Raw genomic sequence first — 112,519 nt, forward strand, 5'->3', positions numbered from 1 at the left:
CCGGCCGGGCCGGTCGAGCGGCGCGGCGGCCCGATCCCGGTCGGCGGCGTGCTGCGCCGGCTCGCGTGCCCCGCCGGGCTGCTCGTCGGCGACGCGGCCGGCGCGGTGTCGCCGCTGACGGCGGGCGGCCTGGACCCGTGCCTGCGGATGGCGGCCCTGGCCGCCTCCGTCACCGCCGCCTACCTGCGCACCGGCGACCGGCGCGAGCTGGAGCGGTACGACGGCGCCGCGCTGCGCGCCCGGTACCGGACCCGGCTGATGCTCCGCCGCGCCTTCGCCGGCATCCGGTCGCCCGCCGCCGCGGAGGCCGCCGTGACCGCCCTGCGCGGACGCGCCGGACGCGCCCTGGCGGCCCGCATCCTCTTCGGCGACGGCTCCTTCCCGAACGTGGAACCGGCGCCCGCGACAGGCTGACGCGCCCCCGCTTGCGCCGGAGGTCAGGCCAGGGCGAGACGGCGTACGCCTGTCATGGTCGGGGTCGGCATCAGCTCCGGCGGGTCGTCCGGGTCGGTGCGCAGGGACGGGAGGCGGTCGAGCAGGATGTTCAGCGCGACCCGCCCCTCCAGCCTGGCCAGCGGCGCGCCCAGGCAGAAGTGGATGCCCCGGCCGAACGCCAGATGCGGGTTCGGGTCGCGGCCCGGATCGAACATGTCCGGATCGGGGAACTGCCTCGGGTCCCGGTTGGCCGACCCCAGCCACGCCATGACGAGCTGATCGGCCGGGATCTTCACGCCGCCCAGCTCCACCTCCCGGGTCGTGGCACGGCCGAGCGCGGCGAACGGCGTGAGGTAACGCAGCGACTCCTCGATCACGGCCGGGATCGTCGACCGGTCGGCCCGCGCCCGATCCTGCTGCTCCGGGAACGCGTCCAGGCAGAGCACCGTGTTGCCGAGCAGCATCGTCGTGGTGACGTGCCCGGCCAGCAGCAGGACGATCGCGAAGTTCACCACCTGGGTGTCGGGCAGGCGCTCGCCGTCGACCTCGGCCTCCACCAGCAGGCTCAGCAGGTCGCCGCGCGGCCGGGCCCGGCGCTCGGCCGCGTGACCGGCGAGGTAGTCCGACATCTCCTTCCACGGGCGCAGCGACTCCTGCCGTTGCGCGAGCTGCCTCTCGTCGGGCTCGGTGAGCGAGACCTTGGTGTCACGCTGGAACAGCGCGTCGGCCCACCGCTTGAACAGCGCCCGGTCGGTGGCGGGCACCCCGAGCAGCTCGGCGATGACGATGACCGGCAGCGGGTAGGCCAGGTCGGTCACCAGCTCCAGCCGGCCGCGCTCGCGGGCCGCGTCCAGCAGCTCGTGGGTGAGGGCGGCGATGCGCGGCTCCAGATCCGCGACGATCTTGCGGGTGAAGGCGCTGCTGACCAGCCTGCGCAGCTTGCCGTGCGCCGGCGGGTCGATCTGCGTGATGAAGCCGTCGAGCGAGAACTCCTCGACCTCGGGCACCAGGCCCTTCGGCACCACCCGCATGGTGTCGGAGGAGAACGTCGCGGGGTCGCCGAGAACCTCGTGCAGCTCCGGGTAGCCGTAGACGTTCCACATCCCCGAGGCGGGGTCGAACTCGACGGGCGGGCCCGAGCGCGGGCCGTGCAGCCAGAAGTGCTGTTCGGGGATTCCGTACCGTTCGGCGAAGTCGGCCATCGCCTCTCCTTGGTCGTAGATCCGCGTCGGCGTGGGGCGGCCACCCCAGGTCCCTACCCCGCCGTGGTGGCCGGGGCCCCTGCCCGTGCGGGGTGTTTTCGCGTACGTACGAGATCCGCGCGGTCGTTGACGGAAGGGCGGTCGCTCACGGAAGGGCGGTCGTTCACGGAAGGGCGGTCGCTCATGGGAAGGGGAGCAGGCCGGACAGCGGGGCGGACGGTGAGGGGGCGGGCGGCGGCGGCTCGGTGGGCTCGGCGCCGGTCGGCGCCGGCGTGGCGGGCCGGTCGGTGGGCTCCTGGGCGGGCGGCGCGGCCGGCTGGTCGGTGGGCGCGTCCGTGGGGGAGGGCGCGGTGGCGGTCACGGTCGCGGACGCCGTCGGCGTGGCCAGCGGGCCGGTCGCGGACGGCGTGGGCGACGGGGTGCCCGACGGCGTCGGCGAGACCGGGTACGGGCGGGAGTGGCGCAGGGCGGGCTCGGTGCGGCGGTCCTTGGCGGCGTCCCGGCCGGCGGGCTCGGCCTTGCCTTCCGTCGCGCCCTTGAGCTGCTCGGACACCGTCTGCCCGGCGATCGCCTGGTAGATCAGGATGCCGCCGAAGCTGAGCGTGAACACCAGCGCCGCCGCCCCGCCCAGCCGGAGCCACCCCACCCGCCCCCGCCCCGCCGGGGCCTGGTCCGTGGGGCGGGCCTGGTCCGAGGGATGGGCTGAGCCGGAGGGGCGGGCCCGGTCCGACGGGCGGTGCCGCCTGCCGGTGACGGTGTGCTGCCTGACCTTGGCGCGGGTGCGGCGCAGGTAGTGGGTGTACAGCTCGGTGCCGACCGTGGTGGCCACGCTCATCACCGCCGCGCCGATCACCGTGCCCGCCACGCCGAGCCACGAGGCCGCCACCGCCGCCGTGAGCGCGGCCATCGCGCCCCCGGCCACCTGCACGACGCTCACCCGCCCCCGCCACTTCCCGGGCGCGTCCGGGTCCGGGACGGCATCCGCGCGGACGGCCGCGCCCGTACGCGCCCCGGCGACCGCGCCGGTGGCCGCCTCGGTGGCGGCGCCGGTGGCCGCGTCGGTGGCGGCGCTGGGGGCCGCCCCGGTGGCCGCGTCGGGGGTGGTGAGGTCGGTCGGGGTGTGTCGCCTGCCGGTCATGCTTACGCTGGCCAGCCTTCCTCGTGGTCGGGCGCGGGCGCGCCGCGGGTGTGGGATCGTGATCCGCCGAACCGGGCCCGGCCACGAGCGTGGCGCGCGGCACGCCGGTCTGGGCCTGGGACGGCCGAGCGACGGCCTCCCGGGGGGCGGCTGCTGGGACGAGTCACGATGGCATACCCGGGCAAAGCCGGTCAGCGCGCCACGCGGCGTACGGCGACCTTCTGGGGAGGACATTGCCATCCCCGACCACACCCCTGACCTGGCGGAAAATGAGCGATATGTGACGCATTTATGGACTTATGGTCACAGCCCGGTGATTGATAGGTTGCGCGAGAAAGTTGCCATTGATTGTCGGGGGAATGCGCGGTGGGCATGAACGTGCGCGAGAAAGGGCAGGGCCTGGCCGGGGAAATCCAGGCCGAGCTCGCCCTGTGGACGGACCGTACCGGCTCGGCGGCCGAGGTGTGGGCGCTGCCGGCCGGGGCCGTGCCGCCGCGCGCGAGCGAGGCGGTGCTGTCGGTCGTCCGCCTGGTGCTGTCCGCCGCCGAGGCGCACGACCCGGTCCCCGTGGTGTCGCTGGCCGTCACGCTGGCGGCGTCCGGGCTGCGCCTGACGGTCAGCTTCGAGGCGGGCGGCGCGGCGGACGGGACGCCGCTGCCCGAGGCCCGGATGCGTGCCGCGTTCGCCGAGGCGGGCGGCACGCTGAAGGTGGCGGTGTCGCAGTCCGGCGGCGTCACGGTCAGCGCCGCCGTCGCCGCCGACCGGCTCAGGTGACGGCGGGCGAGCCCAGCAGGGCGGCGTCGATCCGGGGGCCGAGCACGTCGGCGCCGTCGGTCACCTCGTTGGGCCGCCCCACGCCGGTGGTGACGAGCTCACGCAGGCTGTGGCCCACGTAGAAGCCCCAGCTCCGGTGGCAGACCTCGTAGCACTCGAACTCCGGCAGCAGCCCGACATGGGTGAAGCGCAGCTCGGCCGGGCCGTCGCCGGGGCCGGAGATCTCGAAGCGGATCTCGGTCCCGGTCCACTCCGCCTGGTCCTCGGTGAAGGAGAAGGCGTTGTCGAGGACGCGCCAGACCACGCGCCGGCCGGGGACGACCTCGGTGAGCCGGATGCGGCAGCGGTGGACGCCGGGCACCTCGTAGCCGAACTCGTCGCCCTCGGCGGCGGTGGCGCCGGTGACGTTCCTCGACCACCAGCCGCGCACGTCGAGGACGGCGGCGAACACCTCGGCGGGCGGCCGGGGCAGCTCCAGGGTGATGGTCGTGCCCTGATCGGTCATGATCCCTCCGTACGGTCCGCGGTGCGCTGGATCTCCTCGGCGATGCGCTTGATGCGCCGGAGCCTGGCGTCCCACGCCGCGCCGACGGAGGAGAGCTGGGCGACGGCCCGGGCCAGTTGCGCCTCGTCCACCCGATACTTCCTCTCCCGCCCGGCGGGCGAGGCGTGCACCAGCCCGGCGCGGTCCAGCGTGCCGAGGTGCTTGGTGATCGCCTGGCGGGTCACGGGCAGCCGCTCGCTGAGGCTGGTGGCGGTGCCGTGGCCGTCGGCCAGGAGCAGGTCGAGGATGCGCCGCCGGGTCGGGTCGCCGACGGCCGACCACAGCTCGTCGTCGACGGCCGCCGTCACGGCGTGGCCACCAGGCGCGTGACGTACTCGCCGAGCCGGGGCACGAAGGTGTCCCAGCCCTGGCTGTGGTCGCGGTGGCACTCCGCCAGCTTGGCGGCCTCCCAGCCCAGCTCGCGGAAGCCGGTCTCGGTGAGCCGGATCCGCGTGCCCGCGCCCGCCGGGGTGAGCTCGAAGGTGACGAGCAGCGAGGTCGATCCGGTCTCGCACCAGCGGAAGGCGAACAGCCGGGGCGGCTCGGCGGTCACCACGGTGATGGGGGCGACCTGCTCGCGGTCGCCCCAGATCAGCTCGCCGGTCGCGCCGGGGACGGGCTCGATCGAGGCGTCGTCGCTCCACCAGCGGGAGATGTGCTCGGGGCGGCTGACGACCTCGAAGACGACCTCGGGGGTGGCGTCGACGTGGATCTCGCGTTCGATGCTGCCGTACTCCATGCTGAACTCTCCAGACCTTACGTGCAACCTTTGGTTGCGTGTAAGGCTAGCGCGTACGACCCGGATCGCGCAACCAAAGGTTGCGCATGTTCACCAGCCGACCTCGTCGCAGCCCCGGTGGTCGGCGGGCTCGACCTGGAGGGTCGCGTGGGCGATGTGGTGACGCCGGCTGAGCACGTCGCGCGCCTGGTCCAGGACGGCGTGGTGGTCGGCCGGCTCGGCGGTGACCAGGTGGGCGGTGGCCACGTTCATGCCCGAGGTGAGCGTCCACAGGTGCAGGTCGTGCACGTCCCGTACGCCCTCGATGGCGGACAGGTCGGCGGCCACGGCGTCGGGGTCCACGCCCTCGGGCACGTGCTGGCCGAGCACGGCGAAGACCTGGCGGCCCAGGGAGACGGCGCGCACGGCGACGAACAGGCCGATGGCCAGGGCGACGAACGTGTCCCAGAACGGCTGGCCGGTGGCCGACACCAGCCAGCCCGCGACGATCACGCCGACCGAGCCGGCCGTGTCGGCGACCACCTCCAGGTACGCGCCGCGCACGTTGAGGCTCTCGCCCGCGCCGGAGCGCAGCAGGAGCAGCGCCACCAGGTTGACCAGCAGGCCGATCGCACCGACGATCATCATCGGCCCGGACGACACCTCGGCCCGCTCGCCGATGCGCCCGATGGCCTCGATCACCACGTAGAGCGCGACGCCCAGCATCATGACGACGGCCAGCAGCGAGGCGAACACCTCGGCCCGGTAGGAGCCGTAGCTGCGCCGGCCGGTCGTGTCGGGACGGGTGGCGATGCGGGTGGCGACCAGCGCCGCGCCGAGCGTGACCACGTCGGCGGCCATGTGCCCGGCGTCCGACAGCAGCGACAGCGAGCCCGACAGCAGGCCGAAGACGAGCTCGACGACGAAGAAGACGCCGATCAGCACGAACGAGACGGCCAGCCGCCAGCGGTGGCGGCCCGCCGCGTGCCCGTGCCCGTGGCCGGAGCCCATCACGACCTCCCGTCGCGCTCGGGGTGGATGGCCTCGGTGTGCTCGGTGTGCGCGAGCGCCACGTCGAGCAGCATCCGCACGTGCGGGTCCTCCAGACGGTAGTACGCCATCCGGCCGGAACGGCGTGCCGCCACGATGCGGTGCGCGCGCAGCAGCCGCAGCGCGTGGGAGACGGCCGACTCGCTCTGGCCGGTCACCGCCGCCAGGTCGCACACGCACAGCTCGCCGTCCAGGAGCGCGACCAGCAGCCGCAGCCGGTTGGGGTCGGCCAGCAGGCCGAAGACGTCGGCGGTGTCGGTCACGTCCTCGGCGGCCGGCATCCGCTCGCGCACGGCGCTCACCCGGTCGGCGTCGACGACCTTGACGGCGCACCCGTCCACCATCAAGATGCCTTCATCTGAAGAGGTGTTCATATGTACAAGATAGCGAAGAGCGCGGAACGACTGTCAACCCCCGGTTCGCGGCAGCGCATTTCACTGGCCGATGAATCGGTTGGCTAGCATCGTCGGCGTGAGGATCACCGTCTTCGGCGCCACCGGCGGCACCGGCAGAGCCGTCGTCCAGCGCGCCCTGGCCGCGGGCCACGAGGTCGTCGCCGCCGTCCGCGACCCGGCCAGGCTGCCGCTCTCCCACCCCGCGCTGGAGATCGCCACCGCCGACGTCTTCGCCCCGCGCACCCTCGAACCCCTCCTGACCGGCAGCGACGCGGTCCTGTCCGCGCTCGGGCCCAACAGCCGCAACGACACCTCGCGGGTGTGCTCGGCCGGCATCGCCGCCATCCTGACGGCCATGGACGCCACCGGCGTCCGCCGCGTGCTCGCCCTCAGCGCCCAGCCGGTGCTGCGCACCGGCGCCGGGGAGTCGCTGCTGTGGCGCAGACTCGGCATGCCCGCCGTCCGCGCCGTCTTCGGCACCGTGTACGCCGACCTCGAACGCATGGAGCGGACCCTGGCCGCGAGCACCGCCGACTGGACCGTGCTGCGGCCTCCCCGGCTGACCGGCAAGCCCGCCACCGGCCGCTACCGCAGCGCCGTGGACGCCAACGTGCCCGGCTCCATGACGCGCGGCGACCTGGCCAGGGCGATGCTCGACATGCTGCCGGACCCGTTCACCGTGAGGCGGGCCATCGGGGTCGCCGGGCCGCGCCGCTGACGTACGATCTCCGCACGTCCAGCAGGCACCGTCCAGCAGAAAGCGCCCCATGCACCTCCACCACTTCAGGGCCGCCGGCGTGTCCGTGGTCCTCGAATGCCCGCCCGACGCCCTGCCCGCGATCCTGCACTGGGGGCCCGACCTCGGCCCGCTCGCCGACGACGCCCTGGAGCACCTGGCCGCCGAGCTGAGGCCGCGCCCCGACCAGACCTCCGACGAGCCGATCCGCACGGCGCTCGTCCCCGAGGCGCGCACCGGCTGGGCGGGCCTGCCCGGACTGTCCGGCCACCACCAGGGCGAGAACTGGTCGCCCGCGTTCACCGCCGTCACCTGCGAGACGGCCGGGCGGCGCCTCACCGTCACCGCCGCCGACCCGCACGCCCGCCTCGCCCTCGCCCTCACCGCGGAGCTCGACCCGTACGGGCTGCTGCGCGCCCGCGCCGAGCTGCGCAACGAGCACGACCTGCCCTACACGCTCGACGCGCTCAACCTGGCCCTCCCGGTCCCCGGGCACGCCACCGACGTGCTCGACCAGGCGGGACGCTGGTCCAAGGAACGCGTCCCGCAACGCCGCCCGCTCACCGTCGGCGCCCACCTGCGGGAGAACCGGCGCGGACGCACCGGCGCCGACGCCGCCACGGTCCTGTTCGCCGGCACCGCCGACCTCGGCTTCCGGCGCGGCGAGGCGTGGGGGCTGCACGTCGGCTTCAGCGGCGGCCACCGCCACTACGCCGAGCGCACCGCCACCGGCCGCACCCTGATCGGCGGCGGCGAGCTGCTGCTGCCCGGCGAGATCGTCCTCGCCCCCGGCGACACGTACCGGACGCCCTGGATCCACGCCACGTACGGGCGCGGCCTGGACGAGGCGGCCCGCCGCTTCCACGACCACCTGCGCGCCCGCCCCGCCCACCCGGCCTCGCCCCGGCCCGTGGTGCTCAACACGTGGGAGGCCGTCTACTTCGACCACGACCTGGACCGGCTGCTCGACCTGGCCGCCCGCGCCGCCAGGGTCGGCGTGGAGCGGTTCGTGCTCGACGACGGCTGGTTCCTCGGCCGCCGCCACGACCGCGCCGGCCTCGGCGACTGGCACGTCGACCCGGCCGTCTGGCCCGACGGGCTGCACCCGCTCGTCAAGCGGGTCAGGGAGCTCGGCATGCAGTTCGGCCTCTGGTTCGAGCCCGAGATGATCAACCCGGACTCCGAGCTCGCCCGCGCCCACCCGGACTGGATCCTGCGGACCGGCGACCGCCTGCCGCCCACCGCCCGCCACCAGCAGGTGCTCGACCTCACCAACCCCGCCGCGTACGCCCACATCAAGGAACGGCTGCTCGCCCTCATCGGCGAGTACGAGCTCGACTTCGTCAAGTGGGACCACAACCGCGACCTCGTCGACGCCGGGTCGCCCCACCGGCAGGGCCGCGCCGCCGTCCACGCCCAGACCCACGCCGTCTACCGGCTGCTCGACGAGATCCGCGCAGCCCACCCCCGGCTGGAGATCGAGTCCTGCTCCTCCGGCGGCGCCCGCGTCGACCTCGGCATCCTCGAACGCACCGACCGCGTGTGGGCCAGCGACTGCATCGACCCGGCCGAACGCCGCCAGATCATGCGCTGGACCGCCCAGCTCCTGCCGCCCGAGCTCATCGGCAGCCACATCGGCGCCGGCCGCTCCCACACCACCGGCCGCCGCCACGACCTCGCCTTCCGCGCCGCCACCGCGTTCTTCGGCCACTACGGCGTCGAATGGGACCTCACCGCGCTCACCGACGCCGAGCTCGCCGAGCTCGCCGGGTGGATCGCCCTGCACAAGGAGCACCGCGAGCTGCTCCACGGCGGCGTCATGGTCCGGCTCGACGACGTGCCCGACGGCGTGGAGGCGCACGGCGTCGTCGCCCCCGACGGGCGCGCGGCCCTCTTCGAGATCGCGCTGCTCGACCGCCCCGCCACCTGGCCGCCCGGCCTCCTCCGCCTGCCCGGCCTCGACCCCGGCACCCTCTACCGCATCCGGCCCCTGGCCCCCGTCGACTCCCACGGGGCCGCCCCCGCCTGGACGTCCGGCGGCGCCGTGCTGCCCGGCTCGGCGCTGGCCGCCTCCGGGATCGCGGTGCCGCCCCTGTTCCCGGACCGCTCCGCGCTGCTCCACCTCACGGCCGTGGACGCGCCGCGATGACCGGGGCCGCGCCTTCCGGGGGCGCCGCGTGACCGGGCTGGAGGAGGCGCTGGCCGCCGTCCCGGTGATCGCCGTCGTCCGGGCCGCCGCCTCGCGCCACCTGGCCGCCGTGCTGGCGACGCTGGCCGGCAGCGGCGTACGGGCGGCCGAGGTCACGATGACGACGCCCGGCGCGCTGGAGGCGATCCGGTGGGCCGCCCGGGGCGGGACCGAGGGGGTCGCGGTGGGCGCGGGCACCGTGCTGACGGCCGAGGCCGCCCGGGAGGCCGTCGACGCCGGAGCGGGCTACCTGATCACCCCGGCGGTCCTGCCCGAGGTGATCGAGGAGGGACGCAGGCTCGGCGTCCCCGTCGTGCCGGGCGCGTTCACGCCGACGGAGATCCTCCAGGCGTGGCGGGGCGGGGCCGCCCTGGTCAAGGTGTTCCCCGCGAGCGCGGCGGGCGGCCCCGGCTACGTCAGGGACGTGCTCGCGCCGCTGCCGGAGGTGCCGCTCGTGCCGACGGGCGGCGTCCGGATCGAGGACGTGCCCGCCTACCTGCGCGCGGGCGCCCGCGCCGTCGGCATGGGCGCGCCGCTGCTCGGCGACGCCTGCGCGGACGGCGACCTGGCCGCCCTCGCCTCCCGCGCCCGGCGGCTGCTCGGCGTCATCGCGGAGCACCTGCAGGAGCGGGGCTGAGCCGCAGGATCGCGCGAGGCGGTCAGCCGCCCGGCTCGCCGACACCGTGCGACGTCGTGACCGCCGGCCCGGAAGCGCCGGGCGAGGCCGTGATCGTGGTCCCGGCCTGCCCGGCGAGCACCGCCGCCGCGTCCCGCAGCGCGCCGATGGCCGCGGGCCGCCCGGTCGCGGTGACGAACCGTACGCACGCCTCCGCCTTCGGCCCCATCGACCCGGCCGGGAACCGCATCGCGCGCAGCTCGCCCACGTCCACCGACGACAGCGGCCGCTCCCGCGGGGTGCCGAAGTCGCGCCGGACCGCGTCGACGTCGGTGAGCACCACGAGCCGGTCGGCCCCCAGCTCGATCGCCAGCAGCGCCGCCGTGAGGTCCTTGTCCACGACGGCCTGCGCGCCCTCCAGCCGCCCACCGGGCCGGGGCAGCACGGGCACCCCGCCCCCGCCGCCGCAGATCACCGACGTGCCGGCGGCCACGAGACGCCGGATGGTCGGCAGCTCGACGACGCGGCGCGGCGCCGGGGACGCGACGACCCGCCGCCACGCCCCGCCCTCGCCCTGCCGGGCCACGGTCCACCCGTGCTCCACGGCCAGCCTGCGCGCCTCGGCCTCCGGGTAGCTCTGGCCGACGAACTTCGTGGGCGCGGCGAACGCCGGATCGTCCGCGCCCACCTCCGTCTGCGTGACGATCGTGACCACCGGGCCGGGCAGGCCCGCGTTGGCCAGCTCCTGCGCCAGCCAGTAGCCGATCATGCCCTGTGTCTGGGCGCCGAGCGTGTCGAGCGGGAACGGGTGGGCCAGGTCCGGGTCGTTCGCGCTCTCGACGGCCAGCATGCCGATTTGCGGCCCGTTGCCGTGGCAGAGCACCAGCGTGTGCTCGGCGCCCAGCGGGGCGAGCGCGCGGGCGGCCGCCCGCACGTGGCGCCGCTGCACCGCGGCGTCCGGGCGTTCGCCCCGTTCCAGCAGGGCGTTGCCGCCCAGCGCGACGACGAGCAGCATGTCACTCTCCCAGCGCCGCGACGAGCACGGCCTCGACGGTACGGGGCGCTCCTCCGCAGGGTGCCACCCGGGGAGGCGCCCGGCCAGCCCGGCACGCCGGACGTTCCCGGCCGGGCGGAAGCCGTTCGGCCGGGGGACTCAGCCTGTCGTGGCTTTGAGGGCGGCTTCGAGGATGTCGACGCCCGCGTGCAGGTCGTCCTCGCCGATCGTGAGGGGCGGGGCGATGCGGAAGATGCCTCCCATCCCGGGCAGCTGGACGATGTTCATGTGCAGCCCGCGTTCGAGGCAGGCGCGGGTGACGGCGGCGCCGAGCGCGTCGGCGGGGGCCTTGGACGCCTTGTCGCGGACCAGCTCGACGCCCTGGAGCAGGCCGCGGCCCCGGACGTCGCCGACGACCTCGTAGGCGTCGCGCAGCGCGAGCAGCCGCTCGGTGAGCTGGTCGCCGAGCCGGGCGGCCCGCTCGACGAGGCGTTCGCGCCCGATCACGTCGAGCACGGTCAGCGCGACCGAGGCGGCCAGCGGGTCGGAGACGTGCGTGGTGTAGAAGAGGAAACCGCGCTCGTGGCAGACCCGCTCGATCTCCGCGGTGGTGACGACGGCCGCCACCGGCAGCCCGGCCCCGAGGGTCTTCGACAGCGTGAGGATGTCGGGCGTGACGCCGTCGCGGTCGAAGGCGTACATCGTCCCGGTGCGGCCGAGGCCGGTCTGCGCCTCGTCGAGGATGAGCAGCATGCCGCGCTCCTCGCACAGGTCCTTGAGGCGGCGCAGGTAGCCGGGAGGCAGGTCGATGATCCCGCCCGAGGACAGGACGGGCTCGACGAGGCAGGCGGCGAGGCTGCCGGAGGACTGCCGGTCGACCAGGGCGAAGCCGTAGGCGAGCTCGGCCTCCCAGTCGTAGGAGCCGTCGGGGGAGCGGAACGGCGACCGGTAGGCGTTGGGGGCGGGCAGGGCGAGGTTGCCCGGCGTGGGCGGGCCGTAGCCGCGCCGCCCGGCCGAGTAGGTCGCGGCGGCGGCCCCCTGGGTCATGCCGTGCCAGGAGCGGTCGAAGGAGACGATCTCGTAGCCGCCGGTGGCGAGCTTGGCCATCTTGATCGCCGCCTCGTTGGCCTCGGCCCCCGTGGTGAGCAGCAGCATCTTGCCGAGCTCGGGCGGCAGGGTGGCGGTGAGCCTGGCGGCCAGGTCGAGGACGGGGGCGCTGAGCATGCCGCTGTAGAGGTGGTCCAGGGAGGCGACCGCCGCCGAGACGGTCGCGATGATGTCCGGGTGCGCGTGGCCGAGGATGGCGCTCATCTGCCCGGAGGTGAAGTCGAGGATGGGCGTGCCCTCGCGGTCGTAGACGTACGAGCCGGAGGCCCGTTCGATGAGGCGCGGGGTGAAGGCGGCTCCGTAGCGGATGAGGAGCCGGTCCGCGTCCTCCAGGAAGGTCGTGTCCATGTCCATTGACGTCGTCACCCTTTCCCGCCGGGCGTACGCCGATGCATTCGCCCGGCGAAACGGAGCATATGCCGGAAAGTCGATCAGGGAGAGGGGTGGCGCCTTGACCGAATGCTGGGTTATTCCACGGTGAAGGCGAGGAACGTTCACCGGGTGTATCCGGCGGCGGCGCGTGGGCGGCGGCGGGCGTGAGTGCCGCGCCCGCCGGCAGGTTGTCCGTGCAGGCGACGCTGGCGCTGGCCGCCGGCGTGTTCTCCCTGGTCGTGCTGAGCGCGATCGGCGTGCTCGCCGACGTGGCGATCCGCGCCGCCATCGAGCGCGGCGTCTTCGAGGAGACCGAGCGGGCGGCGACCGACTGGATCGGGTCGATGACCACGAGGCGGCCGTCGCCGCCGGTCACCGCCTCGGACGTCGACCTCATGCAGCTCGTCGACTCGTCCGGGAACGTGGTGTCGGCCAGCCGGGCGGCCGCCGGGCGTCCGCCGCTCAGCGCGTTCTGGCCGAGGTCGGAGGACCGGATCGAGCACCGGACCGAGTGCTCGCCGGCCGGGTGCGTCATGTTCACCGCCACCCGGCCGTCGCCCCAGGAGGAGCAGGTGCTGTGGGGCGGCGAGTCGCACGTGGTCTACGCCGGGCGGATGCAGCCGGAGATCCTCGCCACGCACCGGCTGGAGCTGTTCCTGGGCGCGGGCGTCCTGGCGGCGAGCGCCCTGATGGTGGGGGTGGCCTGGGTCCTGACCGGCCTGGCGCTGCGGCCGGTCGAGGCGATGCGGCGCCGGCTGGCCGAGGTGACCGTGACGGACCTGAGCCTGCGCATCCCGGAGCCGCACGGGAGTGACGAGTTCGCCCGGCTGGCGCGTACCGCGAACGTGACGCTGGCCCGGCTCCAGGCGGCGGTCGAGCAGCAGCGCAACTTCTGCTCGATGGTGTCGCACGAGCTGCGCACGCCGCTGACCGGGATACGGACGCAGCTGGAGGAGGCGCTGCTGTATCGGGAGGTGGACCCGCACCAGGCCATCCGCGACGCGCTCGGCACCGCCGACCGCTGCCAGTCGATCATCGACGAGATGCTGATGCTGGCCCGGGTCCGGGCCGCCCCGCACGGCGCGGAACGGGTGGACCTGGCCGAGCTGGTGCGCGGCGAGGCGGCGGCGCGGCGCTCGGGGGCGCCGGTCCGGGTCCGGGTCGAGGAGGGCGCCGAGGGCGTCCAGGTGCGCGGGAACGCCGTCCAGATCTGCGAGGTGCTGGTCAACCTGCTGGCGAACGGGCAGCGTCACGCCCGGTCGGGTGTGGAGGTCAGCCTCGCCCGGGCGGACGGCCAGGCGGTCGTCACGGTGCTCGACGACGGCGACGGCATCGCGGAGGCGGACCGGGAGCGGGTGTTCCAGCCCTTCGTCCGGCTGGCCGAGGCGCACCGGCGCGATCCGAAGGGCAGCGGTCTCGGCCTGGCCATCTCCCGCGCCATCGCCGAGGCGCACCAGGGCTCGCTGAAGGTGGAGGACTCGGAGGCGGGCGCGGCTTTCGTGTTGCGGCTGCCGCTCGCCGACGCCGATTGAGCCGTTCTTCCTTTCCCTTTTCTGTCAGGGAAAGGCGTCATGGCGTTTTTGGGAAGTGGAATACCCCAGGCTGGGGGGCGGCTTGTGTGACGGGTGAAAGTGTTTCTTCGGCGGAGACGAGCTTTTCTCGTCCGGTCAACCCAATTTCCCGGAGGAATCCTTGAAAATGGCGAAAAACACCAATTTCGTCACCAGGAGCGCCGGGGCGCTCCTGGGCGCCCTGCTCGCGGTCTCGGCCGCCATACCCGCCGCCATGCCCGCCGCCGCGGCGGACACGCTGTCGCGGCCCGGCACCGACCGCGGGGACGTCTTCTACATCGTCGCCGAGCACAGCCGCCAGGCGATCACCGCCCAGACCCACGGCCCGCGCCCGCTCGGGATGATCCAGGTGCCCGTGCGCGGCCTGTCCACGCAGCAGTGGCGCGTCGTCCGCTGGGACCACGCCTGGCTCCTGGTGAACCGCCACTCCGGCCTGTGCGCCGCGATTCCCCGCGAGCGGCACGCCCGCCTCGTCCAGGACGTCTGCGGCCGGTTCGGGCACGTCAACCCGCGCGCCCTGTGGAACGCCGACCGGCCGGGCGCGCTGTCCGGCAGGCCGGTCATGTGGCGCTCGGCGTACAACAAGGAGTGCATCGACGTCTTCGGCCACTCCCACGACCACTACACGGTCGTCCAGCACCACCGCTGCCACGGCGGCGAGAACCAGACCTTCCGCCTGGTGCCGGTCGCCGACTCCTGACCCGTGGGGCGGGGGCGCGCGATCCGCGCCCCCGCCGTCACGTGGCGCCGGGGGAGTCGGGCACCAGCCCGTGCTCGGTCAGCTCCCAGTGGAAGCGGCGGCTCGGCCGCGCGAGCTGCACCAGCGCCCGGAACGCCGCCACGCTCATCAGCGCCCAGTAGAGCGGCACCAGCAGCATCGTGCGGACCGCCTCGTGCACCGAGCGTTCCAGGCAGCCCGCCATGTGGGCGAGCATCAGCAGCAGGTTGCCGGCCACCATGACCATCGTGCCCAGATAGAGCGCCACCCCCGGGAACAGCGCCTCGACCGCGCTGGGCCCCGCCACCAGATAGAGCGCCGTGAGCGCCCACAGCACCGGGTTGAGCAGCGTGCACAGCACCGAGAACCCCACCGTGAACTGGAAGCTCCAGAACCCGCGCGCCCCCAGCTCCCGCCACAGCCGCCGGGGCGAGCGCATGTGGACGAGCCACGTCTGCATGTAGCCCTTGATCCACCGGCTGCGCTGCCGCACCCAGTTGCCCAGCCGGCTGTTGGCCTCCTCCTCGGTGACCGAGTCCATCATGCGCACGCTCCACCCGCGCCGCGCGATCCGGATGCCCAGGTCGGCGTCCTCCGTGACGTTGTACGGGTCCCACGCCCCCAGCTCGCGCAGGGCGTCCGCGCGGAAGTGGTTGGAGGTGCCGCCGAGCGGGATCGGCATCCGGTAGCGGTCGAGCCCGCGCAGGAAGAGGCTGAAGTTCAGCGCGTACTCGGCGGTGAAGCACCGGGTGAGCCAGTTGGTCCACGGGTTCCAGTAGTGCAGCTCGGCCTGGACGCACACCACCCAGCGGGGCGCCCCGGCGAACGCGGCGACCGCCTTGCGCAGCTGCGACGGCTCGGGCCTGTCCTCGGCGTCGTAGATCACGCAGAACTCGCCGCGGGCCCGTTCCAGGCCGACGTTGCACGCCTTCGGCTTCGTCCTGGGCTCGCCCGCCGGGATCAGCACGAGCTCGAAGCCCGGGGGCAGCTCGCCGGGCAGCGCGGCGGCGGTGTCCTCGTCGTCCTCCTCGACCAGGAGCAGGACCTGCAGCCGGTCGGCCGGGTAGTCGAGCGCGGCCAGCCGCCGCAGCAGCGCCGGCACGACGCGGCCCTCGCGGTGCAGCGGCACGAGCACCGTGTAGGGCGGCAGGTCGTCGTCCCCGGGCAGCTCGGTGAAGCGCAGCACGTCGCCGCCCCGCGCCTGGAAGATCAGCCACAGCTTGTAGCCGACGCCCGCCGCGTACAGCAGGGTGACGGTGACCATGCAGGCGGCCAGCACCGTCACCACCCCGGTCAGCGCCATCGCCCCGGCCAGCGCGAGCGCGCCCGCCCCGGCGGTGATCCGCTGCCCGCGGCTCAGCGTGACGTGCGCGCTCACCGGGCCGCCCCCGCCCGGTAGACGACGCGGTCGCCGTCGTCGTAGACCGGCGTGTAGCCGCGCAGCGCGGGGGCGCCGTTCAGCGCCTTCCACACCCGGTCGCGGTCGCCCGGCGTGCGGCGCATGTGGATCCACCGCACGCCGCTGCCCGCCGGGTCGTCCAGCGCCGCCCGCCACTGCCGGAAGCTGCCCTCGTACAGGATGGACCCGGTGGGCACCCGCGAGTGGAAGGTCAGCACCTCGTTGCCGAACGACTGCATCAGCACCCTGCCGCCGTCGTAGTGGGATCGGAGCCAGGCCGCGGCCCGCAGCCCCGACCGGACCGCCTCGCCCGACCGGAACGCCTCGGCCTCGCGCCGCACGTCCAGCTCGCCGGTGGCCAGCGGGCACACCAGCACGGCGACCGCGCCGGCCAGCGCGGCGACCGGCCGCCCGGCCCGCGCCGCCTCGGCGGCCAGCCCGCCCGCGAGCAGCGCCACCGGCAGGATCACGATCAGGCCGAAGCGCACGTTGTACAGGTCGCCGGCGATCTCCTCCACGTGCAGCGGACGCTGCCCGGAGTAGAGCGCGTAGACGAAGAACACCGCCAGCAGCAGCGGCACCAGGCACACCGGGTCGCGCCGCCGCAGCACGTGCGCCACCAGCCCGGCCAGCGCCAGCACGGGCAGCACCGGCCCCAGGTTGCTCACCACCGCGTAGCCGTACGTCATCAGCGACGTCCCCCAGTCGCCCACGGTCAGCTCGTCGCGCGACACCCACAGCGACGGCTTGGCGTACTCGCCGGCGTAGAAGTAGAGCGGGTCGCCGAAGATGACCACGTTCCACAGCAGCCACAGCGCCATCCCGGCGAACGCGAGCGTGCCGTAGAAGATCACGTGCGCCTCCGCGCGGGAGCGCCGGCGCGGGCGCGGCGAGCGCCGCCACACGGTCCAGCCCACGATCAGCGCCGCGACGGCGGCGATCACCCACCCTTCGTAGCGGGTGAGGGTCGCGAGCAGCGCCGCCGCCCCGGCCGCGGCCAGGCTCCGGTAGTCCTCGGTACGCCGCCACGCCGTGAGGTGGTAGACCGTCGCGGCCAGGCAGGCCAGCAGCGGCAGCTCGGTCATGGGCGTGCTCTGCAGATAGAGCACGGCGGGGCAGAGCGCGAGGACGGCCGCCGCCGTGACCCCGGCCCACCGGCTGCCGGTGAGCAGCAGCGCCGTCCGGTAGAGGTAACGGGTCGCCAGCACGTACGCGATCATCGAGACGACGGTCGCCGCCGTGCCCGACCGGTACCAGCCGTCGATCCACACCAGCGGCAGCGTCAGCAGGTGCGGCAGCGGCAGCCAGACACCGCCGAGCTGGGCCAGGCCCGGCGTGGGCGAGCTGATCACCCGGCGGGAGATGAGCAGGTGCGAGATCGCGTCCGGGTACGCCAGCCGCGCCGCGCCGAAGTGCTGCCAGGCGACCATCGACAGCACGGCGGCCAGCACGGTGAGCACGGCGAGGACGGGGTCGCGCGGCCGGACCAGCCGGTGCGCGGCCCGGCCCACAGGGGTCGCGGGCGACACCTCGGCCCACAGTGACAGCAGGCTGCGCAGCGACCGCAGCGCGACCGGCAGCCTGCCGCCGCTCTGCTCGCCGTGCAGCCTCGGGAAGTGCTCCACCGGGCGCTGGATGATCCGCGCGCCCAGGCCGCGGGCCTTGGCCAGCAGCTCGGGGGAGATCGTCGCGGCGTCGGCGCGCAGGTCGAGGCGTTCGAGCACGCGCCGGTCGAACAGCTTGTAGGCGCAGTCCACGTCGCGGGCCCTGATCCCGAGCAGCAGCCGGTTCAGCCACGTCCAGGCCCCGCCCGCCAGCCGGCGCCCCAGCGGGTCGGCGCGCGGCAGCCGGTAGCCGATCACCACGTCGGCGCGCTCCCGCTCGGCGTCCGCGACCAGCTCCGGCAGGCCGTGGGCGCGGAACTGGCCGTCGGAGTCGGTCAGGAAGATCCGCCGCGCCCCGGTCTCCGCCAGCGCGTGCGCGATGCCCGTGCGCACGGCCGCGCCGTAGCCCAGGTTGGCCTGGTGGTGCACGACCTTGACCCGGCCGGGGAAGCGGCTCGCCAGCCGGTCGGCGACCTCGCCGGTGCGGTCGGGCGAGCCGTCGTCGACGACGACCACCCAGTGCTCGTCCTCCTCCAGCGTCGTGAGGAAGTCCTCGACGGTGGCCGCCAGATTGGCTTCCTCCCGGTAGGCGGGCATCACCACGGCCACGCTCACGCGAGTCCCCCCATACGCGAAAGAAAGATGCCCTGACCAGCGGAAACTGGAGAATCACCGCCGACAGTACGCACCAGGCACGCAGGGTGTCAGGGAACACGCCGCAGGTTTTCCCCCAGAAGGGGTTCAGAAGGGGTAACGCGGCGGCTCGCCCCGCATGGTGATCCACCGGGTCTCGGTGAACGCCTCGATGTTGGCCGCCGCCCCGCCGAACCGCGACCCGGTGCCGGACGCGCGCACGCCGCCGAAGGGGGCGTTGGCCTCGTCGTTCACCGTCTGGTCGTTGATGTGCACGATGCCGGTCGGGATGCGCTCGGCCACGGCCAGCCCGCGCATCGCGTCGCGGGTGACGATGCCCAGCGACAGGCCGTACTCGCTGGCCGCGGCGATCTCGGCGGCCTCCTCGGCCGACGAGACGCGGGTGACCGGCGCGACCGGCCCGAAGACCTCGTCGGCGAAGGCCGGCGCGGTCAGCGGCACGTCGGCCAGCACCGTCGGCCGGTAGAAGAGGTCCTCGTAGGAGCCGCCGGAGGCGAGCCTGGCGCCCTGGCCGACGCTCTCGGTGACCAGCCGGTGGATCTTGTCGCGCTGCCCGGCGTCGATGACCGGGCCGAGCGCGACCTCGCCGGCGGCCGGGTCGCCGACGGTGAGCGCGCCCGCCTTGGCGGCCAGGCGCTCCACGAACTCGTCGTAGAGGCGGCCGTCGACCAGGTGGCGGCCGGTGGTCATGCAGATCTGGCCCTGGTGGAAGAACGAGCCCCAGGCGGCCAGGTTCACCGCCGACTCCACGTCGGCGTCGTCCAGCACCAGCAGCGCGGAGTTGCCGCCGAGCTCCAGGTGGGCCCGCTTGAGATGGCGGCCGGCCAGCTCGCCGATACGCCGGCCGACCGGGGTGGAGCCGGTGAAGGAGATGACGCGCACGTGCGGGTCGGCGATCAGCGCCTCGCCCACGTCCGCGCCGCCGGGCAGCATCTGGAGCACGCCCGGCGGCAGCCCGGCCTCCTCGAACACGCGCGCCATCAGCGTGCCGCCGGTGACGGCGGTACGCGGGTCGGGCTTGAGGAGGACCGCGTTGCCGAGCGCCAGCGCCGGGGCCACGGACCGGATGCCGAGGATGATCGGCACGTTGAACGGCGAGATCACCGCCACCACCCCGGCCGGCATGCGCCGGGCCATCGACAGGCGCGGCTGCTCCGACGGCAGCACCTCGCCGATCGCACGGCCGGGCAGCGACGCCGCCTCGTAGCACTCCTCGGCCGCCACGTGCAGGGCGAACCCGGCCATGCCGGGCACCGCGCCCACCTCGCGGACGTTCCAGCCGCTGATCTCCTCGGCGTGCCGCTGCCACAGGTCACCGGCCCTGCGCAGCACGGCGGCCCGCGCGGTGTGCGGCAGGGCGGCCCACTCCCGCTGCGCCTCGGCGGCGGTGCGGGCGGCCTCGGCCACGTCCTCGGGGGAGGCCAGGCCCATGCGGCCGAGCTCGCCGCCGGTGGCGGGCTCGACGACGGCGTAGTCGCCGCCGCTCCCCGGCGTCCACGCGCCGGTCTTGAAGATCTTTCCTTGCCAGTCGGTGCCGTCGAGCAGTGTCACGGCCGTTCCCTTCTGTGTGAGTGTGGTGGTGCGGGCAGGGGCGGGGTCAGCCGCTCGACCAGGCGGGCGGCGTCGAGGACCAGGTCGTCCCGCCCGGCCGCGCCCGCCAGTTGCAGCCCGACGGGCAGTCCGCCGGCCAGCGCCACCGGCACCGAGACGGCCGGCAGCCCGGCGGCGTTGAACGGCGAGGTCAGCCTGGTCAGCAGCAGCTCGATCGGCCACTCGACCGGCCCGGCCGGCCCGGCGACCACGGCGGTCATCGCGCCGATCGGCGGCGCGGTGATCGGCACGGTCGCGCTGACCAGCACGTCGCAGGAGTCCAGGGCCCGCTCCAGCCGGGCCGTCATCCGGCGTATGGCCTCCTCCTGCCGTCCGGTCTCCTCGGGCGCGGGCGGCGGCATCCGCATCAGCTCGGCCACGTCGGCCCCGAACAGGCCGGGCTCCCGCTCGAACGCCCGCCGGTGGAACGCGCCCGCCTCGCGCACGATTCTGGCCAGCACCGCCCCGGGCATCAGCGGCTCGTCGGGCACGGCGACGTCCTCGACGGGCACGCCGTGCTCCTCCAGCCGCGCCCGGGCGGCCGCGAGCGCCGCCCGCACGCCCGGCTCCAGGACCGCGTCGAAGTAGCCGCCCAGCCAGCCCACCCGCGGCGGCCGGGACGGGCCCGGCGCGAGCGGGGCGGCCAGGGCGCTCATCAGTCGCGCCGCGCCGTCGACCGTCGGGGCGAGCACGCCGAGATGGTCCAGCGACGGCGCCAGCGGCAGCACCCCGTCGAGCGGGACGCGCCCCCGGGCCGGCTTGAACCCGACGCACCCGCTCAGCGCGGCCGGGATGCGCACGCTGCCCGCCGTGTCGGAGCCGAGCGCCCCGAGGCTGCTCCCGGCGGCGACCGAGGCCGCCGACCCGCCCGACGACCCGCCCGGCACGTGCCCGTGACGGTAGGGGTTGTGCGTGGGCCCGAAGAACGCGCTGTCGGTGCGCCCGCCCCAGGCCAGCTCGTGCGTGGCGTGCTTGCCGAGGATCACCGCGCCGGCCTCGCGCAGCGCGCGCACCGCGCTCGCGTCCCGCTGTGGCACGTGATCGGCGAACCGCGGCGAGCCGTACGCGGTCCGCACGCCCGCCGTGTCGATCAGGTCCTTGATCCCGATCGGCAGGCCGTGCAGCGGCCCGCGCGCCGGCCCGGACTCCAGCTCGGCGGCCCTGGCGCGGGCCCGCCCGGCCGTGACGAGGGCGTACGCGTTCAGGTGCGGCTCGGTCGCCTCGATCGCCGCCAGCACGCGCTCGGTCAGCTCGACCGGCGACGGCTCACTCGCGGACATCGGGCCTCCTCACGTGATAGCCGACGGGGAACAGGCTCAGCCCCGTACGGGAGCGCACCAGCCCCCACAGCCCGCCGGGCAGCCAGAGCGCCACCGCGATCCCGACCGCTCCCAGAACGACCAGATACCAGGAACCGTAGTCGGCGAGGAACTGCTGCATCGTGTAGAACACCAGCGCGCCGATCAGCGGGCCCTCGATGAACCCGATCCCGCCGATCACCACGATGAAAATCATGTACGCGGACCACTGCACGCTGAAGATCGCGTCGGGGTTGACGCTGAGCGAGCTGACCGTGATCACCCCGCCGGCCGCGCCGCACCCGGCCGCCGAGACGAGATAGACCAGCCGCTTGGCCCGCCCCACGTCGATCCCGGCCGAACCGGCGGCGGTCTCCTCGTCCCGCACCGCCATCAGCGACAGTCCCAGCCGGCCGCGCAGCAGCAGGTAGCAGCCCGCGATCGTGGCCAGCGCCAGAGCCAGCGCGATCCAGTACGTGAGCGCCCCGCGCAGCGTCTGGTCCAGCCCCGACAGCCCGGTCAGGCCCTTGCCGCTGCCGCCGCCGAGGCTGTCCACCCGCACCACCAGGAGCCGGTAGACCTCGGCGATCACCCAGGTGCCGACGGCGAAGTAGTCGCCGCGCAGCCGGAACGCCAGCCACGACGTCGGCACCGCGAACACCGCGCAGGTCAGCGCCGCCAGCGGGACCGCCAGGTACGGCTGCACGCCCAGGTCGGCCAGCGCGATGACCGTGTAGGCGCCGATGCCCACGTAGGCCTGCTGGCCCACCGACACCAGCCCGCCGAAGCCCGCGAGCAGGTTCCACATGCTCGCCAGCGCGACCAGCACGAACAGGTTGACCAGCGTGTCGGTCACGGTGCTGAACACCAGGAACGGCAGCGCCGCCAGCAGCGCCGCGCCGGCCGCCATGACCAGGCCGGACAGCCGGGAGGCGCGGGCGGCCCGGCTGACGTGCGGCCCGCCCGCCGCGCGGGCGGTCACGAAATCGGAGAGCGTCATGCGGTCCGTCCAGCGAGCAGGCCCTGCGGCCGGAAGGCCAGCACGGCGAGGAAGACGAGATGGCCGGCGAGCAGGGTCAGCGCCGGGTCGGCCTGCGCGCTCAGCGACTGCGTGATGCCGAGCACCATGCCGCCGAGCAGCGTCCCCCACAGCGACCCGAGCCCGCCGATGACCACGGCCTCGAACGCGAAGATCAGCCGCGACGGGCCGATCGACGGGTCGAACGAGGAGCGGATCGCGAACATCAGCCCGGCCAGCGCGACCGTCGCGAACGCGATGGCCGTGGCGATGCCGTAGACGTGCCGGCTGTCGGCCCCCATGAGCCTGGCGGTCTCCGCGTCGTCGGACGAGGCGCGCAGCATCCGGCCCAGCCCGGTACGCGACAGGAACAGCTGGATGCCGATCAGCACGGCCCCGGCCAGCACGAACGTCGTCAGCGACAGGTAGCCGACCGAGATCGCGCCGGACAGCTCGAACGAGCCCGTGGCGAACGCGCCGCCGTCGAGCGTGCGCGTGTCGGCGGAGAAGATCTCCAGCAGCACGTTCTGCAGCACGATCGACAGGCCGAACGTGACCAGCAGCGTCGCCAGCGGCCCGGCCGCCAGGCTCCGCTGCAGCAGCACCCGCTGCGTCAGGTAGCCGAGCAGCGCGAACAGCGGCACCGTCACCACCAGCACCACCCACAGCGGCAGCCCCGTGCCGCCGACCAGCGCCAGCGCCAGGAACGAGGCGACCACGGCGAGGTCGCCGTGCGCCAGGTTGACGATGCGCATCACGCCGAACATCAGCGACAGGCCGGTGGCGAACAGCGCGTACAGGCCGCCCAGCAGGATTCCCTGGACGACGGCGTTGAGCCAGCCCATGTCAGTCGTGTCCTTCCTGGCCGGCAGGCCGGGCGTCGAGGCCGAAGTAGGCGTGCTCGACCTGTTCGGCGGTCAGGTCGCCGGGCCGCCCGTGCAGCACGGACCGGCCTTCGAGCAGGCAGTGCACCCGGTCGGCGACCCGCATGGCCTGGGAGACGTCCTGCTCGACGATGAGCGCGGTGGTGCCCGCGCCGACGATCTCCGGCAGCGCCTCGTAGATGCGGCGCACGATCACCGGCGCGAGGCCGAGCGACAGCTCGTCGATGAGCAGCAGGTCGGGGTTGGCCAGCAGCGCCCGGCCGATCGCCACCGCCTGCTGCTCGCCGCCCGAGAGCTGGGCGGCGTTCTGGCCGCGCCGCTCGGCCATCCACGGGAACAGCGCCTGCACGGCGCCGAGCGTCCACGGGCCGGGACGGCGCCGGTAGCCGCCGGCCAGCAGGTTCTCCTCCACGGTGAGGGAGCGGAACAGCCTGCGCCCCTCCGGCACCAGCGCGATCCCCGCCGAGACCCGCTTGTGGGCGGGCAGCCGGGTGATGTCGCGGCCGGCGAAGCCGATGGTGCCGGACGTCGGCAGGATCAGCCCGGCCAGCGCGCGCAGCAGCGTGGACTTGCCCGCGCCGTTCGCGCCGATGATCGCCAGCACCTCGCCCTGCCGCACCTCCAGGCTGAGGGCGTCCACGGCGCGCAACTGCCCGTGGTGGACGGTGAGGTCGCGGATGGACAGCAGGGTCACGGCCGCTCCTCCTCACCGGTGGTCGTCTCGGTCTCGGGTCCGCCGCCCAGGTAGAGCTCGCGCACCTTCGGGTCGGCCAGCACCCGCATCGGCTCGCCGTCGGCGACGACGGCCCCGCCCGCCAGGCACACCATCCGGCCCACGGTCTTGACCAGCGCGTGCACCACGTGCTCGATCCAGACCACGGCCAGCCCGTCGGCGTGCAGGCCGCGTACGACCGCGACGAGCTCGGCCACCTCCGGCTCGGTCAGGCCGCCCGCGACCTCGTCCAGCAGCAGGAGCCGGGGCGCGGTGCCCACGGCCCTGGCCATCTCCAGGCGCTTGCGCTGCAACAGCGTGAGCCGCCCGCCCGGGGTGTTGGCCAGCGCGGCCAGCCCGGTGCGCTCCAGCACGTCCATGGCGTGCGCCTGCGCCCGGCCGCCGCGCAGGCCCGCGCCCTGGTGGGCGCAGACCAGCACGTTCTCGAACACCGTCAGGTGCTCGAACGGCCTGGGCACCTGGTAGGTGCGGCCGATGCCCGCCCGGGTGCGCGCGTACGGCGGCGCGCCGGTGACCTCCCGGCCGCCGAACCACACCGCGCCCCCGTCGGGACGCAGATCACCCGAGATCATCGCGAACAGGCTGGACTTGCCCGCGCCGTTCGGGCCGACGATCCCCAGCGCCTCGCCCGCCTCGACCGACAGCGTCAGCTTCTCGGCGACGGTCACCCTGCCGAAGCTCTTGGTGACGCCGTCCAGCCGCAACAGCGCCGCCATCACGGGTTGGTGGGCAGGAGGTCGCCGCCGACGGGAACGTCCTTGTTGGCGGAGTTGTCCACGATGACCACGTCCCACGGGAAGCGCTCACCCTTGCGCCACTGGCCGCCCACCGGGTGCTGGATCGCGATGCCCGGCTGCGGCCCGGCGGTGAAGTCCAGCTTGCCGCTCATGCACTCGATCTTCATGCCGCGCAGCTTCGCCGCCACCTCGTCGCGGTCCTTGGGGTCGTCCGCCTCCTTGAACGCCTGCACCGCGATCTCGAACAGGGAGTACACCGAGCCGAGCGCCTGCGTCCACTGCTTGCCGGTCGCGGCGGCGAAGTCGTCGGCGAGCTGCTTGGCGCTGCGGCCGTCCAGCGTCGAGGCGTACGGGTGCGCCGGGCTCCACCAGAAGTCGGTGGCGATGTTGTCCGTCAGATCGCCCAGCGCCTCCGCCTCGGACGGGAACAGCATCACCTTCGCCACCGTGGCCAGCTTCGGCCTGAACCCCTGCTGCCTGGCCTGCTTCCAGAACGTCTGGAAGTCCGGCGGGATCGGCGCGCAGGTGAACAGCTCGGCCTCGGCCTCCTTGAACGCCGCGATCTGCGCGGTGAAGTCGGTGGCGCCGTTCTGGTACGCGCCGCCGTCGACCGGCGTGTAGCCGGACTTCTTCATCATCGGGCCGAGCCCCTGCCGGAAGGCGTTGGCGTCGGTGTCGTTCGGCCACAGCGCGGCCACGTTCTTGCCGGTCACGCCCATGCGGTCCCACATGGGGAAGAAGCAGTCGGCGAACTCCTTCATGCCGAAGAAGAACAGCGTCGTGTACGTGAACCCCTCGCCGTCCTTGCCGCCCCGGCCGTGGAACCACGCCTCCCAGGGGGCGATCGTGGTCACGTTCGGGACGCCGTTGGCCTCGCACTGGTCGGCGACCGGGTTGGTCGTGTCGGGCGTCGACGAGCCGACGATCAGGTCCACCTTGTCGCTGTTGATGAGCTGGCGGGTGACCTCCGTGGCGCGGTTGGCGTTCGACTGGGTGTCCTTGACGACGATCTCGATCCGCCGCTTCACGCCGCCCGCGGTGAAGCCGTTGCGCAGCGCCTCCTGGATCTGCTTGACCACGAAGTTGTCGGCGGTGGCGAACCCGGCCAGCGGACCCGTCTGCGGGCTCACGTACCCGATCTTGAGGACGTCGGAGGACGAGCCGCCGGTGCCCTTCAGCCCGCCGCACGCGCCCACCAGGGACGTCCCGCCGAGCGCGGCGGCCGCTCTGAGGAAGGAACGGCGGTTCAGGCCGCCCGTTGAGGTGTCGCTCACGCCAAACTCCTTGTGTCGACGGTGCTCGGCGGGCATGAGGGGGCCGCGAGCACCGCGCTCGCTCTGGGGGTGGTTCGCTCGGCCACCTCGTCGCCGGGGGACGGCGCTGACCTGCGGTGGCGGGAAGTTGAGGCGACCGTACGGCCGCGTCAGCACCAGAGCAACACTCTGTTTCACGGGTTCGAACGCGATTTTCCTGGTCCGAACGCGCTATCCGTTCGGGCGGTACCCCAGGCGGCGGGAGATCTCGGCCGCAGTGCGGCGCAACGGCGGTTCGAGCCGCCCCGACAGCGTCTCCAGCGTGGTCGGCGCGATGGTCAGGTGCACCGCGACGTTCACCGCCGCCACCACCTCGCCCGTCCGGTCACGCACCGGCGCCGAGAACGACCGCAGCCCCGGCGCCAGCTCCTCGTCGTTCACCGCCACGCCGCTCTGCCGCACCTTGGCCAGCGCCGCGATCAGCTGCTCCCGGTTCGTGATCGTCCTCGGGCCGCGCCGCGCCATCTCCGTCCGGTCCAGAATCTGCCGCAACGCCGCCGGATCCTTGTACGCCAGCAGCACCTTGCCCATCGACGTGCAGTAGGCGGGCAGCCGGGAGCCCACGTGCAGGTTGAGATCCATGGCCAGGGCGCTGCGCCGGCCGCTGCGCCTGCGGTCCACGTACACGACGTCCGGACCGTCGCACAGGCCCATGCTCACGGTGCAGCCCGTCTCGTCGGCCAGCGCCTGGAGCAGCGGCGCGGCCACCCCCGTGAGCTCCATCGAGTCGATCGCCGCGAACCCCAGGTCCACCACCTTGGGGCCGAGGAAGTACTTCTTGCTGTCCGGGTCCTGGCGGAGATACTCCAGCTTGACCAGGGTCGTCACGTACCGGTGGGTCGTGCTCTTGTTCAGCCCGACGACCCGCGCCAGGTCGGCGATGCCCAGCACCGAACGGTCCGCCGTGAAGGCGGACAGGATGCGCAGCCCGCGCTCCAGGGACACCGAGAACGTGGCGGAGGCGCCCGTGGCGGCCCGGGGGCGGGCGGAATCGTCAGCGGTCACGGTTGGAATATAGTTCCAGCGTTTCGCAGGTTCGAACACATCCGAGCAAGGAGAGCGGGGCTCCATGCACAGCGAGAGCGCCCGGCCCGCCCAGGCCACCGGCACCGGCGGTCCCACGGGCGGCTTCACCGGCCATTTCATCGACGGCGAGTGGGCCGCCGCCCGGTCCGGCCGCTCCTACCCCAACCGTTCGCCCTGGACGGGCGAGGTGCTCGGCGAGGTCGCCGCGGGCGACGCCGACGACGCCGACCGCGCCGTCGACGCCGCCCACCGCGCCTTCCCCGGCTGGTCCCGCCTGCCGCCCGCCGAACGCCAGCAGATCTTCCTGCGCGCCGCCGACCTCCTGCTCGCCCGCCGCGCCGAGGTCGCCGCCGCCCTCGCCGCCGAAACCGGCTGCGGCCGCCACTTCGGCGACGTCCAGATCGACTTCTCCGTACGGCTGCTCCGCCAGGCCGCCCAGCTCGCCTACCGCCCCACCGGCGAACTCCTGCCCTCCGACCTGCCCGGCACCCAGGCGATGGCCGTACGCCGCCCCGTCGGCGTCGTCGGCGCCATCGCGCCCTGGAACTCCTCGCTCGCCCTCGGCGGCCGGGCGAGCATCGGGCCCCTCGCCCTCGGCAACACGGTCGTGCTGAAACCCTCCGAGGAGTCACCCCGCACCGGCGGCGCCCTGTGGGCCGAGATCCTGCACGAGGCCGGGCTGCCCGCAGGCGCGTTCAACGTCGTCACCCACGCCCCCGGCGAAGCCGGCGCCGTCGGCGACGCGCTGCTGGCCTCCCCGCACGTCAAACGCGTCAACTTCACCGGCTCCACCGCCACCGGACGCCGCCTCGCCGAGAAGGCCGGACGCCACCTCAAACGCCTCGTCCTCCAGCTCAGCGGCCAGAACCCGCTCATCGTCGCCGCCGACGCCGACCTCGGCCACGCCGTCGACGCCGCCATCTACGGCGCCTTCGTCCACCAGGGCCAGGTGTGCATGTGCGCCCGCCGCGTCTACGTCGAACGCCCGCTCGCCGACGCCTTCACCGCCCGCTTCGCGGCCAGGGCGGCGGCGCTGCCCACCGGCGACCCGGCCGACCCCGCCACCGTCGTCGGCCCCGTCATCAACGAATGGGCGCTGGCCCTGCTCGACCGCCGCGTCAAGGAAGCCGTCGCCCTCGGCGCCCGCGTCCTCGCCGGCGGCCACCCGCGCCCGCCCTGCTACCCGGCGACCGTCCTCACCGACGTCCCCGCCGAGGCCGAGCTCGCCCAGGCCGAGACGTTCGGGCCGGTGGTGATCCTGGAGGTGGTCGACACCGCCGAAGACGCGGTCGCCCGCGCCAACGCCTCCGACCTGGGCCTGGCCGCCTCCGTCATCACCGCCGACCCCCGCCGCGGCCTCCGCCTCGCCGCCGCCCTGGAAGCCGGCATCGTGCACGTCAACGACCAGCCCGTCAACGACGAGCCGCACATGCCGTTCGGCGGCGTCAAGGACAGCGGCTGGGGCCGCTTCGGCCTCGGCTTCGCCGCCGAGGAGTTCTGCGACCTCCAATGGATCACCACCCGCGACACCCCCCGCCCCTACCCCTTCTAACCCCACCCCCGCCCGGGCCCACCCTCGTCCGGGCCCGCCCCGCCCAGCCCGCCCCGCCCGGGTCCGCTCCCGCTCGGGCCGTCCCCACGCCCGGGTCCGCCCCCCGCCCAGGCCGTCCCCATGCCTGGGCCCACCCCCATGCCTCAGCCCCGCCGACCTCCCGAGCGTGCGCCACTTCGGAGCGGGACCTGACCCCCGGGCCTGGGGTTGGGGGGCGGTGCGGGGACAATGCGGGCATGAGCGCTCTGCTGTCCCACCTCGGAGCCGGCCTGCCGATCCTCGCCGCGCCGATGGCCGGTGGACCGAGCACCCCCGACCTGGTGGCCGCCGCCGCACGCGCAGGCGGCCTCGGGTTCCTCGCCGCCGGCTACAAGAGCCCCGACCTGCTCGCCACCCAGATCCAGGCGGTACGCGCGGCGGGCGTGCCGTTCGGCGTCAACGTGTTCGCCCCCAACCCGGTCCCCGTCGACCCGGCGGCCTACCGCGCGTACGCGGCCGAGGTGCGCCGCGAGGCCGACCCGTACGGCCTCACCCTGCCCGCCGACCCGATCGAGGACGACGACCACTGGGCCGACAAGCTCGACCTGCTCGTCGCCGACCCCGTCCCGTGGGTGTCGTTCACCTTCGGCCTGCCCGGCAGCGCGGCCGTCACGGCCCTGCGTGACGCCGGGACCACCGTCCTGCAGACCGTCACCACCGCCGACGAGGCCCGCGCAGCCGCCGACGCGGGCGTGGACGCGCTCATCGTCCAGGCCCCCGCCGCCGGCGGCCACTCCGCCACCCTGACCCCGGCCACCCCGCCGCCGCTGTCCGTCACCCTCCCCGGCCTGATCACCCAGGTACGCCAGGCTGTCGGCGGCCTCCCGATCATCGGCGCGGGCGGGATCGCCACCGCCGCCGACGTGGCCGCCACCCTGCGCGCCGGAGCCGAAGCCGCCATGGTCGGCACCGTCCTGCTGCGCACCCACGAAAGCGGCGCCTCCGAACCGCACAAGAACGCCCTCACCGACCCGGCCTTCGACGGCACGGTCGTCACCCGCGCCTTCACCGGCCGCCCCGCCCGCGCCCTGCGCAACCACTTCACCGACCGCTACGACGCCGTCGCCCCGCCCGGCTACCCCGCCCTGCACCACCTCACCAGCCCGATCCGCAAGGCCGCCACCGCCGCCGGCGACACCCGGCTCATCCACCTCTGGGCCGGCACCGGCCACCGCCACGCCCGCCCGGAACCCACCCCCGAAACCCTCACCCGCCTCGCCGCCGCCCTCTGACCCCTTCCGTACAGGCCCGAACGCTCGTCGACCAGCAGCCTGCCCCTGCCGAGGCCACCAGCCGCCCGCCCTCCGTAGGCCGTCCCCCAGGCTGGGCGCACCCGAGCCGGGCGCACCTACGCGGGGCGCATCCCGCGCCGGGCCCGCCTTGAGCGGGGCCCACCCCGTGTAAGGGGGGCACCCCCGCGCGGGGCCTTCCGGTGAGGGGCCTTCCCGTGAGGGGGCTCCTCACACGGGACTCCCAGGGCGCAGCTTCCCCGCGTGGGGCCCTTCTCGTGCGGGCCTCCCACGTCGGAGCTTCCCCGTGCAGGGGCGCACCCCGGGGGGGCGCACCCCGGGGGGCGCACACTGTGCGGGGCGCACTCCGTGCGGTCATCCCGTGTGGCGGGGTCGCTCCGTGCGGTCATCCCATGCGGTCATCCCGTGCGGGGCCACTCCGTGCGGAGGTCACCCCTAACGCAGCGTGCCTCCCGGCGTCAAAGGTGTGCGCTGGGGGTCAGGCGGGGGCTGGGAAGGAGGGCGTCGAAGGTGTGGGCCAGGCATCAGGCGGGGGGCGGGAGGAGGGCGGCGCAGGTGGTGGTGATGAGGGTGTCGACCGTCGGGGGCGGGGGGCGGTGGTCCAGGAGGTGGCGGCGGACGGCGGCGTACGGGACGTCGATCGTGGCGAAGGTCAGGCGCTCCCGGTCCACGCCCGGGTGGCGGGCGGTGTAGGCGTCCAGGGCGTCGCCCACTTCGGCGTTGAGGGTGGCGAGGTCGGGGCCGAGTTCGGCGGGCCATCGGGCGGCCAGGTCGTGGCGCCGGTGGAGCAGCAGCAGGGCGCCTTCGGCGGGGTGGCGGCGGCACCAGCGGGGGGTGTGCAAGGCCGCCTCGCGGGCGTCGCCGGCGGTGAGCGCGTCGACGAAGCCGCGCTGGAAGCTCCGTACGGTGCGGATCCACAGGGTGGCGAGCATGAGGTCGCGGGAGCCGAACCGGTGGTACAGGGACCCGGTCGGCGCGCCGAGCCGGGCGGCGACGGCGCCCATGGTGGCGGCCGGGGGGCCGTCGGCGGCCGTGATGGCCAGGGCGGCGTCGAGGATCTGGTCGCGGTCGAACTTGGCTGCTCTGCCCACGCGGTGTACCTTCCGGTAATAATAGTTAGTGCGTTCTAGAATATCGCATCTACAAAGAGGAGTCCGCATGTCCACGGCGTCCGAGGTCGTCCGAGGCTTTTACCGCGCCGCCCAGGCGGGCGACGGCGGCGCGATCCTCGCGCTGCTGCATCCGGAGTTCCGCGCCCGCACCGCGCCGGGGATGCCGTGCGGGGCGGGAGGCGCGTTCGAGGGGCCGGAGGAGACGCTGGTCCGGGTGTGGGGTGCGGTGTTCGCCGCGTACGACACCGCGCCCTACGCCGAGAGCTGGCACGAGACCGCCGACGGCCTGGTGGTGGTCACCGGCTCCTACCGGGGCGCGTCGCGCGCGAGCGGCCGCGCGTACGAGGCGGAGTTCGCCCATCTGTGGCGTGTCACCGACGGCCGGATCTCCTGGCTGCACCAGTACACCGACACTGCCCGCTGGCACGAGGCCCTGGCCGCACCCGCCTGAGCCGCCCCCGGCGGGGCTGCGGATAGGCTGCGCTGTCGTGGAAGCGGTGGCCGGGCGGTTCGTCATCGGCGAGGGGTACGCGTTCTACCGGGGGCCGTCGGCGGGCGTCGGCGAGCATCGGCACGCCGCCTACCAGGTGACCGCCGCCGACGTGGGCGAAGCGGTCGTGGTGGACGAGTCGGGCGCCTGCCATCGGGGCGCGGCGGTGATCGTGCCGCCCCTGGTGCGCCATCGCATGCCGGCGGCGGCCGGGCTGCGCACCTGGTTCGTGGAGCCGCAGTGCGCGTTCGCCGCCGTGCTGCGCGCCCGCTGCGGGGCCGGCGTCACGGTGGCGGGCGACCTGCGCGGGCTGCGGGAGGAGGACGTGCGGTTCGCCGGCCGGCCGGCCGGCGCGCTCGACCCCAGGCTGCTGGCGGCGATGGAGGCGCTGGCCCGCCCGGACGTACGGGTCGCCGCCGCAGCTGCCGAGGCCGGGCTGTCCCCGCAACGCCTGCGCGCCCTGGCCGTGCGGCAGCTCGGGATGCCGCTCGCGCGCTGGCGGATCTGGCGCTGCCTGACGCGGGCGGCCAGGGCGTTGAGCGAGGGACGCTCGATCGCCGAGGCCGCGGTCGACGGCGGCTTCGCCGACCAGGCGCACTTCCACCGGCGGCTGCGCGAGATGATCGGGCTCACCCCGGCGGCGGTGGTCCCGATGGTGCGCCGGTCAGCCCCGCGCGGCGACGTACACGGAGATTGAGCCGGTCACCGTGGGCACCACGGCGGCCTCCCGTACGCCGGCGAACCCAGCGCCGGTCATCAGCGCGGGCAGCACGCCGTCGGCGTTGGGCTGGGTGTCCTGCCGCCCGTCGGCGAGCTGCACGGCGCGGAACGCCAGCCGCATCAGCGCGGTCCGCTGCAGCCCGTAGTCGGCGATCACCAGCTTGCCGCCGGGCCGCAGGACGGCGTGCGCCGAGGCGAGGATCGCCCGTTTCATCGGCAGCGGGCACTGGTGGAGAACCAGGCTCGACACGGCGGTGTCGGCGGAGCCGGGGGCGATGAGCCCGGTCAGCGCGTCGCCCATGCCGAGCAGCCAGCGCGGGGCGTGCGGGGCGTCGCCGGACTTGCGCCGGGCCAGCGCCAGCGTCTCCGGGTCGGGGTCGACGCCGACGATCCGGGCCCGGGGTTCGAGGCGGTGCAGGAGCATCGCCTGGGTGCCGGTGCCGCAGCCGACGTCCACGATCGTGTCGCCCGGCCGGGGCGCCACCTGCGCGGCCACCAGGCGGCGCCAGAGCCGTTCCCGGGTGAGGGCGAGCAGCACCGGGTCGTACAGCCGGGTGAGGCCGAGGCGGCCCAGGGCGGGGGTGAAGGTTCGTTCAGACATGGGCGCAGTATCGGCCGCCCGGCGGCGCGCGGTCTTGAACGGAACGCTCGCCCCTGAGGAGGGAGGGGGCTCAGGTGGGCAGGGTGGCGGTGGTGGTGAACCCCGGCTCCAGGTGCGCGGTGTCGTTGAAGCGGCGCAGGACCCAGCGGGCGCCGGTCAGCACCAGGTGCGACACCGACCCGTTGTCCGCGCCGAGGAACGCGAACGGCCGCGACCCCGTGGCCTGGGCCAGCGCCTCGGCGATCACCCCGGCGTGGGTGACGACGACGATCCGCCCGTCCGGGTGGGCGGCGGCGAGCCGGGCGAGCGCGTCGCGGACCCGGCCGGAGAAGGCCGCCGCGGGCTCCGCGCCCGGGATCGCGTCCCAGCGTTCCTCGGCCGTCATCCGCCGGGCGGCCGGATGCCCTTCGGCGACCATCCGCCGGAACAGGCCGCCCTCCCACTCGCCCAGGTGCACCTCGCGCAGCCCCGGCTCCACGACCGGCGCCAGGCCGAGCCGGGCGGCCAGCGGCGCGGCGGTCTGGGCGGTGCGCCGCAGCGTCGTCACGTAGACGGCGTCGACGCGCTCGGCGGCGAGCCGCCGCGCCACCCGTTCGGCCTGCTCGCGGCCCTCGGGCGCGAGCTCCGGGTCGCCGTGGCCGTCCACCAGCGGGAACGGCCGGTCCGGCCGCGCCGGCTCGGACTCGCCGTGCCGCACCAGCAGAACCTCGGCGGCCCCGGCCGGCGTACGGAACCGGCTCTGCCGGTACGCGACCGGCTCGTCACTCACAGATCCCACAGCTACCGAACATTACTCTACCGATCGGCCCGCGCCCGAGGCCCGTAGGCCGATTCGTTGCCGGATCCGGTCTTGACGCGCCCGAGATCACCGGCAAGCATCACCGCAACCGGACCGGCAGCCGCCGCCCGGCGCGGCAAGGAAGGTGATCGCGTGGCCCAGCCCGGCACGCCCTCCGCCCCGGCGCGGACACCCGCGTGGCGCTACGCCATCGGGATGTTGGGCACGTCCATCCCGATCAACATGATCAAGGGATCGATGATCCTCTTCTACGTCGACATCCTCGGGCTCGACGTCCGGGCGTACGGCGCGGTCATGGTGATCTACGCGGTCATCGACGCGATCGACAACCCGCTGCTCGGCCACCTCTCCGACCGCACCAGGACCCGGTACGGCCGGCGCCGGCCCTGGCTGCTCGCCGGCGCGCCGATGCTCGCCGCCTGCATGATCGCGTTCTTCTCCGCGCCGGAGTCGCTGGACGGCATCGGGCTCGTGCTGTGGTTCGCGGTGTTCGCGATCCTGTGCGAGGCTTTCGACTCGATGCTCAACGCCAACTACGGCGCGCTGCTGCCCGAGCTCTACCCGAAGGAGCGCGACCGGGCGGTCGCCAACAGCCTGCGCCAGGGCTTCCAGCTCGTCGCCCTGGTCATCTCGCTCGCCGTCACCCCGGTGCTCACCACCGGCGTGTTCGGCACCGAGGACAGCACCGAGGGCTTCCGGACCACCGCGATCATCTACGGCGTGATCGCGTTCGCCGTCATCGCGTTCATGGCGCTCGGCGCGCGCGAGCGGCCCCGCTACTCCACCCGGGAGCGGCCCCGGCTGCTGCCCAGCGTGTGGTCGATCGTGCGCAACCGGATGTTCTGGACGGTCGGGCTCACCGGGGCCTGCTACGGGATCGCGATGGCGCTCGTGCTCTCCGGCATCCAGCTCTACGTCCGCTACTCGCTCGGGCTGCCCGTCGGCAACGCCCTCTACCTCCAGGGCATCGTCATCCTCGTCACGGCGGGCGGCCTCGTCGTGTGGACGCGCGTCGTGGCCCGGCGCGGCGCCCTGCGGGCCTGGCGGCTCGCCTTCGCGGTCCTCGCGGCCGGCTTCGCCGCCCTGTTCCTCGCCACCGACCTCGTCACCGCCATCGCCGCCGGGGTGCTCGTCGGGGCCGGCTGGTCGGGGATGCTCGCCACGAACGACCTCATCGTCGCCCGGGTCCTGGACGCCGACGCGGTGCGCAACGGGGAGCACCGCGAAGGGCTCTTCCTGTCGGCGTTCGGGTTCTTCGGCCGGCTCAACGGGATCGTGACCGGGCTCGCGCTCACCTCGCTGGGCGTCTTCTTCGGCTACAACTCGGGCGACGACCCCGGCGCCGACCCGGGCCTCGCCTTCCGCGTCTACCTGTGCGTCTACCCGTTCGCCCTGACGGCCGCCGGCGCGGTCGCGGCACGCTTCGTCTCCGTACCGCTGGAGACGGTTCCCCTGGAGACGGGCCCGGCGGGCGAGGCGGCGGGGGAGCGTTCCCCGTGACGCGGCGGGTGGTGATCACGGCGGACGACCTCGGCAGGGAGCCAGCGACGACGGACGTCATCGCCGGCCTGCTCGCCGAGGGGCACGTCAGCGCGACGACGCTCATCTGCGTCTCGCCCGAGGCCGATCGGGCCGCCGCCCGGGTGCGCGAGCTCGGCGTCGTGCCCCGGGTGCACGTGACGCTCACCAGCGAGCGCGGGCTCCCGCGCTGGCGGCCGCTGAACGGCGGGGCGAGCCTCGCCGACCCCGACGGCACGCTCAGCGACGACCCGATGGTGCTCGGGGCGCGCGGCGAGGCGGGCGACGTCATCGGCGAGGCGGACGCGCAACTGCGCTGGATGCGCGAGCGCGGCGCCGCGCCCGTCGCGGCAGACTCGCACGCCGGCACCCTGTACGGGCTGCACGGCAGGTCATGGCTGGCCGAGGCGCTCGAGTGGTGCGCCCGCCACGGCCTCGCCTTCCGGCTGCCCCGCGACCCGGAGCCGTACTTCGGCGGGCCGCTGCCGCCCCCGCTGGCCGCGGCGCACGAGCGGGCCGTCGCGTACGCCGACGCGCTGGGCGTCGCCATCCCCCGGACGATCGCCACCAACCGGCGCACGGCCGCCGACCTGGGCGGCTACGAGCGGCTCCGCGACGACTACCTGCGCCGGCTCGCCGCCCTGCCGGAGGGCACCAGCGAGCTGTTCCTGCATCCGTCGAGCGAGGACGCGGTCACCGGCCCCGACGGCGTCGTCCGCACGTGGGAGGCGCGGCTGCTGCGGGACCCGGTGTGGCTCGACGCCCTCCGCAGCGAGGACGTCGAGGTGGTTCCGGGCTGGTGGCCCTGATCCCGGCCGAGCTGGGCCTGGCCCCGTAAGGCCCAGCCGGCGTGCGGCCCGCTGCCCGGCCCGCTGCCAGCGCCGGCCAACTGCCAGTGCCGGCCCGCCGTCAGTGGCCGACGGGCTGGTGGCCGCCGCTGTTGGCGGCGCGGGCCGGCAGGAGCAGGGCCGTGGCGACCACGGCCACCGACAGCACCGCCCCGATGACGAACGCCAGCCGCATCCCGCCGAGCGCGGCGAGCGTGTCGGTGACCCCGGTCGCCTTCAGCGTCTCGGCCCGCGCGCTCATCACGGTGACGACGAGCGCGGTGCCGAACGCGGCGGCGACCTGCTGCAGCGTGCTCAGGATCGAGCTGCCGTGGGAGTAGAGCGGCGGCGGGACCGCGCCGAGTCCCAGCGTGAACACCGGCGTGAAGGTCGCCGCCAGGCTCACCATGAGCAGCGCGTGCAGGCCGAGCACCTGCCAGTAGGGCATGGTCATCGACACCTGCGTGAACCCGGCGAGCGCGAGCATGATCCCGATCGCGCCGGGGACGACGAGCACCCGGCCGCCGAACCGGTCGAACATGCGGCCGACGGTCGGCCCGAGCAGCCCCATCGCCAGCCCGCCCGGCATGACCAGCAGGCCGGTCTCCAGGGCGCTGAGCCCCCGGACGCTCTGGAGGTAGAGCGGCAGCAGGATCATCGAGCCGAGCATCGCCATGAAGGCCACCGACATCATGATCAGCGCGACCGTGTAGGTGCGGTGGCGCAGGGTGCGCAGGTCGAGCAGCGGCACGCCGCGCTTCTGCAGCGAGAGCTGGCGCAGCACGAAGACGCCGATGGTGACGAGCCCGGCCACCACGATCGCGGAGGCCACCCGGGCGTCACCGCCCTCGAACCGGCTGAGCCCGTAGACGAGGCCGCCGAAGCCGGCCGCGGCGGTGACGGCGCTGAGCCAGTCGATGCTGCTCACCTGGCTCTCGCCGACGTTCTCCAGGCGCTTGAGCCCGCCCCAGGTGATCAGGGCGGCGATCGGCAGCACGACGGCGAACAGCAGGCGCCACGACCCGAAGTGGAGGATGATGCCGGACACGGTCGGGCCCATCGCGGGCGCGACCGACATGGCCAGCGTGACGTTGCCCATCACCCGGCCCCGGTCCTCCTCGGGCACCACTCTCATCAGCGTGGTCATCAACAGCGGCATCATGACGGCGGTGCCGGCCGCCTGGATGATCCGGGCCCCCAGCAGCACCTCGAACGTCGGCGCCACGATGGCCAGCGCGGTGCCGGCCAGGAACAATCCCATCGCGGTGGCATAGGCGCTGCGGGTGGACACCCGCTGCAGGAACCAGCCGGTGATCGGGATCACCGCGGCCATGGTCAGCATGAAGGCCGTCGAGAGCCACTGCGCGGTCTGCTCGGTGATGTGCAGCGCGGTCATCAACCGGGGGATCGCGTTGATCATGATGGTCTCGTTGAGGATGACCACGAAGGTGGCCAGCACCAGCAGCCGGATCACGGGCGGCGTGCGGCCTTTCCTGGTGGCCGCGGGCGTGGCGGGTGGATCGAGCAGTCGGCTGGACACGGTACCTCGTTCGGGGTCGCGGGGCGGAAAGCGGTCAGGGCCGGTGTCCCGGCCGTCGGTCTCACATGAAGATGCGGACATGTACAGACTGACCGGCGCCACTGACAAAACTCATCGACCGTGCCCAGCATTCCGGGATGTGCGGTGAAATGTCACCTGGTTTTCACCGCACGGTTCCCGGGAAAAGATCAGCGGCCCGCCGCCGCCGGCGCGTCGCGGGCGGCATGGCCGAACACCTCGTCCCGCACCCGGGCGAGCGCCAGATCCATCGCCCCGACCAGCACCGGGTTGCCCTCGACGGCCGACAGCAGCACCCGCAGCCGCTCGGCGTCGAGCACCCGCAGCTCGCGCTCGACGAGGTCGCGCAGCCGTTCGCCACCGGCTGACACCAAACTCCCGGCCAGCACGACGAGCCCCGGGTCGACGACCGAGGCGATGGTCGCCAGGCCGAGCGCGATCCGCGCGGCCACCGTGCGCAGCCCGGCGGCGGCCTCCTCGGCGGCCCGCCCGGTGCCGCCCGCCAGGCGCACGGCGGCGGCGACCGACTCGTGGAAGTCGGCGCCGTGGACGCCGTAGGAGCGCAGCAGGTCCTGCACGGCGGGCCCGCCGGCCAGCGCCTGGTAGCCGTGGTGACCGAACCTGCCGCCGCCGTCGCGGGCGGTGGCCGCGCCCGGGATGGGCATGTAGCCGATCTCGCCCGCGCCGCCGAAGAAGCCGCGGTGCAGCCGCCCGCCGATAACCAGCGCGGCCCCCAGCCCCTCGCCCGCCCACAGCAGCACGAAGTCGGGGCAGCCGGCCGCAGCGCCGTGCGCCTGCTCGGCGAGCGCGACGAGGTTGACGTCGTTCTCCACGTCGACGGTGACGCCGAGACCGGCGGTGAGCGTCGGCACCAGGTCGGGGATCTGCCAGCCGGGCATGTCCTCGGCGGTGGCGTAGTCGAGCCGCCCGGTCGTGGGGTCGACGGCCCCCTGCACGCCGATGACGACGCGGTGCAGCGGGCCCGGCGGACGCGCCGCCTCGACCGCCGCCCGCAACTGCGCGGTCAGGTCGCCGTCCGCCGGTGACGGCGCGGGACAGCGGGCCTCGCCGGCGACCGCGCCGGTGATGTCGGCCACCTGTACGTCGATCCGCTCCGGCGTGACGTCGAGCGCGGCCACGTATGCGGCGGCGGCGTTGACCCGGTAGACCTCGGCGGTCCGGCCGGGCTGGCCTGCCCGGACGCCGTCGCTGACCACCAGGCCCGCCTCCTGGAGTCGGGCCAGGAGCTGGAAGGCCGTCGGCTTGGACAGGCCGGTCAGCTCGCTCAGCTCGGGCCGGGTCAGCGGGCCCTTCTCCAGCAGGATGCGCAGCGCGGCGCGGTCGTTGATCGCGCGCATCAGCCTCGGAGTGCCGTGGACAGGCGGCTTCACGTCACCTCCCGCGTCGGCGTCACGTTGACGTCAACGTGAGAGCGTACAGGGCGATGGCCGCGAAATCGTCGGCCGGCTCGGAGGCCTGCCAGGAGCGGACGTCGTCGGCGAAGCGGCTGCCGTGGCCGGTGAAGCGCTCGTAGCGGTCCTTGCCGTCGGCGGGGCAGGGCGGCATCTCCTCGAAGTGCCCGCCGAGGCCGTCCTCGAACAGTTTCGCGTCGTTGGGCCCGTTGACGACGGCGCCGGTGGCGGGCCTGCCGGTGATGTTGGCGATCTGGTGGTGCGGGCAGGCGATCGAGCGCTTGCCCACGCCGGCGACGAAGGAGACGCCCCACGGGTTCGCGCCGAGCGCCCAGTTGCGCTGCTGGGTGCCGAAGGCGTCGTAGGCGCGCGACCCGGTCGCCGACCGGTAGAGGCGGGCCGTGGCGGCCAGGCCGAAGGCGTGCGGCACCGAGTCGAACGCGTCGTAGCGCGCCCCGGCGCGGAACGGGTCGGCGGCGGCCCGGCGCGCCCCGAGGTCGAGCTGCGCCCGGAGCCCGGCGACGAGGTCGGCCTCGGTGACGGCCAGCCCGCCGGCTCCCGCCGCGCGCATGGCCTTGAGGAGGTCGGCGTGGGCCAGCGCGCTCACGTCGTACAGGTTGAGCGTGTCGCCCTGCTCCTCGTCGAGGTAGCCGCGCGCCCAGCGGGCCGAGTCGGCCAGCCAGCGCCCGGCGCGCGGGTCGCCCAGGCGCTGCGCGGCCAGGGCCAGCTCGGCGCCGCCGAGCTGCATGTCGTCGCGCCAGACGCTCTCGGGGTAGAAGGCGTGCGGCAGGGAGGTCACCAGCCGGTCCACGCCGGTCGTCCTGGCCATGCCGTAGACGGAGGCCGCCTTGGCCAGCAGCTCGCGGGCGCGTTCGAGCGAGGGTTCGAGCTGGGCGGCCAGGGCGAAGGCGGCGGCGGTGCGCCCGGCCAGGTTGGGGCTGATCGGCGCGCCGGGGGCGGCGGCGCGGAAGACCGGGCGGTTGCGGATGAAGTGGTGGCCTTCGGCGGTGTCGCCGTCGTCGGCTTCGGGCAGGCGCCAGACGTCGTGGTCGCCGACGAACGTGCCCTCGGCGTTGCCGGCGCCGATGCCGACCTGGATGTAGAGGGTCTTCGACTCCTCATCCCACATCTTGTCCAGATATTTCAGCCCGTGGGTGGCTTCGGCCCGCAGGGCGGAACCGCGTACCTCGCCGTCCCGCTGGGCCGCCCACAGCAGCGTGTCCACGTACGCCAGGATGTGCGTGAACTTGAGATAGTCGCCCGCGTCGAACCAGCCACCCTCGACGTCGACCGGCTCGCCGATCTTCTTCAGCTCGCCCTTGACCTGGTCGGTGTCGGGCCCGGTGAACTCGGGCCAGTCGTAGACCGAGGCGGCCCGGTCGTTGAGGTGGCTGGGCCTGCGCGTCGCCTCGGCGCCGTCGCGCTGGAGGCCGAAGAAGCCCACCACCTTGGCCGCCGTGTCGCCCCTCGGCGCGATCTCGAACTCGGCCGAGGTCGCCCCGCCCGCCTTGACCCGGTAGCGGCCGGGCGTGCGCAGCCGGGTCAGGTCGAGGTCGTGGACGTGCGGGTAGCGGCTGTTCCAGGCGCCCCGGTCCCGGCCGGCGCGCCCGGTGAGCACCACCCGGCCCCGGTGGTCGACCACGGTGAAGCGCCCGGCGGCCCGCTGCCGCGTCATCAGGTAGGCGTGCTTGGCCTCCTCCGGCCAGTAGCCGACCTGGTCCACCCGGACGTGCGCGGGCGACGCGGCCTGGGCGGGGGCGTTCGTCGTGGCGAGTGTGGTCGCCAGCAGAGCCGGCGCGAGCGCGGCGGGGATCAGCTTTCTCATCCGCTCCTCCTGAAGTGATCGCGAACACGGGTCCGCGCGGTCTCGGCCGCGCCGAGCAGGTCGAGTCCGGCCAGGGCGGCGCCCGCGACAGGGGGGAGGGTGCTGACCACGACGCTCGCGTCCGGCGCGCTCGCGCCGATCGCGTTCTCGATCATCCCATGCAGGTACGGGTCCCGCGCGGTCAGCACGCTCCCGCCGAGCACCACCTCGGCGGGCGTGCGCAGCAGGCCGAGCCGGTCCAGGCAGACCGTGGCCATCACCGCGACCTCCTCGGCCTGCCGCGCGACCACGCCCCTGGCCACGGCGTCGCCGTCGCCGGCCACGGCGAGCAGGCCCGGCACCAGCTCGTGCAGCCGGGCCGGGTCCAGCTCGCCGAAGTGCAGGGCGAGCACCACCTCCGTGACGCTCGCCGTGCCGAAGTGCGTGACGACCAGGTCGGCCAGCGCGGTGGCCGGGCCGCGGCCGTCCTCCATGCGGGCGGCGTGCCACAGCACCCGGTCGGCCAGGTCCTCGCCGCCGCCCCAGTCGCCGCTGCGCCTGCCGAGCGCCGGGAAGCGCGCGACCTCGCCGGACGGGGAGACGCCCGCGGCGTTCATCCCGGCCCCGCACACGACGACGACGCCCCACTGCCTCGACGCGCCCGCGCGCAGCACCGCGAACGTGTCGTTGGCCACCGACACCTCGCCCGCGCAGCCGAGCGCCAGGAACTCGGCGCGCAGCGCGTCCTCCTCGGCGGGGAAGTCGGCCCCGGCCAGGAAGGCGGCCATCACGTCGGCGTACGGCGCGGCCATGCCGTCGCGCAGCGCCCGCGCGCCGCGCTCCACCACGCCGGCGGCGACGTCCACCCCGGCGCTCTGCGGCACGAACGGGCCGGTCCGGCCGGTCGCGAGCACCGCGCCGTCCTCGGCGACCAGCGCGAGGTCGGTCTTGCTGTTGCCGCCGTCGACCGCCAGGATCGTCCTCATCCGGCGGCCTCCAGCAGCCCCGCCAGCTCGCGCGCCAGGTGCTCCTGGCCGACGAGCGGGTGGGCGAGCAGCGCGTCGGTGACCCGGTCGCGCCCGCCGCGCAGGGCGGCGTCGAGAGCCAGCGTCTCGTACGCCGACACGTGCGCGACCAGGCCGGCGTACAGCGGCTCCAGCGGGGCGACAGGCAGCGGCTCGGCCCCGGAGGCGGTGATCCTGGCCGGGACCTCGATGACCGCGTCGTCCGGCAGGAACGGCAGCGTGCCGCCGTTGCGCACGTTGACGACCTGGGTGTCGCCCCGGTCGCCCAGCAGCGAGGCGATCAGCGCGACGGCAGCCTCGGAGTAGAACGCGCCGCCCCGCCGCGCCAGCAGCTCCGGCTTGGCGTCCACCGACGGGTCGGCGTACAACTGCAGCAGCTCCCGCTCCATCGCGGCCACCTGCGCCGCCCGGGGCGGCTCCGCGCGCTGCTCGGCCACGACGAGGTCGTGGGCGTAGTAGTAGCGCAGGTAGTACGACGGCACCGCGCCGAGCCTCGACAGCAGCGCCCGCGGCAGCCCGACGTCGGCGGCGATCTCCTGGCCGCGCTCGCGGAGCAGGTCCGGCAGCACGTCCTCCCCGTCGAGCCAGACCGCGCGCACCCACGTCAGGTGGTTGAGCCCGGCGTGGCCGAGCGCCACCCGCGACGGCTCGACGCCGAGCATGGCGGCGAAGCGGCGCTGGAAGCCGATCGCCACGTTGCACAGCCCGATCGCCCGGTGCCCCGCGTCCAGCAGCGCCCGGGTGACGATCCCCACCGGGTTGGTGAAGTCGACGATCCACGCCTCGGGCGCGTGCGCGCGGATCTGCCGGGCGAGGTCCAGGACCACCGGGACCGTGCGCAGCGCCTTGGCCAGGCCGCCCGCGCCCGTCGTCTCCTGGCCGACGCAGCCGCACTGCAACGGCAGCGTCTCGTCCGAGGCGCGGGCCGCCTGCCCGCCCACCCGCAACTGCAGCAGGACGACCGCCGCCCCGGCGACGCCTTCGCGCACGTCGCCGGTCGCGGTCACCGTAGCCGGGTGCCCGGCCGCGCGCAGCATCCGGCGGGCCATGCCCGCCACCAGCTCCAGCCGCTCCGCGGCCGGATCCACCAGGACCAGCTCCGTCAGCGGCAGCTCATCCCGTAACCGGGCGAACCCGTCCACCAGCTCCGGCGTGTACGTCGAGCCGCCCCCGACCACGGCGAGTTTCAACCCTTGACTCCCGTCAATGTGACGCCCTCGATGAAGACCCGCTGGGCGAAGAGGAAAACGATGATCACCGGCGCCGTCACCAGCAGGGTGGCGGCCATGGTGAGGTTCCACTGCACGCTGTGGAACGCCTTGAAGGTGGCCAGCCCCAGCGACAGGGTCCAGCCCTCCTGGTCGACCCCCGCGTACAGCAACGGCCCGTAGTAGTCGTTCCAGCAGTAGAAGAACGAGAACAGCGCCACCGCCGCGATCGCCGGGCGGGCCATCGGCAGGATGACGGTGAACAGGATCCGCACGTCCGAGCAGCCGTCCACCCGGGCCGCGTCGGTGTAGTCGCGCGGGATCGTGATGAGGAACTGGCGCAACAGGAAGATCGAGAACGCGTCCCCGAACAGCATCGGCAGGATCAGCGGCCACAGCGAGTCCGTCAGGTCCAGCCGCGCCCACACCAGGTAGATCGGCACCGCGACGACCTGCGGAGGCAGCATCATCGCGCTGATCACCACGAGGAACGCCGCCCTGCGGCCCCGGAACCGGAACCTGGCCAGCGCGTAGGCCGCCGGCACCGACGACACCAGCATGAACAGCGTCGCCAGGGACGCGTACAGGAAGGTGTTGACCGTCCAGGTGAGCAGCTCGGAGCGGGCGAACACGTCGGCGAAGTTGGCCCAGTTCCACTGCCGCGGCCACAGCTCGCTCGTGAGCGCCTGCTCGTCGGTCATGAGCGCGGTCAGCGCCACGAACACGACAGGGCCGAGGAACATCAGCGCCAGCGCGATGGCCAGCGCGTGCTGGGCGATCCACATCAGCGTGCGCCTGCGCGTCACGACGCCGCCTCCGCCCGGCCGAACTGGCGCAGCAGCACCAGCGTGAAGCCCATCGCCACCACGAACAGCAGCAGCGCGTGCACGCAGGCCAGCCCCATCGACCAGTCGCGGAACCCGGTGTGGAACAGGTGCTGGGGCAGCGTGAGCAGCGAGCCGTCCGGGTAGCCCGGGGTGAACGTGGTGCCGGCCGAGTCGGTCGCCCCGGACGCCACCCGGGAGGCGATCATCGCCTGGGTGAAGTACTGCACCGCGTAGATCACCCCGGTGACCGCCGAGAACATCAGCACCGGCGAGATGACCGGCAGCGTGACGCTGCGGAACTGCCGCCAGGCGCCCGCCCCGTCGATCGCGGCGGCCTCGTACAGGTGCCTGGGCACGTCGAGCAGCGCCGCCAGGAAGATCATGATGGTGTTGCCCGCGCCCCACAGGGCGAGCAGGGTGAGGCTGGGCTTGGCCCACGCGGCGCTGCCGAACCAGTCGGGGCCGGTGATCCCGAGCCGGGCCAGCGCCTGGTTGACCGGGCCGGTCGCCGGGTTCAGCAGGTAGACGAAGGCGACCGTGCCGGCCACCATCGGCACCAGCGACGGCAGGTAGAAGATCGTCCGCAGCACGCCGCCGCCGCTCTTCAGCTTGGCCAGCAGTTGCGCCACGCCGAGCGCGAACACCACCTGGGCCGGGACCATGAACACCACGAGCCACAGCGTGTTGAGCGCCGACTGCAGCACGCGGGGGTCGGAGAAGGCGTAACGGTAGTTGTCCAGGCCGATGAACTCCAGCGTGAACAGGTCGTAGCGGTGGAAGGAGAAGTAGACCGTGGACAGCAGCGGGTAGACGAAGAAGAGCGCCACGCCGACGAGCCACGGCGACAGCCACAGCAGGGCGCGGGCGCCCTCGCCGCGCCACCACCGGGGCGGTGGCGCGATCCGGGTGGAGACCATCTCAGCCTCCGGCGAGCTTCAGCTTGTCGTTGATCCGCTTGTCGACCCCGGCCAGCCCGGCGTCGAGGTCGCTGACCGCGCCCTTCTCCCACTGGGTGAGGAACGTGGAGAAGGCGTCCTGGTTGAAGACGCTGTTGACGTTCGCGGGCAGCGTCGAGGTCTTCGGGTGGGCGAAGATGTCGAGGAACGTGCTGAAGTTGGCGTCCCTGGCCAGGTCCGGGTGCTCCATGGCGGCCTTGGTGGTGGGCACGTTGCGCAGCGCGTTCGACAGCGTCACCAGCGACTCGGTGTCGGTGGTCAGGTGCTTGACCAGCTCCCACGCGTGCTGCGGGTGCTTGGCGCCGCGCGGCACGCCGATCACGGTCCCGGCGGTGAAGCCGCTGCCGTACAGCTCGGGCTTGTCGTCGGCGACGGGCAGCGGCGCGGTGCCGTAGTCCATGTCCTTGGCGTCGGGATCGGCGGCGATCATGGCGTTGCGCCACTCGCCGTCGAGCACCATGGCGACCTTGGCCTCGAAGAACGGGTGCTCGGCGCCCCACTCGTCGCCCAGGCCCTTGCGGAACTTCTCCAGCTTGTCGTAGCCGTACCAGTCGACGAGCTCCTTCTGCCAGCGCAGGAGCTGCTTCCACGCCGGGTCGGAGCCGATCGCCGAGGTGCCGTCGGGGTTGTACCACTTCGCGCCGACCATCGGGCCGAGGTGGCTGGGGGAGTTCTCGTAGTACTGGAAGCTCGGGATGAACCCGGCGACCTTGATGGTGCCGTCGGCGTCGCGGACGGTGAGCTTCTTGGTCAGCTCGGTCAGCTCCGACAGCGTCTTCGGCGGCTGCTCGCCCTTCATCAGCGCCTTGTTGTAGTAGAGCCCGTACGCGTCGGCGAGCAGCGGCATCGTGCACCGCTTGCCCTCGAACTCGGTGTAGGCCCGGGAGGCGGCCGGCAGCACGGTCAGGTCGATGCCGTCCTGCTCGATGACCGGGGTCAGGTCCTGGAACGCGCCGGACTTGCACCACTGGGCGACGTTGTCCGTGGTGAACGAGGCGGCCACGTCGGGCGCCTTGCCGCCGCGGATCGCCTGGGTGATCTGGTCGTCCTGGATGCCCTTCTTGGTGACGACCTTGATCTGCGGGAACTTCGCGGTGAAGGCGGTGACGGCCTCCTCGAACGCCTTCGTCTCGACGTCGGTGGAGAAGCCGTGCCACAGCTCCAGCGTGGCGGGGGGCAGGGTGGCGGCGGCCGGTCCGGTGCCGCTCGCGGTGGGCTTGGGCTGGGCGCCGAGCGACGGCGGCGCCTCCTTGCCCGCGGTGCATGCGGTCAGCGACAGGGCCAGTAACCCGGCCACCGCGAGAGGGACGAAGCGCACGGAGGTCTCCTAAGAGCCGGGGAGTTAGTAAAGACTCCTAACTTTGAATGGGACCGTAGGCGGCGGAACCGGCACGGTCAAGGCCCGAAACCAACTCGTGATGCCACTGGTTCTGGTTTTGGGGGCAGGAACCCTAACTAACTCTCCAGGGCGGCGATGACCGGCCACACGTGCGCGTTGAGCTCGGCGATCAGCGCCTCCAGCGCGGCCTGCGCGTCACCCAGGTTCGGCAGCCCGCCCGCGCGCGGCCGGGTCGGCACCGGCAGCCGGCCGGTGTCGAGCGGCAGCCGCAGCTCCAGCGACCACAGCGCGGCCTTGCGGTCGTACGGAGGCGCGGCGAACGGCTGGTCAGCGGCCATCGAGCTGCCCGCCGAGCTCCCCGTCGAGCCGCCCGTCGTGGTGCCCGCCGAGGTGCCCGTCGAGGTGCCCGGGGGCTGCCAGTCCTGCCAGCCGCCGGGCAGCTCGACCTGCCGGGGCGCGGCCAGCTCGACCACGGCCAGCAGCAGCGCCGTGCCCTCCGGCCGGTGGCAGGTGGCGTCGAGCACGCGCGGATGGCGGCGCACGTACGGCGGGTCGGCGACGGGGCCGGTGGCCAGCTCCCAGGCGGCCAGCGCGTAGTGCACCGGGTCGAGCCCGACGCCGCCCGCCTCCGGCTCGTCCCCGGTGGCGGCGAACGCCGTCCGCCAGGCGGCCAGCCGCTCCCCGTACAGCTCCTGAAGGGGCTCGCCGTGCGCGAACCCGGCCTCGATCCAGAAGGCGGTCGCGGGCATGTCGTGCGGCATCGTCGGTCCCAGGTCGGTCGGGCAGGCTCTTCCACCAGTCCGTCTACCCAGGTCAGCCCCCCTTCAGGCGGGAGGGAGGGAAGGTCAGCCCCTTCAGGCGGGGAGGGAAGGTCAGCCCCCTTCAGGCGGGGAGGGCAGGTCACGCGCCCTTCAGGCGAAGGAGAGCCGTCACGGGGAGCAGGTGGCGAGCATGTCCGTCAGGGCCGACTTCTCCGCCTCGGTGACGCGGAGCCCGTAGTGGTGCTTCACGCCGATCCAGGCGCGGGCGTAGGTGCACCAGTAGGCGGTGCGCGGCGGGCGCCAGGTGACCGGGGTGCGGCCGCCCTTGTCGAGGTTGACCGACTCGCTGACGACGACCAGCTCGGGGCGGGTGAGGTCGTTGGCGAAGGCCCGGCGCCGCTCGGGACTCCACGCGTTCGCCCCCGACCGCCAGGCGTTGGCCAGCGGCACCACGTGGTCCACGTCGATCTGGTCGGAGCTGGTCAGCGTCCGGCCGTCGTACGGGCTCTCCCAGGTGCCGGAGACGGGCCGGCAGTCGGCGTCGGCCTGGACGCCGTGGCCGTCGCGCAGCAGGACCGTCTCGCGGGTGTCGCAGGCGCCCTCCTGGGCGGCCCACTCCGGCATGAACGAGCTGTGGCTGTAGCCCGCCAGCGAGCCGCGCGGCCCGATGGTGAGCGCGTCGAGCTGCTCGCGCGCCTGGCCGGCGGTGGCCAGGCCGGGCAGCCTGCCGTGATCGGCGAGCGCCGACGCCGCCTGGCCAGGAAGCGCATGGGCCGTGCGCGCGTGGACCGGAAGCGCGTGGACGGGGAGCGCGTGGACGGGGAGCGCGTGGGCCGGGAGCAGGAGTGCCGTCGCGGCCAGGGCGCCCGCGAGCCGCCGGGCCCGCCGCCCGCCGTGGTGGCCGTCGCGGCGTTCGATGAGCAGACGCTGCGCCATGCCCTGGTCCTCCCGAGGCTCGTGGGTGCTACCGGCGTGACGATAGCGAGGGTTGCGGTCACGGAACGTGTCAGTGGCGACTTGCGGTGATATGTCGCCGGGGTCGCGCGGCGGAGGGGTAGGCCGCCGCGCGAAAGGCTCCCGTGACGGGCCGGGACCGGGGCCCCGGCCCGTCACCGGCTCACAGGCCGAGCAGGCCGCCGAGCAGCCCCCGGCCGCCCCGGTCGCCGGGGTAGTGGCCGGTGTAGCTGTTGTAGCCCGTGTAGCAGTGGAGGCCGCCGTAGCGCGACCACAGGTCGCAGTGGTCCCAGTGCGACCCCGTCGGGTTCGCGGCCTCGGCGCCGGCCGCCGGGGCGGCGGCGAGCGCCACCGTCCCGGCCCCGGCGAGCGCGACGGCGATGGTGAGAAGCTTGGCAGCGGTACGAGTGAACATGTGGTTCCTTCCTGGTCCGGATGTCATCGGGTGAAGAGGGCGTAGCCCCCGCGCTCCCGCACGCAGCTGTAGTCGGTGGCGTCGGTGAACAGCACCAGCGCCTGGCCGCTCTGGCCGCACAGCCAGCCGGTCGGGAACTGGCCGACGTAGCGCCAGTGCCGCCCGTCCCCGTACGGGTCGGCCTGCGCGGCCACGGGCGCGAACATGAGGAGCGCCGCGACGGCCGCGCCGACCGTCGCCGTGCGTCGAATTGCCGTCCTGCTTTTCATGGATCCTCCTGAACGGCGGGCGGTCCCGACTGGCCTGCGGGCCACCCTCCGGCGTGCATCGTTCCTGCGGTTTCTCGTCGCGGGTCAGGTCATAGGCGGCCTCCTCGGCCGGGACGGACGGATCAGGGGGGGCGGATCAGGGGGGCGGATCAGGGGGGTCACGGGGGAGCCAGGGCGAGCACCACGTTGTGCCCTCCGAAACCGAAGGAGTTGCTCAGCGCGAGCCCGGTCCCCAGCGGGCGCGGCGAGCCGGTCACGACGTCGAGGTCGATCTCCGGGTCCTGGACGTCGAGGTTGGCGGTGGGCGGGACCAGCCCCTCGCGCAGGGACAGCGCGGCGCAGGCGGCCTCCACGGCGCCCGCGCCCGCGATCAGGTGGCCCAGCGTGCCCTTGAGCGAGGTGACCGGCACCCCGTGGGGCAGCACCCGGCGGATGACCCTGCTCTCGGCGGCGTCGTTGAGCACGGTCCCGGTGCCGTGGGCGTTGACGTGGCCGACGTCGCCGGGCCCGGCGCCCGCGTCGCTCAGCGCCAGCCGCACCGCCCGCTCGGCCCCGGCGCCGCCCGGGTCGGGGGCCGTGGGATGGTGGGCGTCGTCGGTCGCCGCGCAACCGGCGAGCACGGCGTACGGGCGGCCGGCGCGGGCCCGGGTGTCGCCGAGGCGTTCGAGCACCAGCATGCCCGCGCCCTCCGCCATGACGAATCCGTCCCGGGCCGCCTCGAACGGGCGGGACGCCCCGGCGGGGTCCTCGCGGCGGCGCGACAGGGCGCCGAGCCGGTCGAAGCCGGAGATCACCAGCGGGCTGATGTCGCAGGTCGCGCCCCCGGCGATGATGACGTCGGCGGCGTCGGACCGCAGGAGCTCGCGGGCCAGGTGCAGGGCCATCGCGCCCGACGCGCACGCCGCCGCGACCGCGAGGCAGGGCCCGCCGGCGCCGAGGGCGATGGCGATCTCCCCGGCGGCCATGTTCGGCAGCACCCGCGTCATCGCCAGCGGCGGCACCTTGCGCGGCCCGCCCTCCAGCATCCGCCGCTGGGCCTCCTCCCAGCTCGGCATGCCGCCGATGCTGGTGCCGACGATCACCCCGACGCGGCTGCCCTCCCAGGCCGCCGTGTCGAGCCCGGCGTCCGTGACCGCCTCGATCGCCGCGGTCATCGCCATCTGGGCGAAGCGGTCCGTCCTGCGCGAGACCGGCCCGCCCAGGGTCGCCGCCGCGTCGAAGCCGGGGATCCAGCAGGCGAAGTCCACCGCCAGCCCGGTCAGGGCCGGGTGCGGGCGGGCCGTGGGGCGGCCGTCGCACAGCCCTTTCCAGGTGGCCGCCGTCCCGATCCCCGCCGGGGTGAGCATGCCGATCCCGGTGATGGCGACGTCCGGGCGCGCGGTGCGCCGCCGGCCGGAATGGTGCGTCATCAGCGCCTCTCCTGAATCGCTTCTATGAATTCCGCGCCGGCTGCGGAGTGATTATCGAGTGGGCGGTCATGCCGCTTCCGCCGGCATCGTCAATTTGTCACGCGGGCTCCGGAGCGACAAGAGAATAAGGGCTCGGTTTAGCGGAAGAAATGCCGGAAATGTGCTGGAGGCCAAAGTCCCTGCGGGTCCGCGAAGTCGCCGGTAGTCCCGGTGCACAGGGACTTTCTGCACTTGTCACGCTGTCGAAAGAGTTCCAGAATCACATCAGGAACGACGTGTTATCCATCGGCAGGAGGTAGTCGTGACGGCCGAATCGGTCCCGAAAGGCGGCATGCGCGGATCGCGAATAGCTGCGGGTCCCAGGCTCGCCATTCCCGCGCGTATTCTCGCGGTGGGCGCGTACCGGCCCGGGCGAGGTGTCGCCAACGCCGAACTGAGCCGGACCCTGGACACCTCCGACGCCTGGATCGTCAAGCGGACCGGCATCCGCCGCCGGTGCGCCGCCTCGCCCGGCGAGACGGTCGTGACCATGGGGGCCGCCGCGGCGGAGAAGGCCCTGGCGGCGGCGGGCCGGAGCGTCGACGCCGTGGACTGCGTCGTGGCGGCCACCATGAGCTACACCGGGCAGAGCCCGTCCGCCGCCGTGCAGATCGCGCGGGAGCTGGGCGCGAAGCGCGTCGGCGCGTTCGACGTCTCCGCGGCCTGCGCCGGCTTCAACTACGCGCTCGACGTGGCCAGGTCGCTGATCGCGGGCGGCTCGGCCAGGCACGTGCTGGTCGTGGCGAGCGAGCGGATGTCGGACCTGATCGACCCCGGTGACCGCACCACCGCCGTGATCTTCTCCGACGGGGCCGGCGCCGCCCTCGTCGGCGCGTACGGGGAGCCGGGCATCGGGCCGATGGCGTGGGGGAGCGACGGGTCGCTGGCGGGCGTGGCGGGACAGGACCTGACCTGGGCGCACTTCCGCGACACCCCCGGCTGCCGGGGGCCGTACTTCCGGATGCGGGGGCCCGAGCTCTACCGGTGGGCGATCAGCGAGATGCCCGCCGTGGCGCTGCGGGCCGTCGACGCGGCGGGCCTCGACCTGGCGGACCTGGCGGCGTTCGTCCCGCACCAGGCCAACCTGCGCATGATCGAGGCGATCACCGACCGGCTCGGTTTGCCCGGCCACGTGGTCGTGGCGCGTGACGTCGAGGACCAGGGCAACACCTCGGCGGCCTCCATCCCGCTGGCGATCTCGCGGCTGAAGGAGGAAGGCGCCGTGGCGTCCGGGGCTCCGGCGCTTCTGCTCGGTTTCGGCGCGGGGGTCGCTTATGGGGCGCAGGTGATCCGGCTGCCCTGACTCATCCATTTACTGGCGGTAAATCATCAGAGTTGGCAGCTTATGCCGTATTTCAGGCGGCGGGGATCGGCCGGACACAAAAGCATCTCGAGCCGCACGGGTTCTCTGGCCCGCGCCAGAACCGCGATGTTAAATGCAGTGGGTGGTCTGCCAGGCGTTTCTCGGCGCGGGGGCTAACGGGGCGCGCGTACGCCACCCGGATTGGAGCCGCATGAGACGACGTCACCATCGCACGAACAAACCCGAAGCGACCGCCGCCCGCATGCCCCGCGCGATTCCGTACGGCAGGATCGGACCGGACTTCCGGGGGAAGGCCCCTGCCGCCGGAAGCCGGGAGCGCTCCCGCCGGTCCCCCCGGCACCACGAACGCGCCCGCCGCGGGATCGCGTACGCGACACGCTGCGCGCCGGCGATAGCGCGGGCGCGGGCCCGCAGGCGACGCCGCGCCGCCGCCGCCCAGCGCCCCACGCGGGCGCCGGAGGTGGGGCCCGGGAGGATGGCCGGGCGACACCCCCGCCCGCGTGGCCCGCCTCCCCGGCGACCGGTGACCGCGCCCGCCCGCGGATCGCCTGAGGTGGGGCATCGGTACGGTCCGTCGTCCCCCCGACGGGCACAGACGAGAAAGCAGCCACATGACAGAGAACCAGAGCGCCAGCAGACGCGTGCTGAGCGGCTTCGCGAAGGTGAGTCCTTTCAGCGGGGCGCCAAGTGTCTCCTGGTCCCGGTCATCGGCCATCAAGGACATCGAGGAAGCGATCGAGTTCGTGCGCCACGGTCTGACCCGCCAGCGGGAGGCTCTGCGGATCCTGGAGCGGACGCGCGAGCAGATGCTGCACGAGGGGCCCGCCGCCGGGCCCCGCCAAGCGCGCCAGCACGGGAGCCCGGCGCCTACCCCGGTGGCAGGAGCCGAACGGCACGGGCTCACCAGCCAGGAGATCAGGGTCCTCTCACTCATCGGAAGGGGCATGTCGAACAGGCAGATCGCGGGCGCCCTCGACATCGCCGAGAAGACGGTCAAGAACTACGTGCACGCCATCTTCCGCAAGCTCGACGTGCGCAGCCGCACCGAGGCCGCGCTCTTCGCCCTCAGGGAGGGATGGGTGATCGCGGAGGAGTCACGGCTGCGCGACTCCGGCTAGCGGCCGCGATCCGAGCGGGGGCGAGGTCACCCGGGACCTCGCCCCCCACCCGCGCCCCGGCTCCCGTCCCTCCGTGCCCGGCTCAGGGGGTGAGCGGGGCGCCGGCGACGGGCACGACCGGCAGGCAGACCGGGGCGCCGCCGCTGCCGGGCGACAGCGCCTCCTTGACGTAGTGCAGCGCCCTCGGGTCGTAGATCATCGCCAGGTGCTCGGTCAGGTCGATCGCGCACCCGTCCTGCAGCACGATGTTGCGCACCTCGGCCCCCGGCCCCGCCGACAGGAACGTCGACCTGAACGGCGTGGCGATCTCGTCGTAGCGCGTCGCCAGCACCGTGTAGCGCACCCCGGGCATCGTGTCGCCGCCCCGGTTGAGCTGGATCATGAACTCCGACCCGGTCGCCTGCTGCACCGCGGCCCGGCTGATCGCGGCGCCCGCCAGATGCCGCACGCCGAGGACGTCCAGCGTGCTCATCACGCCGGACGCCGTCGTGCCGTGGTGGGTGGCGGCCAGCGACACGAGCTTCGACACCTTGTTGCGCCAGGGCCTGCGCGCGTCGGCGCCGCCCTCGTAACGCAGGTACCAGCGCGGCATCATCCCGCCCTGCGAGTGGCCGACCAGCGCCACCCGGCGGGCGCCCGTGGCCGCCAGCACCCGGTCGACGAACCGGGCCAGCTCGCGCGCCGAGCGCCGGATGTCGCCGGTGCCCTTGAGCGGGCTGCCGGGCGGCGCGCCGTAGTTGATCGCGAAGACGCAGTGGCCGGCCCGCCTGAGCTCGGGCGCCATGTAACGCCAGGAGTCGTACGCGTTGCCGAACGTGCCGTGGACGAGCACCACGGGCTCGGGATGGCGGCGCGACGGGCGGCACGACCAGTCGTTGGCGCCGGGCGGCGGCCGGTCCGGGTCGGTCAGGGAGAGTGCCAGGTGGACGGGGAAGACGCCCCGCAGGTCCGCGGCCTTAGCGGGCGCGGCGGGCAGGGCGGGCACAGCGGTGACGGCGGCGGCGGTCGTCGCGGCGACCAGGAGCACGGTGAGGCCGAGGCGCATGACAGGTCCCGGGAAACTCGACGGTTACAGAAGGTACAGGAATGGTAACCGTACGTCAAAGCCGGGGTGGCATCAGCGCGGCCAGCACCCGCCGGACCGCCGTGGGCCGGGGCGGCGGCCCCGCCGGCGGGCCGGACTCCGAGACGCCGAAGCGCGCGTGCAGCCGGGCCAGCGGTGCGGGGGCCCACCAGTTGGCCGTTCCCGTGAGCCGCATGAACGCGGGCACCAGCAGGCCGCGCACCAGCGTCGCGTCCACCAGCACGCTGAGCGCCAGGCCGACCCCGATGATCTTCAGCACCGTGTTCGTGGAGAACGCGAGCACGCCCGTCGACACCGCCACCGCGAGCGCCGCGACGCTCACCAGCCGCCCGGTCCCCGCGATGCCCCTGACCACCGCCGCCGTGTGGTCGCCGGTCGCCAGATGGTGCTCCCGGATGCGCGAGAGCAGGAACACCTCGTAGTCCACCGACAGCCCGAACGCCACCGTGACCGTGAGCAGGATGGACACCACCTCCACCTGGTGCGTCATCGTGAAGTCGCCGAGCAGCCCGCGCAGGTGGCCGTCCTGGAAGATCGCGACCAGGGCGCCGCAACTGGCCGTCAGGCTCAGCGCGCCCACGGCGACCGCCTTGACCGACACCAGCACGCCGCCGGTGAACAGGAACAGCAGCATCAGCACCGTGGCCGCGATGAGGCCGCCCGCCAGCGGCAGCCGGTCGCCCAGCGCCCGCAGCGTGTCGACGGCCTGCGGCGTCGGCCCGGCGACGAGCCGCCTGCCCGGCGAGCGCACGTCGCGGACCCGGTCGAGCAGCTCGCGGGCGTCCGCCGACTGGGCGTCGTGCGGGCTCGACACGCTGACCAGCGTCGCCGCGCTGCCGTGGTAAGCCCCGGCGAGCGCCTTCCCGGCCTCCGTCTTCCCGGCCTCCGTCTTCCCGGCCTTCTCCTCGGCCGCCGGCTCGGCCGCGGGTGGGCAGGGGGACTTCTTCGGCGCGTCGCCTCGGTGGTGGACGCCCGTGGCCGTCCGCACGGCGGTCACGTCCGGCAGCGCCGCCAGCCTGCGCGCGTACGTCTCCAGCCGGCGGCACCCGGCGGGCCGCGAGCTGTCCAGGTACGGCAGGACCACGTGCAGATCACGGTCGAACGGCTGGGCGAAGTCCTGGTGGATGCCGCGCGCCGTCCGGTGGGACTCGGTGCCGGCGGGCAGCACCCGCTCGTCGGCGATCCCGAAGCGCACCCACAGGAACGGGGCCGCCATCAGCAGCAGCACCAGCGCGCACGCCCCGCCGACCAGCACCGGCCGCCGCGTCGACAGCGCGGCCACGCGCCGCCAGGCCGCGCTCTCCGGCACCGCGCACCGGTGCCGCGAGCGCCGGAACGCCACCCCGCGCAGCGCCTCCCCGCAGTGGGCGCACCGCTCGGCCCCCTGCCCGAAGCCCAGGACCGGCCGCCGCCGGCCGTTGCGCGCCCTGGCCCGCCGCGCGCGTCGCAGCCACGCGATCGGGTCGCCCGCGGTGATGCGCTCGCCGACCACGGCCAGCAGCGCCGGCAGGATCAGCATCGTCGCGGCCGCCGCCATGAGCACCACGACGATCGTCGTCATCGCGAGCGACCGCAGCACGCCCAGGGGCAGCACCAGGAGGTTGGCCGTGGCCAGCGCCACCGTGAGGGCCGAGAACAGCACCGTGTGCCCGGCGCTCGCCATCGCCCGCTCGACCGCCTGCCCCACCGTGCACCCGCGGGCCAGCTCCTCCCGGTAGCGGGTGGTGATGAACAGGCTGTAGTCGATGGCGAGCCCGAGCCCGAGCGCCGTGGTGAGGTTGGGCGCGAACACCGAGACGGGCGTGAACTCGCTGAGCAGCACCAGCGCCGACAGCGTGGCCACGATCGTGAGGCCGCCGATCGCCAGCGGCAGCAGCGCCGCGTGCACCGACCGGAACGCCAGCAGCAGGATGAGCAGGAGCAGCGGCACGGTGACCAGCTCGGCCCGGTGCAGGTCGTCCTTGGCCAGCCGCAGGAACTGCACCGACGCCCACGTCGGCCCGGTCGCCTCCACGGTGAGCGATCCCGCCCGCTCGGCCAGCGCGGGGACGATCCGCTCGGCCGTGCGGGCGGCCCGCGCGTCGTCCCCGGACAGATCCACCCGCATCAGCGCCGACCGGCCGTCGCGGGCGCGCAGCGCCGGATCGCGGGCCGTCCAGTACGACTGCACCCCCGCGACGCCGGGCCGGTCGGCGAGCCAGCGGTCGAGCCGCGTGGCGGACCGGGCGACGGCCGGGGCGTCGACGTCCTCCTTCGCGCTCACCCGCAGCACGAGGTCGGCCGGCTTCACCGGGAAGCGCCGCGCCATCACCGCCTCGGCCCGCGCCGCCTGGGTGCCGCGGACGGTGTAGCCGCCGTTGGACAGCCGGTCGTCGAGTTTCATGGAGGCCAGCCCGAGGACGACGGCGAGCAGCAGGGCGAACGACAGCATGCGGCCCCGGTGTCTCACGCACCAGCGGGCGTAGGCGGCCAGCGCCCCCGCCCGGGGCGGCACCCCCGGCCGCCTCGCCGTCATCGGCCGTGAAGGGAAGCGACTGTGGGTGCTCAAACGTGCCCTCCGGATTTCGGCGGAAGCGGGCCGCACGCCTTTTGCGGCGACAATTAATTCTCCCCGCCGGGCCCGGAAAAGCGACAGGAACAAAGACACCGGGACTTTCGGCAGAATGGCCGGGCCAGGTCGCGGATCATAAACTGCGGCCATGACCGAGGAATTCACGCTGGACCAGCTCAACCGAATCGTCGGGGAGGACTCGGACGTCCTGATCTCGCCGGAACAGGCGGGTGTCGCCTTCGCTGACCTGGGCCTCGACTCCCTGGCGCTGGTCGAGCTGGCCGAACGTCTCGTCGACGAATACGACGTGCCCGCCCCCGAGGACGTGTACCGGGACCTGGGCACCCCGGAACTCGTCCTCGACTATGTCAACCGACATCTCGGAAAAGGCAGGCAGGCCGGTGACGAAGAATTCGCGTGCACCTAGCGAGTCGATTTCACGCGGACACGGAAGGGGCGCGTAAAGACGTGAGCACCATTTCTGTCAGGAACGAGGACCGCGAGGTGCCGATGGGCCCCGTCGACCGGTTCTTCGTCTCCGGTCTCGGCGGGCAGGTCACCGACGAGACGACCATGTACATCGGCGGGATCGTCCGCATCCCCGGCACTCCGCCCGGCGTCGGCGACCTCCGCCGCCTGGTGGCCGCCCAGGCCCGGCGCGTCCCCGTGCTGAGCTACCGCGTGAACCGCGAGAAGCGCGCCTGGACCGTGTGCGACGGCTTCACACCCGGCGACCACGTGGTGGAGTGCCGACTGCCGCCCGGGGCCGACGTGGCGGCACAGGCCCTGGAGCTGATGGCCCAGCCGTTCCCCGCCGACCGGCCGCCCTGGCGGCTGGCGCTCATCCACGGCTACCCCGAGGCGGGGGAGGAGGAGCAGTACACGCTGTGCTACGCCGCCGACCACGCCTTCCAGGACGGGATGTCGATCAGCGCGACCGTGCACGCGCTGTTCGGCGGCGGCGCCCTGCCCGTGCCGCGGGCCGACGAGTACTTCACCGCGATCCGCCCCCGCCGCTGGCCCGCCCCGTCGGACCTCGCGGTGCCCCTGCGGCGCGTGCCGGTCCTGGAGCAGTTGCGCGGCCCGTTCACCGGCCGGCGCGAGATGCTGACCTTCCGCTTCGACCAGGACGCGCTCAACGCCACCGCCAAGGTGACCGGGGCGACCCGCAACCAGGTGTGCCTGGCGGCGCTGACCGGGGCGCTGCGCGACTGGGCGCCCGCCGAATGGGCCGCGCCGGTCGGCCCGGGCCGCCGCCGCGGCCTGCCCGTCGCCGTGCCGCTCAGCCTGCGCGCCGGACGCGGCAGCGGATGCCTCGGCAACCAGGTCACCGGCCTGCACATCCACCTGCCCTGCCACCGGCCCTCGCCGGTCGAGCAGCTCGACCGGATCGTCGCCCAGACGAACATGGAACGCCTGCAACGCCACCGCGAGCTGCACCGCGCGCTCCTGCCCCGCCTGCCCTACGCGGCGGTACGCCCGCTCCTGGCGAGGCTGTTCGACCCGCGCTACACCGCCATGTTCATCACGACCGTGCGGATGGGCCCGCTCCGCCTCGGCGACCTGCCCATCCGGGACGTCTGGGGCATCCCGCCGCTGCTGCCCACCCAGCCGCTGATGATCGTGCTCTTCCAGTACCGGGACGGGATCATGCCGTCGCTCCTGTTCGACACCGCCGTGCCGGGCTGCGACCGGCTCGCCGAGCTGTGGAGCCGCCACGTGGGCGTCCTGCACGACGCCGTCACCGCGCCGTCACCGAGCCCTGATGGGCGACCCCGTACTGACGAACCCCCGGAGGAGTCACCGTGGATCTGATCACGTTCGTGCGGGGCGGCCTGCCGGACGAGCCGCACGCGCGGCTGCGCGAGGCGATACCCGCCGCCTTCTTCGGCTACCCGCGCGCCCTGCCGCCGCCGGACCGCCACGCCCTCACCTACGAGCGGTTCCGGCACGCCGGCACCGCCGCGCCGCCCGCCCGGGAGCTCCTGGAGGACCCGCGGGCCCTGTGCGCGCTGCTGGAACGGGCCGCCGTCGCCGACCCGGCGCTCTTCCACGTCATGCTGCTGCACTACACGCTGACGCTGGTGCCGATCCTGCGCTTCGGCGACGAGCGCACCGAGCCCGTACGGCGGCAGCTCGAAGGAATGGAACGCTTCGGCGTCGTCGCCATGACCGAGGCCGGGCGCAGCAACAGCCACCTCATGCCCGCCACCGTCGCCCGCCTCGACGCCCGCGACGGCTCCTTCGTCCTGACCACCCCCGACCCGGCGGCCGTGAAGTTCCCCACCACGGCGGGCCACCCGGCCGTCCCCAAGCTCCTCACCGTGTACGCCCGCCTGGTCGACGACGGCGGCGACCGGGGCGTCTTCCTCTTCCTGGTGCCGCTCGGCGACGGCTCCGTGCCGGACGGCGTCACGGTGCTGCCCGCCGCCGACAACCACGCGCTGCCCCTGGACTGGGCGGCCGTGCGCTTCGACCGGGTCCGGCTGCCCGCCGGATCGTGGCTGGCGGCGGGCGCGCGCGTCACCGACGCCGGCGTCGTCCACGACCCCCTGGCGGCGACCCGGCCCGCCCTGTCGATGTGCGCGGCCCCGTACGTGTGGCGTGGCGTCATCGCGGCGAGCGCGGCCGTCACCCGCGCCGGCGCCGCCGTGCTGACCCGGCACTCCGCCGGCCGCCCCACGCAGGGGCGGCTGGCCCGCGGCCGCCCGCTCATCGAGCACCGCAACCAGCAGGAGGCCGTGCTCACCGCGCTGTCCAGGGCGTACGCGCTGACCGCCGTCGCCAACCGCGTCAAGACCGGCGTGACCTGGACGGAAGGCGGCGCCGAGTCCGCCCCGACCTGGGCCCCGTGGGCGTCCGTCGACCTGATGCTGCCGCTGCTCAAGGCCGCCGTCACCGCGCTGGCCGAGGAGACGGCCGGCCTGTGCCGCACCCACTGCGGCGCGCCCGGCTTCGTCGCCTCCGGCAGGCTCAACGGCTACCGGGGACTCGCGCACGGCTACATCAGCGCCGGAGGGGACAACCAGCTCATCCTCTTCGACGTCGCGCGCGCCATGGTCGAACGCGACCGCTACGAGCCCCCCGAGCCCGCCGAGCCCGCCCCGGGCGCCCTCGACCTGTCGCTCGGCGGCTGCCTCGACGCCGCCCGCGCCCTGGAGACCCGCCTCCTGGACGACCTCGCCGCCCGCGTCGGCGCACCCGGCCCCTCCGGCGGCTGGGACCCGCACCTCCCGCAGGCCGCGAGGACCGCGACCGCGCTGGCCGACCGCGCCGTCCTGGAGATCCTCCAGGACGGCCCGCCGCGCCTGCGGCCGCTGCTGAGCTGGTACGCCCTCGACTGGGCGGACCGCCGGGCCGGTCTCCTCCTGGACGAGGGCATCGCCACGCCCCCGCTCATGTCCCGGATCAGGGCGGCCCGCGACGAGCTGCGCGCCGAGCTGATGCCGCTGACCTCCGAGCTGGTCGACGCCTTCGAACTGCCCGAACTGCACGAACCTCCCCTTTGGAGCACCGCATGGACCTCACCGGCAAGTCAGCGCTGATCACCGGCGCCTCGCGCGGCATCGGCCGGGCGATCGCGCTCCGCTTCGCCCAGGCGGGCGCCGACGTCGCCCTGCTCGCCCGCGGCGCGAGCGCGCTGGAGGACGTCGCCGCCCTGGCCGGCAAGCACGGCGTCAGAACCCTCACCCTGCCCTGCGACGCGAGCTCCGTCAGCGCGATCGACGCCGCCTTCGCCCGGGCCGTCGACGGCTTCGGCCACCTGGACATCCTCGTCAACAACGCCGGCTCCGTCGGCGGCGCGGGACCGTTCCTGGACCTCACCGACGAGGACTGGCAGCACGTGCTCGCCGTCGACCTCACGGCGGTCGCCCGGTTCCTGCGGCTGTTCGGGAGGCACGCCACGGCGCGCGGCAGCGGCTCCGTCGTCAACGTCTCCTCCGTCGCGGGGGAGCGCGGCTGCCCGATGCTGTCCCACTACGGGGCGGTCAAGGCCGCCGTGAACTCCCTCACGCGCACGCTCGCCGCCGAATGGGCGGCCTCCGGCGTGCGGGTGAACGCGATCCAGCCGGGCTGGGTGGCGACCGACCTGACCGCGTCCTTCCACGGCGACCGGCAGGCGTCCGAGGCGCTGATGCGCGCCGTGCCCGCCCGCCGCTGGGCCACCCCGGAGGAGATCGGCGACGGCGCCCTCTACCTGGCCGGCGACGCCGCCTCGATGGTGACCGGGACGATCCTGACGATCGACGGCGGCATGACCGCCTACAACGGCGGCCCCGCCCTGATCGACCTCCTCGCCCTCGGCCGCATCGACATGCCCTGACCCCCTCAGAAAGCCCCGGCCCCCCCGAGAGTCCCCTGAGGCCCCCGCCTCCCCCGGAGGCGCCCCAGCCCCCTGAAGGCCCTGCCTCCGCGGGGCGCCACCCAGCCCCCTGAAGCCCTTGCCTCCCCCGGAGGCGCGTATGAGAGAGGTGAACGGCTTGGTCTCCCAACCGGGAATCGGCGTGCTCGGCACCGGCGCCTACGTCCCCGACGCGGTGCGCACCAACGAGGAGGTCGCCGAACGGGCGGGCGTGCCGCCGGAGTGGATCGCCGAGCGGACCGGCGTGCTCCGGCGGCACGTCGCCGCCCCCGGCCAGGCGAGCTCGGACCTGGCCGCGCACGCGGTGCGGGCGGCGCTGCGCGACGCCGGGCTGGAGCCGGGCGACCTGGACCTGCTGATCCTGGCGACGTCCACGCCGGACGAGCTCGGCCCGTCGACCGCCTGCCGGGTCCAGGCGGCGCTCGGCGCGGAGAACGCTGTCGCGTTCGACGTCTCGGCGGCGTGCGCGGGCTGGCTGTTCGGCGCCCGGGTCGCCTGCGACTGGCTGCGCGCCGAGCCGAGGGGACGCCACGCCGCCGTCGTCGGCGTGGAGACGTACTCGCGCTTCCTCGACACCGGCGACCGCGCGACGGGGGTGCTGTTCGCGGACGGGGCCGGAGCGGCGATCCTCGGCCGGGTGCCCGGCGGCCACGGGTTCGGCCCGATCACGCTCGGGTCCGACGGCACCCGCGCCGGCGACGTGCTGATCCCCGGCGGCGGCAGCCGGTTCCCGGCCTGCCACGAGACGCTGGAGCGGGGCCTGCACCTGATCCACATGGACGGCCGGGCGGTGCGCAAGTTCATCCTGGAGATCTTCCCGCTGGCCGCCGCCGAGGCGCTGCGGAGGTCGGGCCTGACCAGGGACGACATCGCGCTGGTCGTCACCCACCAGCCCAACCCGGTGCTGCTCCGGCAGGCGTGCGCCGAGGCCGGGTTCGACCCCGCCCGGCTGGTGATCGTCGCCGACCGGGTGGGCAACATCGGCGCCGGATCGCTGCCCTACGCCCTGGCCGACGCGCACCGGCAGGGCAGGCTGAGCCCGGGTGACCGGGTGCTCGTCGTCGCGTTCGGCGCGGGGCTGACCTGGGGGAGCGGCGTGCTGACCTGGTCCGCCGACGGATCGGGGTCGCGTTGACGCGGGCGGCGCAGGCGGGGCCGGTGTTCCTGGTCCCCGGCCAGGGCGGCGACCCGCGCGGCGCGCTGGCGGACGTCCACGACGCCTCGCCCGCCGTCCGCGCGGCCTGTGACCAGGTGCTGGACGAGATCGAGGCGGTGATCCCGGACACCGGGGCGGGGCTGCGCCGGGTGCTGCTCGACCGGTCGCGGTCCGTGCGGATGGAGCCGGGGGTGCCGCAGCTGGCCGGGTACGCGGTGTCGGTCGTCGTGGGCCGGGCGCTGTCGGCGCGGCTGACCCCGTACGCGATCGTCGGGCAGAGCTTCGGCGAGATCGCGGCGCTCGTCTGCGCGGGCGCGTTCGACGTCGCCGACGGCGCCCGCGCGGTGCGCGCGCTCAACGCGGCGTTCCGGCAGGTGGAGGGGCGCGGGGCGATGGTCCTGCTGCCGGAGCTCGGTGAGGAGGCGTGCCTGCGGCTGCTCGCCCGCGCCGGCCTGCCCGAGCTGCGGCTCGCCTGCGTCAACGCGCCGGACCAGACGATCGTGAGCGGCCCCGTCGAGGCGGTCGAGGCGCTGCTGGCGTTCGGCGGGACGCCGATGACCCGGCTCGCCGTCCCCTACGCTTCGCACCATCCCGCGCTGGGCGCGGTTGCCGGGCGTTTCCTGCGGGGGCTGCGCCCGCTGCGGCAGCGTCCGCTGCGGGTGCCGGTCCACTCGCCGGTCCACGGGCGCGCGTACGACGACGGCGAGGACCTGCGCCGGGCGCTGGCCGGCTGCGTGACGCAGCCGGTGCGGCTCCCCGAGACGCTGCGGCGTCTCGGCCCCGGCCTGCGGTACGTCGAGCTGAGCGCCGGGGACGCGGTCACCCGCTGCGTGCGCGCCACCCTGCCCGGCGTCCGCGCGTTCGCCCCGCTGGCCGGTGACCGCGACTGGCTGCTGGCCACGGCCGCCACGGCCGCCACGGGCGGCTGACCGGCTCACCGCCCCCCGGCGAGCAGCCCGTCCAGGTGCGCGGCCAGCCGGGCGGCCGACGGGTGCGCCCAGACGGCGGCGGGCGTGAGCGTGATGCCGAGCGCCTTGGCCAGCCGGTGCGCCAGCGCGACCGCGAGCAGGGAGTCGAGCCCGAGGTCGGTGAACATCGCGTGCGCGGGCACGGCCGGGGCCTGCGTGCCCAGCAGCGCGGCCAGGACGCGGACCACCACGTCCTGGACGAGCTGCGTCCTGGCGGGCCCGGGCGGGTGCGCCAGGACGGACTCGGCGTCCACGCCCGGCTCCGCGGCCTCCCGCCCGGCGCCCAGTTCGGCCAGGAGCGGGGCCTGACCGGCGGCGGGGAAGAGCCGGAACATCAGCTCCGGCTGGTAGGTGAACATCCCGGTGTTGACCCGGCCGTGGCGCAGCAGCTCGCCCAGCGCGGCGAACCCCTCCTCGGTGCCGATCGTCGCGAACCCCCTCCCGGCCAGGTCCGTCGCCCGTCCGGCCTCGCCCCACGCGCCCCAGTCGACCGAGAGCGCGGGCAGCCCGCGCCGGTGACGCCAGTGGGCGAAGGCGTCCACCCACGCCCCGGCCGCCGCGTAGCTCGCCTGTCCCGGGTTGCCGAGCATGGCCGCCATGGACGAGAAGATGACGAACCAGTCGAGCGCGGCGCCGGCCGTGGCCTCGTGCAGGTTCTTCACGCCGGTCACCTTGGGGTGCCACACGCGTTCCAGCCGCTCGGGGGTGAGCGAGGTCAGCGGCGCGTCGTCGAGGACCACGGCCGTGTGCAGGACGCCGCGCAGGCGCTCGCCCGCGGCGGCGACCAGGCGGCGCGCGGTGGCGGGGTCGGCGATGTCGCCCCGCACCACCTCCACCTCGCACCCGGCCGCGCGGACCGCCGCCACCGTCGCGCGCTCGCGCTCGCCGAGCTCGCCCCGCCCGCCGAGGACGACCCGGCCGGCCCCCGCCTCCGCCAGCCAGCGCGCCGCCTCCAGCCCCAGCCCCCTGGTGCCGCCGGTGACGACGTACGCGCCGCCGCGCCGCACCACGTCGTCCCGCTCGGGCGCCACGACCCGCACGCGCCGCCCGGGCTCGGGGAAGGTGAGCACGATCCGGCCGATGTGGTCGCCGGAGGCCAGCCGCTTCATCGCGGCAGCCGCCTCGGCCAGCGGGAACGCCGTGATCTGCGGCAGCGGCAGCCGCCCGGCGGCGATCTCGGCGATCGCCTTGACCGCCGGGTCCCGGATGGCCGCCGGCCGCTCGACCGCGGCCAGCGCGACGTCGACGGCCGCGTACGTGTTGCCCCGGCGGAACGTCCTCAGGTCGACGCGGGCGCCCTCGTGCAGGTCGCGCTTGCCGATCTCGACGAATCGCCCGCCGGGCGCGAGCAGCGTCAGCGACGCGCGCATGGCGTCGCCGCTGAGCGAGTTGAGCACCACGTCGACGCCGCGCCCGCCGGTGACGCGCAGCACCTCGCCGGCGAACCCGAGGCCGCGGGAGTCGAAGACGTGCTCGACGCCCTGCCGCCGCAGGTGGCGGCGCTTCTCCTCGGTGCCGGCGGTGGCGATGACCTCGGCCCCGAGCAGCCGCGCCACCGCGACCGCGGCCTGCCCGGTGCCGCCCGCCGCCGAGTGCACGAGCACCGTCTCCCCGCGCGCGAGCCGCGCCACGTCGGCCAGGCAGTGCCACACCGTGCCGTACGTGGCCGCCACCGGGGCGAACGTGACCGGATCGGCGTCGGCCGGCAGGCGCACGGCCAGGTCCGCGTGGACGAGGCAGTGCGAGCCGAGCGAGCCGGTCCCGTGCGGCGTCAGCGCCGAGATCCGGTCGCCTGGCCGCAGGTCCTCGACGCCCTCGCCGACGGCCACCACCACGCCGGTGGCGTCGGAGCCGAGCTCCGGCGTGCTGCCGTCCTCGGTCGGGTAGACGCCCAGGGCGATCATGACGTCGCGGAAGTGCACGGTCGCCGCCTGCACCCGCAGGAGCACCTGGCCGGGCCCCGGCGAGGCGGGCGGCTTCCCGGTCGCCACCAGCCGCACGCCGTCGAGGCCACGCTCCGGATCGGCGCGCAGCACGTACTCCTCCCGCCCGGCGACCGCCTCGGCGGTGCGCGAGGGCGGCGCGGGCCGCGCGCCCAGCGGGGCGGGCACGAGCCGTGCCACGTACCGCTGACCGGAACGCCAGGCGACCTCGGTCTCGTCGCCGCCGGCCAGCACCTCGGCCGCTACGGCGGCGAGGCCGCCGAGGCCGCCGCCGGCGGTGTCATCGGAGGTGCCGCCGGTGGCGTCATCGGCGGTGTCATCGGTGTCCACCCAGCTCACGGCGGCGTCCGGCTGCTCGAAGGAGGCGACGCGCAGCAGGCCGCGCAGCGCGCACACGTCGGGGTCGACCGGGTCGCCGTCGAGCACCGGGCGGGCCAGGCGGCTCACCAGCCACAGGCGCGGCGGGCTGCCGGTCCGCGCGAGCGCGCCGAGCAGCGCGGTGACCTCGGCCAGCCTGTCCAGCCCGTCGAGCCGCCCGGTGGCGCACCAGACGACGGCCCGCGCGGCCGGATCGACGTCCTCGCCCGCCGTGTGCACGCTCACCGTTTCGGGGCGTCCGCGCGACAGGGCCTCGGCCAGGCGTTCCGCGGTGCGGTCCGGGTCGCCGGGCTCGCCGATCACCGCCCACCGTCCCGTGGACGCCTCCCTCGCGCCGGGCGGGTCGGCCGGGCGCCAGGCGAGCTCGACGAGCTTCCCGTCGAGCGTGCGGGCCCGCGAGCCGCCGGAGGCCCGGACGAAGTGCAGGCCCTCCAGCGCGCCCACCCAGCGGCCGTCCTCGGCGTACAGGTCGGCGCGGCCCGTCGCCGTGTCGCCGTCCGCCCGCACCTCGGCCCGGACCCAGGTGATCAGGCCCGGCTCGTCCGGCAGGACGATCGCCGCAATGCGGTCGGGCAGCCACGGCCGGCCGGGGCCCGCCGCGCTCTCGTCGTCCTCCACCAGGCCGACGGCCGCCGACAGGATGCAGCCGTCGAGCAGCACCGGGTGCACGCGGGGCGCTCCGGCGCGGATGACGGCCTCACCGGGCACCCGCAGCCGGGTCACGCCGTCCGGGGTGACGGCCGCGATCGAGCGGAAGGCGGCCCCCGACCCCAGCCCCATGCGGGAGAGCGCCTCGTACAGGGCCTCCGGCTCGTCCTCGGCCACCACGGGGGGCACGAGCGGCGGCCGGTCGCCGGGCGGTCCGGAACGGACGACGGACGCCGACGCGACGAGCTCCCACGTGCCGCCGTGCCGCCGGGAGATCTCCACGTGCGCCCGCTCGCCCGAGACCGTCGCGCTGACGTGGACCGGCACGCTCGCCCCGAGCGGCAGCAGGCGCTCGAACCGCACCTCGCTCACGCGCATCCGCCCGGTCGGGCACTCCAGCAGCTCACCGGCGGCCGACAGGACCAGCTCGACGTACGCCGCCCCGGGCACCACCGGGCTGCCGTGCAGCGTGTGCTCACCGAGCCAGCCGACCCGGTCCGTGCCCAGGTCGGCCTCCCACACGTGCCGGGTGCGGTCGCCGGCGTCGGGGTCGTGCACCGCCACCCGCCCGCCCAGCCACATGTGGCCGGAGGCCGCTCGGCCGCCGCCGGCCGGCTCCCAGAAGCGCGCCCGGTCGAACGCGGTGGGCGGCAGCACGACCGGCGCGCCGCCGCCGTTGACGGCGTCCAGGTCCACCGGGGCCCCGGCCAGGTGCAGGGCCGCCGCCGCCCGGCACATCGCCGCCCGCCCGTCGAGGTCGCGTTCCAGGGACGCCACGGTGGTCACCGGCGCGCCCATCGCGGCGGCGGTCTCCTCCACCGCCTGCGTCAGCAGCGGGTGCGGCGACACCTCCAGGAACAGCCGCCGCCCGTCCTCGATCAGCGCCTGGCACGCCAGATCGAAACGTACGGGATTGCGGAGGTTCGCGGTCCAGTAGGCGGCGTCGAAGACGACAGTACGGCGCGGGTCCTCGCTCGTGGAGTAGAACGGCACCTCCGGGGCCGCCCCCGCCAGCCAGGACACCTCCGCCGCGAGATCGTCGAGGATCGGCTCCACCTGCGGCGAGTGCGCCGCCACGACCACGGCGATCCGCCGGCAGAACACGCCGCGCTCCTGCCAGCGGCGCATGAGGTCCCGGGTCGCGTCGGCGCGCCCCGCCACGACGGTCGAGGACGGCGCGGTGACCACCGCCACCGACACCCCCGGCACCCCTTCGATCTCCGCGGCGACCTGGTCGGCGGGCAGCGCCACGCTGACCATGCAGCCGCCCGCCACCCGCTGCAGCATCGCCGACCTGATCAGCGTGATCCGCATGCCGTCCTCGGGCGGCAGGATGCCCGCGGCGACCGCGGCGGCGGCCTCGCCCATGGAGTGCCCCACCACGGCGGCGGGCCGCACCCCCCAGCGCCGCCACATCGCGGCCAGCCCGGTCTGCACGGCGAACACCAGCGGCTGCACCTCGTCCATCCGCTCGCCGCACTCGCCGGAGGCCAGCCGCTGCCGCAGCGAGAACCCCGCCTGCGCGGTGACCAGCGGGTCCAGGCTGTCGATCGTCTCGGTGAAGGCGGGGTCGCGGTCCAGCAGCGGGCGGGCCATCCCCGCCCACTGCGACCCGTGCCCCGAGAACACCCAGACCGGGTCGCCCGTGTGCCCGGCCGCTCCCGTCAGCACCCGGTCGTCGTCGCGCCCTTCGGCGAGCGCCCGCAGCCCGGCCACGAGATCGTCCCGGCCCTCGGCGAGCACGCAGGCCCGCCGGGCCAGCGGGCTGCGCCGCACCGCGAGCGTGTGCGCCACGTCCGCCGGCTCCGGGGCGTCCTCCGGGGACGCCTCCAGGTGGTCGGCGAGGCGGGCGCTGGTCGCGGCCAGGCCGCCCGGGGTCGCCGCCGACACCGGGTGGACGCGCGTACGGGCGGGGGCGGCGGACCGGCGGGGCCGCCGGGCGGGGGGCTCCTCGACGACGACGTGCGCGTTGGCGCCGGTCACGCCGAACGCCGACACGGCCGCGCGGCGCGGCCCCGGCGCGTCCTCCCACGGAGTCGTCTCCGTGGGCACGTAGAACCGGGTGTCCTCGGCCCGCACGGCGGGGTTCCACCGCTGGAAGTGCAGGTTCGCCGGGATCAGCCCGGTGTGCACGGCCGTCGCCGCCTTGATCAGCCCCAGCACCCCGGCCGCGCTCTCCGGGTGCCCGATGTTGGTCTTGAGCGAGCCGAGCGCGCACGGCCGATCGGCCGCCCCGTACACGTCGTCGACCGCGGCGAACTCGATCGGGTCGCCGACCGGCGTGCCGGTGCCGTGCGCCTCGACGTACTGCACGTCGCCCGGGGACAGGCCGGCCACGCCCAGCGCCGTGCCCAGCACCGCCCGCTGCGCGGCCCGCGAGGGCTGCGTGATGCCCCGCACCCGGCCCGCGTGGTTGATCGCCGTGCCGGTGATCACGGCGAGGACCCGGTCGCCGTCGCGCACGGCGTCGGGCAGCCGCTTGAGCACGACCATCCCGCAGCCCTCGCCCCGGACGAACCCGTCGGCGCTCTCGTCGAACGCCGCGCAGCGGCCCCGCGCCGACAGCGCCCCGGCGCGGGCGAACCCGATGATGCCCGCCCACTCCAGCTGGATCGTGACCCCGCCCGCCAGCGCCAGGTCGGTCTCGCCGTCGTGCAGCGACCGGCACGCCAGGTGCACCGCCACCAGCGAGGACGCGCACGCGGCGTCCACCGCCAGCGAGGGCCCGTTGACGTCGAGGAAGTACGAGATCCGCCCCGGCGCCCCCGACGTGACGGCCGAGATCCCCTGGTAGATGTCCACGTCGTGCAGGGTGAACCGCTTGGCGTAGTCGGTGCTGGAGATGCCGACGAACAGGCCGGTGGCCGAGCCGCCGAGGGAGCGGGGCGCGATCCCGGCGTTCTCCAGCGCCTCCCACCCGGTCTCCATCAGCAGCCGGTGCTGCGGGTCCACGGAGGAGGCGTCCTTGACGGGGATGCCGAAGAACGCGGGGTCGAACAGCTCGATCCCGTCGAGGAACGCGCCGTTGCCGAGCATCCCGGTGGCGGCCAGGTCGGCGGGGACGACGCGCTCGTGCTCCGCCCACCGCGGGCCGGGCTCGGACCCGGCCACGGCGTCGCGCTTGTCCAGCAGCAGGCGCCACAGGCCGGCGGCGTCGGTCACGCCGCCCGGCGCGCGGCACGCGGTTCCCACGATGGCGACCGGGACCTGCCGGCGGTGCTCGTTCGGCGGGCTCACATGCGTGTCCTCTCTGTCGGCGGGCGTTCAGGCCAGGCGGCCGAACGCCCGCAGGGCCGCGCGGGCCACCGGATGGCGGACCAGCGCGGGGATCGTCGTCTCGCCGTTGACGTAGCGGTCGAACATCCGCCACACCGGCGGCACCCTGGTCAGGGCGCCGTGCACGAGGCCGGGACGCCGCATGAACAGGTTCATGACCTGCCGGGAGGCCGCCATCTCGGCGCCGAGCGTGGCGGTCACCGTACGGGTGTAGTCGTCGGCGGCCCGGGTGACGGCGGCGTCGTCGGCCGCGGCGGCGATCAGCGCGGCCGCCTCGCCCGCCCAGGCGCCGGAGCGCAACGCGAACGAGATGCCCTCGCGTGACCAGGGGTCGCACAGTCCCGCCGCGTCACCGGCCACGACGACGCGGCCCCGGGCGAGCGGCGAATCGGGGTGGCGGCAGCGCGTCAGGTGGCCGGTGTCGTGCAGCGGCTCGGCCTCGGCGAGCCCGTGGCGCGTGAGGAAGTCGCGCAGGTAGGCGCGGGTGGCCTCGCCCTGGCCGCGGGAGGCCACCACGCCGGCGGTGCAGATGTCGCCCTTGGGGAACACCCAGCCGAACGAGCCCGGCAGCGGCCCCCACTCGATGAGCATCCGCCCGCGCCAGCGCGCCGCCGCGTCGTCGCCGACCGGCACCTCGGCCTCCAGCGCCAGGTCGATCTGCTCACAGCGCACCCCGACGTGCCCGGCGATCCGGCCGGCGCTGCCGTCCGCGCCGACCAGGGCCCGGGCGCGGATCGTCTCGCCCCGCGAGGTCCGTACGCTGACCAGCCCGTCGTCCTCCAGCCCGGCGATCGGCGTGCCGTCGCGGACCTGGGCGCCCGCGTCGGCGGCGGCGACGGTGAGGGCGGCGTCCAGCTCGTCGCGGAACACCATCTGGATCGGCTGCTCCCCGGCGGAGGTGAGCGCGCGGCGCCTGCGTCCCTCCCAGGTGAACTCGAACGTCCGGGCGACGTCCCGGACCCGGACCGGCAGGCCGTCGGGCAGCGCCGCCCGGGCGCCGCCGATCAGGCCCCCGCCGCACGTCTTGTAGCGCGGGATGGTGGCACGTTCCAGCAGCAGCACCGCGCATCCCGCCTCGGCCGCCACGCGGGCCGCCGTGGCGCCCGCGGGACCGGCGCCGACGACCACCACGTCCCAGACTCCGTGGATGGCGATCACCCCCTCCTTCCGGACGGTAACCGTCCGTGAGGAGCCGCCGGAACGCCCGGGAAGGCGAAGGATTGATAACCAGAGAGTGACGAATTGATTACGGAGAGTGTTCGGAGCCCTCGCGCAGCTCCCTGGTCGCCGAGCGGTAGGCGCGGGCGACGCCGCCGAGCATGCCCAGCATCAGCGGCACCTGCTCCGGCGAGTAGTGTGCGGCGATCTTCTCCAGGTGCCGCTCGGAGGCGATCCGGGTGGCGTGGTAGGCGGCCATGCCCTCCTCGATCGGCTCCACGGTGACCGTGCGGCGGTCGCGGCGGCCGCGCACCCGCCGCACGTAGCCGGCCTTCTCCAGCCGGTCGATGAGCCGGGTCGTGGAGGCGGACGGCAGGCCCAGCTCCTCGGCGATCGCCCCGACCGCGAGGGGGCCGCGCATCTCCAGCAGGATGAGGGCGGCCACGTCCGCGTGGTGCACGCCGAGCCGGTCGGCGACGGCCTCGATGTGCAGCATGACCGCGATCAGGAACTCGCGGAAGACGTCCTCTTCTGGATGCTTGTCGGTCACCCGGCCCAATGTACTTCACATCGATGTATCTTTGAATCGGAGAGATTCCGGTTTGGAGAGATAATGGACGTTCTTGTCATCGGCGCGGGTGTGGGCGGCCTGGCCGTCGCCCGGAGCCTGCTGGCCGCCGGGCACCGGGTGCGGATCTTCGAACGGGCCGAGTCCATGCGGACCGGCGGCGCGGGGCTGAGCATCTTCAGCAACGGCGCCGCCGTGCTGCACGACCTCGGCGTCAGCCTCGACGGCGCGGGCGGGAGGTTCGACCGGATCGACGCGATGACGTCGGACGGCCGCCTCCGCCTCCGCTCCGACATGACCCACGCGGAGGCGCGCTACGGCTTCGCCAACAAGTCGGTCTCGCGCCGCGTCGTGCTCGAACGCCTGGCCGAGAGGCTGCCCGGCGACCTGATCCGTTTCGGCACGGGCTGCCGGAGCGTCACCCAGGACGCCGACCGGGTCACCGCCGTCTTCGACGACGGCTCGACCGCCACGGGTGACCTGCTCGTCGGCGCCGACGGCCACCACTCCGTCGTCCGGCGCGAGCTGTGGGGCGACGTGCCCATCCGGACGGCCGCCTTCGGCACCTGGCAGGCGCTCAGCCGGATCGACATCGACCTGGCCCGCACCCACGTGCACCTCATGATCACCGGCCGGGAGGGCGCGTGCGGGCTCATCCCGGCGGGCGACGGGAACCTGCAGTGGTGGTTCGACGTGCGGTGGAAGCCCGGCGACCCGCGCCCCGCCGCGCCGCTCGCCGAGCTGAGGCGGCGCTTCGGCCACTGGGCCTCGCCGGTGCCCGAGGTGCTCGCCCAGGCGTCCGAGTCCGACCTGGACTTCTTCGGCCACCACTGGCAGAAGGTGCGCCGCGAGTGGGGCAAGGGCCGCGTCACCCTGGTCGGCGACGCCGCCCACCTCATGCCGCCGACCCTCGGGCAGGGCGCCAACCAGACGTTCGAGGACGCCTGGGTGCTCGGGCGCGAGCTCGCCAAGGGCGGCGACGTGGCGCAACGGCTGCGCGCCTACGAACGGGCCCGCTACAAGCACGTCTCCCTGGTGTCCAGCCTGGCCCGGCGCAGCCCGGCCAACTGGCGGATCCCGCCGGTGATCGGGCGGCTGTTCTCCGAGACGTCGCAGAGCGGGATGCTCGCCCGGTTCAGCAACCGCCTCACGGCCGCCGCCCCCTGAGAGCCGCCGTCACCGGGCCGGTCGCAGGTCCTGCGTTCCGATGACGCGCAGCAGGTCGAGCTTCTCCTTCGCGTCGGTGCCCTCGGTCGGGAAGAACGCCAGCACCTTGAGGTCCGCCTCGGGCGTGAGCAGGACCTCGCACGTCAGGTGCAGCAGCCCGACCTCCGGGTGCGCGAACCGCTTGCGGTCGAACCGGCGCACCGCCACCTCGTGCCGCTCCCACAGCTCGCGGAACTCGGCACTGCGCCTCAGTAGCCCGCGCACCAGCCGGACGACGTCCTCCTCGCCGGCCCGGCGCGCGTACGTCGCCCGCAGGTCGGCGACGTGCGCCTGCGAGTGGCGCGGCCAGTCCTCCTCCGGGAAGCGGTCGCGCGCGCCCGGCTCGGTGAACCACCGCCAGATGATCTGCGCCTGCCCGGGGCGGCGCGGGCCGAGCACGACGTCGGCGAGCGCGTTCTGCCACAGGACCTCGTTCAGGTCGGTGCAGACGCACACCGGCACGTCGGTGAGCCGGCCGGCCAGGCTGATCAGGCCGGGGCGGAGGTGCCGGCCCGCCCGGCGCGCCGGGGGAGCGAGCCCGGCCAGATGGTAGAGGTGGTCGCGCTCGTCCAGGTCGCAGCGGAGCGCCCGCGCCAGCGAGGCCACGATCGGCTCCGACGGGTTCGCGCCGCGCCGCTGCTCCAGCCGGGCGTAGTAGTCGGCGGACATGCCGGCGAGCTGCGCCACCTCGTCCCGCCGCAGCCCCGGCGTCCGGCGCCGCACGCCGGCCGGCAGGCCCACGTCCGCGGGGCGCAGCAGCTCGCGGCGCCGGCGGAGGAAGTCGGCGAGCCCGGCACGGTCGATCACGCCTCCAGTCTAGGGACGAGGCCGCGCCCAGCCAGGGACAGTCAGTCCCTGGCTGGGCCGTGCCTGGCTGCGCCGCGCGGCGGTGCGCACAGTGGGAGGCATGACGACGAAGACCCAGCTCACCGCCCGCCGCCTCGGCCGCACCGGCCCCGCCGTCTCCTCGCCCGGCCTCGGCGCGATGGGCCTGTCCGGCGCGTACGGGCCCGTGCGCGACGACGACGGCGTACGCGTCCTGCACGCCTACCTGGACGACGGCGGCACCCTCCTGGACACCGGCGACTTCTACGGATCCGGGCACAACGAACTGCTGATCCGGCGCGCGCTGGCCGGGCGGGACCGGGACGAGGTCGTGCTCTCGGTCAAGTTCGGCGCCCTGCGCGGCCCCGACGGGAGCCACGCCGGGTTCGACGCCCGCCCCGCCGCCGTGCGGAACTTCCTGACGTACTCGCTCCGGCGGCTCCGCGTCGACCACGTCGACGTCTACCGTCCGGCCAGGCTCGACCCGGCCGTCCCCGTCGAGGAGACCGTCGGCGCCATCGCCGAGCTGGTCGAGCAGGGGTACGTGCGGCACGTCGGCCTGAGCGAGGTCGGCGCCGCGACCATCCGCCGCGCCGCGGCCGTCGCCCCCATCTGCGACGTGCAGCTCGAATACTCGCTGTTCAGCCGGGGGATCGAGGACGAGATCCTGCCCGCGTGCCGCGAGCTCGGCATCGGCGTCACCGCGTACGGGGTGCTGTCGCGCGGCCTCATCGGCGGCGGGACCACCGGCGGCATGCGGGCGGCGGCGCCGCGCTTCCAGGACGGCAACCGCGAGCACAACGCCGCGCTGGCCGCGCGGCTGGCGGACCTGGCCGCCGCGAAGGACGCCACGATCGCGCAACTGGCGATCGCGTGGGTCGCCTCCCGTGGCGAGGACATCGTGCCCGTCGTGGGCGCCCGGCGCCTCGACCAGGTCGGCGCGCTGATCGACAGCGTCCGCGTCTCCCTCGGCGACGACGAGCTCGCCCGGATCGAGGAGCTGATCCCGCGCGGCGCCGCCAAGGGCGACCGCTACCCCAGCAGGCACATGGCCGACCTGGACAGTGAACGGCCGCTAGGATGATGCCATCATCTGAATGTTGGCAGCATCGGGCAGGGTGGGTCGGGCATGGCGACAAGGCATCTGTACGTGGCGAGGCACGGGTCGGCGGACGCGTTCGGGACGCTCACCGACGTGGGCCACCGGCAGTCCGAGCTGCTGGGGGACCGTCTCGCCGCCCTGCCGGTCGACGCCGTGTGGCACTCGCCGCTGCCACGCGCCGTCCGGTGCGCGGAGATCGTCGGCGGGCGTCTGCCCGGCGTCCCCGTACGCGAGGCCGCCGAGCTGGTGGACCACGTGCCGCACGTGCCCGAGGAGATGCCCGCCGAGTGGGCGGGGTTCTTCGACGGGTACGACCCCGCCGAGGCGGCCGAGGGCGCGAGGCTCGCGGCGGCGCTGATCGACCGGTTCGCCAGGCCCGCCGAGACCGAGACCCACGAGGTCCTGATCACGCACGCCTACCAGGTGGCCTGGCTGGTGCGGCACGCCCTCGACGCGCCCCCGGCCCGCTGGCTGGGCCTCAACTGCGGCAACGCCGCGCTCACCGCGATCGACTTCCACGACCGCGCCGCCCCCGCGGTGCTGCTCTACAACGACATGGGCCACCTCCCGCCGGACCTCCGCTGGACCGGCTTCGGCCCCCGCATCCGCCCCTGAGCCCGCACAGCCCCGGCGGGGGCGCAGGGCTCAGTGCGTGCGGGACCGGCCGGCCCTCAGGGGGTGCGGAGGGCGGCGTGGGCGGCGGCGAGGCGGGCGGCCTCGTCGCCGGCGGGGTCGCCGCCCGACACGTCGTCCGCCCAGGCGAGCAGGCGGCGCAGGTGGGGGCCGGCTTCGTCGGTGGAGACCGGGGCGGAGCCGAGGGCGACCTCGCCGCCGGAGCCGTCGATCGTGACGAGCGCGCCCTCCTCGATGACCCGGCCCCCCGCCGTCACCGACCCGGCGCCGACGACCAGCCCGGCGACGCCGACGACGGCGGGCTTGCCCATCGACCGGGCGACGACCGCCGCGTGGCTGGCGGGCCCGCCGCGCGCGGTGACGATCCCCGCCGCGGCGGCCAGGCCGCGCATGTCGTGCGGCGACGTCTCCGGCCGCACGAGGATGACCGGCCCCGAGGCGGCCATCCGCACCGCCGCCTCGGTCGACGTCGCCACCCTCCCGGCCGCCACGCCTGGGCACGCGCCGACGCCCCGGGCCACGACGGCGGCCCGCGCCGAGGCCGCCAGGCGCGGCGTGCGCACGTGCCGGAGCTGCTGCGGCGACACCCGCAGCAGCGCCTCCCGCCGGCTGATCAGCCCCTCGCCGGCCAGCTCGGTGGCGACGCGGACGGCGGCCCCGCCGGTGAGTCCGCCGGGCCGGACCTGCAGCATCCACAGCTCCCCGGCCTGGAAGGTGAACTCGGCGTAGCACGCGTCCCGGTAGTGCCGCTCGACCCGGCGCAGCGCGCCGGCCAGCGCGGCCCACACGGCGGGCTCCCGGTCGGCCAGCTCGCGCAGCGGGAGGGTGAGCGACCGGCCGGAGACGACGTCCTCGCCCTGGTGGCCGAAGAGCACGTCGCCGAACGGGGTGTTCTCGCCCGTGGTGGGGTCGCGGCTGAAGGCGACCCCGGTGCCGCTGCGGCCGTCGCGGTTGCCGTACACCATCGCCTGCACGATCACGGCCGTGCCGAGGTCGTGCGGGATGTCGTGCAGCTCCCGGTACGTGCGCGCCCGCGGCGTGTCCCAGGACGCGAAGACGGTCCGGACCGCGAGCTCGAGCTGCGCGGCGGGGTCGCCGGGGATCGCCAGGCCCGCGTCGCCGGTGGCGGCGGCGAGGCTCGCCAGGAACCGCCGCCGCGAGTCCTCGGCGAACCGGCCGTCGCCGGTCTCGGCCGCCAGCCCGGCCGCCGCCTCGGCGGTGAGGCCCAGGTTGAGCACGGTGTGCATCATGCCGGGCATCGACACGCCCGCCCCGGAGCGCACCGACACGGCCAGCGGCGTCCCCGGCCCGCCGAACCGGCGTCCCGTCGCCGCCTCCAGGTCGCGTACGGCGCTCGCGAGCTCGTCGGCGAGCCCGCCGGGCAGCCGGCCGTCGCGCAGGAACGCCCGGCACGCCTCGGTGGTGACGACGAACCCGGCGGGGACCGGCAGCCCGAGCCGGTGCAGCGTCACCAGGCCGTGCGCCTTGGCGCCGATGACGGCGGCGCTCTCCCCGTTCCGCGCGGAGAGCGGCCGGATCCACCTCATCGCGGGATCCCCAGCGTCACGAGCAGGTCCTCGTGCAGCTCGGCCCACACCGCGTGGTAGGAGGCGGTGCCGTCGGCCAGGTAGCGCCGTTCCCCCGCCCGGGCCCGGCCGAGCGCCTCGGCGAGCCGGACCCGGTAGCGGCCGAAGCGCGGCAGCGCCCCGGCCAGGTCGGCGCAGACGGCCTCGGCCCGCCGGTCGAGGTCCTCGAAGCGGGCTACGACGCGGGCGTCGTAGGACGGGTCGCTGTGGTCGTTGGCGGTCAGGACGCCGTCGACGGGCCGGAGCTGCCAGGCGGCGCAGAGGTCGAGCAGCTCGGGGTTGAGCACGAGGAAGCGCTCGAACGCGGCGAGCAGCGCGGGACGGGTCCCGGCCGACTCGAGCTCGGCGGCGATCCGCTCGGCATTCGCGGCGCGGCCGGCGTCGGTCAGCCCCCACGCGGCGAAGGCGCCGGACGTGCGCGTGACCAGCCCGGCGACCGCGAGGTCGATCAGCTCGGACTCGGTGGTGGCCTCGTCCAGGCCGGTGGCCGCGGCCAGCCGCTCGACGGCGCACCAGCCGGCGCAGCGCAGTGTGTGCAGCAGCACCGCGCCGTGCTCGATTCCGGGGAGCCCGGTCCCGGGGAGCCCGCTCATGCGCCGGCCCCCCGAGGGTCGTGCGCGCTCTCGCCGGTGGCCGCGGCGTAGGCGGCGCCCCGGCCCTGGCTGCGGGCGACGACCATGCCGTCGCGGACCCGCACGGCCGCTTCCGTCTGGTCGTCGTACCCGTTCACGCCGAGGGCGGCGGCGGCCACCGCGCCGTCGCTCACGATCAGGCGTACGTGCCCCCACGCCTCGGGCGGGAACACGCGGCGCAGGCACGCGGTGAGGTCGCTGACCCGGAGCCGGACGAGGCTGCCGGTCTCGGCCGGGTCGGCGGTGACGACGGCCACCGTGACCTGCTCGCCGGGCCGGGCCGAGCGCACGGCCTCCTCGGCGGCCGACAGGCGCCGCGCGCCCAGCGCCACGACGAGACCGTCGGCGCCCAGGTCGGCGGGGCTTCCGGTGAGGTGGTCGAGCAGCCCGGTGGGCGGGTCCCACGGCTCCCGGCACCGCTCGGCGAGCCCGACGAAGGTCAGGTACGGCGGGTCCCAGGTGTCGCCGAGGCCGCGCTCGCCCGCCAGCCCGGCCAGGTGCTCACAGGCGAGCGCCCGGTCGAACGGGTCGCCGAAGCCGGGCGCCAGCTCGGCCATGAGGCCGGAGCCGTTCAGCATGGTCAGCACCAGCTCGGCCAGGCGGACGCGGCGCGGGGCGCGGGGGTCGGGCTCGCACGACTCCAGGCCGAGGGCGAGCAGCAGCGCCTCCAGGCGGGCGAGCTGCGCCAGCACGGCGCGGCCCGGCTCGTCGTCGACGACGCCCACGAGCGAGCGCAGTTGCAGGCGGCCTCCGGCGGCGGGGTCGTCGACGAGGGGCAGCCGCTCCAGCCACGTCCTGGCGAACGCGCCGAGCGCGCCCGGCAGCGAGGCCGTGGGGCTGGGCGCGGCCGGGGGCGCGTTCTCCACCAGGTCGACGAGCACGGCCAGGTAGAGCGCGCGCTTGCTGGGGAAGTTCGAGTAGACGGCGCCGCGGGTGAGGTCGGTCCGCTCGGCGATCCGGTCGACCTTGGCCGCCGCGTAACCGTGCTCCACGAACTCCTCCCGCGCCGCCGCCAGCACCGCCGCGCGCGTGCGCGCCTGCTGCTGGGCGCGTGTCAGCCGGACCATCGCCACACCTCTCCTCCGACGACTGCAATCCAAATGTTCATGCAATCCAGATGATAGCGTCATCCGAGATGTGGTGGGGTCATCGTGACAGCCGCAGCAGCATCACCCCGTACATCAGCTCCGCCGGGCAGAGCCCCCACTGCTTGGAGTCCTCCGAGCCCGGATGCTCCCCGAGCAGCACCAGCGCCCCCGGCGGCACCCGGTCCGGGAGCCCGGCCGGCGCCCACGGCGGCATCGGGTCGCCGGGCGCCGCGGCGACCCGCTTGACGTACCAGCCGGTCCCGGCGGGCCCGGCCCAGCCCGTGCGCGGCGCGGGCCGCCGCACGACCACGATCCGGCCCGCCCGCACCCGGCGACGGCCGCGCAGCACCAGCAGGACGTCCCCGTCGGACAGGACCGGCGACATGCTGCCGCCCCGCACGGTCACCGTGGACAGCAGCAGCCGCGCCGCCACCGCGCCCCCGGCCAGCAGGACCACCGCGCAGGCCAGGAACAGGCTCACTCGGCGGCCACCGGGTCCTCGCGGTAGCCCGCCGCCTGGGTGCGGAACAGCCGGGCGTACGCGCCGTCCGGCGACGCGGTGAGCGAGGCGTGGTCGCCACTCTCCAACACGCGGCCGTCCTGCACGACGACGATCCGGTCGGCCCGGCGCACGGCGCTCAGCCGGTGGGAGACCAGCACACTGGTGGAGCCCGCGCGCAGCTCCCGCAGCCGGTCGTGGACCGCCGCCTCGGCCTCCGCGTCGAGGCCGGAGCTGGGCTCGTCCAGGATCATCAGGTCGCGGCCCTGCCGCATCAGGCCGCGCGCCAGCGCCAGGCGCTGCCACTGCCCTCCCGACAGGTGCACGCCGCTCGCCGGGCCGTCGCCGTCCTCCTCGCCCGCGTGGAAGACCCGGCTCAGCAGCGTCCCGTAGCCCGACGGCAGCCGCTCGACGACCTCGTGGACCCCGGCCCGCCGGGCGGCGGCGCGGATCCGGTCCCGGTCGCCGAGCGCGGCCAGGTCGCCCAGGCCGATGTTCTCGGCGGCGGTCAGGTCGTAGTCCATGTAGTCCTGGAACACCGCGCCGATCCGCTCGCGCAGCCGCGCCACCGGGACGTCCCGCACGTCCACGCCGTCCCACAGGATGCTGCCGCGCTGCGGGTCGTAGAAGCGGCAGAGCAGCTTGACGAGCGTGCTCTTGCCTGCGCCGTTCAGCCCGACGATGGCCACGCTCGTCCCGTACGGGATCGTCAGGCTCAGCCCGCGCAGCACCCACGGGGAGTCCTCGCCGTAGCGGAACCACACGTCGCGCAGCTCGATCCCGCGCGCGAGCGGGGCGAGCCCGCGCGGCCGGGCGGGCACGGGCAGGTCGTCCGCGACCCCCGTCACCGCCAGGTAGTGGTGGAAGACCAGCGCCGACTGGTGCCCGGCGGCGATGCCCTGCACCAGGGCCGCCAGCCCCGACTGGACCCCGGCCAGCGACGCGATGAAGATCGACACGTCGCCGACGCCGATGCTTCCGCCCGCCGCGGCGTGCACCGCCCACACCAGCCCGCCGGCCGACAGCAGCGCGCCGAGCACGGCGAGGGACACCTGGACGCGCACCACGCCGCCCTCCAGCCGGTCCTCCGCGCGGTTGGCGGCGCGCAGCTCGGTGAGCATCCGGCCCTTCAGGAAGCCGCCCAGCCCGAACAGCCGCACCTCCTTCGCCGCCTGCAGATCCGTGAGCAGCATCTGGTAGAAGAGCTTGCGCCGCATGCCGGGGCTCGTCCGCCACATCAGGCCCGCCCGCCGCCTGCTCAGCGCCAGATGGGCGGCCATCGCCGGGGCGGCGGCCAGCACCGCGACCCCCGCCATGACCGGGCTGATCGCCACCAGCGCGCCCAGGAACCCGAGGACGCCGAGCGCCCCCTGCACCGTGGCCAGGCCCATCTGGACGAGCTGGTCCGGGGCGTGCTCGGCCGACTGCTGGGCCAGCCGCAGCCGGTCGTGGAAGCGCGGGTCCTCCAGCCGCGCCAGGCCGCTCATCCCGTTGACGGCCTCGAACAGCCGGTCGTGCGACCGCAGCCCGATGGCCCGCCGGGCGCGCCCCTGCGCGTACGCGGTGACGGCGGAGGTCGTGGCCAGCGCCACGCCCAGGGCGCCGATCCCGGCCGCCACCCACACCAGCGCGCCCGCCCGGGGGCCGGGGGAGGCGAGCTCGTCGAGCGCGACCTTGGTCAGCCAGGCGGCGGCCACCGGGGCCGTGCCGCCGACCACCGCCGTGACGCCCTGTACGAGCAGCATGCCGGGGCAGGACCGCCAGGCCAGGGCGTACGCGGCCGCCATCGCGCGCAGGATGGAGACGCCCTCCGCGCCGTCGCCGCCTCTCACCGCGCCGCCGTCTCCCCGTCCCGCGTGTCCTTCCGTACGCCGTCCCGTACGTCCCGTACGCCGTCCGGGGCGTCCAGCGCGGCCAGGCCGACGCCGGCCGTCACGGCGATGCCGTCGGCGTCGTAGTGGGCGAACCCGGGGTAGTAGCGCGCCCCGAACCGGGCCCCGACCGGCGCGTCGAGGAACTCGGGCACCACGTGGTCGGCGAGGTCGCGCAGCCGGGCGGCCAGCTCGCTCCCGGCCGCGTCGACGCCGACGACCGTGGCCAGCACCCGGCCGCCCGCCTCGCGGACGCGCCGTGCGCGCTCGGCGAAGGCGGGCAGGCTGTCGTCGCAGCCCGAGCAGTCCAGCGACAGGAACGCCACCAGCGCGGGCCGGCCGATCAGCGTCTCGCGGGTGACCGCCGAGCCGTCGGCGGCGACGGCGGAGAACGCGGGCATCCGGCTGCCGGGCGCGATGCCCAGATCCGGCGCGCCGTCGTGGTCGTGGTCGTGGTGGTCGTGGGCGTCCGGCGGGGAGCTCGTCAGGCTCCGCCAGCGGCGTACCAGGGCCAGGGTCAGCACCGCGTTCAGCGCGGTGATCGCCGTGACCAGGACGAGTCCTGCGGCAAGGTGTTCCACGGAGATCCCTTCCGGCGCCGCCTCAGCGGCCCCCGGCCGACGAGGGAGAGGCGAAGAGCGAGGCGAGGTCGTCGACGAAGACGATCAGGGCGGTGAGGACGCCGGCCGAGACCACGGCCAGCACGATCCCGGGCACGCCGAGCGGCATCCCGCCGCCCGCCGGGAGCGCCACGGCCGCGCCCGTGACCGCCGCCGCCAGGAGCACCGCGTTGCGGGCGATGTGCCGGACGCCGAGCGGCGCCTCGCTCGCGCCGAAGCAGGCGCACGTCACCCGCTTGCCGCGCGCCACGACCAGCACCGGGACGGCCGTCAGCCCGAGACAGAGCGCCGTCGCGGCCACGAACCCCGCCGTGACCGTGGGCGGCAGCGCCAGCAGGAGCGCGACCAGCAGCTCGGCGGCCGGGACCAGCACGGCCAGCGGCCCGCGCAGCCGCGCCGGGACGACGTCGAAGCCCGCCAGCGAGGCGGCGAACACCCGCGGGGAGCGCAGCTTGGCCACCGCCGCGAGCGCCAGCACCGCCACCAGGGTGAGACGGCAGGCGAGCGAAACGTACAGCACGAAAGCTCCAGGAAGCTCCGGGAAAGGGGGGGGCACGCGCGCGGCCGCTCTGGCGGGTGCGGCCGCGCGCGTTGAGCTCACGCGGGGATCAGCAGTAGTTGTGGCTGTAGCTGTACCAGGCGCCGCAGTGCTTCACGCAGGCGCCGTTGAGCGAGCAGGTGCGGCCGAAGCACACGCCGCCCTGGACCTTGTACTCCATCCACGACTCGGGGGTGCATCCGGCGTCGGCGGTGGCCTTGGGGAGCAGGGTCTCGACCGCGCGGGTGACACGCCGGGTCAGGCTCTGGATCATGCCTCTCCTCTGGGGTGAGTGGATCGGTTTTCCGCACGCGGGCTCCGGACCACGGATAGGGGGTGTTCACCGTGGCCGGCAGCCCGCGCGGGCTTGGGGGGCGGCCTCCGGGAGGCGCTAGGGGGCGACCAGCTCGGTCCGCAGGGCGGCGACGCCCGCGCCCGCCGTGGTGACCACGCCGTCGGGGCCGTACCAGGCGTAGGTCGGGTAGTTCCTGGCGCCGTAGCGCCGGGACAGCTCGGCGCGCGCGTCCTCGGCGATCACGAGGTCGACCGTGTCGCGGAGCATCGCGGCCAGTTCGCTGCCGGCCGCGTCGTCGCCGTGCACGATCGCCAGGGAGATCCCCCCGGCGGCGCGCAGCCGCTCGGCGTGCGCGGCGAACAGCGGCACCGCCGTGACGCACGCCTCGCACGTGAGCGAGAAGAATCCGACCAGGGACTCCTTTCCGAGCAGCGTGCGGTCGGTCACCGTGGCGCCGTCGAGGGCTTCGGCGGAGAAACTCGGAATTCGATCGATGGTCCGGACGATTCCCCGGCCGCCCGCGCCTCCGGCCGGTCCCAGCTCGCGCCACCGGCGGAGCAGGACCAGCAGGATCGCCAGGTTGACCAGGCCGATCACGCCGGCGAATACCAGTCCCACGACAGCGAAAATCACGACAGGCGTCCTCCGAGCCTAGGGGCATCGGTGGCGGGGGCCACGCGTCGATGATCTATCAAAAAGAACGTGACCGCAATGCCCAGTTTGGGGTGGAGTTTCCGCCTGTCAAATGCGGAGTTTGGATATCGGGGATGAGTGGGTAAGAACTCTTTTCTGTATTTACGCCTGCCTTCGCCCGGCGGGGGAGGCCGGGCGCGGGGCTACTTGCTGTGCGCGATCTGGATGAGGTTGCCGCAGGTGTCGTCCAGGACGGCCGTGGTGACCGGGCCCATCTCCAGGGGCTCCTGGGTGAAGGTGACGCCGAGCGCGCGCAGCCGTTCGAACTCGGCGGTCACGTCGTCCACGGCGAACGACGCGGCGGGGATGCCGTCGGCGGCCAGCGCCGCCTTGTAGGGCTTCACGGCGGGGTGGCCGTCGGGCTCCAGCAGCAGCTCGGTCCCGTCGGGCGCCTCGGGCGAGACGACGGTGAGCCAGCGGTCCTCGCCCAGCGGCACGTCGTTCTTCTTCACGAAGCCGAGCACGTCGGTGTAGAAGCGCAGCGCCTTCTCCTGGTCGTCGACGAAGACGCTCGTCAGGTGGATCCTCATGGGTTCTCCTCAGGTGTGCGGGGCTTGAGCCATCGGGTCATGGCGCGCTCAAGCGGTTCGGTGTCGAGGTCGTGGAACTTGTAGCGGCCCTGGCGGCGCGTCCGGACCAGGCCGGCCGACTCCAGGACGGCCAGATGCTGGCTGATCGCCTGGCGGGTCAGGCCCGATCCGTGCTCGGTCACCAGGCGCGCGCAGATCTCGAACAGCGTCTGGCCGTCCCGTTGCACCAGCGCGTCGAGGATGCGCCGGCGGGTGGGATCGGCCAGAGCCTTGAAGACATCATCCGCCATGCGCCCCACAATAGGCAAGTCGCCACTTGCCTATCAAGCGGTCAGCCGAGGAGGTCGGCGTGCAGGGCGCGCAGCACCGCGTTCGTCCGGTCGCGCGCCCCCAGCTTGAGCAGCACGGTCGAGACGTGGTTCTTGACCGTGCCCTCGGCCAGGAACAGCGCCTGCGCGATCTCCCGGTTGCTGTAGCCCTCCGCGACCAGCCGCAGCACCTCCAGCTCCCGCTCGGTGAGCGGCTGGACGGCGGGCAGGCCGGTCCCGTCCGGCGGACGGCGGCGGCGCACCGCCCGCATGAGCCGGTCGGTGATCGACGGCGAGATCAGCGTCCCCCCTCCGGCCAGCACCCGGATGGCCCCGGTCAGCCGCTCCAGCGTCACGTCCTTCAGCAGGTAGCCGCCCGCGCCCGCGCGCATCGCGTCCAGCACGAGCGTGTCGTCGTCGAACGTGGTCAGCACGAGCACCGGCGGCGCGCCGCCCGCCCGCTCGCGCAGCGCGTCGAGCGTCCAGAGGCCGTCGTGACGCGGCATGCGCAGGTCGAGCAGGACGACGTCCGGGGCGTGCTCCTCGATCGCCGCCAGCGCCGCCATGCCGTCGTCGGCCTCCCCGGCCACCTCGATGTCCTCGGTCAGGTCGAGGAGGCTGCGGATGCCCTGCCGGACCAGCGTCTGGTCGTCGACGACGATCACCCGGATCATCCCGGTCACCGCCCCGGCACCGTGGCGGTCACGCGGAACCCGGAGCTGCCGTCGAACCGCACCTGGCCGCCCACGGCGTCGACGCGCTCGCGCAGGCCGCGCAGCCCGTTGCCGAGCCGCAGCAGCGGGCTGCCGCGCCCGTCGTCGGCCGAGGTGAGCCGGACGCCCCCGTCGGGCGCGCTCTCGATCCGGACGCGCAGCGAGGTCGCCCCGGCGTGCCGGATCGTGTTGGTGACGATCTCCTGCACGACGCGGACGAGCGTCAGCGTCACCTCCTCGCAGGGCCGCACGTCGTCGTCGATCCGCAGGTCGACGTCCAGCCCGGGGATGTCACGCACCACGGCGCGCAGCGACGCGCGCAGCTCGGGGGCGTCGGCGCGGAGCCGGCCCACGGTGGCGCGCACGTCGCTCAGCAGCGTGCGGGCCACCGCGTCGGCGCGTTCGACATGGGCGCGGGCGGCGGCGCCCTCCTGGTGGCGGGCGACCTCCAGCTCCAGCGTGAGGGCGGTGAGCTGGTGCCCCATGAGGTCGTGCAGCTCGCGGGAGATGCGCAGCCGTTCGTGGGCGCGGGCGGTGTCGGCCAGGATGACGCTCGCCGCGCGCAGCTCGACGTGCGCCTCGGCCAGCTCGCGGCGCATCCGCTGCTCCCGGAGGATCGACAGCGAGCTGAGCAGCCCCGCCACCTGGATCAGCAGGTAGAGCAGCGTCTGCAGGCCGATCGAGGCGGCATCGGCGCCGGCCAGGCCCGCGGTCACGGCGATGACGACGCTGTTGAGCGCGATCACCGCCGGGGCGGCCCAGGGCGGGGCCACGTACGCGCCCATGGTCGCGGTGCAGACCAGCAGGATCGGCAGCCATCCGGCGTTCGGCGCGGTCAGCAGCGTCAGCCAGCCCAGCACGATCGACGCGCCGTAGCAGGCCCGCGACAGCAGGGGGCGGCTGTCCTCCCAGAGCGCGGCGCCCATCAGCGTGGCCAGCAGGAGCGCGAACTGCACCCCCCACACCGGCAGCGGGACGCGCGTCCCGGCCGCGCCGAGCAGCGTCGGGCTGCCCACCGCGACACACACCAGCAGCATCGCCAGGCCCGCCCACGTGTCCGGCTCGATTCGCCGCATGACGCCACTGTAATGGCGACTCCCGGCAGTCCGGGGGTGCCGAAAGTCATGGCCGCCGATGCTGACGATCGGCACAGGCGCCGGCCGACGGCCCCCGCCTAACGTCCGGGACATGCCATCAACGCCCGCCGTCGAGGCGGAACGACTGCACAAGCGCTACGGGCCCAAGGTCGCCGTCGAGGACGTCAGCCTGACGATCGACGCCGGGGAGATCTTCGGCATCCTCGGACGCAACGGGGCAGGCAAGACGACCACCGTGGAGCTGATCGCCGGGCTGCGGCGGCCCGACCGCGGCGCCGTCCGCGTCCTCGGCCTGGACGCCCGGCGCGACCGGGCCCGGCTGCGCCAGGTCCTCGGCGTCCAGTTGCAGGACGCCACCCTGCACGCCGCGCTCACCGTGTCCGAGCTGGTCCGCCTGTACGCGACCTTCTACCGCGACCCGGTGCCGGCCGGGGAGCTGATCGAGTCGGTCGGCCTGACCGCCTCGGCCCGCAACCGGTTCGAGAGCCTGTCCGGCGGCCAGCAGCAGCGGCTGTCGATCGCGCTCGCCCTCGTCGGGCGGCCCCGCGTGGTGATCCTCGACGAGCTCACCACCGGGCTCGACCCCGAGGCGCGCCGCCAGATGTGGTCCACCGTCGAGCGGATGCGCGACTCCGGCGTGACCATCCTGCTCGTCAGCCACGCGATGGAGGAGGTCGAGCGGCTGTGCGACCGGGTCGCGCTGCTCGACGCGGGCCGGGTCGTCGCCCTCGGCTCGCCTGCCGGGCTCGTCGAACGCGCCGGATTCGCCCAGCGGATCACCTTCCACGCGGCGACGCCCGTACCGGAGGGCCTGCTGGAAGGACTTCCCGGCGTCGAGCGGGTGCGCGCCGACGGCGGCCGGGTCGTCGTCGAGGGGCACGGTGAGCTGCTGCAGGCCGTCAGCGTCGCGCTCGTGCGCGCCGGCGTCGTGGCCACCGAGACCCGCAGCGAGCGGGCCGGGCTGGAGGACGCGTTCGTCGCGCTGACCGGGCACCGGCTCGGCGCCGAGGAGGAGGACGCCCGATGACCGACGTCACCGCGCACCGGCCGGGCCCGCGCGCCTTCGCCACGCTGCTGGTCTGCGAGCTCAAGATGGTGGCCCGCGACACCGCCGGGCTGATCGTGCCGATCGGCCTGCCGATGCTCATCCTGGTGATGAACGCCTCCGCCGCCGGGGGTCAGAGCGTCGGCAACGGCCGCACCGCGCTCGACGTGTACGTGCTGCCGCTGGTGTTCACGATGGTCGCGGCCACCACCGGCGTCGTCAACATGCCGAGCTTCCTGGCCTACTACCGGCGCAGCGGCATCCTGCGCCGCCTCGGCGTGACGCCCGCCTCGCCGCTGATGGTGCTGGTCGCGCAGGCGGCGGTCGGGGTGGCGCAGATCGCCGTGGGCATCGCCGCCGCCTGGGTGCTCGCCCTGGCGGCCTTCGGCGCGAACCCGCCCGTGCGCGCGGGCGCCGCTGTCGGCGTGCTGGCGCTGATGGTGGCCGCCATGTACGCCACCGGGCTGATCGTCGCGGCGCTGTCGCCCACGCCGAACTCCGCCGTGGCGATCGGCCTGACCCTGTTCTTCCTGCTGGGGGCCACCGGCGGCATGTTCGGCGGGCGCGACAGCCTGCCGGGACCGGTCGCCGCGGTGGGGGAGTGGCTGCCGTTCGGCGCCGGGGTCGAGGCGCTGTCGGCCGCCTGGGCGGGCGCCCCGGTGCAGGGCGCCCACCTGATCGGCCTGGCCGGCTGCGTCGTCGTGGGGACGGCCGTCGCCTCAGCCTTCTTCCGCTGGGACTGACCCGCTCACGGCTTGCTGAGCTTGATGAGGAGGGCGTCGTGGTCGGTGTGCGTCATCCCGAACGTGGAGCGGCCGGTGAAGGCGAAATCGTTGCTGAAGATCACGTGCTGGACGTCGCCGTCGCCCTTGCGGACGTTGCCCGCGGGCACGCACTTCTGGACGTTCTCCGGGTCGGAGGTGTCGTACTCCAGGTTGAAGTCACCGCCGACGACCGTCTTGCCGGAGATGCCCTCCTCCGACCTGATGTACGGCACGGCGTCGAACATCAGCGCCCGGCACTGCGCCAGCGCGATCGCCTCGCTCGCCGCGCTCAGGTGGGTGGCGCACGACAGATGGTCGCCGATCGCGTACGCGCAGGCGAACGTGCGCACCTCGTTGCCGCTGTCCTGCGTCGTGTACTGGCCGGCCCAGCCTTCGGCCCCCTGCCACAGGTCCGCGGGGACCCGGCCGAGCACCGCGTTGCCGTACGTGCCGCCGTTCGTGCAGGTGATCGGCTGGCCGGTGGCCTTGTTGAGCGCCGGCTGGAAGACGGAGTACGTCCAGTCGTCCGGCCACGCCTCGGCCAGCGACGGCTGCAGGTAGTCCGGCAGGTCGACGGAGCAGATCTCGTTCAGCGTCACCAGGTCGGGGGCCAGCACGTAGATCAGGTCGCCGCCCTCGAAGACGGCCTGCCCGTCGGCATAGCAGGCGGCCTTGCCGCTGTTGCACAGGTTGAGCTGGAGCTCGTGGAACGCCCGCGCGGCCCGCGCCCGCTGCGGCGAGGCGGTCCTGGCCGTGCCGCCGCGGGCCTTCGCGGTCAGCTCCGCGGCCTTGGCGCCCATCGGCGGGAGGCTCGTGACGGCCAGCGGCTCCACCTTCACGGGCGCGGCCCCGGCGGCGCCTGCGGCGCCCGGCGAGGTCATGGCGAGGACCAGCGCGGACGCCGCCGTCAGGGCGGTCGCCAGGCGGCGGGCCAGTCGGCGGGCCGGTCGGCGGGCCGGTCGGCGGGCCGGTCGGCGGTGTGCGAGTTTCACGAGCACTTCCTCCATCTGTCGTGTGACGTGGCGGGAAATGACGGTGATGATCGGACCGGTGCCGCTACCAGGCGCGGGTGCGCCCCGCCCACACGTTGCGGGCGCGCAGCAGGGTGTCGCCGGTGGGCCCCGGTAGCTGGCCGGCCCAGCCGGCGTCGCCGGGCCCGTCCAGCCCGGAGGCGTACGAGCCCATCTGCAGGTTGATGATGAGGCGCTGCGGGACGCCGGCCCAGTTCCTGCCCCGGTGGGTGGCCACCCACGTGCCGTCGAGGTAGTAGTCGATCATGACGTCGGGGCCCTGCTTGTACATCCACACCCGGTACGTGTGCCAGGCCGCCGGGTCGGCGACGGGGACCTTCGCCCGGGTGACGAAGTGGTCGCCGCCGGACTCTTCGCCCTCGTCGCCGCTGGAGGTCTTGTTCCAGGTGTTGAAGAGGTTCGTGGAGTCGCCCACGTACTCCAGGATGTCGCTCTCCGGCGGCCACGCCGGCCACTCGCCGGTCGTCCAGAACGCCGGCCAGACGCCCGGCCCGGTCTGCGCGCTGAACTCGCCCTCGATGTCGTACTCGGGGAACTGGTCGTCGACCAGGATCAGCTCCTTGGCGTGGACGGCGCCCGAGCGGTACCAGAGCGGGGCGTGCGGCGCGTGGGGGCTGGTGCCCTGCGCCGCCGCGAGCCGGGTCGCCGTCAGGGTGAGCACGCCTCCCGACAGCGCGATCTGGTCGGCGTGCATCAGCGCGGCGCCGTTGTGCGTGTCCGCGTCGCCGTCCCACGGGTAGAGGCGGTTCCACTCCTGGTCGAACGCGGCCCAGCTGCCGAAGGAGGACTTCTCGATGATGTTCTCCCACGTCGCCCCGGCGCGGCGGGGCCGGGGGCCGGGTGGCGAGGCGGCGGCCCGCGCCCCGGTGGGGAGGGCGGCCAGCCCCAGGGACAGGCCGCAGACGGTCAGGAGCCGACGCCGGTCGATGCCACGCTCAGCCATGGTGCCCTTCACCGGGGGTCAGTGATCATGGTCAACCGGCCTAAGTATGCCCCAGGATGTGAGGTTCCGCGAGAGGGGGATCGCCGGCCCCTGACCGAGGTGCGGGAGCGCGGTCCGAGGGCAGGAGGTCGCCATGAAAGGGAAACTCCTGCTGAAGACCGCACTCGGGGTCACCGCCGCCGCCGTCGCCGGAACGCTCGCCACCGACGCGCGCTCCGCCTGGTACCGGCGGCTGGCGAAACCGTCGTGGCAGCCCCCGCCGCAGGCGTTCGGCCTGGTGTGGACGCCCCTGTACGGGCTCATCACCTACGCCGGCGTCCGGGCCCTGTCGAACGGGAGAGAGGAGGACCGGCGGGCGTTCCGCGGCGCGCTGGCCGCCAACCTGCTCCTCAACGCCGCCTGGCCGGCCCTGTTCTTCCGGGCGCACGCCCCGCGCGCGGCGCTCGCCGAGATCGCCGTGCTGAACGCCTCCAACGCGCTGCTCGTCCGCCGGGGCTGGACGGCCGACCGCCGCGCCGGGCTGCTCCTGCTGCCCTACGCCGGATGGACGCTGTTCGCCACCGCGCTCAACGCCGCCATCGCCCGCAAGAACCCCGGAGCCTGAACAGCCGGGTCAGGCGGACCCGGTCAGGAACGCGCGGATCTCGGGGACCAGCTCCTCGTGCGCGTCCTCCAGCACGTAGTGCCCGGCCCGGGGGAAGACGCGCACCCGGGCCGCGGGCAGGCGGCGGCGCCACTCGGCCAGCACGGCCGGGTCGAACACCGGGTCGCGCAGCCCCCATCCGACGAACGCGGGCAGCCCGGCGAACAGGTCCAGCCGCCGGGCGGTCCCCTCCAGCAGCGGCCACGCCGGATCGCCCGGCCGCAGCGGGATGTCGTGCACGAACCGCTGCACGGCCACCCGGTGCGCGGGCCGGTCGTACGGGGCCAGGAAGGCCGCCCGCACGTGCGCGGGCATGCGGCGGCGCACGCCGAGCGGACGCCAGGTGGCGGCCCGCGCGAACAGGTTGTGCCGCAGGAACAGCCGCGCCCCCAGCCGGGTGCGGCGCAGCACCCACAGCGGTGCCCGCAGCGGCAGCCGGACCCGCTCGCCGTGCGGGTTCGGGAAGGCCGCCGTGTTGAGGATGACCAGGCGGGCGACCCGGCCCGGATGGCGGCAGGCCCACGCCATGCCGATCGGCCCGCCCCAGTCGTGCATGACCAGCGTCCACCCCCGGCCGGGCGCGCCCCGGCGGGCGATGAGATGCCCCACCAGCGCGTCCAGGTCGTCGACGCGCGAGGCGAGCGTGTGCTCGTACTCCTCGGCGGACGGCTTGTCCGACAGGCCCATGCCGAGATGGTCCGGCGCCACGCAGCGGAACCGGTCCCGCAGCGCCGCGACCGGCCGCCGCCACAGGTAGCTCCAGGACGGGTTGCCGTGCACGAACAGCACCGGCGGCCCCGCCCCCTCGTCCACGTAGTGCTGGCGCAGCCCGCCCCGGGACGGATGCGCGTACCAGTGGGACGTGAACGGGTAGCCGGGGAACCGGGTCACGGGGCCTCCGAGAGGTGCGCGGCCAGGCGGGCCAGCCCGTCGGCCATGCTCACGCGCGGCCGGTAGCCGAGGTCGCGGCGCGCGGCCGAGATGTCGAACCAGTGCGCGGTCGACGCCTGCTCCACCAGGAACCGGGTGAGCGGCGGCTCCCAGCCGTCCCGCACCCCGGCCAGCCGCTCCAGGACGAAGGCCGCCGCCCGCGCCGCCCGGACCGGCAGCCGCCGCCGCACCGGCGGCAGCCCGGCCGCCGCCAGCAGCGCGTTCACCCACTCGCCGAAGCCGCACGGCTCGCCCTGCGTGACGAAGTACGCCCGCCCGCACAGCGGCGACCCGGGCCGCAGCCGGTCCAGGGCCAGCACGCAGGCGTCCGCCGCGTTGTCCACGTAGACGGTGTCGATCGTCCGGTCCTCGCGGCCCAGCAGCCACAGCCGCCGCCGGTTCGCCACGAACCCGGGCAGGAAGTGCGGATCGCCCGGCCCCCAGACCAGGTGCGGGCGCAGCGCCACGGCCGGGACGGGCCCCGCCAGCACGATCCGCTCGGCCATCGCCTTCGTGCGCGGGTAGGCGGCGGTGAAGCGGGTGGCGTACGGGACGGACTCGTCGACGCCCTCCAGGTCGCGCCCGTCGTGGACGACGCTCGGCGACGACACGTGCACCAGCCGCGCGCCGCCGGCCGCGCACGCGTCCAGCACGTTGCGGGTGCCGTCCACGTTGACCTCGCGGAAGTCCCGGTACGCGCCGTACGCCCCCGTCATGGCCGCGCAGTGCACCACGGCCTCGCAGCCGTCCACGGCGGCGCGCACGGCGGCCGGGTCGCGGACGTCGGCCAGGCGCTGGGTGACGCCGAGCGCGTCCAGCCCGGCGTGCCGGCGGCGGTGCAGGGCGCGCACGGTGTCGCCGCGCCCGGCCAGGAGGCGGCACACGGCCAGACCGAGGAAGCCGCCGCCCCCGGTCACCAGGACGTTCACAGCCGCCGCCCGGCCCAGACGCCGAGCAGATCGCGGCGGATCTTGCTGTTGTGCCGGGCGTCCACCGGGAACCGCGGATGCGCCAGCACGTCCCGCAGCCCCGCCGTGGCCGGGTGCCGCGCGGCCTCCGCCAGCAGCGCGGCCCGTGCCGCGCCGGGCCGGACGCCGTCCTCGGGCTCCACCACGAGCACCGGGCGCGGCCCCGCGCCCACCAGCGCGACCCGGCGCGCCCCCGGCGTCCCCGCCAGCAGCGTTTCCACGTGGTCGGGGTAGAGGTCGCCGCCCGGCGCGCGGACGCGCTCGGACCTGCGGCCCGCGAACCACAGCCGGCCGTCCTCGTCCAGCCGGCCCAGATCGCCCATCCGGTGCCAGACCCGGTCGCCGTCCGCGATCCTGGCCAGGGCGGTCGCGTGGGGATCGTCCAGGTACGGGTCGCTGACGGCCGGGGAGGAGACCACGATCTCGCCGACGGCGCCGGGCGGCGCCACCAGGTCGTCGTCCCACCGAGCGATCGGGTCATCGGTGACGCCGATGACCCGGACCTCGACCCCCGGCAGCGGCACGCCCAGGCAGGTGCCCATCCCCGGGTGCGCGGCCAGCGCCGCCGTCAGCTCACGCCCCTCGATCGCGGCCACGGGCAGGCACTCGGTCGCCCCGTACACCGACAGCACCCGCGCCCCGCCGGGCAGGCAGGCGCGCACGCGCTCCAGCGTCGGCAGCGACAGCGGCGCGCCCGCCACGGCCACCGTGTCCAGCGAGCCGAGCACCAGCCCCCGGGCCGCGCAGTGCCGGGCCAGCCGGTCCAGCAGCGCGGGCGCGGCGAACGCCGCCGACACCCGGTAGCGGCGGATGTCCTCGGCCAGCGCCGCCGGGTCGAACCGCAGCGGGTGGCGCGGGTCCAGGTCGGGCAGCACGGCGGTCGCGCCGAGCGCCGCCGCCCCCAGCGCGAACGGGACGAACGTCGACAGGACGGACGCGCCCGCGCGGGCGACGTCCAGCCCGGCGAGCAGGTCGAGCTGCGCCGTCAGATGCCGGTGCCGCAACGGCACCCCCTTCGGCGGGCCGGTCGACCCGGACGTGTACGCGATCAGCGCCAGATCATCGGGCCCGGGCGCGGGAGCGGTGGCAATGGCGGTGGCGCGGGCGGTGGCGCGGTCGTTGGCTCGGGCGGTGGCACGGTCGTTGGCACGGGCCTCGGCTCGGGCGGTGGCTCGGAGGCCGTCGAGGGTCGGGCCCGGCCAGAACCGGCGCGGCCCGACCGTGATCGTGACGCGGCTGGTGCGCCGCGCCCAGCCCAGCGCCAGCCGGGCCGCCTGGGCGAGCGGCACGCCGATGAACGCCTCCGGCTCCGCCCGCGCCAGGCACCGCCGCACCGCCGCCCACGGCAGCCCCGGATCGACCATGACCGGCACCGCCCCCAGCCGCAGCAGCGACAGCGCCAGCACGCCGAGCTCCACGCCCGGGAACACCAGCAGCACCGTCCGCATGCCCGGACGCACCCCGGCGAGCGCCAGCGCGGCCGTCGTCTCCCGCACCGCCTCGGCCGTCTCCGCGTAGCTGACCGCGTGCGGCGCCCGCCCGCCCACCTGGCAGGCGACCGCGTCCGGCCGGTCGGCGGCCCACCGCTCGGCCCGCGTGACCAGCTCGCTCACCGGCGCCGGCGTCACCACCGCACCACCACCGTGCCGGCGCTGAACCCGCTCGCCAGCCCGACGAGCGCCACCAGGTCGCCGCGCCGCACCCGCCCCGAGGCGACCGCCTGGGCGAGCTGGACCGGCAGCGTCGCCGCCACCAGGTTGCCGTGCTGGGCGATGGTGACGACCACCTTGCCCTGCGGGATCCCGACGTGGTCGCAGAACTTCCACAGCGCGGGCAGCGACGCCTGGTGCACGCACACGGCGGCGAAGTCGTCCCAGGTGAGGCCGAGCGCGGCGAGCGGGTCGGTGAAGACGGCGTGGTCGGTCGCCTCGATGCCGCGCACCAGCTCGACGGCGTCGACGGTGAGCGGCCGGATGACCGGCCAGTCGGACGCCGGGTCGGAGGTCAGGTTGAGCAGCGGCACGGTGGCGGCGTCCCACCCGAGCGACTGGGCGGCGAACCGGTGGCCGAGCACGCCCGGCTCCACCGAGGGCTCCAGCAGCAGCGCGGCCCCGGCGTCCGACACCGTGTAGGCGGCGGCGATCGTCAGGAACTCGTCGGCCCCGGACAGCGTCCACGGCATGAACGCGGTCGGCAGCTCGCCACAGCAGATCAGCACCCGCCGGTGGCGACCCGTGACGATGAGCGCCTCGGCCACCTGGATCGCGTTCAGCACGCTGTTGCAGGCGTTGCGCACGTCGAACACCGGGCAGCCGGCGCCCAGCTTCGCCGCCACGATGTGCGCGGTCGCCGGTTCGATGAGGTCGATGGTCACCCCCGCGTAGACAAGCAGGTCGAGGTCGCGCGCGTGCAGGTCGTGCTCGGCCAGCAGCGCGCGGGCCGCGTGCGCGGCCAGGTCGGACGGCATCTCGTGCGGCGGCGCGACATGCCTGCGCCGCACCCCGCTGGCCTTGTGGATCACGCTCCGGGGCAGGTCCATCCCCGGGTTTCGGGCGGCGAGCCGGTCCTCCAGCTCGGCCGTGGTCATCGTGGTCTCGGGCAGGTGGGCGGCCACTCCGGCCACCCGGGCGTGAACGGCGGTCATGCGCCTCCTCCTCAGGAAGCCGGGCGCGAGGCCTGCAGCCCCAGGTGGAGGAGCACCGTGCGGGCGATGTCACTGACGGTCCCGGCCCCGCGGATCAGCTCCATCGGCGGGATGTCCACCGCGAACGCGTGCCGCATCGACAGCAGGAGCTGCGTGGCCATCAGCGAGTCGAGGCCGTACTCGTCCAGCCGCCGGTCCGGGTCGATGTCGGCGGCCGGGACCAGCAGCACCGACGACAGCAGCTCGGTGATCTGCTCGACGACGTACGCGTGCGCCTCCTCGGCGTCCATCAGGGCCAGCTTCCCCAGCAGGTCCTCGACGTCGGGGGCCTGGTCGGCGCCGGGCGGCAGCACCGCCGACAGCCACGGCCGCCGCAGCCCCGGGAGCGCCTGGCGCAGCCTGGCCCAGTCGCAGCGGCCGATCACGGCCACGTCGGAGCCGTCGGCCAGCATGTCGTCCACGGCGGCCAGCGCCACGGCCGGGTCCATGGAGCCGATGCCGAGCCTGGCCAGCGCCTCCGCCTGGGTGCCGTGCGCCAGCACGCCGGTGCCGGCCAGCGCGCCCAGGCACACCGCGAGCGCGGGCAGGCCCCTGGCCCGCCGCCGCCTGGCCAGCGCCTCCAGGAACAGGTTCGCCGACACGTACGGCGACTGCCCGATGTTGCCGATCGTCGTCAGCGACGAGTACAGCACGAACGCCTCCAGCGGCAACCCCGCCGTGAGCTCGTCCAGCACCAGCGCGCCGGCGATCTTCGGCCGCAGGACCTCCCGGAACCGGTCGTCGGACAGGTCCGCGAGCGCGGCGTCGTCGAGCGTCATGGCGGCGTGCACGACGCCGCGCACCGGGTGCCCGGCCTCGTCGAGCTCGCGCAGCACGCGGGCCACGGCGTCGCGGTCGGCGACGTCGGCCGCGTGCGCCGTGGCCTCCGCGCCGAGCCCGCGCAGCTCCTCCAGCAGCGCGTCCGCCTCCGGCGTGGCCGCGCCGCGCCTGCTGACCAGCGCCAGCCGCCGCACCCCCGCCCCCGCCAGGCGCCGCGCGGTCTCCGCGCCGAACCCGCTGAGACCACCCGTGATCAGGTACGTGCCCGAGCCCCGCCGCACGGCGGGACGGAAGCGCACCAGACCCGGCTCGTCCCGCGGATCCAGCGAGACCACGACCTTCCCGATGTGCCGGGAATGCCGCATGAGCGCGAACGCGTCCGCCACCCGTTCCGCCGGGAACACCGTGTGCGGCAGCGGACGCATGTCCGTCACCGTCAGGAGCGTTGCCATGTGCTCGGCCATCAGCGCCGGGTCCTTCCACATGAGCGTGCCCACGTCCACGCCGTAGAACGCGATGTTGTCCCCGAAGGGCCGCAGCGCCAGATGCCGGCTCTCGTAGATGTCGCGCTTGCCCAGCTCGACGAAGCGCCCCCCGTGCCGCAGGCACTCCAGGCTCCGGCTCACGGCCTCCCCGGCCAGCGAGTTCAGCACGATGTCCACGCCCCGGCCGCGGGTCAGCTCCCGCACCTGCTCGGCGAAGCGCAGGCTCCGCGAGTCCAGCACGTGCGCCGCCCCCAGCGCACGCAGCAGGTCCCGCTTGGCCTCGCTGCCCGCCGTCGCGATCACGTGCGCCCCGGCCGCCCGCGCGTACTCCAGCGCCGCCAGCCCGACCCCGCCCGCGCCGCCGTGCACCAGCACCGTCTCGCCCGCCCGGATCCTCGCGCAGTGATGCAGCGCGTGATGAACGGTCGAGTACGGCATCGGCAGCGTGGCCGCCCCGGCGAAACCGAGTTCGTCCGCGATGCGGATGGCCGTCCACTCCTCGATCACCGCATGGCTGCCGAACCCCACCGGCCCGGCCGCCGCCACCCGGTCCCCCGGCCGCAACCGCGTCACCCCAGGCCCCACGGCCACGACCGTCCCGGCGCACTCCAGGCCCAGCTCGTGCCCGCCGAACACCGCCTCCACGGCCTCCGACGGCAGCAGGCCCACCGCGAACATGACGTCCCGGTAGTTCAGCCCGATCGCCCCCACCTCGACCAGCGCCTGCCCCGGGCCCGGCTCCGGCCGCGCGGTCCGCTCCCACACGAGCTCGTACGCCAGCCCCGGATCCCGCACCGCAAGCCGGTAAGCGTCCCCAGCGGCCGTCCGCACGGCCGGCGGCGCCGACCGCACCAGCCGAGGCGTGAACCGCCCCGCCCGCGCCAGGAGGATCTCGTCGTCGTCGCCCGGCTCCAGCAGCTCCGCCGCCAGCCGCTCCGCGTCCCGGCGCGCGTCGCCGCCCCGGTGCAGGCACACCCGCCGGGCGTCCAGCCGCGGCTGCTCGTTCCCCAGCGACCGCACCGTCCCCCACGTGGCCGCGTCCTCCGCGTGCACCTCCCCGCCCTCCGGCTCAGGCAGCGCCCCGCACGGCCGGGCCACCAGCCACAACCGCACCGGCAGGCTCTGCGGCAGCTCCTCACAGGCCACCGCCAGCCCCCGAAGCACCCCCGCCCGCCGTACGACCCGCCCCACAACCTCATGCGGCACGCCGACATCCAGCGCCCCGCCACCCTCGGCCGGCCCGGCGGCCTCTCGCGGCGCACCGCCGTCCGACGGCGTGACGACCCCCTGCGGGGCGCCGACGTCCTCCAGCGGTGCGCCGCCCTCCGGGGGTGTGGTGGCGGACCGCGGCTCGGTGGCGTCTGAGGGCGCGGGGGCGTCCGGTTCGGCAGGCTCGCCCAGGATCAGGGCGTACGTGATCCTGTCGGCTGTGGAGGCGTGGGCGGCCCAGACGGCGGGGTCGTCGCCGGGAGGGGCCACCACCGCCTGGCCGCCACGCTCCCGCAGCAGCGCCGCGAGCTCGGCGACCACCGGGTCGCCGGCATCCTCCGCGATGAGGACCCAGGTGCCCTCAGCCCCGCCGTCAGGCAGCGCCGCCCGGTCCGCGGACGCGCCGGCGGGGGAGGTCGCGAGCAGCACCGAGAAGCCGCCCACCTCAAAGTCCTCCTCGGGCCCGGCCCGCACCACATCGGCGCAGCCCGCCTCGGCCAGCAACTCCGCCCACTGCCGCGCGGACCGCGTCGGCGCGTCCGGCGGCGCGTCCCGGAACTCCGGCGTCAGCTCCGGCAGCGGCAACGGCGGCCCCTCCCGGTGCGGCACCGCCGCGAGCAGCTTCCCGCCGGGCGCGAGCAGCCGCCCCAGCCCGCGCAGCGCCCCGGCCACGTCCCGGGCCGCATGCAGGCACCCACCCGCCACCACCAGGTCGAACACGCCTTCCGCATACCCCTGCTCGCCCGGGTCCACGTCCAGGTCGAGCAGCCCGAACTCGACGACGTCCGCCCCGGACAGCCGCTGCCGCAGCCGGGCCAGCGCCGGTTCCGCCACGTCGGTGACGGTGTAGCGGGTCCGGTCGACCGGCAGGACCGGCAGCAGCGCCGCCGTGGTGCCGCCGGTGCCCGCCCCCACCTCCAGCACGCGCAGCGGCCGATCCACCGGCCACCCCTGGACGACCTGCTCGACCAGGGCCCGCGCGATCCGGTTCGCGAACAGGCTCACCGGCCCGATGTCGTGATACTGCTCCAGCAGGTCGGCGGCCCCGTCCGCGCCGAGCACGTCGGCCGCCTCGACCTCCCCGGCCAGCACCTCCCGCAGCCGCGTCGCGGCCCGCACCGCCAGCGCCGTCTGCGCCGGGAACGCCGCCCCCGCCTCCACCAGCCTCCGCAGGTCCGGCGCACCCCCGACCAGGCTTACGCTCCCGTCGCCGTGCCGCTCCAGCACCCCGTACCGCTCCAGCAGCGGCAACGCCGCCCGCACCAGCTCCCGATGCCGCGGCTCCCGGCATACGGCGACCAGCCCCTCCACGTCCAGCCCCCCGCCGCCCGGCCGGCTCGCGCCGGTCGGCCGGTTCCCGGTGGGCGACGCGCCCCCGGCGGCCGGCGCGCTCTCGATGGTCGGCTCGCTCTCGGTGGCCGGTACGTTCTCGGCGGCCGGTTCGGCTTCGCCGGTGGTCAAGGCCGCCAGCGCCGCGGCGAGGGCGTGGGCGGAGGTCTCCTCCAGGAGGGCCGCGTACGCCGGATAGCGCAGGTCCCGCCAGGCCGAGTGCGCTTCGGCCAGCCGGTCGGCCGCGCCGGCGAGCAGCGCGGCCGGAGAGGGGCCCGGCCAGGCGGCGGCGGGGTCGGTGGGGCGGGGGGCCGCGCGCAGCTCGACGTGGTAGCGCTCGGGCCGGGTCGTGTGGGTGCCCGGCATGCGGCGCAGCCGGACGCCGTCCATCTCGGCCGCCACCCGGCCGTCCGTCCCGGTGATCGTGATGTCCCAGCACACCTCCTCCAGGCTGCTGGAGCGTTCCCGTACGTGCAGGAAGCCCTCCGGGTCCGGCCTGCCCCACACGCGGACCGCGCCGATCGCCGCGGGCATGTAGCCGGTGCCGTCCACCAGCAGGTCGACCAGCCACAGCACGCCCGCCTGGAGGGCGCTGTCGAGCAGCACCGGGTGCGCCTCGTAGCGCTCGTCCTGCTGGTCCGGGCAGGTGTACGCGCCCAGCACCTCACCCGGCGCCTGCCACAGCCCCGTGAGCACCCGGAACGTCGGCCCCCACGCCATCCGCCCCTCGGCCGCCCGCGCGTAGTAGGCGGGCACGTCGATGGGCTCGGCGACGCGGGCGCGCAGCTCGGCCAGGTTGAGCGGCGGCGGGGCGGTACGCAGCAGCGGCCGCACCCGCGCCCGGAAGTGCTCGCGCGAATGCTGCCCGCGCCGATTCGTGCTCGACACGGTGATCATGCCCGTCTCCGCGGACAGCGACGTCTGCACGCAGACCGGCTCCCCGCTCGGGGGCGGCACCACCAGGGCGCGGGTGATGCTCGCCCGGTCGATCTCGACCGCGTCGGCCGCCTCCGGGATCGCGTGCCGCCCGGCGGCCAGCGCCATTTCCAGGTAGCCGGTCGCGGGCATCACGGCGGCCCCGGCCGCCCGGTGGTCGTTCACCCACGGCACCCGTACCTGGTCGATCTCCCCGTACCAGGACGGTTCGAGCGTCGGCAGCCGCTGGCCCAGCAGCGGGTGCACGATCGCCGGGTCGCCGATGGAGCGCGCCCAGCTCAGCGGGCCGCCGGTCCAGTGCCGCTGCCGCTGCCACGGGTAGGCGGGCAGCGACCGCACCACGCCGGGGCGCGGGAAGTACCGGTCCCAGTCGATCTCACCCCCGGCCGCCACGACCCCCGCCACCGCCGCCCCGACCGCCGCCGGCCCCCCGGCCACCACAGCCCCGGCTGCCACCCTCACCGGAGCATCCGTGGCGAGGGTTTCCCCCGGGCCGCCCGCCGGAGCGGGCTGCGCGCCGTCTGCCGGGGCGGCTTCCGTACCGTCGGCCGGGGCCTCGTTCACGTGGCCCGCCGGGGACTCGTCCGCTGCCCTGGCGTGAGCGTCTGCCGCGCCGTCTGCCTGAGGGTCCTCCGACTCGCTTGCTGGGGACTCCTCCGCGCCGCCCACCGGAGCGCCGTCCGCGCCGCCCGCCGTGGCGTCCTCCGTTCCAACGGCCGGAGCGTTCTCCGTTCCGGGGGCGGGGGTGGCCTCCGTGGCGGTCGCCGGCGGGCGGTGGAGGGTGGGGATGAGGGCGGTGCGGGTGTGGGCGGCGGCGGAGAGGCGGCGCAGGTAGGAGCGGAGCACCGGGTGGGGCCCGACCTCCACCAGCACGTCGAACCCGTCGGCGAGCACCCGGTCCACCGCCTCCGCGAACCGCACGGGCCGCCGTACGTTCTGCCACCAGTACGTGGCGTCGAGCTCCTCGCCGGTCAGCGTCTCGCCCGAGACCGTCGACACCATGGGGATGCGCGCCCGAGACGGCCGCAGCCCCTCCAGCGCCGCGCAGAGCGGTTCGCGTACGGCGTCCATGGCGGCGCTGTGGAACGGATACTCCACGTCCAGCTCGCGGTAGAAGACCTCGCGCGCCGCCAGGTCCTCGCCCAGCAGCTTGAGCGCGCTCTGGGGCCCGGCGACGGTCACGTCCCGGGCGGTGTTGACGGCGGCGACCTCCACGCCGGGGTAGCCGGCCAGGAGCTGCCGGGCCTCGGCCTCGGGCAGCCCGACGGCCGCCATCCGGCCCTGGCCGCGCGTCGCCGACTGCGCCAGCCCGCGGGCGGCGATCACCCGCGCCGCCTGGGCGGCCGACAGCGCGCCGGAGGTGTACGCGGCGGCGACCTCGCCGACGCTGTGCCCCAGCACCGCCCCGGCCCGTACGCCCGCCGCCTCCAGCATCGCCGCCACCCCGGCCTGCACCGCGAACAGCAGCGGCTGGGCCACCTCGGTCGCCGACAGCCGCCACCGGTCCGGCGGCAGCTCCAGCTCGCGCAGCACCGACCAGCCGAGCCGGTCGGCCAGCTCGCCGTCGACGGCCTCGACGGCCTGCCGGAACGCGGGTTCGCCGAGCAGGTCGGCGCCCATCCCGGCCCACTGCGACCCGTTGCCGCAGAACACCAGGGCGACCCGCCCGTGCTCCACGGCCTCGCCGGTGACCGCCTTGGGCGCCGATTCGCCCGTCCGGGCCTCGTCCCCGGTCGCGTACAGCCTGGACAGGCCGCCCGCCGCCTCCGCGGGGGAGGCGGCGAGCACGACGGCGCGGTGCCGGTGCAGGCCGCGGCGGCGCGCGGCGGTGTAGGCGACGTCGTAGAAGCCGTCCTCGCCGACCGTCTCCAGGTGCGCGGCGGCGCGCGCGACGGCCTCCGTCAGCGCGCCGCCGGAGCGCGCGGACACGACGACGGGCACCGGGACGGCCCCCTCCACCCGCCCCGGCACCCCGGACGCCCCCTCCGACGACGACCCCACCGATGGCGGCGCGGCGACGGCCACGTGTACGTTCGCGCCGCCGAACCCGAACGAGTTCACCCCCACGACCGTCCGTCCGCCCGTCTCGGGCAGCGGGCGCGGCTCGGTGACGATGCTCAGCCCGAGCCCGTCGAAGTCGATGGCGGGGTTCGGCACCGAGGCGTGCAGGGACGCCGGGATCGTCCGGTGCCGCAGCACGAGCAGGGCCTTGAACAGTCCCGGCATGCCGGAGGCGGGCTCCAGGTGGCCGAGGTTCGTCTTGACCGAGCCGATCGGCAGCGGGCCGCCCGACCGGGCCGTGCCGAGCGCCCGTCCCAGCGCGCCGCACTCGGCGGGGTCGCCGGCCTGCGTGCCGGTGCCGTGGGCCTCCACGTACGCGACCTCGTCGGGGTCGACGCCGGCCTTCCAGTACACCTGCCGCAGCAGCGCCTCCTGCGCCTCGGTGCTCGGCAGCGCCAGCCCCATCGTGCGGCCGTCGTTGTTGGCGGCGGCGCCGACGATGACGCCGTGCACCCGGTCGCCGTCGGCGAGCGCGTCGTCCAGCAGCTTGAGCACGACCACGCCGCCGCCCTCGGCCCGGACGAACCCGTCGGCGTCGGCCGAGAACGCCCGGCACCGCCCGGTCGGCGACAGCATCGCCGCCTGGCTGAACCCGATGAACCCCATCGGGTTGAGCAGCACGTTCACGCCGCCGGCCAGCGCCGTGCTGGCGGAGCCGTCGGCCAGCGCCCGGCAGGCCCGCTCGACCGCCTGCAACGCCGACGAGCACGCGGTGTCGATGCTCATGCTGGGCCCGCGCAGGTCGAACGCGTGCGAGAGCCGGTTCGCGGCGATGGACAGCGCCATGCCGGACATCGTGTACGGGCCCATCCCGCCGGGTTCGAGCGCCTGCAGCACCCCGTACGACGGGTCGGAGACGCCGACGAACACGCCCGTGTCGCCGCCCGCCAGGCGGGCCGGGTCGATGCCGGCGTCGTCGAACGCCTCGGCCGCCATCTCCAGCAGCAGCCGCTGCTGCGGGTCCATCGAGGCGGCCTCCTTGGGGGAGATCCCGAAGTAGGCGGCGTCGAAGCCGGTGACGCCGTCGAGGAAGCCGCCGGCCCGGGTGTAGCTGCGGTCGAGGCGCGGGATGGACTCGTCGACGTACCGGTCGGCCTCGAAGCGGTCCGGCGGCACGGTGCCGACCAGATCGTCGCCGCGCAGCAGCGCCTGCCACAGTCCGTCGAGGTCGCGGATGCCGCCGGGGAGCCGGCACCCCACGCCCACGATCGCCACCGCCTGGCGCGGCCACGCCTGCCCGTTCCCGCCTGCGCTCATTCCGTCACCCTTCCGCTCGTCCGCGACCCCATGGCACCACAGCCGTACGTGACCGAATAGCGACTGTTCGTGTTTCTCCCTGGTGACGGTGATGCCTCCCGTTAAGGGATGGTGTGGTGGGCTTTGGAAATCTGGCCAGTGTCGCCGAGAGTAGTCAATTGTGTGCGATGGGTCTCTATACTGTGGCGTGCCGGTTCGCCCGTTCCGGCGACCACACCGCACCTGAGCGAAGGCGGGGCGTGATGTCAGGTGAGCCGGTGCCCGGCCCGGCGGGCGGCACCCGGTGGCGCCGCTTCGCCGCCGTGCTCGTCCCCGCGCTGGCGGCGGCCGCGCTCCTCGTCGGCCTGACCGGCACGGGCGGCGTGGCGGCGTCCTTCGCGCTGTCGGGCGAGCGGTTCAAGGTGTCGGCGGACCGGCTCGTGGGGGAGGGGTTCGCCCAGTACGGCGACGTGGCCGCGACCACCGCCGGGCAGCGGCCGGTCCTCGTCTCGGTGATCGGCAGGGCGCGGATCACCGGCCTGTGCCAGTCCGCGCTCGTCCGCACCCCCGCCGGGCCCGTCACGTTCCTGGTCAGGGCGGGCGACGGCGAGCGGCCCGTGGAGGTCACGAACCTGGTCATCGACCTGCACCAGCTCTCCGGCGACGCCGAGTTCGGCGACATCGAGATCGGCGTCGACGCCGCCACCCTCGGCGCCCCCGCCGGGCGGACCGGCCGCCGGGGCGACATCGGCCAGCGGGCCGGCACCGTGCGCATCACCGGCCTGCGGCAGACCGCCTACGCCGTCAACGCGGGCACCTTCCGGCTCAACGGGCTGCGGCTGAGCTTCCTGCCCGGCGACCACGAGTGCTTCTGATCATGGCCCGATTCCGCCGGTGGCGCCGCAGCCGTCCCTTCTGGGGAGGGCTGTGGGTGATCGCCGGTGGGGCCGTCATCCTGCTCGCGCCGCTCGCCCCGCTCCCGCTCCTCGTCCGGCAGGGCGTCGCCGGGATCTCCGGCTACCTGGCCGGGCTGCTCCTCGTCGCCGCCGGGCTGCTGAGCTGGTGGCAGCTCGGGCAGCGGGTGTTCCTCGGGATCACCGCCATCGCGCTGTCGCTGGGGTCCTTCGTCACGTCCAACTTCGGCGGCTTCGGCGTCGGCATGCTCGCCGGGCTCACCGGCGGCGCCCTGCTGTGCGCCTGGACCCCCGCCGCCCGCCGGGAGCGTCCGGCGCGTGACCCGCTGCGGGCCCTCGCCGCCGTCCCCGTGGCCTTCGCCCTCGCCCTCCCGCACCCCGCCACACCCGCCACACCCGCCACACCCGCCACGCCCGCTGTGCCCGCCGGGCCCGCCGAGCCCGCTCGGTCCGGCCTCACGGCCGCGCGGCTGACCGTGCACGGCGCGCGGATCGAGGTGGTGCGCCGGCCCGCGGGCGCCCGGCTCAAGCTGTCCATGTCCGCCGTCGAGATCACCGACGGCCTGCACTGGACCGGCGGCCCCGGCAGGGCCGCCCGGCAGCGCTTCGCCCGGCTGAGCCTGTCGGGCGGCGTCGTCCTGTACGTGTCCCGGCTGCGCGCCAAGGTCGGCGGCGTCCCGCTCACGCTCACCCCGGTGCTGCCCCTGCCCGCCCTGCCGCTGCCGTCCATGACGGTCACGGACGTGGAGGCCGACCGGCCCCTCGTCCGCGCCGCCCGCGCCCGGCTCGACGGCCTGACGCAGCGGGCGCTCAGCCGCCCCTGACGCGCCGGGGATCGATGTGCACCTTCGGCCCGGGCCCGGCCCCGGCCGGACGCCGCCCCGCGAGCACCCCGGCCGTCTCGTCGAGCCCGACGGTGGCGGCCACGAGCGGGCGGGGGTCCACGGAGCCGTCGGCGTAGGCGGCGACGGCCCCCGCCAGCCCGGCGGACCCGCCGAGGACGCCGACGACGGTGACGTCCCTGAGCACCAGGTCCCGCGTGTCGAGCGTGGACGGGCTGCCGGACAGGCCGATGCAGACGACGCGCCGGCCGGGTTCGGCGAGCCGCGCCGCGAGAGCGGGCAGCCCGGCCGCGTTGGAGGCGTCGACGACGGCGTCCCAGGGCGCCGGCGGCAGTGACTCCCGGGTCCAGAGGCGGTCGAAGCCGAGCCGCCGGGCGGGCTCCAGGGAGTCCTCGTCGCGCCCCATCAGGTGGACGCCGATGCCTCTGGCCCGCGCGAACAGCGCCACGAGCAGGCCGATCGTCCCCGTGCCCAGCACCAGCAGCCGCTCGCCCGGCTCCAGCGCGGCGGCGCGGACGGCCCGCAGCGCGTTGCCGCCCGGCTCGGCCAGCGCCCCCGCCGCCGGGTCCACGGCGCCGGGCAGCGGGTGCAGCGCCGTGACGGGCACCGCGACCTGCTCGGCGAGCGCGCCGGGGCGGCCCCGGCTGATCCCGAGCTCCGCCACGTCCGCGCACACGTGGTGGCGGCCCGCCAGGCAGCGCGCGCACCGGCCGCAGCCGAGCATCGTGTCGCCGGTGACGCGCCGCCCCAGCCAGGCCGGGTCGACGCCGTCGCCGGTCGCGCTCACCCGGCCGCACCACTCGTGGCCGGGACGCAGCGGATACCGGGACCGGCCGGTGCGCAGGTAGCTCATCCGGCCGCTGAACAGCTCGGCGTCCGTGCCGCACACGCCGGCCCGCTCGACGTCCACCACCACCTCGCCGGGCAGGGCGGCGGGCGGCTCGACCTCCTGGACCTCGGCCCGGCCCGGCCCGGTCAGGACGAGCGCCCGCACTACCGGGGTCCGACGACGCGCTGACGCTGGCGGCCCAGGCGGTCGATGCCCAGCTCGACGACGTCCCCCGGCCGCAGCCAGACCTGCGGGTCGCGGCCCATGCCGACGCCGGGCGGGGTGCCGGTGTTGATCAGGTCGCCGGGCTCCAGCACCATGAACTGGCTCAGATGGTGCACGATCACGTACGGGTCGAAGATCATCGTCTTGGTGGAGCCGGTCTGCCGCCGTACCCCGTTGACGTCCAGCCACAGGCCGAGGTCGCGCACGTCCGGGATCTCGTCCGGGGTGACCAGCCACGGCCCGGCCGGGTTGAACGTCTCGGCGGACTTGCCCTTGGACCACTGGCCGCCGCGTTCCATCTGGAAGGCGCGCTCGCTCACGTCGTTGATCACGCAGTAGCCGGCGATGGCGCCGCGTGCCTCGTCCGGCGAGTCCAGGTAGGAGGTGCGGCGGCCGATGACGACGCCCAGCTCGACCTCCCAGTCGGTCTTGGTGGACCCGCGCGGGATGCGCACGTCGTCGTGGGGTCCGACGAGGGTGTTGGGCGACTTGGTGAACAGGATCGGCTCGTCCGGCACCGGCAGCCCGGCCTCGGCGGCGTGGTCGGCGTAGTTGAGGCCGATGCACAGGATCTGGTGCGGCCGGGCGATCGGCGCGCCGATCCGCTCCCCGGCGAACGGCCGGCGCTCGCCGGTGGCGACCCGCTCGGGCAGCAGGGCGATGCGGCCGGAGCCGAAGAACCGCTCGTCGAAGTCGGGCGTGACATCGGAGACGTCGACGTAGTGGGCGTCGTCCACGCGGACGACGGGCTTCTCGGCGCCGGGCGCGCCGATGCGCATGAGTTGCACGAGCGGTTCTCCTCACGGACCGGCCGGGCACGGGCGGCCCGCGGCCGTTCCGGACGTTAGACGCTCGGCCCGCCGAACGGAAGATCCCCTCCGGTCTACATGTGGGTGCGGGCCGACCAGAGCTCGGGGAAGACCACTCGGGTCATGCTGCGCTCCAGCCAGGCCAGCCCGTTGGAGCCGCCGCTGCCCGGCTTGGCGCCCATCGACCTGCGCACCGCCGCCACGTGCTGGTAGCGCCAGTCGCCGAACCGCTCGGCGACCTCGGTCAGCGCGTCGCCGAGCGACCTGAGCAGGTTGGCGGGGGACTCGTCGCGGTAGACCGCCACCCAGGCCCGCTCGACGGCCTCGTGCGGCTCGTACTCGGCGGCGTGGTCGCGGCCGAGCACGCCGGCGGGCAGGTCGTGGCCGTGCCGGGCGAGCAGCGCGACGGTGTCGTCCCACAGGCTCGGCTCGGCGAACGCCCGCCGCAGCGCCTGCCCGCCGGGGCTGCGCCTGAACGGCCGCAGCAGCGCCTCGCTCTTCAGCCCGAGCCTGAACTCCACCAGCCGGTACATGCTCGACTGCAGCCCCGACGCCTCGCCGAGCAGGTCGCGGAAGCGGTTGAAGTCCGACGGCGTCATCCAGCTCAGCCCGCGCCAGCTCCCGTTCAGCCCTTCCAGGTGCAGGCCGGTGCGGCGCAGCGCGGCGACGGCGTCCGGCACCCGGTCGGCGCGCAGCGACTCCTGGGCGCCGCGCAGCTCGTGGGCGATGAGCTTGAAGTACAGCTCCATCACCTGCGTGATCACCAGGAACGACATCTCGCCCGGCGCGTCGCTGAGCGGCCGCTGCAGGTCGAGGAGGGCGCCGGTGCCGACGTAGGAGTCGTACGGGGTCTCCTGCTCGAAGTCGAGGGTCGGCAGCCCGCCCCCGGCCCTGGCCCGCTCGGCCCGTTCACCGGCTGAGACCGGACGTACGCGTGGCATTGCGGCACTCCTCTCGCTTTGTCGGTCCTCTCATGATGCCGAGGCGGCACCGGGTGACGGAATGCCGATGAAATGGCCGTTCCCGGCTCCGGCCTTATATTCGGTACGGATATCCGCCAGGTCACCTTGTGAACGAAAGAGCGTGTGATGGACGCCATGGATTGGGAGCTGCTGCGCGAGCTCCAGGAGAACGCGAGGCTCTCCTTCAACGAGCTGTCGCGCCGCGTCCACCTGTCGCCGCCGGCCGTGGCCGAGCGGATCCGGCGGCTGGAGGAGACCGGGGTGATCACCGGCTACCACGCGGCGGTGGACCCGGGCCGGGTCGGCTGGGAGGTGGCCGCGTTCGTGCAGCTCACCTGCTACGGGCCGACGTGCGTGCTGCGGGACCCCGAGGTGGCCGCCTGGCCGGAGATCCGGGAGATCCACCGCGTCACCGGCGACGTGTGCAGCATCCTCAAGATCGCGGTCCCGTCGATGGCGGCGTTCGAGGCGCTGATCGACCGGCTGGCCGTCTACGGGAAGCCGTCGAGCACGATGATCTTCTCGAGCCCACTGGCGAACCGGCCGGTCGTCGCGGCGCCGCCCGCCCGCTGACCGGGGCGGGCGGCGTACCCGGTCAGGCCGGGCGGGTGGAGCAGCCCAGGCGGCGTCCCGTCCGGGCGAGCGCGTCCAGGAAGGCCGTCCGCGTCGCGGCGGCGAAGCCGACGAACATGCGGTTGGCCGGCGGCACGGCCCAGCGGGCCACCCGCGCCACGTTGAAGACGCGGTGCACGAGCAGCGCCCCCTGCGGGTGCGGCTCGACGCTCCACTCGCCCCGGTACCACCAGCCGCCCTGGAAGGCGAGGGTGCGGTCCCACACCTCCACGGTGGTGGTGTGACCGGGGGCGTCCTGGACGGTGAAGCGGCCGGTGCGCCTGCCGTCGGGCAGCAGTTCGTCGGCCACGGCGGCCCACACGGTGGCGACGGGCGCCTCGACGACCCCGGCCACCTCGGCGAGCAGCGTCTTCTTCGTCATGACGCCACCCGGGTGTTCTGGAAGGAGGCGAAGCGCCAGCCCTCGGCGGTGCGCACGGCGGTGAAGCTGACGACCGAGTCGCGCAGGTCGCCGCCGGCGCTGGTGCCGCCCCGCGCGATCACCAGCACGGCGCCGTCGGCCAGCGGCTTGACCAGGACGTCGCCCGGGGCGGGCATGGTGGAGCCCTTCAGCGGCCCCTCGAACAGCCACCGGTGCGAGGACTCGATCTCCTCCCGGCCCCTGCTGTCGGTGCCGGCGAACGTGATGTAGTCGGCGTCCTCGGTGAAGAGGGCGGCGTAGGCGGTGGCGTCGCCGGCGTTCCAGGCGCCGGCGAGACGGGTGAGCATGGTGACGATCTCCGCGTCGGCGGACATGGCGCAACTCCTCAGGGTCGCGGCGCCTATCCTGGGGATGCGACTCCAGGCAGGGCAGGCGCCTTGTCGGTGGTCCGGCTGCCGGGGTGTTGGCGCACCCTGGCAGCCGTCTGGTCATGGCTGGTCGAGCACCTTGTCGAGCTGGTCGAGCTGGTCGAGCTGGTCGAGCTGGTCGCGCCGGGAGGCGTCGGACCAGCCGAGCTCGCCCGACTCCAGGCGGCCGATGAGCTGCCTGACCCAGGCCAGCTCGGTCTCGGTCAGCGCCCGCTCGTAGTCCAGCTCCAGCGCCAGCACGTCGGGCAGGCCGCTGTCGCGCAGCGCCTTCAGGTGGCCGTTGAGCGCGGTGACGCTCCCTTCGAGCGCCGCCGCCCGGGTGCGCAGCGACTGCAGCGCCTCGGGCACCGGCAGGACGCCGATGAGCGAGACGGCCGCGGTGAAGACGCGGCGCTCGCCGCCCGGGTTCTCCAGCAGCGCCCGGAGCCGGGTCGCCAGCTCCTGGCGGCCCTCGCCGGTGATCTCGTAGATGGTGCGCTCGGGCCGGCGGCCCTCGCGGCTGGTCTCCACGGGAACGATCAGCTCCTCGCCGGCCAGCTTGTCGACCGCGTGGTAGAGGCTGCGCGGCAGCCCGGTCACGTAGTCCTTGTGCGTGTCGAGGATGAACCGGTGCAGCTCGTACGGGTGGGCGGGACGTACCGACAGCATGGCCAGCACGGTCAGGCCGACCAGGTCGGGACGTCGTGCCATGACTCTCCTTTCCTTAGTGCAGTTTGCACTATAGCTCAGGAGTATCGCTATAGTGCAAACTGCCATATAGAAGGAGGCATCACCATGAAGATCATGGTCATCGGCGCGACCGGCCGGACCGGCAAGCACGTGCTGACCCAGGGCGTCCGGCGCGGACACGAGATCACCGCCTTCGCCCGCCGCCCCGAACTCCTCACCGGCACCGCCGAACTGGCCGGCGTGCACCAGGGCGACGCGCACGACCTCGACGCCGTACGCCGGGCCGTACAGGGACAGGACGCCGTCATCGCCGCGGTCGGCGGCAGCCGGATCGCCGCCACCCTCATCACCGCCATGCGCGAGCACGGCGTCCGGCGGGTGGTGATGACGAGCAGCCGCTCCGTCCCCGCCAGCAGGCCCCGCCTCGCGGTCACGCTCGCCTGGCTGATCTTCCGCGAGGCGTACGCCGACCTCGCCCGCGCCGAGGGCATGCTGCAGGTCAGCGGCCTCGACTGGCGCATCGCCCGCGCCACCATGCTCAACGACAAGCCGCCCGCCGGGCGCGTGCACGTCGACTTCGAGGCCAACGCCACGGGCGGCTCGGCGCAGCTCTCCCGCGCCGACTACGCGATGGCGCTGCTCGACACCGCCGAGGATCCCGCCCTGATCGGCAGGGCCCTCGGCATCTGCGGCCCCCGCCTCACAGGAGGAAGGTGAACAGCGGCGAGCCCGGCGGGATGCGCTCGACCGTGAGCGGACCGGCCTTCATCCGGGCCAGCAGGCTGTCCAGGTCACCCGCCCGCTCCAGCTCGATGCCGACGAGCGCCGGACCGGTCTCGCGGTTGTTCTTCTTGACGTACTCGAAGGCGATGATGTCCTCGCCCTCGCCCAGGACCTCGTCCAGGAAGTGGCGCAGGGCCCCGGGCCGCTGCGGGAACGTCACCAGGAAGTAGTGGCGCAGCCCGATGTGGACGAGCGAGCGCTCCAGCACCTCGTTGTAGCGGCTGACGTCGTTGTTGCCGCCCGACACCACGCACACGACGGGGCCTTCGGGCGCGTACGGCAGCACCTCGCGCGCCGCCGCGCCCGCGAGCGCCCCGGCGGGCTCGGCGATGATGCCGTCGGACTGGTAGAGGTCCAGCATCTCCGTGCACACCGCGCCCTCGTCGACCGCGACGACCTCGTCCACCAGCTCTTTCACCAGCGGGAACGTGGCCTCGCCGACCCTGCCGACGGCGGCGCCGTCCACGAACGTGTCGAGCTCCGGCAGCGCGATCGGGCCGCCGTGCCGCAGCGCGGCCCGCATACTGGCCGCGCCCGCCGGCTCGGCGCCGACGATGCGGGTGGCGGGCGCGTGCTCGCGCAGCCAGACGGCGATGCCGCTGATCAGGCCGCCGCCGCCGACCGGGACCACCACGGTGCCCGGCGGCTCGCCGCACTGCTCCAGGATCTCCAGGCCGACCGTGCCCTGCCCCGCCATCGTCCGCACGTCGTCGAACGGGTGCACGTAGACGGCCCCGCCACGGCCGCTGTCGGCGTGCGCGGCGTCGCTCGCCTCGTCGTACGTGCCGCCGCCCACCACGACCTCCACCCGGTCGCCGCCGAGCGCCGCGATGCGCTCGCGCTTCTGCCTCGGCGTGGTCGACGGGACGTACACGCGGCCGTGGATGCCCAGCCGCGCGCAGGCGAACGCGACGCCCTGCCCGTGGTTGCCCGCGCTCGCGCAGACGACGCCACGCCGCCGCTCCTCCTCCGTGAGCGAGGCGATCAGGTTGAACGCGCCGCGCACCTTGTAGGAGCGGCAGACCTGCGCGTCCTCGCGCTTGAGCAGCACCCGGCCGCCCACCAGGCCGGACAGCCGCTCGTTGGGCTCCAGTGCCGTGCGGCTGGTCACGGGGCGCAACCGCTCGGCCGCCCGGCTGATCATCGAGGCGGTGAGACGGTCGCTCATGCACACTCCAGGGACGACGGCGGACCCAGGTACGTTAGCACCCGCCACGGCCACGACCAGCACGTTCCGGCGCGACGGCAGCGCCCGCAGGCTACCCGAACGGGGGCTCGAAGGGGACGTCCCTCACCCGGTCGTGGATCCGGCGCAGCCACGGCTCCCGGGTCGCCCCCAGCCGCTCCAGCGTCCCGGCGAACACCCTCCCGTCCGGCCGGAAGGGCAGGCGCGGGAGCGGCGGGGGCGGGTCGTCACGCCGGACGCCGTCGGGCAGCCGGGACGAGGCGAGCAGGAGCCGCCGGTCGTCGGCGAACGCCAGGCGCGCCCACACCCCGGCCGCCAGCGGCACCGCCGCCGCCGTCGCGCCCGGCCACACCGCGCCGGTCTGCGGATGCCGGGGCACCAGGGCCAGGTCCGCGACCGGGTCGGGCACGCCGGGCCCGGCCAGGGCGAGACGCCGCTCCGGCAGGCCCCGGGGGAGCAGGCCGTCGATCGCCGGCCGGAACGCCCGGGCGACCGGCCCGTCGGGCACGGTCACCCGCCGCCCTTCCGAGGCCACCATGAGGTGGGCCAGCGCCGCCGCGATCCCCGCCTCCCACACCGGGCTCCAGCACCCGGCCGGCTCGACGGGCGGCGTGCCCGGCAGCTCCGTCCAGTCCATCACCCGCTGGACGGGCCCCTCGACGGCGACCGGACGCACGGCGCCCGGCTCCAGCCACACCACCTGCCAGCAGCCGCAGTCGTCGACCCGGGTCGCCACCGCGCCGCCGCAGCCCGCGCACGCCAGGTTCGGGCCGTACCGGCCGTCCCAGCCGCAGCAGCAGCCGCCCAGCCGGTCGGTCAGCACGACCGTGCCGCGGACGTCGCCCGGCGCGAGCCCGATCCTGCCCGGCGGGCCGTCGAGGTGGATGGTCTGCAGCCGGACGCCGCCTTCCTCCGGCTCGGGCGTCTCCGGCCGCCACGGCCGCCCGTTCCCGGGGTCGACCGTGTACGTGCCCGGCTCCAGGAGGGCGGGCACCAGGTCGTGGCCGTACTTCTGCCCGGCGTGGTCGGGAAGCTCCACCCGCGACACCTTCGCGGTCAGCACGGCCCCGCACCCGGCGCAGGCGAAAGCGAGCAAGCGGCCTCCTTCACGGCGACGTGATCATCTTGCCGCACATCCTTCTTGCGCCGATCCGGTTTCGCCTGCCCGGAGTCCGGCGTTTTGGCATCATGACACCGACCCGGCGACGATCTCTACGCGGAAGCGGTGTCATGCCTCATCCCCTGCGCGACGGCGACCCGATCCAGATCGGCCCCTACCGGCTGCGCGCGCGGCTCGGCGGGGGCGGGATGGGCCAGGTGTTCCTGGGCCGCTCTCCCGGCGGGCGGCTGGTGGCGGTCAAGGCGGTGCGCCCGGAGCTGGCCGACAACGCGCACTTCCGGCGCCGTTTCGCCGCCGAGGTGGAGGCCGCCCGCAAGGTCGGCGGCTTCTACACCGCCCAGGTCGTCGACGCCGGCGCCGACGCCGACCCGCCGTGGCTGGCCACCGCCTACATCCCCGGTCCCTCCCTGCACCAGGCGGTCGACGAGCACGGGCCGCTCCCGCTGGAGTCGGTCGCGGTGCTGGGAGCCGGGCTGGCCGAAGGGCTCGCCGCGGTGCACGCCAGCGAGGTCGTGCACCGCGACCTCAAACCGGCCAACGTCATCCTCGCCGAGGACGGGCCCCGCCTGATCGACTTCGGGATCGCCCGCGCGCTGGACGCCACCAGCCAGACCCAGACGGCCGCCGTGCTGGGCACCGCCGCGTTCATGTCGCCCGAGCAGGCCACGGCCCAGCCGGTCGGGCCGGCCTCGGACGTGTTCTCGCTCGGCTGCGTGCTGGCCTACGCCGCCACCGGCCGGGGCCCGTTCGGCGACGGCCCCGTCCACGCGATCGTCTACCGGGTGGTGCACGGCGACCCCGACCTGACCGGGGTGCCCGCCCCGCTGGCCGGGCTGGTCGCGGCCTGCCTGGCCAAGGACCCCGCCGCCCGGCCGGGCCTGGAGCAGGTGCTGGACCGGCTGTCCGGCCTCGCCTCCGCCGGTGACGGCCCCGGCCCGGTGCGCTGGCTGCCCGAGACGCTCACCCAGGTCATCGCCGATCGCCGGACCCTGGCGCTGACCGCGCTCGAACAGCCGGCGCCCCCGCCGCCGCCCGGCCCGGTGACCGGGCCGCCGTTGCTCGTCAACGAGCGGCGGCACCTGCGCGGCGGCCGCCCGCTGTATCCGGCCACCGGGTACGAGATCGCGGTGTACGTCCTGCTGGCCCTGTTCGCGCTGGTCTCGGGGGTCGCGGCGATCCACCAGCTCACGGTCGGCGAGCACGCCGAGCAGATCGGCCTGCTGGAGGCGTACGAGGAGATCCGCGA

Annotated in this window: 100 protein-coding genes and 1 pseudogene (1 of these 101 cut by a window edge); 32 read left to right on the forward strand and 69 right to left on the reverse strand. The window is 74.9% G+C overall.

The features are described 5' to 3' along the window. Window positions 1–414: pseudogene (locus AB0J53_RS40405) on the forward strand (FAD-binding monooxygenase); the annotation flags it as partial. Between the two features lie 23 nt (window positions 415–437). Here the strand turns inward: AB0J53_RS40405 and AB0J53_RS40410 are convergent. Beyond that, entirely contained in the window at window positions 438–1,637 is a 1,200-nt protein-coding gene (locus AB0J53_RS40410; RefSeq protein ID WP_364182433.1) for a cytochrome P450, read from the reverse strand. A gap of 181 nt (window positions 1,638–1,818) precedes the next feature. Next, window positions 1,819–2,775 (reverse strand): hypothetical protein, encoded by a 957-nt coding sequence (locus AB0J53_RS40415; protein WP_364182436.1) that lies wholly within the window; start codon window positions 2,773–2,775, stop codon window positions 1,819–1,821. Between the two features lie 372 nt (window positions 2,776–3,147). Here AB0J53_RS40415 and AB0J53_RS40420 point away from each other — a divergent pair, with 372 nt between their 5' ends. Beyond that, window positions 3,148–3,549, forward strand: coding sequence for a hypothetical protein (locus AB0J53_RS40420; RefSeq protein ID WP_364182439.1), 402 nt, complete (start codon window positions 3,148–3,150; stop codon window positions 3,547–3,549). Here the strand turns inward: AB0J53_RS40420 and AB0J53_RS40425 are convergent. From AB0J53_RS40425 to AB0J53_RS40445, 5 genes are all read right to left on the reverse strand, one after another. Then, window positions 3,542–4,054: an SRPBCC domain-containing protein gene (locus tag AB0J53_RS40425; RefSeq protein WP_357590979.1), complete on the reverse strand. Its 513-nt coding sequence runs from the start codon at window positions 4,052–4,054 to the stop codon at window positions 3,542–3,544. The two genes, AB0J53_RS40420 and AB0J53_RS40425, sit on opposite strands and share 8 nt — an antisense overlap. Beyond that, the gene (locus AB0J53_RS40430) at window positions 4,051–4,401 is read right to left on the reverse strand and encodes a metalloregulator ArsR/SmtB family transcription factor (RefSeq protein WP_364182443.1); all 351 of its coding nucleotides are present in this window, start codon (window positions 4,399–4,401) and stop codon (window positions 4,051–4,053) included. Before AB0J53_RS40430 ends, AB0J53_RS40425 begins: the two co-directional genes overlap by 4 nt. Beyond that, window positions 4,398–4,832 carry an SRPBCC domain-containing protein gene (locus tag AB0J53_RS40435; RefSeq protein ID WP_364182446.1) on the reverse strand — a complete coding sequence of 145 codons (435 nt, stop codon included), beginning with the start codon at window positions 4,830–4,832 and terminating at the stop codon, window positions 4,398–4,400. Before AB0J53_RS40435 ends, AB0J53_RS40430 begins: the two co-directional genes overlap by 4 nt. A 90-nt stretch (window positions 4,833–4,922) precedes the next feature. Further along, the gene (locus AB0J53_RS40440) at window positions 4,923–5,822 is read right to left on the reverse strand and encodes a cation diffusion facilitator family transporter (RefSeq protein ID WP_364182449.1); all 900 of its coding nucleotides are present in this window, start codon (window positions 5,820–5,822) and stop codon (window positions 4,923–4,925) included. Further along, a complete protein-coding gene (locus tag AB0J53_RS40445) occupies window positions 5,822–6,235 on the reverse strand; it encodes a metalloregulator ArsR/SmtB family transcription factor (RefSeq protein WP_219516661.1) in 414 nt (137 codons plus the stop codon). Before AB0J53_RS40445 ends, AB0J53_RS40440 begins: the two co-directional genes overlap by 1 nt. Window positions 6,236–6,332: 97 nt before the next feature. On the opposite strand from AB0J53_RS40445, the gene AB0J53_RS40450 reads away from it, so the two are divergent. From AB0J53_RS40450 to AB0J53_RS40460, 3 genes are read left to right on the forward strand one after another with little or no spacing between them, the layout of a single operon-like run. Next, window positions 6,333–6,974, forward strand: coding sequence for an NAD(P)H-binding protein (locus AB0J53_RS40450; protein ID WP_357590983.1), 642 nt, complete (start codon window positions 6,333–6,335; stop codon window positions 6,972–6,974). 49 nt (window positions 6,975–7,023) lie between these two features. Beyond that, entirely contained in the window at window positions 7,024–9,141 is a 2,118-nt protein-coding gene (locus tag AB0J53_RS40455) for an alpha-galactosidase (RefSeq protein WP_364182454.1), read from the forward strand. A 28-nt stretch (window positions 9,142–9,169) separates the two neighbouring features. Beyond that, window positions 9,170–9,817, forward strand: coding sequence for a bifunctional 4-hydroxy-2-oxoglutarate aldolase/2-dehydro-3-deoxy-phosphogluconate aldolase (locus AB0J53_RS40460; RefSeq protein ID WP_364182457.1), 648 nt, complete (start codon window positions 9,170–9,172; stop codon window positions 9,815–9,817). 22 nt (window positions 9,818–9,839) lie between these two features. Here the strand turns inward: AB0J53_RS40460 and AB0J53_RS40465 are convergent, their stop codons facing one another. After that, the gene (locus tag AB0J53_RS40465; protein WP_219516619.1) at window positions 9,840–10,811 is read right to left on the reverse strand and encodes a carbamate kinase; all 972 of its coding nucleotides are present in this window, start codon (window positions 10,809–10,811) and stop codon (window positions 9,840–9,842) included. A gap of 138 nt (window positions 10,812–10,949) precedes the next feature. Beyond that, entirely contained in the window at window positions 10,950–12,251 is a 1,302-nt protein-coding gene (locus AB0J53_RS40470) for an aspartate aminotransferase family protein (protein WP_364182462.1), read from the reverse strand. 182 nt (window positions 12,252–12,433) lie between these two features. Here AB0J53_RS40470 and AB0J53_RS40475 point away from each other — a divergent pair, with 182 nt between their 5' ends. After that, window positions 12,434–13,801 (forward strand): HAMP domain-containing sensor histidine kinase, encoded by a 1,368-nt coding sequence (locus AB0J53_RS40475; RefSeq protein ID WP_364182465.1) that lies wholly within the window; start codon window positions 12,434–12,436, stop codon window positions 13,799–13,801. A gap of 166 nt (window positions 13,802–13,967) precedes the next feature. Beyond that, window positions 13,968–14,540: a hypothetical protein gene (locus tag AB0J53_RS40480; RefSeq protein ID WP_219516601.1), complete on the forward strand. Its 573-nt coding sequence runs from the start codon at window positions 13,968–13,970 to the stop codon at window positions 14,538–14,540. A gap of 37 nt (window positions 14,541–14,577) precedes the next feature. Here the strand turns inward: AB0J53_RS40480 and AB0J53_RS40485 are convergent, their stop codons facing one another. From AB0J53_RS40485 to AB0J53_RS40530, 10 genes are all read right to left on the reverse strand, one after another. Next, window positions 14,578–15,936: a glycosyltransferase gene (locus AB0J53_RS40485; protein WP_364182470.1), complete on the reverse strand. Its 1,359-nt coding sequence runs from the start codon at window positions 15,934–15,936 to the stop codon at window positions 14,578–14,580. Further along, window positions 15,933–18,176 (reverse strand): glycosyltransferase, encoded by a 2,244-nt coding sequence (locus tag AB0J53_RS40490; protein WP_364182473.1) that lies wholly within the window; start codon window positions 18,174–18,176, stop codon window positions 15,933–15,935. Before AB0J53_RS40490 ends, AB0J53_RS40485 begins: the two co-directional genes overlap by 4 nt. 126 nt (window positions 18,177–18,302) lie before the next feature. After that, on the reverse strand, window positions 18,303–19,766 hold the full coding sequence (locus AB0J53_RS40495) for a benzaldehyde dehydrogenase (protein WP_364182476.1): 1,464 nt from the start codon (window positions 19,764–19,766) through the stop codon (window positions 18,303–18,305). After that, window positions 19,763–21,085, reverse strand: a complete 1,323-nt coding sequence (locus AB0J53_RS40500) for an amidase (protein WP_364182479.1) — start codon at window positions 21,083–21,085, stop codon at window positions 19,763–19,765. The genes AB0J53_RS40495 and AB0J53_RS40500 overlap by 4 nt, the downstream gene beginning before the upstream one ends. Next, window positions 21,072–22,103, reverse strand: a complete 1,032-nt coding sequence (locus tag AB0J53_RS40505) for a branched-chain amino acid ABC transporter permease (RefSeq protein ID WP_364182482.1) — start codon at window positions 22,101–22,103, stop codon at window positions 21,072–21,074. The genes AB0J53_RS40500 and AB0J53_RS40505 overlap by 14 nt, the downstream gene beginning before the upstream one ends. Then, the gene (locus AB0J53_RS40510; RefSeq protein WP_219516550.1) at window positions 22,100–22,966 is read right to left on the reverse strand and encodes a branched-chain amino acid ABC transporter permease; all 867 of its coding nucleotides are present in this window, start codon (window positions 22,964–22,966) and stop codon (window positions 22,100–22,102) included. The genes AB0J53_RS40505 and AB0J53_RS40510 overlap by 4 nt, the downstream gene beginning before the upstream one ends. A 1-nt stretch (window position 22,967) precedes the next feature. Beyond that, window positions 22,968–23,699 (reverse strand): ABC transporter ATP-binding protein, encoded by a 732-nt coding sequence (locus AB0J53_RS40515; RefSeq protein WP_364182485.1) that lies wholly within the window; start codon window positions 23,697–23,699, stop codon window positions 22,968–22,970. After that, the gene (locus tag AB0J53_RS40520; RefSeq protein WP_364182488.1) at window positions 23,696–24,454 is read right to left on the reverse strand and encodes an ATP-binding cassette domain-containing protein; all 759 of its coding nucleotides are present in this window, start codon (window positions 24,452–24,454) and stop codon (window positions 23,696–23,698) included. Before AB0J53_RS40520 ends, AB0J53_RS40515 begins: the two co-directional genes overlap by 4 nt. Next, a complete protein-coding gene (locus tag AB0J53_RS40525) occupies window positions 24,454–25,749 on the reverse strand; it encodes an ABC transporter substrate-binding protein (protein WP_364182491.1) in 1,296 nt (431 codons plus the stop codon). The genes AB0J53_RS40520 and AB0J53_RS40525 overlap by 1 nt, the downstream gene beginning before the upstream one ends. Before the next feature lie 210 nt (window positions 25,750–25,959). Continuing rightward, entirely contained in the window at window positions 25,960–26,793 is an 834-nt protein-coding gene (locus AB0J53_RS40530) for an IclR family transcriptional regulator (protein ID WP_308126143.1), read from the reverse strand. 64 nt (window positions 26,794–26,857) lie between these two features. Here AB0J53_RS40530 and AB0J53_RS40535 point away from each other — a divergent pair, with 64 nt between their 5' ends. Both AB0J53_RS40535 and AB0J53_RS40540 read left to right on the forward strand, forming a co-directional pair. Further along, entirely contained in the window at window positions 26,858–28,366 is a 1,509-nt protein-coding gene (locus tag AB0J53_RS40535) for an aldehyde dehydrogenase family protein (protein WP_364182495.1), read from the forward strand. Between the two features lie 236 nt (window positions 28,367–28,602). Continuing rightward, window positions 28,603–29,637: a nitronate monooxygenase gene (locus AB0J53_RS40540; protein WP_364182498.1), complete on the forward strand. Its 1,035-nt coding sequence runs from the start codon at window positions 28,603–28,605 to the stop codon at window positions 29,635–29,637. Window positions 29,638–30,179: 542 nt separating this feature from the next. Here the strand turns inward: AB0J53_RS40540 and AB0J53_RS40545 are convergent. Then, on the reverse strand, window positions 30,180–30,746 hold the full coding sequence (locus tag AB0J53_RS40545; protein ID WP_364182501.1) for a TetR/AcrR family transcriptional regulator: 567 nt from the start codon (window positions 30,744–30,746) through the stop codon (window positions 30,180–30,182). A 67-nt stretch (window positions 30,747–30,813) separates the two neighbouring features. Between AB0J53_RS40545 and AB0J53_RS40550 the strand changes: the two genes are divergently transcribed. Both AB0J53_RS40550 and AB0J53_RS40555 read left to right on the forward strand, forming a co-directional pair. Beyond that, a complete protein-coding gene (locus AB0J53_RS40550) occupies window positions 30,814–31,218 on the forward strand; it encodes a nuclear transport factor 2 family protein (RefSeq protein ID WP_364182504.1) in 405 nt (134 codons plus the stop codon). Window positions 31,219–31,255: 37 nt separating this feature from the next. Then, window positions 31,256–31,954: a helix-turn-helix domain-containing protein gene (locus AB0J53_RS40555; RefSeq protein WP_364182507.1), complete on the forward strand. Its 699-nt coding sequence runs from the start codon at window positions 31,256–31,258 to the stop codon at window positions 31,952–31,954. Here the strand turns inward: AB0J53_RS40555 and AB0J53_RS40560 are convergent. After that, window positions 31,922–32,578 carry a class I SAM-dependent methyltransferase gene (locus AB0J53_RS40560; RefSeq protein ID WP_364182510.1) on the reverse strand — a complete coding sequence of 219 codons (657 nt, stop codon included), beginning with the start codon at window positions 32,576–32,578 and terminating at the stop codon, window positions 31,922–31,924. The genes AB0J53_RS40555 and AB0J53_RS40560 overlap by 33 nt on opposite strands. A 70-nt stretch (window positions 32,579–32,648) precedes the next feature. Continuing rightward, window positions 32,649–33,347 carry a histidine phosphatase family protein gene (locus AB0J53_RS40565; RefSeq protein WP_364182513.1) on the reverse strand — a complete coding sequence of 233 codons (699 nt, stop codon included), beginning with the start codon at window positions 33,345–33,347 and terminating at the stop codon, window positions 32,649–32,651. 162 nt (window positions 33,348–33,509) lie between these two features. On the opposite strand from AB0J53_RS40565, the gene AB0J53_RS40570 reads away from it, so the two are divergent. Next, on the forward strand, window positions 33,510–34,877 hold the full coding sequence (locus AB0J53_RS40570) for an MFS transporter (RefSeq protein ID WP_219513173.1): 1,368 nt from the start codon (window positions 33,510–33,512) through the stop codon (window positions 34,875–34,877). Then, window positions 34,874–35,704, forward strand: coding sequence for a ChbG/HpnK family deacetylase (locus AB0J53_RS40575; RefSeq protein ID WP_364182517.1), 831 nt, complete (start codon window positions 34,874–34,876; stop codon window positions 35,702–35,704). The genes AB0J53_RS40570 and AB0J53_RS40575 overlap by 4 nt, the downstream gene beginning before the upstream one ends. A 100-nt stretch (window positions 35,705–35,804) precedes the next feature. Here the strand turns inward: AB0J53_RS40575 and AB0J53_RS40580 are convergent, their stop codons facing one another. From AB0J53_RS40580 to AB0J53_RS40640, 13 genes are all read right to left on the reverse strand, one after another. Continuing rightward, window positions 35,805–37,262: an MDR family MFS transporter gene (locus AB0J53_RS40580; RefSeq protein ID WP_308126095.1), complete on the reverse strand. Its 1,458-nt coding sequence runs from the start codon at window positions 37,260–37,262 to the stop codon at window positions 35,805–35,807. A gap of 188 nt (window positions 37,263–37,450) precedes the next feature. Further along, window positions 37,451–38,671: an ROK family transcriptional regulator gene (locus AB0J53_RS40585; protein WP_364182520.1), complete on the reverse strand. Its 1,221-nt coding sequence runs from the start codon at window positions 38,669–38,671 to the stop codon at window positions 37,451–37,453. A gap of 19 nt (window positions 38,672–38,690) precedes the next feature. Continuing rightward, window positions 38,691–40,517: a glycoside hydrolase family 9 protein gene (locus AB0J53_RS40590; protein WP_364182523.1), complete on the reverse strand. Its 1,827-nt coding sequence runs from the start codon at window positions 40,515–40,517 to the stop codon at window positions 38,691–38,693. Next, window positions 40,514–41,482: a BadF/BadG/BcrA/BcrD ATPase family protein gene (locus tag AB0J53_RS40595; protein WP_364182526.1), complete on the reverse strand. Its 969-nt coding sequence runs from the start codon at window positions 41,480–41,482 to the stop codon at window positions 40,514–40,516. The genes AB0J53_RS40590 and AB0J53_RS40595 overlap by 4 nt, the downstream gene beginning before the upstream one ends. Further along, entirely contained in the window at window positions 41,479–42,711 is a 1,233-nt protein-coding gene (locus tag AB0J53_RS40600; protein ID WP_364182529.1) for a 6-phospho-beta-glucosidase, read from the reverse strand. The genes AB0J53_RS40595 and AB0J53_RS40600 overlap by 4 nt, the downstream gene beginning before the upstream one ends. Further along, window positions 42,708–43,535, reverse strand: a complete 828-nt coding sequence (locus AB0J53_RS40605; RefSeq protein ID WP_308126096.1) for a carbohydrate ABC transporter permease — start codon at window positions 43,533–43,535, stop codon at window positions 42,708–42,710. The genes AB0J53_RS40600 and AB0J53_RS40605 overlap by 4 nt, the downstream gene beginning before the upstream one ends. Further along, window positions 43,532–44,473, reverse strand: a complete 942-nt coding sequence (locus AB0J53_RS40610) for a sugar ABC transporter permease (RefSeq protein ID WP_219513192.1) — start codon at window positions 44,471–44,473, stop codon at window positions 43,532–43,534. The genes AB0J53_RS40605 and AB0J53_RS40610 overlap by 4 nt, the downstream gene beginning before the upstream one ends. 1 nt (window position 44,474) lies before the next feature. After that, on the reverse strand, window positions 44,475–45,830 hold the full coding sequence (locus AB0J53_RS40615; RefSeq protein WP_364182534.1) for an extracellular solute-binding protein: 1,356 nt from the start codon (window positions 45,828–45,830) through the stop codon (window positions 44,475–44,477). Between the two features lie 137 nt (window positions 45,831–45,967). After that, window positions 45,968–46,612 (reverse strand): hypothetical protein, encoded by a 645-nt coding sequence (locus AB0J53_RS40620; protein ID WP_364182537.1) that lies wholly within the window; start codon window positions 46,610–46,612, stop codon window positions 45,968–45,970. A 168-nt stretch (window positions 46,613–46,780) separates the two neighbouring features. Continuing rightward, window positions 46,781–47,548 carry an HNH endonuclease family protein gene (locus AB0J53_RS40625; protein ID WP_364182539.1) on the reverse strand — a complete coding sequence of 256 codons (768 nt, stop codon included), beginning with the start codon at window positions 47,546–47,548 and terminating at the stop codon, window positions 46,781–46,783. A 181-nt stretch (window positions 47,549–47,729) separates the two neighbouring features. Further along, window positions 47,730–47,981, reverse strand: coding sequence for a hypothetical protein (locus AB0J53_RS40630; protein ID WP_364182542.1), 252 nt, complete (start codon window positions 47,979–47,981; stop codon window positions 47,730–47,732). Between the two features lie 23 nt (window positions 47,982–48,004). Next, window positions 48,005–48,250 carry a hypothetical protein gene (locus AB0J53_RS40635; RefSeq protein WP_219513210.1) on the reverse strand — a complete coding sequence of 82 codons (246 nt, stop codon included), beginning with the start codon at window positions 48,248–48,250 and terminating at the stop codon, window positions 48,005–48,007. Window positions 48,251–48,408: 158 nt separating this feature from the next. Then, window positions 48,409–49,659, reverse strand: a complete 1,251-nt coding sequence (locus AB0J53_RS40640) for a beta-ketoacyl-[acyl-carrier-protein] synthase family protein (RefSeq protein ID WP_364182546.1) — start codon at window positions 49,657–49,659, stop codon at window positions 48,409–48,411. Window positions 49,660–49,990: 331 nt separating this feature from the next. Between AB0J53_RS40640 and AB0J53_RS40645 the strand changes: the two genes are divergently transcribed. After that, window positions 49,991–51,001 (forward strand): beta-ketoacyl-ACP synthase 3, encoded by a 1,011-nt coding sequence (locus tag AB0J53_RS40645; protein ID WP_364182721.1) that lies wholly within the window; start codon window positions 49,991–49,993, stop codon window positions 50,999–51,001. Between the two features lie 632 nt (window positions 51,002–51,633). Further along, window positions 51,634–52,140: a response regulator transcription factor gene (locus tag AB0J53_RS40650; protein WP_364182549.1), complete on the forward strand. Its 507-nt coding sequence runs from the start codon at window positions 51,634–51,636 to the stop codon at window positions 52,138–52,140. An 82-nt stretch (window positions 52,141–52,222) separates the two neighbouring features. Here AB0J53_RS40650 and AB0J53_RS40655 read toward each other — a convergent pair whose 3' ends face one another. Both AB0J53_RS40655 and AB0J53_RS40660 read right to left on the reverse strand, forming a co-directional pair. Then, window positions 52,223–53,185 carry an alpha/beta fold hydrolase gene (locus AB0J53_RS40655; protein ID WP_364182552.1) on the reverse strand — a complete coding sequence of 321 codons (963 nt, stop codon included), beginning with the start codon at window positions 53,183–53,185 and terminating at the stop codon, window positions 52,223–52,225. Between the two features lie 55 nt (window positions 53,186–53,240). Next, the gene (locus AB0J53_RS40660) at window positions 53,241–55,739 is read right to left on the reverse strand and encodes an MMPL family transporter (protein ID WP_364182555.1); all 2,499 of its coding nucleotides are present in this window, start codon (window positions 55,737–55,739) and stop codon (window positions 53,241–53,243) included. Between the two features lie 184 nt (window positions 55,740–55,923). On the opposite strand from AB0J53_RS40660, the gene AB0J53_RS40665 reads away from it, so the two are divergent. The 6 genes from AB0J53_RS40665 to AB0J53_RS40690 all read left to right on the forward strand — a co-directional run bounded on the left by AB0J53_RS40665 (window position 55,924) and on the right by AB0J53_RS40690 (window position 62,223). After that, a complete protein-coding gene (locus tag AB0J53_RS40665) occupies window positions 55,924–56,202 on the forward strand; it encodes an acyl carrier protein (RefSeq protein ID WP_364182558.1) in 279 nt (92 codons plus the stop codon). Window positions 56,203–56,243: 41 nt separating this feature from the next. Next, on the forward strand, window positions 56,244–57,590 hold the full coding sequence (locus AB0J53_RS40670) for a wax ester/triacylglycerol synthase domain-containing protein (protein ID WP_364182561.1): 1,347 nt from the start codon (window positions 56,244–56,246) through the stop codon (window positions 57,588–57,590). After that, a complete protein-coding gene (locus AB0J53_RS40675; RefSeq protein WP_364182564.1) occupies window positions 57,581–59,320 on the forward strand; it encodes a hypothetical protein in 1,740 nt (579 codons plus the stop codon). Before AB0J53_RS40670 ends, AB0J53_RS40675 begins: the two co-directional genes overlap by 10 nt. Then, complete coding sequence (locus tag AB0J53_RS40680) at window positions 59,293–60,099, forward strand: glucose 1-dehydrogenase (RefSeq protein WP_219513247.1); 807 nt, start codon at window positions 59,293–59,295, stop codon at window positions 60,097–60,099. Before AB0J53_RS40675 ends, AB0J53_RS40680 begins: the two co-directional genes overlap by 28 nt. Before the next feature lie 157 nt (window positions 60,100–60,256). Further along, the gene (locus AB0J53_RS40685; RefSeq protein WP_364182568.1) at window positions 60,257–61,273 is read left to right on the forward strand and encodes a ketoacyl-ACP synthase III; all 1,017 of its coding nucleotides are present in this window, start codon (window positions 60,257–60,259) and stop codon (window positions 61,271–61,273) included. Then, window positions 61,270–62,223 carry an acyltransferase domain-containing protein gene (locus AB0J53_RS40690; protein WP_364182571.1) on the forward strand — a complete coding sequence of 318 codons (954 nt, stop codon included), beginning with the start codon at window positions 61,270–61,272 and terminating at the stop codon, window positions 62,221–62,223. The genes AB0J53_RS40685 and AB0J53_RS40690 overlap by 4 nt, the downstream gene beginning before the upstream one ends. A gap of 5 nt (window positions 62,224–62,228) precedes the next feature. On the opposite strand, the gene AB0J53_RS40695 is transcribed toward AB0J53_RS40690, so the two are convergent. The 3 genes from AB0J53_RS40695 to AB0J53_RS40705 form a co-directional block, all read right to left on the reverse strand. Next, window positions 62,229–68,468: a type I polyketide synthase gene (locus tag AB0J53_RS40695; RefSeq protein ID WP_364182574.1), complete on the reverse strand. Its 6,240-nt coding sequence runs from the start codon at window positions 68,466–68,468 to the stop codon at window positions 62,229–62,231. A 27-nt stretch (window positions 68,469–68,495) separates the two neighbouring features. Beyond that, window positions 68,496–69,665, reverse strand: a complete 1,170-nt coding sequence (locus AB0J53_RS40700) for a geranylgeranyl reductase family protein (protein WP_364182577.1) — start codon at window positions 69,663–69,665, stop codon at window positions 68,496–68,498. Between the two features lie 88 nt (window positions 69,666–69,753). Next, window positions 69,754–70,215: a MarR family transcriptional regulator gene (locus AB0J53_RS40705; protein WP_364182579.1), complete on the reverse strand. Its 462-nt coding sequence runs from the start codon at window positions 70,213–70,215 to the stop codon at window positions 69,754–69,756. Window positions 70,216–70,278: 63 nt separating this feature from the next. Between AB0J53_RS40705 and AB0J53_RS40710 the strand changes: the two genes are divergently transcribed. Then, window positions 70,279–71,400: an FAD-dependent monooxygenase gene (locus AB0J53_RS40710; RefSeq protein ID WP_364182582.1), complete on the forward strand. Its 1,122-nt coding sequence runs from the start codon at window positions 70,279–70,281 to the stop codon at window positions 71,398–71,400. Between the two features lie 9 nt (window positions 71,401–71,409). Here AB0J53_RS40710 and AB0J53_RS40715 read toward each other — a convergent pair whose 3' ends face one another. Then, complete coding sequence (locus tag AB0J53_RS40715; RefSeq protein ID WP_364182585.1) at window positions 71,410–72,246, reverse strand: helix-turn-helix transcriptional regulator; 837 nt, start codon at window positions 72,244–72,246, stop codon at window positions 71,410–71,412. Between the two features lie 100 nt (window positions 72,247–72,346). On the opposite strand from AB0J53_RS40715, the gene AB0J53_RS40720 reads away from it, so the two are divergent. Both AB0J53_RS40720 and AB0J53_RS40725 read left to right on the forward strand, forming a co-directional pair. After that, complete coding sequence (locus tag AB0J53_RS40720) at window positions 72,347–73,348, forward strand: aldo/keto reductase (protein WP_364182588.1); 1,002 nt, start codon at window positions 72,347–72,349, stop codon at window positions 73,346–73,348. Window positions 73,349–73,393: 45 nt separating this feature from the next. Continuing rightward, window positions 73,394–73,981, forward strand: a complete 588-nt coding sequence (locus AB0J53_RS40725; RefSeq protein WP_364182591.1) for a histidine phosphatase family protein — start codon at window positions 73,394–73,396, stop codon at window positions 73,979–73,981. Window positions 73,982–74,037: 56 nt separating this feature from the next. Here AB0J53_RS40725 and AB0J53_RS40730 read toward each other — a convergent pair whose 3' ends face one another. The 13 genes from AB0J53_RS40730 to AB0J53_RS40790 all read right to left on the reverse strand — a co-directional run bounded on the left by AB0J53_RS40730 (window position 74,038) and on the right by AB0J53_RS40790 (window position 84,448). Then, complete coding sequence (locus AB0J53_RS40730; RefSeq protein WP_364182594.1) at window positions 74,038–75,546, reverse strand: pyruvate, phosphate dikinase; 1,509 nt, start codon at window positions 75,544–75,546, stop codon at window positions 74,038–74,040. Next, window positions 75,543–76,178 (reverse strand): transcriptional regulator, encoded by a 636-nt coding sequence (locus tag AB0J53_RS40735; RefSeq protein ID WP_364182597.1) that lies wholly within the window; start codon window positions 76,176–76,178, stop codon window positions 75,543–75,545. Before AB0J53_RS40735 ends, AB0J53_RS40730 begins: the two co-directional genes overlap by 4 nt. After that, a complete protein-coding gene (locus AB0J53_RS40740) occupies window positions 76,175–77,284 on the reverse strand; it encodes a TetR/AcrR family transcriptional regulator (protein ID WP_364182600.1) in 1,110 nt (369 codons plus the stop codon). Before AB0J53_RS40740 ends, AB0J53_RS40735 begins: the two co-directional genes overlap by 4 nt. A gap of 79 nt (window positions 77,285–77,363) precedes the next feature. Next, a complete protein-coding gene (locus tag AB0J53_RS40745; RefSeq protein ID WP_364182603.1) occupies window positions 77,364–77,786 on the reverse strand; it encodes a S26 family signal peptidase in 423 nt (140 codons plus the stop codon). Next, window positions 77,783–79,636 carry an ABC transporter ATP-binding protein gene (locus AB0J53_RS40750; protein WP_364182606.1) on the reverse strand — a complete coding sequence of 618 codons (1,854 nt, stop codon included), beginning with the start codon at window positions 79,634–79,636 and terminating at the stop codon, window positions 77,783–77,785. The genes AB0J53_RS40745 and AB0J53_RS40750 overlap by 4 nt, the downstream gene beginning before the upstream one ends. Further along, on the reverse strand, window positions 79,633–80,256 hold the full coding sequence (locus tag AB0J53_RS40755) for a redoxin domain-containing protein (protein WP_364182608.1): 624 nt from the start codon (window positions 80,254–80,256) through the stop codon (window positions 79,633–79,635). The genes AB0J53_RS40750 and AB0J53_RS40755 overlap by 4 nt, the downstream gene beginning before the upstream one ends. 22 nt (window positions 80,257–80,278) lie before the next feature. Next, window positions 80,279–80,815, reverse strand: coding sequence for a MauE/DoxX family redox-associated membrane protein (locus AB0J53_RS40760; RefSeq protein ID WP_364182611.1), 537 nt, complete (start codon window positions 80,813–80,815; stop codon window positions 80,279–80,281). Window positions 80,816–80,903: 88 nt separating this feature from the next. Further along, window positions 80,904–81,107: a hypothetical protein gene (locus AB0J53_RS40765; protein WP_219510097.1), complete on the reverse strand. Its 204-nt coding sequence runs from the start codon at window positions 81,105–81,107 to the stop codon at window positions 80,904–80,906. 117 nt (window positions 81,108–81,224) lie between these two features. Further along, window positions 81,225–81,746 carry a TlpA disulfide reductase family protein gene (locus tag AB0J53_RS40770; RefSeq protein ID WP_364182614.1) on the reverse strand — a complete coding sequence of 174 codons (522 nt, stop codon included), beginning with the start codon at window positions 81,744–81,746 and terminating at the stop codon, window positions 81,225–81,227. Window positions 81,747–81,964: 218 nt separating this feature from the next. Beyond that, window positions 81,965–82,351, reverse strand: a complete 387-nt coding sequence (locus tag AB0J53_RS40775; RefSeq protein ID WP_357591061.1) for a VOC family protein — start codon at window positions 82,349–82,351, stop codon at window positions 81,965–81,967. Then, a complete protein-coding gene (locus AB0J53_RS40780) occupies window positions 82,348–82,641 on the reverse strand; it encodes a metalloregulator ArsR/SmtB family transcription factor (protein WP_364182618.1) in 294 nt (97 codons plus the stop codon). Before AB0J53_RS40780 ends, AB0J53_RS40775 begins: the two co-directional genes overlap by 4 nt. A 41-nt stretch (window positions 82,642–82,682) precedes the next feature. Then, window positions 82,683–83,333: a response regulator transcription factor gene (locus AB0J53_RS40785; RefSeq protein WP_364182724.1), complete on the reverse strand. Its 651-nt coding sequence runs from the start codon at window positions 83,331–83,333 to the stop codon at window positions 82,683–82,685. A 5-nt stretch (window positions 83,334–83,338) separates the two neighbouring features. Continuing rightward, window positions 83,339–84,448: a histidine kinase gene (locus AB0J53_RS40790; protein ID WP_364182621.1), complete on the reverse strand. Its 1,110-nt coding sequence runs from the start codon at window positions 84,446–84,448 to the stop codon at window positions 83,339–83,341. 112 nt (window positions 84,449–84,560) lie between these two features. Between AB0J53_RS40790 and AB0J53_RS40795 the strand changes: the two genes are divergently transcribed. Both AB0J53_RS40795 and AB0J53_RS40800 read left to right on the forward strand, forming a co-directional pair. After that, window positions 84,561–85,496, forward strand: coding sequence for an ABC transporter ATP-binding protein (locus AB0J53_RS40795; protein WP_364182624.1), 936 nt, complete (start codon window positions 84,561–84,563; stop codon window positions 85,494–85,496). Further along, window positions 85,493–86,257, forward strand: a complete 765-nt coding sequence (locus AB0J53_RS40800) for an ABC transporter permease (protein ID WP_364182627.1) — start codon at window positions 85,493–85,495, stop codon at window positions 86,255–86,257. The genes AB0J53_RS40795 and AB0J53_RS40800 overlap by 4 nt, the downstream gene beginning before the upstream one ends. A 5-nt stretch (window positions 86,258–86,262) precedes the next feature. Here the strand turns inward: AB0J53_RS40800 and AB0J53_RS40805 are convergent, their stop codons facing one another. After that, window positions 86,263–87,270, reverse strand: a complete 1,008-nt coding sequence (locus AB0J53_RS40805; RefSeq protein WP_364182630.1) for an endonuclease/exonuclease/phosphatase family protein — start codon at window positions 87,268–87,270, stop codon at window positions 86,263–86,265. A gap of 64 nt (window positions 87,271–87,334) precedes the next feature. Continuing rightward, a complete protein-coding gene (locus tag AB0J53_RS40810; RefSeq protein ID WP_364182633.1) occupies window positions 87,335–88,252 on the reverse strand; it encodes a family 16 glycosylhydrolase in 918 nt (305 codons plus the stop codon). 133 nt (window positions 88,253–88,385) lie between these two features. Between AB0J53_RS40810 and AB0J53_RS40815 the strand changes: the two genes are divergently transcribed. Continuing rightward, on the forward strand, window positions 88,386–88,856 hold the full coding sequence (locus AB0J53_RS40815) for a TspO/MBR family protein (RefSeq protein WP_219510109.1): 471 nt from the start codon (window positions 88,386–88,388) through the stop codon (window positions 88,854–88,856). 9 nt (window positions 88,857–88,865) lie between these two features. Here AB0J53_RS40815 and AB0J53_RS40820 read toward each other — a convergent pair whose 3' ends face one another. Genes AB0J53_RS40820 through AB0J53_RS40840 form a run of 5 tightly spaced genes read right to left on the reverse strand, consistent with a single transcriptional unit; the run spans window position 88,866 to window position 101,533 of the window. Further along, window positions 88,866–89,786 (reverse strand): alpha/beta fold hydrolase, encoded by a 921-nt coding sequence (locus AB0J53_RS40820; protein WP_364182636.1) that lies wholly within the window; start codon window positions 89,784–89,786, stop codon window positions 88,866–88,868. After that, entirely contained in the window at window positions 89,783–90,754 is a 972-nt protein-coding gene (locus AB0J53_RS40825) for an NAD-dependent epimerase/dehydratase family protein (RefSeq protein WP_364182639.1), read from the reverse strand. The genes AB0J53_RS40820 and AB0J53_RS40825 overlap by 4 nt, the downstream gene beginning before the upstream one ends. Continuing rightward, window positions 90,751–92,424: a fatty acid CoA ligase family protein gene (locus AB0J53_RS40830; protein ID WP_364182642.1), complete on the reverse strand. Its 1,674-nt coding sequence runs from the start codon at window positions 92,422–92,424 to the stop codon at window positions 90,751–90,753. Before AB0J53_RS40830 ends, AB0J53_RS40825 begins: the two co-directional genes overlap by 4 nt. Further along, the gene (locus AB0J53_RS40835; protein ID WP_219510115.1) at window positions 92,418–93,437 is read right to left on the reverse strand and encodes a 3-oxoacyl-[acyl-carrier-protein] synthase III C-terminal domain-containing protein; all 1,020 of its coding nucleotides are present in this window, start codon (window positions 93,435–93,437) and stop codon (window positions 92,418–92,420) included. The genes AB0J53_RS40830 and AB0J53_RS40835 overlap by 7 nt, the downstream gene beginning before the upstream one ends. A gap of 11 nt (window positions 93,438–93,448) precedes the next feature. Continuing rightward, window positions 93,449–101,533, reverse strand: a complete 8,085-nt coding sequence (locus AB0J53_RS40840; RefSeq protein ID WP_364182646.1) for an SDR family NAD(P)-dependent oxidoreductase — start codon at window positions 101,531–101,533, stop codon at window positions 93,449–93,451. Window positions 101,534–101,775: 242 nt separating this feature from the next. Here AB0J53_RS40840 and AB0J53_RS40845 point away from each other — a divergent pair, with 242 nt between their 5' ends. Beyond that, entirely contained in the window at window positions 101,776–102,387 is a 612-nt protein-coding gene (locus tag AB0J53_RS40845) for a DUF6230 family protein (protein ID WP_219510117.1), read from the forward strand. Window positions 102,388–102,389: 2 nt separating this feature from the next. Then, on the forward strand, window positions 102,390–103,250 hold the full coding sequence (locus AB0J53_RS40850; RefSeq protein WP_364182650.1) for a DUF6114 domain-containing protein: 861 nt from the start codon (window positions 102,390–102,392) through the stop codon (window positions 103,248–103,250). Here AB0J53_RS40850 and AB0J53_RS40855 read toward each other — a convergent pair. The 3 genes from AB0J53_RS40855 to AB0J53_RS40865 all read right to left on the reverse strand — a co-directional run bounded on the left by AB0J53_RS40855 (window position 103,237) and on the right by AB0J53_RS40865 (window position 106,072). After that, the gene (locus AB0J53_RS40855) at window positions 103,237–104,262 is read right to left on the reverse strand and encodes an alcohol dehydrogenase catalytic domain-containing protein (protein ID WP_364182653.1); all 1,026 of its coding nucleotides are present in this window, start codon (window positions 104,260–104,262) and stop codon (window positions 103,237–103,239) included. The two genes, AB0J53_RS40850 and AB0J53_RS40855, sit on opposite strands and share 14 nt — an antisense overlap. Next, window positions 104,262–105,110 carry a fumarylacetoacetate hydrolase family protein gene (locus tag AB0J53_RS40860; RefSeq protein WP_364182656.1) on the reverse strand — a complete coding sequence of 283 codons (849 nt, stop codon included), beginning with the start codon at window positions 105,108–105,110 and terminating at the stop codon, window positions 104,262–104,264. Before AB0J53_RS40860 ends, AB0J53_RS40855 begins: the two co-directional genes overlap by 1 nt. Before the next feature lie 95 nt (window positions 105,111–105,205). Next, a complete protein-coding gene (locus tag AB0J53_RS40865) occupies window positions 105,206–106,072 on the reverse strand; it encodes a tryptophan 2,3-dioxygenase family protein (protein WP_219510121.1) in 867 nt (288 codons plus the stop codon). Window positions 106,073–106,219: 147 nt separating this feature from the next. Here AB0J53_RS40865 and AB0J53_RS40870 point away from each other — a divergent pair, with 147 nt between their 5' ends. Beyond that, window positions 106,220–106,666 carry an Lrp/AsnC family transcriptional regulator gene (locus tag AB0J53_RS40870; RefSeq protein WP_357591083.1) on the forward strand — a complete coding sequence of 149 codons (447 nt, stop codon included), beginning with the start codon at window positions 106,220–106,222 and terminating at the stop codon, window positions 106,664–106,666. Window positions 106,667–106,688: 22 nt separating this feature from the next. On the opposite strand, the gene AB0J53_RS40875 is transcribed toward AB0J53_RS40870, so the two are convergent. The 3 genes from AB0J53_RS40875 to AB0J53_RS40885 form a co-directional block, all read right to left on the reverse strand. Then, entirely contained in the window at window positions 106,689–107,087 is a 399-nt protein-coding gene (locus AB0J53_RS40875; RefSeq protein WP_364182666.1) for a hypothetical protein, read from the reverse strand. Further along, complete coding sequence (locus AB0J53_RS40880; protein WP_364182669.1) at window positions 107,084–107,461, reverse strand: SgcJ/EcaC family oxidoreductase; 378 nt, start codon at window positions 107,459–107,461, stop codon at window positions 107,084–107,086. Before AB0J53_RS40880 ends, AB0J53_RS40875 begins: the two co-directional genes overlap by 4 nt. A gap of 114 nt (window positions 107,462–107,575) precedes the next feature. After that, the gene (locus tag AB0J53_RS40885; RefSeq protein WP_364182672.1) at window positions 107,576–108,205 is read right to left on the reverse strand and encodes a PadR family transcriptional regulator; all 630 of its coding nucleotides are present in this window, start codon (window positions 108,203–108,205) and stop codon (window positions 107,576–107,578) included. Between the two features lie 84 nt (window positions 108,206–108,289). On the opposite strand from AB0J53_RS40885, the gene AB0J53_RS40890 reads away from it, so the two are divergent. Further along, window positions 108,290–108,901, forward strand: coding sequence for an NAD(P)H-binding protein (locus tag AB0J53_RS40890; protein WP_364182675.1), 612 nt, complete (start codon window positions 108,290–108,292; stop codon window positions 108,899–108,901). Here the strand turns inward: AB0J53_RS40890 and ilvA are convergent. Further along, entirely contained in the window at window positions 108,885–110,135 is a 1,251-nt protein-coding gene (gene ilvA, locus AB0J53_RS40895) for a threonine ammonia-lyase IlvA (protein ID WP_364182678.1), read from the reverse strand. The two genes, AB0J53_RS40890 and ilvA, sit on opposite strands and share 17 nt — an antisense overlap. 91 nt (window positions 110,136–110,226) lie before the next feature. Further along, entirely contained in the window at window positions 110,227–111,249 is a 1,023-nt protein-coding gene (locus tag AB0J53_RS40900; protein WP_364182681.1) for a hypothetical protein, read from the reverse strand. 134 nt (window positions 111,250–111,383) lie between these two features. Here AB0J53_RS40900 and AB0J53_RS40905 point away from each other — a divergent pair, with 134 nt between their 5' ends. Continuing rightward, on the forward strand, window positions 111,384–112,519 hold the 5' portion of the coding sequence (locus AB0J53_RS40905; RefSeq protein WP_364182684.1) for a DUF4328 domain-containing protein. It continues 553 nt past the right edge of the window; 1,136 of the gene's 1,689 nt are visible here — the first part of the coding sequence; its start codon is at window positions 111,384–111,386; its stop codon lies beyond the right edge, outside the window.

The organism is Nonomuraea sp. NPDC049725 (assembly GCF_040674795.1).
GTDB lineage: Bacteria > Actinomycetota > Actinomycetes > Streptosporangiales > Streptosporangiaceae > Nonomuraea > Nonomuraea ceibae.

Excerpts from the sequence above, each read along its gene's own strand:
- AB0J53_RS40435 (WP_364182446.1), bottom strand. The coding sequence starts at position 4,832 with ATGGAGTACGGCAGCATCGAACGCGAGATCCACGTCGACGCCACCCCC.
- AB0J53_RS40425 (WP_357590979.1), bottom strand. The coding sequence starts at position 4,054 with ATGACCGATCAGGGCACGACCATCACCCTGGAGCTGCCCCGGCCGCCC.
- AB0J53_RS40775 (WP_357591061.1), bottom strand. The coding sequence starts at position 82,351 with ATGAGGATCCACCTGACGAGCGTCTTCGTCGACGACCAGGAGAAGGCG.
- AB0J53_RS40410 (WP_364182433.1), bottom strand. The coding sequence starts at position 1,637 with ATGGCCGACTTCGCCGAACGGTACGGAATCCCCGAACAGCACTTCTGG.
- AB0J53_RS40655 (WP_364182552.1), bottom strand. The coding sequence starts at position 53,185 with ATGCGCCTCGGCCTCACCGTGCTCCTGGTCGCCGCGACGACCGCCGCC.
- AB0J53_RS40790 (WP_364182621.1), bottom strand. The coding sequence starts at position 84,448 with ATGCGGCGAATCGAGCCGGACACGTGGGCGGGCCTGGCGATGCTGCTG.
- AB0J53_RS40500 (WP_364182479.1), bottom strand. The coding sequence starts at position 21,085 with ATGTCCGCGAGTGAGCCGTCGCCGGTCGAGCTGACCGAGCGCGTGCTG.
- AB0J53_RS40795 (WP_364182624.1), top strand. The coding sequence starts at position 84,561 with ATGCCATCAACGCCCGCCGTCGAGGCGGAACGACTGCACAAGCGCTAC.
- AB0J53_RS40630 (WP_364182542.1), bottom strand. The coding sequence starts at position 47,981 with ATGTTCACTCGTACCGCTGCCAAGCTTCTCACCATCGCCGTCGCGCTC.
- AB0J53_RS40550 (WP_364182504.1), top strand. The coding sequence starts at position 30,814 with ATGTCCACGGCGTCCGAGGTCGTCCGAGGCTTTTACCGCGCCGCCCAG.
- AB0J53_RS40590 (WP_364182523.1), bottom strand. The coding sequence starts at position 40,517 with ATGAGAAAGCTGATCCCCGCCGCGCTCGCGCCGGCTCTGCTGGCGACC.
- AB0J53_RS40665 (WP_364182558.1), top strand. The coding sequence starts at position 55,924 with ATGACCGAGGAATTCACGCTGGACCAGCTCAACCGAATCGTCGGGGAG.
- AB0J53_RS40610 (WP_219513192.1), bottom strand. The coding sequence starts at position 44,473 with ATGGTCTCCACCCGGATCGCGCCACCGCCCCGGTGGTGGCGCGGCGAG.
- AB0J53_RS40640 (WP_364182546.1), bottom strand. The coding sequence starts at position 49,659 with ATGACGCACCATTCCGGCCGGCGGCGCACCGCGCGCCCGGACGTCGCC.
- AB0J53_RS40875 (WP_364182666.1), bottom strand. The coding sequence starts at position 107,087 with ATGACGAAGAAGACGCTGCTCGCCGAGGTGGCCGGGGTCGTCGAGGCG.
- AB0J53_RS40845 (WP_219510117.1), top strand. The coding sequence starts at position 101,776 with ATGTCAGGTGAGCCGGTGCCCGGCCCGGCGGGCGGCACCCGGTGGCGC.
- AB0J53_RS40780 (WP_364182618.1), bottom strand. The coding sequence starts at position 82,641 with ATGGCGGATGATGTCTTCAAGGCTCTGGCCGATCCCACCCGCCGGCGC.
- AB0J53_RS40785 (WP_364182724.1), bottom strand. The coding sequence starts at position 83,333 with ATGATCCGGGTGATCGTCGTCGACGACCAGACGCTGGTCCGGCAGGGC.
- AB0J53_RS40660 (WP_364182555.1), bottom strand. The coding sequence starts at position 55,739 with ATGACGGCGAGGCGGCCGGGGGTGCCGCCCCGGGCGGGGGCGCTGGCC.
- AB0J53_RS40800 (WP_364182627.1), top strand. The coding sequence starts at position 85,493 with ATGACCGACGTCACCGCGCACCGGCCGGGCCCGCGCGCCTTCGCCACG.
- AB0J53_RS40465 (WP_219516619.1), bottom strand. The coding sequence starts at position 10,811 with ATGCTGCTCGTCGTCGCGCTGGGCGGCAACGCCCTGCTGGAACGGGGC.
- AB0J53_RS40420 (WP_364182439.1), top strand. The coding sequence starts at position 3,148 with ATGAACGTGCGCGAGAAAGGGCAGGGCCTGGCCGGGGAAATCCAGGCC.
- AB0J53_RS40735 (WP_364182597.1), bottom strand. The coding sequence starts at position 76,178 with ATGAGCGGGCTCCCCGGGACCGGGCTCCCCGGAATCGAGCACGGCGCG.
- AB0J53_RS40620 (WP_364182537.1), bottom strand. The coding sequence starts at position 46,612 with ATGCCGCACGACATGCCCGCGACCGCCTTCTGGATCGAGGCCGGGTTC.
- AB0J53_RS40885 (WP_364182672.1), bottom strand. The coding sequence starts at position 108,205 with ATGGCACGACGTCCCGACCTGGTCGGCCTGACCGTGCTGGCCATGCTG.
- AB0J53_RS40645 (WP_364182721.1), top strand. The coding sequence starts at position 49,991 with ATGCGCGGATCGCGAATAGCTGCGGGTCCCAGGCTCGCCATTCCCGCG.
- AB0J53_RS40625 (WP_364182539.1), bottom strand. The coding sequence starts at position 47,548 with ATGGCGCAGCGTCTGCTCATCGAACGCCGCGACGGCCACCACGGCGGG.
- AB0J53_RS40850 (WP_364182650.1), top strand. The coding sequence starts at position 102,390 with ATGGCCCGATTCCGCCGGTGGCGCCGCAGCCGTCCCTTCTGGGGAGGG.
- AB0J53_RS40455 (WP_364182454.1), top strand. The coding sequence starts at position 7,024 with ATGCACCTCCACCACTTCAGGGCCGCCGGCGTGTCCGTGGTCCTCGAA.
- AB0J53_RS40680 (WP_219513247.1), top strand. The coding sequence starts at position 59,293 with ATGGACCTCACCGGCAAGTCAGCGCTGATCACCGGCGCCTCGCGCGGC.
- AB0J53_RS40445 (WP_219516661.1), bottom strand. The coding sequence starts at position 6,235 with ATGAACACCTCTTCAGATGAAGGCATCTTGATGGTGGACGGGTGCGCC.
- AB0J53_RS40840 (WP_364182646.1), bottom strand. The coding sequence starts at position 101,533 with ATGAGCGCAGGCGGGAACGGGCAGGCGTGGCCGCGCCAGGCGGTGGCG.
- AB0J53_RS40835 (WP_219510115.1), bottom strand. The coding sequence starts at position 93,437 with ATGACCGCCGTTCACGCCCGGGTGGCCGGAGTGGCCGCCCACCTGCCC.
- AB0J53_RS40650 (WP_364182549.1), top strand. The coding sequence starts at position 51,634 with ATGACAGAGAACCAGAGCGCCAGCAGACGCGTGCTGAGCGGCTTCGCG.
- AB0J53_RS40890 (WP_364182675.1), top strand. The coding sequence starts at position 108,290 with ATGAAGATCATGGTCATCGGCGCGACCGGCCGGACCGGCAAGCACGTG.
- AB0J53_RS40765 (WP_219510097.1), bottom strand. The coding sequence starts at position 81,107 with ATGATCCAGAGCCTGACCCGGCGTGTCACCCGCGCGGTCGAGACCCTG.
- AB0J53_RS40470 (WP_364182462.1), bottom strand. The coding sequence starts at position 12,251 with ATGGACATGGACACGACCTTCCTGGAGGACGCGGACCGGCTCCTCATC.
- AB0J53_RS40415 (WP_364182436.1), bottom strand. The coding sequence starts at position 2,775 with ATGACCGGCAGGCGACACACCCCGACCGACCTCACCACCCCCGACGCG.
- AB0J53_RS40480 (WP_219516601.1), top strand. The coding sequence starts at position 13,968 with ATGGCGAAAAACACCAATTTCGTCACCAGGAGCGCCGGGGCGCTCCTG.
- AB0J53_RS40725 (WP_364182591.1), top strand. The coding sequence starts at position 73,394 with ATGGCGACAAGGCATCTGTACGTGGCGAGGCACGGGTCGGCGGACGCG.
- AB0J53_RS40730 (WP_364182594.1), bottom strand. The coding sequence starts at position 75,546 with ATGAGGTGGATCCGGCCGCTCTCCGCGCGGAACGGGGAGAGCGCCGCC.
- AB0J53_RS40440 (WP_364182449.1), bottom strand. The coding sequence starts at position 5,822 with ATGGGCTCCGGCCACGGGCACGGGCACGCGGCGGGCCGCCACCGCTGG.
- AB0J53_RS40720 (WP_364182588.1), top strand. The coding sequence starts at position 72,347 with ATGACGACGAAGACCCAGCTCACCGCCCGCCGCCTCGGCCGCACCGGC.
- AB0J53_RS40710 (WP_364182582.1), top strand. The coding sequence starts at position 70,279 with ATGGACGTTCTTGTCATCGGCGCGGGTGTGGGCGGCCTGGCCGTCGCC.
- AB0J53_RS40810 (WP_364182633.1), bottom strand. The coding sequence starts at position 88,252 with ATGGCTGAGCGTGGCATCGACCGGCGTCGGCTCCTGACCGTCTGCGGC.
- AB0J53_RS40595 (WP_364182526.1), bottom strand. The coding sequence starts at position 41,482 with ATGAGGACGATCCTGGCGGTCGACGGCGGCAACAGCAAGACCGACCTC.
- AB0J53_RS40520 (WP_364182488.1), bottom strand. The coding sequence starts at position 24,454 with ATGGCGGCGCTGTTGCGGCTGGACGGCGTCACCAAGAGCTTCGGCAGG.
- AB0J53_RS40880 (WP_364182669.1), bottom strand. The coding sequence starts at position 107,461 with ATGTCCGCCGACGCGGAGATCGTCACCATGCTCACCCGTCTCGCCGGC.
- ilvA (WP_364182678.1), bottom strand. The coding sequence starts at position 110,135 with ATGAGCGACCGTCTCACCGCCTCGATGATCAGCCGGGCGGCCGAGCGG.
- AB0J53_RS40540 (WP_364182498.1), top strand. The coding sequence starts at position 28,603 with ATGAGCGCTCTGCTGTCCCACCTCGGAGCCGGCCTGCCGATCCTCGCC.
- AB0J53_RS40505 (WP_364182482.1), bottom strand. The coding sequence starts at position 22,103 with ATGACGCTCTCCGATTTCGTGACCGCCCGCGCGGCGGGCGGGCCGCAC.
- AB0J53_RS40635 (WP_219513210.1), bottom strand. The coding sequence starts at position 48,250 with ATGAAAAGCAGGACGGCAATTCGACGCACGGCGACGGTCGGCGCGGCC.
- AB0J53_RS40815 (WP_219510109.1), top strand. The coding sequence starts at position 88,386 with ATGAAAGGGAAACTCCTGCTGAAGACCGCACTCGGGGTCACCGCCGCC.
- AB0J53_RS40560 (WP_364182510.1), bottom strand. The coding sequence starts at position 32,578 with ATGTCTGAACGAACCTTCACCCCCGCCCTGGGCCGCCTCGGCCTCACC.
- AB0J53_RS40510 (WP_219516550.1), bottom strand. The coding sequence starts at position 22,966 with ATGGGCTGGCTCAACGCCGTCGTCCAGGGAATCCTGCTGGGCGGCCTG.
- AB0J53_RS40535 (WP_364182495.1), top strand. The coding sequence starts at position 26,858 with ATGCACAGCGAGAGCGCCCGGCCCGCCCAGGCCACCGGCACCGGCGGT.
- AB0J53_RS40740 (WP_364182600.1), bottom strand. The coding sequence starts at position 77,284 with ATGGTCCGGCTGACACGCGCCCAGCAGCAGGCGCGCACGCGCGCGGCG.
- AB0J53_RS40865 (WP_219510121.1), bottom strand. The coding sequence starts at position 106,072 with ATGCCACGCGTACGTCCGGTCTCAGCCGGTGAACGGGCCGAGCGGGCC.
- AB0J53_RS40870 (WP_357591083.1), top strand. The coding sequence starts at position 106,220 with ATGGACGCCATGGATTGGGAGCTGCTGCGCGAGCTCCAGGAGAACGCG.